Annotated in this window: 106 protein-coding genes, 1 pseudogene and 3 riboswitches (2 of these 110 cut by a window edge); of the genes and pseudogenes, 21 read left to right on the forward strand and 86 right to left on the reverse strand. The window is 67.3% G+C overall.

What is annotated here, in order from left to right; genetic code table 11:
- Positions 1-862: the 5' portion of a bifunctional riboflavin kinase/FAD synthetase gene (locus JOF55_RS04000; RefSeq protein ID WP_310269736.1), read on the reverse strand. The gene continues 122 nt to the left of window position 1, outside the view; 862 of the gene's 984 nt are visible here — the first part of the coding sequence; the start codon lies at positions 860-862; its stop codon lies off the left edge, out of view.
- A 65-nt stretch (positions 863-927) separates the two neighbouring features.
- Entirely contained in the window at positions 928-1,836 is a 909-nt protein-coding gene (gene truB / locus JOF55_RS04005) for a tRNA pseudouridine(55) synthase TruB (RefSeq protein WP_310269738.1), read from the reverse strand.
- Between the two features lie 91 nt (positions 1,837-1,927).
- Here truB and def point away from each other — a divergent pair, with 91 nt between their 5' ends.
- Positions 1,928-2,425, forward strand: coding sequence for a peptide deformylase (gene def, locus JOF55_RS04010; RefSeq protein WP_310269740.1), 498 nt, complete (start codon positions 1,928-1,930; stop codon positions 2,423-2,425).
- A 33-nt stretch (positions 2,426-2,458) separates the two neighbouring features.
- Here the strand turns inward: def and JOF55_RS04015 are convergent, their stop codons facing one another.
- From JOF55_RS04015 to rimP, 8 genes are all read right to left on the reverse strand, one after another.
- Positions 2,459-3,793, reverse strand: coding sequence for an MATE family efflux transporter (locus tag JOF55_RS04015; RefSeq protein ID WP_310269743.1), 1,335 nt, complete (start codon positions 3,791-3,793; stop codon positions 2,459-2,461).
- 147 nt (positions 3,794-3,940) lie between these two features.
- Positions 3,941-4,918, reverse strand: coding sequence for a DHH family phosphoesterase (locus JOF55_RS04020; RefSeq protein ID WP_374727382.1), 978 nt, complete (start codon positions 4,916-4,918; stop codon positions 3,941-3,943).
- Between the two features lie 158 nt (positions 4,919-5,076).
- Positions 5,077-5,586, reverse strand: coding sequence for a 30S ribosome-binding factor RbfA (rbfA, locus tag JOF55_RS04025; protein WP_310269747.1), 510 nt, complete (start codon positions 5,584-5,586; stop codon positions 5,077-5,079).
- Between the two features lie 44 nt (positions 5,587-5,630).
- Positions 5,631-5,924, reverse strand: coding sequence for a DUF503 domain-containing protein (locus JOF55_RS04030; RefSeq protein ID WP_310269749.1), 294 nt, complete (start codon positions 5,922-5,924; stop codon positions 5,631-5,633).
- An 89-nt stretch (positions 5,925-6,013) separates the two neighbouring features.
- Positions 6,014-9,169: a translation initiation factor IF-2 gene (infB, locus tag JOF55_RS04035; protein WP_310269752.1), complete on the reverse strand. Its 3,156-nt coding sequence runs from the start codon at positions 9,167-9,169 to the stop codon at positions 6,014-6,016.
- Positions 9,170-9,249: 80 nt separating this feature from the next.
- Complete coding sequence (locus tag JOF55_RS24365; RefSeq protein WP_374727219.1) at positions 9,250-9,753, reverse strand: YlxR family protein; 504 nt, start codon at positions 9,751-9,753, stop codon at positions 9,250-9,252.
- A 53-nt stretch (positions 9,754-9,806) separates the two neighbouring features.
- Positions 9,807-10,886: a transcription termination factor NusA gene (gene nusA / locus JOF55_RS04040; RefSeq protein ID WP_310269754.1), complete on the reverse strand. Its 1,080-nt coding sequence runs from the start codon at positions 10,884-10,886 to the stop codon at positions 9,807-9,809.
- Positions 10,883-11,440 (reverse strand): ribosome maturation factor RimP, encoded by a 558-nt coding sequence (gene rimP, locus JOF55_RS04045; protein WP_310269756.1) that lies wholly within the window; start codon positions 11,438-11,440, stop codon positions 10,883-10,885. The genes nusA and rimP overlap by 4 nt, the downstream gene beginning before the upstream one ends.
- Before the next feature lie 239 nt (positions 11,441-11,679).
- Between rimP and JOF55_RS04050 the strand changes: the two genes are divergently transcribed.
- The gene (locus JOF55_RS04050) at positions 11,680-12,213 is read left to right on the forward strand and encodes a hypothetical protein (protein ID WP_310269759.1); all 534 of its coding nucleotides are present in this window, start codon (positions 11,680-11,682) and stop codon (positions 12,211-12,213) included.
- Complete coding sequence (locus tag JOF55_RS04055; RefSeq protein ID WP_310269762.1) at positions 12,210-12,662, forward strand: ferritin-like domain-containing protein; 453 nt, start codon at positions 12,210-12,212, stop codon at positions 12,660-12,662. The genes JOF55_RS04050 and JOF55_RS04055 overlap by 4 nt, the downstream gene beginning before the upstream one ends.
- Positions 12,663-12,730: 68 nt before the next feature.
- Here the strand turns inward: JOF55_RS04055 and JOF55_RS04060 are convergent, their stop codons facing one another.
- On the reverse strand, positions 12,731-13,441 hold the full coding sequence (locus JOF55_RS04060) for a hypothetical protein (protein WP_310269765.1): 711 nt from the start codon (positions 13,439-13,441) through the stop codon (positions 12,731-12,733).
- A gap of 417 nt (positions 13,442-13,858) precedes the next feature.
- On the opposite strand from JOF55_RS04060, the gene JOF55_RS04065 reads away from it, so the two are divergent.
- Positions 13,859-14,263: a YjbQ family protein gene (locus JOF55_RS04065; RefSeq protein ID WP_310269768.1), complete on the forward strand. Its 405-nt coding sequence runs from the start codon at positions 13,859-13,861 to the stop codon at positions 14,261-14,263.
- Here JOF55_RS04065 and JOF55_RS04070 read toward each other — a convergent pair.
- From JOF55_RS04070 to JOF55_RS04090, 6 genes are all read right to left on the reverse strand, one after another.
- A complete protein-coding gene (locus JOF55_RS04070) occupies positions 14,260-15,075 on the reverse strand; it encodes a DUF2182 domain-containing protein (protein WP_310269770.1) in 816 nt (271 codons plus the stop codon). The two genes, JOF55_RS04065 and JOF55_RS04070, sit on opposite strands and share 4 nt — an antisense overlap.
- Positions 15,072-15,731 carry a DUF1326 domain-containing protein gene (locus tag JOF55_RS04075; RefSeq protein WP_310269772.1) on the reverse strand — a complete coding sequence of 220 codons (660 nt, stop codon included), beginning with the start codon at positions 15,729-15,731 and terminating at the stop codon, positions 15,072-15,074. Before JOF55_RS04075 ends, JOF55_RS04070 begins: the two co-directional genes overlap by 4 nt.
- Positions 15,732-15,924: 193 nt before the next feature.
- Positions 15,925-16,464 carry a GNAT family N-acetyltransferase gene (locus JOF55_RS04080; RefSeq protein ID WP_310269774.1) on the reverse strand — a complete coding sequence of 180 codons (540 nt, stop codon included), beginning with the start codon at positions 16,462-16,464 and terminating at the stop codon, positions 15,925-15,927.
- A 35-nt stretch (positions 16,465-16,499) separates the two neighbouring features.
- Complete coding sequence (locus JOF55_RS04085; RefSeq protein WP_310269776.1) at positions 16,500-16,721, reverse strand: DUF397 domain-containing protein; 222 nt, start codon at positions 16,719-16,721, stop codon at positions 16,500-16,502.
- A 65-nt stretch (positions 16,722-16,786) separates the two neighbouring features.
- Entirely contained in the window at positions 16,787-17,161 is a 375-nt protein-coding gene (locus tag JOF55_RS24370; RefSeq protein WP_374727220.1) for a Scr1 family TA system antitoxin-like transcriptional regulator, read from the reverse strand.
- A gap of 12 nt (positions 17,162-17,173) precedes the next feature.
- Positions 17,174-18,922, reverse strand: coding sequence for a proline--tRNA ligase (locus JOF55_RS04090; protein WP_310269779.1), 1,749 nt, complete (start codon positions 18,920-18,922; stop codon positions 17,174-17,176).
- 241 nt (positions 18,923-19,163) lie between these two features.
- On the opposite strand from JOF55_RS04090, the gene JOF55_RS04095 reads away from it, so the two are divergent.
- The 3 genes from JOF55_RS04095 (at position 19,164) to JOF55_RS04105 (ending at position 22,972) form a co-directional block, all read left to right on the forward strand.
- Positions 19,164-20,477 carry a cytochrome P450 gene (locus tag JOF55_RS04095; protein ID WP_310269782.1) on the forward strand — a complete coding sequence of 438 codons (1,314 nt, stop codon included), beginning with the start codon at positions 19,164-19,166 and terminating at the stop codon, positions 20,475-20,477.
- An 11-nt stretch (positions 20,478-20,488) separates the two neighbouring features.
- A complete protein-coding gene (gene yaaA, locus JOF55_RS04100) occupies positions 20,489-21,232 on the forward strand; it encodes a peroxide stress protein YaaA (RefSeq protein WP_310269785.1) in 744 nt (247 codons plus the stop codon).
- Between the two features lie 258 nt (positions 21,233-21,490).
- Positions 21,491-22,972: a DEAD/DEAH box helicase gene (locus JOF55_RS04105; protein WP_310269787.1), complete on the forward strand. Its 1,482-nt coding sequence runs from the start codon at positions 21,491-21,493 to the stop codon at positions 22,970-22,972.
- A gap of 72 nt (positions 22,973-23,044) precedes the next feature.
- Here JOF55_RS04105 and cobA read toward each other — a convergent pair whose 3' ends face one another.
- The 5 genes from cobA to JOF55_RS24685 all read right to left on the reverse strand — a co-directional run bounded on the left by cobA (position 23,045) and on the right by JOF55_RS24685 (position 28,604).
- On the reverse strand, positions 23,045-24,301 hold the full coding sequence (gene cobA / locus JOF55_RS04110) for a uroporphyrinogen-III C-methyltransferase (protein ID WP_310269790.1): 1,257 nt from the start codon (positions 24,299-24,301) through the stop codon (positions 23,045-23,047).
- Complete coding sequence (locus tag JOF55_RS04115; RefSeq protein ID WP_310269793.1) at positions 24,285-25,190, reverse strand: sirohydrochlorin chelatase; 906 nt, start codon at positions 25,188-25,190, stop codon at positions 24,285-24,287. The genes cobA and JOF55_RS04115 overlap by 17 nt, the downstream gene beginning before the upstream one ends.
- Positions 25,187-25,810, reverse strand: a complete 624-nt coding sequence (locus JOF55_RS04120) for a precorrin-8X methylmutase (protein ID WP_310269796.1) — start codon at positions 25,808-25,810, stop codon at positions 25,187-25,189. The genes JOF55_RS04115 and JOF55_RS04120 overlap by 4 nt, the downstream gene beginning before the upstream one ends.
- A complete protein-coding gene (locus JOF55_RS04125) occupies positions 25,807-26,919 on the reverse strand; it encodes a HoxN/HupN/NixA family nickel/cobalt transporter (RefSeq protein WP_310269799.1) in 1,113 nt (370 codons plus the stop codon). Before JOF55_RS04125 ends, JOF55_RS04120 begins: the two co-directional genes overlap by 4 nt.
- A gap of 75 nt (positions 26,920-26,994) precedes the next feature.
- A riboswitch (cobalamin riboswitch) is annotated at positions 26,995-27,127 on the reverse strand.
- A gap of 124 nt (positions 27,128-27,251) precedes the next feature.
- Positions 27,252-28,604, reverse strand: coding sequence for an ABC transporter ATP-binding protein (locus tag JOF55_RS24685; protein ID WP_310269802.1), 1,353 nt, complete (start codon positions 28,602-28,604; stop codon positions 27,252-27,254).
- A gap of 103 nt (positions 28,605-28,707) precedes the next feature.
- Here JOF55_RS24685 and JOF55_RS04135 point away from each other — a divergent pair, with 103 nt between their 5' ends.
- A complete protein-coding gene (locus JOF55_RS04135) occupies positions 28,708-29,304 on the forward strand; it encodes a TetR/AcrR family transcriptional regulator (protein WP_310269805.1) in 597 nt (198 codons plus the stop codon).
- Positions 29,305-29,396: 92 nt separating this feature from the next.
- Here the strand turns inward: JOF55_RS04135 and JOF55_RS04140 are convergent, their stop codons facing one another.
- Complete coding sequence (locus tag JOF55_RS04140) at positions 29,397-30,497, reverse strand: pyridoxal-phosphate-dependent aminotransferase family protein (protein ID WP_310269808.1); 1,101 nt, start codon at positions 30,495-30,497, stop codon at positions 29,397-29,399.
- A gap of 239 nt (positions 30,498-30,736) precedes the next feature.
- Between JOF55_RS04140 and JOF55_RS04145 the strand changes: the two genes are divergently transcribed.
- On the forward strand, positions 30,737-31,021 hold the full coding sequence (locus JOF55_RS04145) for a DUF1876 domain-containing protein (protein WP_310269811.1): 285 nt from the start codon (positions 30,737-30,739) through the stop codon (positions 31,019-31,021).
- An 8-nt stretch (positions 31,022-31,029) separates the two neighbouring features.
- Here JOF55_RS04145 and JOF55_RS04150 read toward each other — a convergent pair whose 3' ends face one another.
- From JOF55_RS04150 to JOF55_RS04195, 10 genes and pseudogenes are all read right to left on the reverse strand, one after another.
- Positions 31,030-31,230 (reverse strand): 4Fe-4S binding protein, encoded by a 201-nt coding sequence (locus JOF55_RS04150; protein WP_310269814.1) that lies wholly within the window; start codon positions 31,228-31,230, stop codon positions 31,030-31,032.
- Positions 31,220-32,977, reverse strand: a complete 1,758-nt coding sequence (gene cobJ / locus JOF55_RS04155; protein WP_310269816.1) for a precorrin-3B C(17)-methyltransferase — start codon at positions 32,975-32,977, stop codon at positions 31,220-31,222. The genes JOF55_RS04150 and cobJ overlap by 11 nt, the downstream gene beginning before the upstream one ends.
- Positions 32,974-34,179 (reverse strand): precorrin-6y C5,15-methyltransferase (decarboxylating) subunit CbiE, encoded by a 1,206-nt coding sequence (gene cbiE, locus JOF55_RS04160; protein ID WP_310269819.1) that lies wholly within the window; start codon positions 34,177-34,179, stop codon positions 32,974-32,976. The genes cobJ and cbiE overlap by 4 nt, the downstream gene beginning before the upstream one ends.
- The gene (locus JOF55_RS04165; RefSeq protein ID WP_310269821.1) at positions 34,176-35,321 is read right to left on the reverse strand and encodes a cobalt-precorrin-5B (C(1))-methyltransferase; all 1,146 of its coding nucleotides are present in this window, start codon (positions 35,319-35,321) and stop codon (positions 34,176-34,178) included. Before JOF55_RS04165 ends, cbiE begins: the two co-directional genes overlap by 4 nt.
- 777 nt (positions 35,322-36,098) lie before the next feature.
- A pseudogene (cobM, locus tag JOF55_RS24380) lies at positions 36,099-37,037 on the reverse strand (precorrin-4 C(11)-methyltransferase); the annotation flags it as partial.
- Entirely contained in the window at positions 37,037-37,798 is a 762-nt protein-coding gene (gene cobI, locus JOF55_RS04175) for a precorrin-2 C(20)-methyltransferase (protein WP_310269825.1), read from the reverse strand. The gene cobI and the pseudogene cobM, both read right to left, overlap by 1 nt.
- Positions 37,798-39,249 carry a cobyrinic acid a,c-diamide synthase CobB gene (locus tag JOF55_RS04180; protein WP_374727221.1) on the reverse strand — a complete coding sequence of 484 codons (1,452 nt, stop codon included), beginning with the start codon at positions 39,247-39,249 and terminating at the stop codon, positions 37,798-37,800. The genes cobI and JOF55_RS04180 overlap by 1 nt, the downstream gene beginning before the upstream one ends.
- Complete coding sequence (gene cobO, locus JOF55_RS04185) at positions 39,243-39,857, reverse strand: cob(I)yrinic acid a,c-diamide adenosyltransferase (protein ID WP_310269831.1); 615 nt, start codon at positions 39,855-39,857, stop codon at positions 39,243-39,245. Before cobO ends, JOF55_RS04180 begins: the two co-directional genes overlap by 7 nt.
- A 270-nt stretch (positions 39,858-40,127) precedes the next feature.
- Positions 40,128-42,314 carry a VWA domain-containing protein gene (locus tag JOF55_RS04190; RefSeq protein ID WP_310269834.1) on the reverse strand — a complete coding sequence of 729 codons (2,187 nt, stop codon included), beginning with the start codon at positions 42,312-42,314 and terminating at the stop codon, positions 40,128-40,130.
- A 35-nt stretch (positions 42,315-42,349) separates the two neighbouring features.
- Positions 42,350-42,534, reverse strand: a riboswitch (cobalamin riboswitch).
- A gap of 135 nt (positions 42,535-42,669) precedes the next feature.
- Positions 42,670-43,137: a GNAT family N-acetyltransferase gene (locus tag JOF55_RS04195; protein ID WP_310269837.1), complete on the reverse strand. Its 468-nt coding sequence runs from the start codon at positions 43,135-43,137 to the stop codon at positions 42,670-42,672.
- Between the two features lie 227 nt (positions 43,138-43,364).
- Here JOF55_RS04195 and JOF55_RS04200 point away from each other — a divergent pair, with 227 nt between their 5' ends.
- Complete coding sequence (locus JOF55_RS04200; RefSeq protein ID WP_374727383.1) at positions 43,365-44,351, forward strand: adenosine deaminase; 987 nt, start codon at positions 43,365-43,367, stop codon at positions 44,349-44,351.
- A gap of 28 nt (positions 44,352-44,379) precedes the next feature.
- On the opposite strand, the gene JOF55_RS04205 is transcribed toward JOF55_RS04200, so the two are convergent.
- Positions 44,380-45,279: a S1 family peptidase gene (locus JOF55_RS04205; RefSeq protein WP_310269843.1), complete on the reverse strand. Its 900-nt coding sequence runs from the start codon at positions 45,277-45,279 to the stop codon at positions 44,380-44,382.
- A gap of 367 nt (positions 45,280-45,646) precedes the next feature.
- Here JOF55_RS04205 and JOF55_RS04210 point away from each other — a divergent pair, with 367 nt between their 5' ends.
- Entirely contained in the window at positions 45,647-46,288 is a 642-nt protein-coding gene (locus tag JOF55_RS04210) for a LysE family translocator (protein WP_310269845.1), read from the forward strand.
- 40 nt (positions 46,289-46,328) lie between these two features.
- On the opposite strand, the gene JOF55_RS04215 is transcribed toward JOF55_RS04210, so the two are convergent.
- From JOF55_RS04215 to JOF55_RS04225, 3 genes are all read right to left on the reverse strand, one after another.
- A complete protein-coding gene (locus JOF55_RS04215) occupies positions 46,329-47,147 on the reverse strand; it encodes a S1 family peptidase (protein WP_310269850.1) in 819 nt (272 codons plus the stop codon).
- 240 nt (positions 47,148-47,387) lie between these two features.
- A complete protein-coding gene (gene cobN, locus JOF55_RS04220) occupies positions 47,388-51,131 on the reverse strand; it encodes a cobaltochelatase subunit CobN (RefSeq protein ID WP_310269852.1) in 3,744 nt (1,247 codons plus the stop codon).
- A 103-nt stretch (positions 51,132-51,234) separates the two neighbouring features.
- A riboswitch (cobalamin riboswitch) is annotated at positions 51,235-51,353 on the reverse strand.
- Positions 51,354-51,469: 116 nt separating this feature from the next.
- A complete protein-coding gene (locus JOF55_RS04225) occupies positions 51,470-52,384 on the reverse strand; it encodes a D-isomer specific 2-hydroxyacid dehydrogenase family protein (RefSeq protein WP_310269854.1) in 915 nt (304 codons plus the stop codon).
- A gap of 229 nt (positions 52,385-52,613) precedes the next feature.
- Between JOF55_RS04225 and JOF55_RS04230 the strand changes: the two genes are divergently transcribed.
- From JOF55_RS04230 to gdhA, 3 genes are all read left to right on the forward strand, one after another.
- Positions 52,614-53,159, forward strand: coding sequence for a YbhB/YbcL family Raf kinase inhibitor-like protein (locus JOF55_RS04230; protein WP_310269857.1), 546 nt, complete (start codon positions 52,614-52,616; stop codon positions 53,157-53,159).
- 94 nt (positions 53,160-53,253) lie between these two features.
- Positions 53,254-54,651 (forward strand): mycothione reductase, encoded by a 1,398-nt coding sequence (locus tag JOF55_RS04235; RefSeq protein ID WP_310269859.1) that lies wholly within the window; start codon positions 53,254-53,256, stop codon positions 54,649-54,651.
- Between the two features lie 128 nt (positions 54,652-54,779).
- Complete coding sequence (gene gdhA, locus JOF55_RS04240) at positions 54,780-56,120, forward strand: NADP-specific glutamate dehydrogenase (RefSeq protein ID WP_310269863.1); 1,341 nt, start codon at positions 54,780-54,782, stop codon at positions 56,118-56,120.
- A 65-nt stretch (positions 56,121-56,185) separates the two neighbouring features.
- Here the strand turns inward: gdhA and JOF55_RS04245 are convergent, their stop codons facing one another.
- A complete protein-coding gene (locus JOF55_RS04245) occupies positions 56,186-57,550 on the reverse strand; it encodes a CynX/NimT family MFS transporter (protein ID WP_310269866.1) in 1,365 nt (454 codons plus the stop codon).
- 49 nt (positions 57,551-57,599) lie between these two features.
- Here JOF55_RS04245 and JOF55_RS04250 point away from each other — a divergent pair, with 49 nt between their 5' ends.
- Positions 57,600-58,289: a FadR/GntR family transcriptional regulator gene (locus tag JOF55_RS04250; RefSeq protein ID WP_310269868.1), complete on the forward strand. Its 690-nt coding sequence runs from the start codon at positions 57,600-57,602 to the stop codon at positions 58,287-58,289.
- Positions 58,290-58,292: 3 nt separating this feature from the next.
- Here the strand turns inward: JOF55_RS04250 and JOF55_RS04255 are convergent, their stop codons facing one another.
- The 8 genes from JOF55_RS04255 to dxr all read right to left on the reverse strand — a co-directional run bounded on the left by JOF55_RS04255 (position 58,293) and on the right by dxr (position 68,513).
- On the reverse strand, positions 58,293-59,849 hold the full coding sequence (locus JOF55_RS04255) for a cobyric acid synthase (protein ID WP_310269871.1): 1,557 nt from the start codon (positions 59,847-59,849) through the stop codon (positions 58,293-58,295).
- Between the two features lie 217 nt (positions 59,850-60,066).
- The gene (gene map, locus JOF55_RS04260; protein WP_310269874.1) at positions 60,067-60,924 is read right to left on the reverse strand and encodes a type I methionyl aminopeptidase; all 858 of its coding nucleotides are present in this window, start codon (positions 60,922-60,924) and stop codon (positions 60,067-60,069) included.
- An 81-nt stretch (positions 60,925-61,005) separates the two neighbouring features.
- Entirely contained in the window at positions 61,006-61,401 is a 396-nt protein-coding gene (locus JOF55_RS04265; RefSeq protein WP_310269877.1) for a type II toxin-antitoxin system VapC family toxin, read from the reverse strand.
- A gap of 203 nt (positions 61,402-61,604) precedes the next feature.
- Positions 61,605-63,413: a penicillin-binding transpeptidase domain-containing protein gene (locus JOF55_RS04270; RefSeq protein WP_310269880.1), complete on the reverse strand. Its 1,809-nt coding sequence runs from the start codon at positions 63,411-63,413 to the stop codon at positions 61,605-61,607.
- 116 nt (positions 63,414-63,529) lie between these two features.
- Positions 63,530-64,366, reverse strand: a complete 837-nt coding sequence (locus JOF55_RS04275; RefSeq protein ID WP_310269883.1) for a GNAT family N-acetyltransferase — start codon at positions 64,364-64,366, stop codon at positions 63,530-63,532.
- A 123-nt stretch (positions 64,367-64,489) separates the two neighbouring features.
- Positions 64,490-65,644 carry a flavodoxin-dependent (E)-4-hydroxy-3-methylbut-2-enyl-diphosphate synthase gene (gene ispG / locus JOF55_RS04280; RefSeq protein WP_310269887.1) on the reverse strand — a complete coding sequence of 385 codons (1,155 nt, stop codon included), beginning with the start codon at positions 65,642-65,644 and terminating at the stop codon, positions 64,490-64,492.
- A 257-nt stretch (positions 65,645-65,901) separates the two neighbouring features.
- Positions 65,902-67,185: a M50 family metallopeptidase gene (locus tag JOF55_RS04285; RefSeq protein WP_374727384.1), complete on the reverse strand. Its 1,284-nt coding sequence runs from the start codon at positions 67,183-67,185 to the stop codon at positions 65,902-65,904.
- Positions 67,185-68,513: a 1-deoxy-D-xylulose-5-phosphate reductoisomerase gene (gene dxr, locus JOF55_RS04290; protein WP_374727222.1), complete on the reverse strand. Its 1,329-nt coding sequence runs from the start codon at positions 68,511-68,513 to the stop codon at positions 67,185-67,187. The genes JOF55_RS04285 and dxr overlap by 1 nt, the downstream gene beginning before the upstream one ends.
- A 136-nt stretch (positions 68,514-68,649) precedes the next feature.
- Between dxr and JOF55_RS04295 the strand changes: the two genes are divergently transcribed.
- Positions 68,650-68,964 (forward strand): DUF2631 domain-containing protein, encoded by a 315-nt coding sequence (locus JOF55_RS04295; protein ID WP_310269893.1) that lies wholly within the window; start codon positions 68,650-68,652, stop codon positions 68,962-68,964.
- Positions 68,965-69,033: 69 nt separating this feature from the next.
- Here JOF55_RS04295 and JOF55_RS04300 read toward each other — a convergent pair whose 3' ends face one another.
- Together JOF55_RS04300 and rlmN are read right to left on the reverse strand one after the other, a co-directional pair.
- Positions 69,034-69,735, reverse strand: a complete 702-nt coding sequence (locus JOF55_RS04300) for an ion transporter (RefSeq protein ID WP_310269895.1) — start codon at positions 69,733-69,735, stop codon at positions 69,034-69,036.
- 124 nt (positions 69,736-69,859) lie between these two features.
- On the reverse strand, positions 69,860-70,972 hold the full coding sequence (rlmN, locus tag JOF55_RS04305; RefSeq protein ID WP_310269898.1) for a dual-specificity RNA methyltransferase RlmN: 1,113 nt from the start codon (positions 70,970-70,972) through the stop codon (positions 69,860-69,862).
- 283 nt (positions 70,973-71,255) lie between these two features.
- On the opposite strand from rlmN, the gene JOF55_RS04310 reads away from it, so the two are divergent.
- Positions 71,256-72,194, forward strand: coding sequence for a ZIP family metal transporter (locus JOF55_RS04310; RefSeq protein ID WP_310269900.1), 939 nt, complete (start codon positions 71,256-71,258; stop codon positions 72,192-72,194).
- A gap of 61 nt (positions 72,195-72,255) precedes the next feature.
- A complete protein-coding gene (locus tag JOF55_RS04315; protein WP_310269903.1) occupies positions 72,256-72,942 on the forward strand; it encodes a metal-dependent transcriptional regulator in 687 nt (228 codons plus the stop codon).
- A 10-nt stretch (positions 72,943-72,952) separates the two neighbouring features.
- Here the strand turns inward: JOF55_RS04315 and JOF55_RS04320 are convergent, their stop codons facing one another.
- The 7 genes from JOF55_RS04320 to rpsB all read right to left on the reverse strand — a co-directional run bounded on the left by JOF55_RS04320 (position 72,953) and on the right by rpsB (position 78,652).
- Complete coding sequence (locus JOF55_RS04320; protein WP_310269905.1) at positions 72,953-73,351, reverse strand: hypothetical protein; 399 nt, start codon at positions 73,349-73,351, stop codon at positions 72,953-72,955.
- Between the two features lie 218 nt (positions 73,352-73,569).
- Positions 73,570-74,283, reverse strand: a complete 714-nt coding sequence (locus tag JOF55_RS04325) for a class I SAM-dependent methyltransferase (protein ID WP_374727385.1) — start codon at positions 74,281-74,283, stop codon at positions 73,570-73,572.
- A gap of 95 nt (positions 74,284-74,378) precedes the next feature.
- Positions 74,379-75,224, reverse strand: a complete 846-nt coding sequence (locus tag JOF55_RS04330; RefSeq protein WP_310269911.1) for a phosphatidate cytidylyltransferase — start codon at positions 75,222-75,224, stop codon at positions 74,379-74,381.
- A gap of 40 nt (positions 75,225-75,264) precedes the next feature.
- Entirely contained in the window at positions 75,265-75,822 is a 558-nt protein-coding gene (gene frr / locus JOF55_RS04335) for a ribosome recycling factor (RefSeq protein ID WP_310269914.1), read from the reverse strand.
- A gap of 108 nt (positions 75,823-75,930) precedes the next feature.
- Positions 75,931-76,680, reverse strand: a complete 750-nt coding sequence (gene pyrH, locus JOF55_RS04340; RefSeq protein ID WP_374727386.1) for a UMP kinase — start codon at positions 76,678-76,680, stop codon at positions 75,931-75,933.
- 216 nt (positions 76,681-76,896) lie between these two features.
- The gene (tsf, locus tag JOF55_RS04345) at positions 76,897-77,712 is read right to left on the reverse strand and encodes a translation elongation factor Ts (RefSeq protein WP_310269920.1); all 816 of its coding nucleotides are present in this window, start codon (positions 77,710-77,712) and stop codon (positions 76,897-76,899) included.
- A gap of 94 nt (positions 77,713-77,806) precedes the next feature.
- A complete protein-coding gene (gene rpsB / locus JOF55_RS04350; RefSeq protein ID WP_310269923.1) occupies positions 77,807-78,652 on the reverse strand; it encodes a 30S ribosomal protein S2 in 846 nt (281 codons plus the stop codon).
- 652 nt (positions 78,653-79,304) lie between these two features.
- Here rpsB and JOF55_RS04355 point away from each other — a divergent pair.
- Positions 79,305-79,874: a M23 family metallopeptidase gene (locus JOF55_RS04355; protein WP_310269925.1), complete on the forward strand. Its 570-nt coding sequence runs from the start codon at positions 79,305-79,307 to the stop codon at positions 79,872-79,874.
- 4 nt (positions 79,875-79,878) lie between these two features.
- Here the strand turns inward: JOF55_RS04355 and whiG are convergent, their stop codons facing one another.
- The 25 genes from whiG to JOF55_RS04480 form a co-directional block, all read right to left on the reverse strand.
- On the reverse strand, positions 79,879-80,685 hold the full coding sequence (whiG, locus tag JOF55_RS04360) for an RNA polymerase sigma factor WhiG (protein ID WP_374727387.1): 807 nt from the start codon (positions 80,683-80,685) through the stop codon (positions 79,879-79,881).
- Between the two features lie 163 nt (positions 80,686-80,848).
- Positions 80,849-81,829 (reverse strand): tyrosine recombinase XerC, encoded by a 981-nt coding sequence (locus JOF55_RS04365; protein WP_310269929.1) that lies wholly within the window; start codon positions 81,827-81,829, stop codon positions 80,849-80,851.
- 62 nt (positions 81,830-81,891) lie between these two features.
- The gene (dprA, locus tag JOF55_RS04370; protein ID WP_310269932.1) at positions 81,892-83,067 is read right to left on the reverse strand and encodes a DNA-processing protein DprA; all 1,176 of its coding nucleotides are present in this window, start codon (positions 83,065-83,067) and stop codon (positions 81,892-81,894) included.
- Entirely contained in the window at positions 83,064-84,581 is a 1,518-nt protein-coding gene (locus JOF55_RS04375; protein WP_310269937.1) for a YifB family Mg chelatase-like AAA ATPase, read from the reverse strand. Before JOF55_RS04375 ends, dprA begins: the two co-directional genes overlap by 4 nt.
- Positions 84,582-84,983 carry a YraN family protein gene (locus JOF55_RS04380; protein WP_310269941.1) on the reverse strand — a complete coding sequence of 134 codons (402 nt, stop codon included), beginning with the start codon at positions 84,981-84,983 and terminating at the stop codon, positions 84,582-84,584.
- 255 nt (positions 84,984-85,238) lie between these two features.
- Positions 85,239-85,562, reverse strand: coding sequence for a DUF2469 domain-containing protein (locus JOF55_RS04385; RefSeq protein WP_310269944.1), 324 nt, complete (start codon positions 85,560-85,562; stop codon positions 85,239-85,241).
- Positions 85,563-85,595: 33 nt separating this feature from the next.
- Positions 85,596-86,396 (reverse strand): ribonuclease HII, encoded by an 801-nt coding sequence (locus JOF55_RS04390; RefSeq protein ID WP_310269947.1) that lies wholly within the window; start codon positions 86,394-86,396, stop codon positions 85,596-85,598.
- Positions 86,397-86,398: 2 nt separating this feature from the next.
- Positions 86,399-87,361: a signal peptidase I gene (gene lepB / locus JOF55_RS04395; RefSeq protein WP_374727388.1), complete on the reverse strand. Its 963-nt coding sequence runs from the start codon at positions 87,359-87,361 to the stop codon at positions 86,399-86,401.
- 361 nt (positions 87,362-87,722) lie between these two features.
- Positions 87,723-88,082 (reverse strand): 50S ribosomal protein L19, encoded by a 360-nt coding sequence (gene rplS / locus JOF55_RS04400; protein WP_310269952.1) that lies wholly within the window; start codon positions 88,080-88,082, stop codon positions 87,723-87,725.
- Between the two features lie 359 nt (positions 88,083-88,441).
- Positions 88,442-89,233 carry a tRNA (guanosine(37)-N1)-methyltransferase TrmD gene (trmD, locus tag JOF55_RS04405; protein WP_310269955.1) on the reverse strand — a complete coding sequence of 264 codons (792 nt, stop codon included), beginning with the start codon at positions 89,231-89,233 and terminating at the stop codon, positions 88,442-88,444.
- Positions 89,234-89,311: 78 nt separating this feature from the next.
- Positions 89,312-89,860 (reverse strand): ribosome maturation factor RimM, encoded by a 549-nt coding sequence (gene rimM, locus JOF55_RS04410; RefSeq protein ID WP_310269958.1) that lies wholly within the window; start codon positions 89,858-89,860, stop codon positions 89,312-89,314.
- An 8-nt stretch (positions 89,861-89,868) separates the two neighbouring features.
- Positions 89,869-90,108 carry an RNA-binding protein gene (locus tag JOF55_RS04415; protein WP_310269960.1) on the reverse strand — a complete coding sequence of 80 codons (240 nt, stop codon included), beginning with the start codon at positions 90,106-90,108 and terminating at the stop codon, positions 89,869-89,871.
- Positions 90,105-90,593, reverse strand: coding sequence for a 30S ribosomal protein S16 (gene rpsP, locus JOF55_RS04420; protein WP_310269963.1), 489 nt, complete (start codon positions 90,591-90,593; stop codon positions 90,105-90,107). The genes JOF55_RS04415 and rpsP overlap by 4 nt, the downstream gene beginning before the upstream one ends.
- Before the next feature lie 176 nt (positions 90,594-90,769).
- Entirely contained in the window at positions 90,770-91,576 is an 807-nt protein-coding gene (locus tag JOF55_RS04425; RefSeq protein WP_310269966.1) for a CPBP family intramembrane glutamic endopeptidase, read from the reverse strand.
- A 131-nt stretch (positions 91,577-91,707) separates the two neighbouring features.
- Positions 91,708-92,661 (reverse strand): CPBP family intramembrane glutamic endopeptidase, encoded by a 954-nt coding sequence (locus JOF55_RS04430; protein WP_310269969.1) that lies wholly within the window; start codon positions 92,659-92,661, stop codon positions 91,708-91,710.
- Positions 92,662-92,719: 58 nt separating this feature from the next.
- On the reverse strand, positions 92,720-93,793 hold the full coding sequence (locus JOF55_RS04435) for a metal-dependent hydrolase family protein (RefSeq protein ID WP_310269972.1): 1,074 nt from the start codon (positions 93,791-93,793) through the stop codon (positions 92,720-92,722).
- A gap of 11 nt (positions 93,794-93,804) precedes the next feature.
- Positions 93,805-95,364, reverse strand: a complete 1,560-nt coding sequence (gene ffh / locus JOF55_RS04440) for a signal recognition particle protein (RefSeq protein ID WP_310269975.1) — start codon at positions 95,362-95,364, stop codon at positions 93,805-93,807.
- A gap of 158 nt (positions 95,365-95,522) precedes the next feature.
- On the reverse strand, positions 95,523-97,259 hold the full coding sequence (locus JOF55_RS04445) for a DEAD/DEAH box helicase (RefSeq protein ID WP_310269979.1): 1,737 nt from the start codon (positions 97,257-97,259) through the stop codon (positions 95,523-95,525).
- A gap of 294 nt (positions 97,260-97,553) precedes the next feature.
- The gene (locus tag JOF55_RS04450; RefSeq protein ID WP_310269982.1) at positions 97,554-98,342 is read right to left on the reverse strand and encodes an AAA family ATPase; all 789 of its coding nucleotides are present in this window, start codon (positions 98,340-98,342) and stop codon (positions 97,554-97,556) included.
- A gap of 280 nt (positions 98,343-98,622) precedes the next feature.
- Positions 98,623-98,961 (reverse strand): P-II family nitrogen regulator, encoded by a 339-nt coding sequence (locus JOF55_RS04455; RefSeq protein WP_310269985.1) that lies wholly within the window; start codon positions 98,959-98,961, stop codon positions 98,623-98,625.
- A complete protein-coding gene (locus tag JOF55_RS04460) occupies positions 98,958-100,298 on the reverse strand; it encodes an ammonium transporter (RefSeq protein WP_310269988.1) in 1,341 nt (446 codons plus the stop codon). The genes JOF55_RS04455 and JOF55_RS04460 overlap by 4 nt, the downstream gene beginning before the upstream one ends.
- A gap of 175 nt (positions 100,299-100,473) precedes the next feature.
- On the reverse strand, positions 100,474-102,108 hold the full coding sequence (gene ftsY / locus JOF55_RS04465; protein WP_310269991.1) for a signal recognition particle-docking protein FtsY: 1,635 nt from the start codon (positions 102,106-102,108) through the stop codon (positions 100,474-100,476).
- A gap of 185 nt (positions 102,109-102,293) precedes the next feature.
- Complete coding sequence (locus tag JOF55_RS04470; protein WP_310269994.1) at positions 102,294-102,857, reverse strand: hypothetical protein; 564 nt, start codon at positions 102,855-102,857, stop codon at positions 102,294-102,296.
- Between the two features lie 180 nt (positions 102,858-103,037).
- On the reverse strand, positions 103,038-106,706 hold the full coding sequence (smc, locus tag JOF55_RS04475; protein ID WP_310269998.1) for a chromosome segregation protein SMC: 3,669 nt from the start codon (positions 106,704-106,706) through the stop codon (positions 103,038-103,040).
- Between the two features lie 126 nt (positions 106,707-106,832).
- Positions 106,833-107,126 (reverse strand): acylphosphatase, encoded by a 294-nt coding sequence (locus JOF55_RS04480; protein WP_310270003.1) that lies wholly within the window; start codon positions 107,124-107,126, stop codon positions 106,833-106,835.
- Positions 107,127-107,391: 265 nt separating this feature from the next.
- Here JOF55_RS04480 and JOF55_RS04485 point away from each other — a divergent pair, with 265 nt between their 5' ends.
- Together JOF55_RS04485 and JOF55_RS04490 are read left to right on the forward strand one after the other, a co-directional pair.
- On the forward strand, positions 107,392-107,982 hold the full coding sequence (locus JOF55_RS04485) for a hypothetical protein (RefSeq protein WP_310270006.1): 591 nt from the start codon (positions 107,392-107,394) through the stop codon (positions 107,980-107,982).
- Entirely contained in the window at positions 107,979-108,170 is a 192-nt protein-coding gene (locus tag JOF55_RS04490) for a hypothetical protein (RefSeq protein ID WP_310270008.1), read from the forward strand. Before JOF55_RS04485 ends, JOF55_RS04490 begins: the two co-directional genes overlap by 4 nt.
- 18 nt (positions 108,171-108,188) lie before the next feature.
- On the opposite strand, the gene JOF55_RS04495 is transcribed toward JOF55_RS04490, so the two are convergent.
- The 6 genes from JOF55_RS04495 to mutM form a co-directional block, all read right to left on the reverse strand.
- Positions 108,189-108,836 (reverse strand): nucleoside/nucleotide kinase family protein, encoded by a 648-nt coding sequence (locus tag JOF55_RS04495; RefSeq protein ID WP_310270011.1) that lies wholly within the window; start codon positions 108,834-108,836, stop codon positions 108,189-108,191.
- Between the two features lie 61 nt (positions 108,837-108,897).
- Entirely contained in the window at positions 108,898-110,370 is a 1,473-nt protein-coding gene (locus JOF55_RS04500; RefSeq protein WP_310270014.1) for a sensor histidine kinase, read from the reverse strand.
- Entirely contained in the window at positions 110,367-111,125 is a 759-nt protein-coding gene (locus tag JOF55_RS04505) for a response regulator transcription factor (RefSeq protein WP_310270017.1), read from the reverse strand. The genes JOF55_RS04500 and JOF55_RS04505 overlap by 4 nt, the downstream gene beginning before the upstream one ends.
- An 84-nt stretch (positions 111,126-111,209) precedes the next feature.
- Positions 111,210-113,447, reverse strand: a complete 2,238-nt coding sequence (locus tag JOF55_RS04510; RefSeq protein ID WP_310270019.1) for an ArnT family glycosyltransferase — start codon at positions 113,445-113,447, stop codon at positions 111,210-111,212.
- Positions 113,444-114,721, reverse strand: coding sequence for a bifunctional glycosyltransferase family 2/GtrA family protein (locus tag JOF55_RS04515; protein ID WP_310270021.1), 1,278 nt, complete (start codon positions 114,719-114,721; stop codon positions 113,444-113,446). The genes JOF55_RS04510 and JOF55_RS04515 overlap by 4 nt, the downstream gene beginning before the upstream one ends.
- Positions 114,722-114,948: 227 nt before the next feature.
- Positions 114,949-115,343, reverse strand: partial view of a bifunctional DNA-formamidopyrimidine glycosylase/DNA-(apurinic or apyrimidinic site) lyase gene (mutM, locus tag JOF55_RS04520; RefSeq protein WP_310270023.1) — the 3' portion only. It continues 520 nt past the right edge of the window; only the last 395 of its 915 coding nucleotides appear in the window; its start codon lies beyond the right edge, outside the window; it ends in the stop codon at positions 114,949-114,951.

Genomic DNA, 115,343 nt, shown 5'->3' on the forward strand with positions numbered 1-115,343 from the left:
CGTACTCGCCGTAGAAGTCGGCGTCGACATCGAGCACGAATGCCTCCACCGTGCGCTCCCGCCCGGAAAAGGTCGGATTGCTACCCACCGAAACCGCCGCGGGCAGCGTTCGTGGCGACTCGGTCGAGCCACGGCGGCGATGCGTGAACCAGCATGCATAAACACCGTCGGCGGGAATCGCCGCGTATTGCGGAGTGGACAGGTTCGCGGTCGGAAAGCCCAGCTCGCTGCCCCCACGGCCGGCGCCGCGCACCACGATGCCCTCCAGACGGTGCCTGCGCCCCAAAGCGACCGCCGCCGCCTCGACGTCCCCGGCGTCGATACAGGATCGGATGTAGGTCGAGGAGAAGGTGACGGCCTGTTCGGCCACGTCGGAGCCGTCCGTGGGGCCCGCCAGCAGACCGGCCGGTTCCGCCTCGAAACCGAACCGCTCCCCGAGCCTGTCCAGCAGCTCGATGTTTCCGGCGGCCTTGTGTCCGAAGGTGAAGTTCTCCCCCACCACGACCACGGCGGCATGCAGCTTTTCCACCAGGATCTCGTGGACGAACTCATCGGGTGGCATCCGCGACAGCTCCATGGTGAACGGCAGGACGCAGAACACGTCCACGCCGAGCTGCTCCACCAGCTCGGCGCGTCGCCGCAGTGTCGTCAACTGGGCCGGATGGCTGCCCGGACGCACCACTTCGGCCGGGTGTGGATCGAAAGTGACCAGCACACACGGCAGATCCCGTTGGCGCGCCCGCCGAACGGCATGCTCGATCAGTTTCTGGTGTCCACGGTGAACTCCATCGAACACACCGATGGTGACCACACACCGGCCCCAGCCACCGGGAAGCTGCTCCAAGCCACGCCAACGCTGCACGGCTCATCACCCTATCCGCTACTCGCGAGCATGTCCGCAAAGACCACCGGCAGGCACTCGCGTCCTCACCCGGCCGGGCTGATCACCAGCACCGGTTTGGCCACCCGCCCCTGGTCACGAACCAGCGCAACGGCATGACCGTCGGGTCCGAACATGCCGTAGGTACCGCCCACACCCGCACTCGGCACCGCCTGGCCGTGTGCGAGACCACGTGCGGTGTCCCCGTTCACGTCGATCCGGGGGAAAGCCGTGGCCACGGCATGATCCATGTCCATCGACAGGCCGGGCTCCGCCTCCAACTGCTCCAACGTGCGCACCGTCGCCAGCCCGAACGGGCCGACCCGGGTCCGGCGCAGCTCACCGAGATGCCCACCGACACCGAGCTGTTCACCGAGGTCCCTGGCCAGCGCACGCACATAGGTGCCCGAGGAGCATTCCACGAGTACATCCAACTCCGTGGTGGTCTCCGTTCGGCGAAGCGCCAGCAGATCGAACCGCGAGACGGTCACCGGCCGGGCCTCCAACTCCACGCTCTCGCCCGCCCGTGCCAGTTCGTAGGCACGACGCCCGTTGATCTTCACCGCACTGACGGCGCTGGGAACCTGCCGGAGGTCACCGGTCAATGCGGAGACCCCCGCGTGGACCGCCTCCTCGGCCACACCGGAGGCGTCCGCCGAGGACAGCACTTCGCCCTCGGCATCGTCGGTCGTCGTCGCCGAACCCAGACGGATGGTCGCCAGGTAGGCCTTCGTGTCCATCGCGAGATGACCGAGCAGCTTCGTGGCACGTTCCAGCCCCAGCACGAGGACTCCGGTGGCCATCGGATCGAGTGTGCCCGCATGGCCGACCCTGCGTGTCCCCATGATCCGGCGCACGCGCGCAACGACATCGTGCGAGGTCATACCGGCGGGCTTGTCCATCACCAGCAGGCCGGGCGAGACAGTGGAACGCGAGCTTCGAGACCGTTGTGACACGGCTGTCCATCCTCCAACACGGCGAGCACCTCCCGGCGATGGGGCGCACCACGGCGGTTAGAGTTTCGGCCAACCGATGGGAGGATGTGCAGTGGCTTTCAGACCGATCCGGCGTTTCGGCGACCCCGTTCTGCGCACGGTCGCCGATCCGGTGACCGTGTTCGACGACAAGATCGCGGCAGTGGTCACCGACCTGCTGGACACGGTTGACGCCCCCGGGCACGCCGGGGTGGCCGCGCCGCAGATCGGAGTGAGCGTCCGGGCGTTCAGCTACAACGTCGATGGCGAGATCGGCTACGTGCTCAACCCGGAAATCATCGAACTTTCCGGGGAGCAAGACGGCGAAGAGGGCTGCCTGTCGGTGCCGGGATTGAGCTTTCCCACCCCGCGTGCCGATCATGCGGTCGTCCGTGGGGTGGACCTGCGCAACGAACCGGTCACCGTGTCGGGTTCCGGCCTGATGGCGCGCTGCTTACAGCACGAGACCGACCACCTCGACGGAATCGTCTACGTCCAGCGTCTCGAGGCAGACAAACGCCGCGACGCGCTGAAACGGATCCGTGCCACCGACTGGTTCTGGGAAGGGTGAGGCAGCGGGCATCGGCAACACCGATGCCCGCGATCAGGTGACTGCGGCCTCGGTGCCGGTGCGGGTAACACCGACGACGACCCAACGGCCGGAGCGCGCTCGCAGCAGCAGCGTCAGCATCCTGCCGAGCATGAACAGACTCAGGCCCGACCAGATCCCCACCAGTCCCCAACCGAAGGCCAGCGAGAGCCAGATCATCGGCAGGTAGCCGATCGCGGCACTGAGCATCGTCGCGGTCCTGAGGTAAGCCGCATCCCCGGCGCCGAGGAAAACACCGTCCAGTGCGAACACGATGCCGGCGATCGGCTGCAACGCGACGAAGAACCACCATGCGTGCGGGATCGTTGCGAGCACACCGGGGTCCAGGGTGAACGCGAGCGGCAATACCCCGGACAGCGCGGCGAACAGCACCCCGAGCAGGGCCCCGAAACCCAGGCCGTACCAGGTGACCTGCCGCGCGATGCCCTTGGCCTGTCGCGCCGACTCGCGGCCGAGAGCCGCGCCGACCAGGGACTGTGCGGCAATCGCCAGGGAATCGAGCACGAGCGACAGGAACATCCACAGTTCCCAGACGATCTGGTGCGCCGCCGCCGTCTCCGCACCCGTCCGTGCCGCGACCGCGGTCGCCGACAGAAAGCACGCCTGAAACGCCAGCGTACGCAGCATCAGGTCGCTTCCCATGCCCAGTTGTGCACGCATTTTTGCGAGATCGGGTTTCAGCGACACTCGTTCCACGGCCAACGCGCGCAGGAACAGCCCCGCCGCGACCGTCTGGCCGACCACGTTGGCCAGAGCCGAGCCTTCCAGCCCCCATCCGAGGGGATACACCAGCAGCGGACACAGCACGGCCGACACGCCGTTTCCCGCCAGCACGTAGCGCAGCGGACGGACCGTGTCCTGCACACCGCGCATCCAACCGTGGCCCGCGAGAGCCACCAACACCATCGGCGCGCCGAGCAGGGCGATACGCAGCCAGTTCGACGCTGCCTCGGCGATGGGTCCCGGGCCTGCCAGCAGTTGCGCCACCGGGGCCGCCAACAGTTGGGCCAGCGCCAGTACGACGACACCGACGGCCACGGCCAGCCAGGTGGCCTGCACCCCCTCGGAGACGGCATCGGCTCTGCGGCCCGCGCCGTGCAACCGGGCGGTCCGCGCCGTGGTCCCGTAGGACAGGAAGGTCAACTGGCGCGAGACGATCGTGAACAGGGTGCCGCCGAGTGCCAGCCCGGCCAACGGCACCGCACCGAGGTGGCCGACCACGGCGGTGTCGACGAGCACGTACAACGGCTCCGCGGCCAGGACTCCGAGCGCAGGCACCGCCAGCGCCAGCAGGCGCCGTGCCGGCACCCGTTCGGCCGTATCGGTCACGACATCTCCCTGTAAGTTCGTGCGTACTTCGGCGCACAGCCGCGGTCTCGCGCCCACCCACAAAAATGCAGTTTCGCGCGAAACTGCAAAAATCACCGGCACCGCAGCTCGGGTGAGCTGCGTCCCCTCGGTCGAGCAGCGGCGCCCTCAGTCGAGCAGCGGCGCCTCGGTCAGGGCATTGCGCAGGGCGGCGAGGAGATCCTCGGCCGAACCCTCGGTGGTGAAACCGGAAGCGAGGTGATGCCCACCGCCACCACACGCGGACGCCGCCCAGCCGACGTCGATCCGGCCGTCGGAACGCAGCGACACCGACCAGCGGTCCGGCGCCGTCTCCTTCAGCACAGCAGCCACGTCGGCCTCGGCGGTCGTACGCACCACGTCGATGACACTGTCCAGTTCCTCGCCGCGGAGTCCCTCCGAGTGCGCGAGGCGCACCGTGGCATGCACCAGACCGAGGCCACGAGCCGACTCCGGCTCCAGCCGTGCCTCACTCAGTACTTCCGAGAGCATGCCCAGCCAACCGAAGGGATGGGTGTCCATCAGCTGCCGGGTGGTCGTTTCCGGATCGACACCGGCCTCCAGCAACCGCATCGCCATCCGGTGAGTCGCGGTACCGGCTCGGCGGAACGAACGAGTATCGGTGACCAGCCCGGCATACAGGCAATGAGCGATCGGCAAATCCATTTCCACGCCGAGGAGGTCGAGCAACCGCAACACGATCACCACGGTTGCTTCGGCGCTTTCGTCGATGACGTGGTGCGTGCCGAAACGGGTATTCGCCACGTGATGGTCGATGACGACCACATCTCCGCCCGCGGCGACCGTCGCCTCGACCCGATCGGCGAGGGCACCCACCCGCTGCAGACTGCCCGTGTCCAACACCACCAGCGTCGGCGGTGTGGCGGGCACCTCGTCCGCGGGGACCACGATCCCCTCGGCATCGAGCTCACGCAGCGAAAACGGCGGCTCGGCAGGTGTGCCGAAGGAGACCCGGACCGTGGCACCACGGTGCCGTAGCGCCATCCCGAGTGCCAGAGCACTTCCCAAGGCATCGGCATCCGGGTTCACATGCGCTAACAGCGTCACATCATCGGCCCGAGCCAGCAGGTCGGCGGCATCGTGCAGTGCGGGTCCGAGGCTGTCGGTCCCGTCGGTCTCCTCGCGCCCTTCCGCACCGTCGACCGGCGCGGTTCCGATCCGGCCGCTCACTCGTTCACCTCCAGCACACCCGGCTGCCCGGCTCCCGGCAGCACCTCATCGTGCCCCGAGGGATCCGGCGGGGTTCAACCGCCGGACGGGCCACGCCGGGCATCATTGTCAGTACGTGTGTCCACGTCGGTACCGTCCGCGGATTCGTCCTCGTTGCCGGTGTTCGCCTCGGACGTGCGATACGGATCGGCGTCACCGGCGGGTGCTGCGGTGGAAGCCAGCCGAGCCACCTCCGCATCGGCTTCCTTGGCCTGCGCCAGTGCCTCGTCGAGCCGCCGCACATCACCGGGAACGGTATCCGCGACGAAGGTCAGCGTCGGCGTGAACCGCACTCCCGTCTGCTGTCCGACCCTCGTCCGCAACACGCCGGCGGCGCTGGCCAACGCGGCGGCCGTGGAGGCGTAGTCGGCATCGTCACCGAATACGGTGTAGTACACCGTGGCGTCCCGCAGATCGGACGTGAGGCGGGCGTCGGTGATGGTCACCATCGCCAGCCTGGGATCCTTGACCTCATACTCCAGCCCGGAGGCCACGATCTGAGCGATCCGCTTGGCGAGCCTGCGGGCGCGCGCCGTATCACCCACGGCGCACCTCCTCCATTGATCAGTTGCCCGCTGGCGGGCACGAGTCAGTCTTCCGGGCCCAACATCCGTTGCCGGGCCGAGAGCAACTCCAGTTCCGGGTGCGCGGCGACCGTGCGCTCACACGAGTCGAGCACCTCGCGCACGTGCGAGACATCACCGGAAACCACGGACACTCCGATGAGTGCCCTGCGGTAGAGCTCCGGATCGCCGGCTTCCGCAGCAGCGACCTCGAACCGTCGCCGCAGTTCGGCCACCAGCGGCCGCACGACTCCGCGCTTCTGTTTCAGGGAATGGACATCACCGAGCAGCACATCCAGTTCCAGCGCACCGACATACATGACGTCACCTCACCTCACCGCGGGAGGCGAATCCGCCTCGTGGCAGGCCCGGCCCGTTGATCGGGCCGGGCCTGCACGAGAGACGCGACTCAGATGCGCGGCTTCTCCCGCATCTCGTAGGTCTCGATGATGTCGTCGACCTTGAGGTCGGAATACGACCCCAGAGTCAGACCGCACTCGAAACCGTCGCGGACCTCGGTCGCGTCGTCCTTGAACCGCTTCAGCGAGTTGACCGTCAGGTTCTCGGCGACCACGACATTGTCCCGCAGCAACCGCGCCTTGCTGTTGCGGCGCACGATACCGGTACTGACCATGCAACCGGCGATCGTGCCGACCTTCGAGGACTTGAAGACGTCGCGGATCTCCGCCCGGCCGAGCGAGACTTCCTCGTACTCGGGCTTGAGCATGCCCTTGAGGGCCTGCTCGATGTCCTCGATCGCCCGGTAGATCACCGAGTAGTACCGGATCTCCACCGCTTCGCGGTTGGCGACTTCGGCCGCCTTGCCCTCGGCCCGGACGTTGAAGCCCAGCACGATGGTGTTCTCGGCGGTGGCGAGATTGATGTCGCTCTCGTTGATGCCACCGACACCGCGATGGATGACGCGGAGCTCGACCTCCTCACCGACCTCGATCTTGTTCAGCGATTCCTCGAGCGCCTCGACGGTACCCGAGTTGTCACCCTTGATGATCAGGTTGAGCTGGTTGGTCTCCTTGAGCACCTTGTCCAGGTCCTCGAGGCTGACGCGCTTGCGCTTGGCCGCGTTCTGCGCCTCCCGGATCCGAGCGGCACGCCGGTCGGCGATCTGCCGCGCAGTCCGGTCCTCGTTGACCACGAGGAACGTGTCCCCGGCACCCGGTACCGACGTGAACCCGATGACCTGAACCGGGCGGGACGGACTGGCTTCGGTGACATCCTGGTCGTGCTCATTGATCATCCGACGCACACGGCCATGTGCACCACCTGCGACCACCGAATCACCGACCCGCAACGTGCCGCGCTGCACCAGCACGGTGGCCACCGGACCGCGACCGCGATCGAGGTGTGCCTCGATGGCCACGCCCTGGGCCTCCATCTTCGGGTTCGCCCGGAGATCGAGAGTGGCGTCGGCCGTCAACAGGATCGCTTCCAGCACGCCATCGATGTTGACACCCTGCTTCGCGGAGATCTCCACGAACATGGTCTCGCCACCGAACTCCTCGGCGACCAGGCTGTATTCGGTGAGCTGCTGGCGGATCTTGTCCGGGTTCGCACCCTCGACATCGATCTTGTTGATCGCGACCACGATCGGCACTTCCGCAGCCTGGGCGTGGTTGATCGCCTCCACCGTCTGCGGCATCACGCCATCGTCGGCGGCCACGACCAACACCGCGATGTCGGTCGACTTCGCACCACGGGCACGCATGGCGGTGAACGCCTCGTGGCCGGGAGTGTCGATGAAGGTCACCGGCCGCTGCTTGCCCTCCAGCTCGGTCTCGACCTGGTAGGCACCGATGTGCTGGGTGATGCCGCCTGCCTCGCCCTCCTGGACGTTGGCCTTGCGGATCGTGTCCAGCAGCCGCGTCTTACCGTGATCGACGTGACCCATCACGGTCACCACCGGCGGACGCGAGAACAACTGCTCCTCGGAGCTGTCCCGGTCGCCGAAGCTGAGGTCGAAGGACTCCAGCAGCTCCCGGTCCTCGTCCTCGGGGCTGACCATCTCGACCTTGTAGTTCATCTCCTGGCCGAGCAGTTCCAGGACCTCGTCGGAGACGGACTGGGTCGCGGTGACCATCTCACCGAGATGGAACATCGCCTGTACCAGCGAGGCCGGGTTGGCGTTGATCTTCTCGGCGAAGTCGGTCAGCGAGGCACCACGGCGCAGGCGAAGAGGCTCACCATTACCGCGCGGCAGGCGGACACCGCCCACCGACGGTGCCTGCATGTTGTCCATGTACTCCTGACGCTTCTGCCGCTTCGACTTGCGGCCTCGACGCGCCGGACCACCGGGACGACCGAAGGCACCTGCCGTACCGCCACGGCCACCACCGGGACGACCACCGCCACCGGGACGGCCACGGAAACCACCTCCCGGAGGAGCACCGCCCGGGGCACCGCCACCGCCACCGGGGCCACCGCCGCCGGGGCCGCCACGGCCACCACCGGGTCCACCGGTGCCGCCGCCGGGCTTACCACCGCCGGGCTTACCGCCACCGGGCTTACCGCCACCGGGCTTACCGCCACCGGGCTTACCGCCACCGGGCCCCGCGGGCTTCGACGGCATCATGCCGGGGTTCGGGCGCGGGGGCATCATGCCGGGGTTCGGACGGTTGCCGCCGCCACCACCCGACGTGGAGTCCGCTGCCGGAGCGGTTCCGGCACCCTGCTGGCCGCCTTGGCCACCCTGACCGCCTTGGCCGGTCTGGGTGCTCTGGCGATCCGGACGCTGGCCCTGACCGCGACCGGGGCCCGAACCCTGCTTGCCACCGGGACCGCCCTGCTTACCGCCGGGACCACCCTGCTTGCCACCGGGGCCGCCCTGCTTACCGCCGGAGGGACGCTGCGGTGGCGCACCGCTGCCGACACCGAACGGGTTATTGCCCGCACGCGGTGAACGCGGGCCGGGCTTGGGCGCTTGCGGCTTCGGCGGCACCACGGCGCCATCACTGTCCGTACCGGACTGCGACCCCTGCGCGGGGCCCGGTTTCGGACCCGGCTTGGGACCGGGTTTCGGACCCGGCTTCGGCACCGCCGAACGTCCGCTCGACGCCGATTCGGTCGGTGACGCCTCTGCCGCCGGGGTTTGCTCTGCCGCCGGAGTTTGCTCTGCCGCCGGAGTCGCAGGGGTCTCCTGCGCCGCAGGGGTCTCCTGCTCGGACGGCCGTGTCTCCGGCTCGGGTGTCTTCGGTTCCGGCTTCGCCGCGGGCCTGGGGCCCGGCTTCGGAACCGGCCGAGGACCCGGCTTCGGGCGCTCGGAATCGGGCTGCTTCGGGCCGGGCTTCGGTACGGCATCCCCGGCCGACTCGGGCGCCTCCGCGGCGGGCGATGCCGGCGGCGCGCCACCATCACCCTGGCCGTTGGCCGAACCCTTCTGCGACGCGCCCGCCTTCGTGAACGCGTCCCGAAGCCTGCGCGCCACCGGTGCTTCCACGGTCGACGACGCGGACTTCACGTACTCGCCCTGATCGGCGAGTTTGTTGAGTACATCCTTGCTTGTCACGCCGAGCTCTTTGGCGAGCTCGTGTACGCGGGCCTTGCCTGCCACTGCTCTCCTCATCTGGTGAGGCCGGGCGGCAGACCCGCTCGACCTCGTCCTACTGCCGGTGCGCGTTCATGGCTTCAGCTTCACGGCTGATTCATGACGGGTCGACCTGCTTCCTTCAACTGCCGGGTGCGGGGGGATCCCGCACCGGTCACATCGTGAGCCACATGCTCCACATGGGCCTGCACTGCCGAGAGCTCGAGCCGCCCGGGAACACGAAGTGCCCGGGGAAACGCCCGACGCCGCTCGGCCAGACGCAGACACGCGGGATCGGGATGCAACCAAGCACCCCGGCCCGATCGCCTGCGTCGAGGATCGGGGACGGCCGCATGACCATCCTCGGCCACCACGCGTAGCAGCTCGGAGGCCCACGTCCGGGTCCGGCATCCGACACACGTGCGGATGGGCTCGTGATGTGCACCACGGGCACCAGTGGATCGTGTGTGGATTCTCGCCCCCTCGCGTCGAGCCACCCGTGATTCTAACCCGTCGTTGCCAACGGGCCGAATCAGGTCGTCTTGTTGGTGGCGGGATACAACCGTGTCCGGACCTTCCGCTCCGCACCTTCCGATCAGCGTGGTGATCATCGGCTTCGAGCGGGGTGCACGAACCAACCGGACAACGCCCGAACCCCGAACCGTTATTCCGCCGATCCCATGGCAGGTAGTTCGTCGATGGCGGGATCCACTCCTGCCACAGTGGGCGGCTGAGCACCGGGGTGCCCGGCTGTCGTGGTCGGCGAGCTGGGGTCGGCATCGCTGCGGATGTCGATCCGCCAGCCGGTCAGCCTGGCCGCGAGGCGGGCATTCTGACCTTCCTTGCCGATCGCGAGGGAGAGCTGAAAATCCGGCACGATCACCCGGGCCGTCTTCGCTCGCTCGTCGACCACCTCCACCGAGACCACCTTGGCCGGTGACAGGGCGTTACCCACGAATGTACCGGGATCCTCGGAGAAGTCGATGATGTCGATCTTCTCGTCGCCCAGTTCACGCATCACATTGCGCACTCGCGCACCCATCGGGCCGATACACGCGCCCTTGGCATTGACCCCACTGATCGCACACCGCACTGCGATCTTGGACCGGTGACCGGCCTCGCGCGCCACAGCGGGGATCTCCACCGTCCCGTCGGCGATCTCCGGTACCTCCAGCGCGAACAGTCGACGCACCAGGTTGGGATGGGTCCGCGAGAAGGTGATCTGGGGCCCGTGCGCGCTACGCGAAACACCCACGACGTAGCACTTGATCCGGCTACCGTGCTCGTACTTCTCCCCCGGCACCTGCTCGGCCGCCGGGATCACACCCTCGCTCTCGCCGACCTGCACGACGACCATGCCACGCGAGTTGGCCTTGGCATCGCGCTGGATCACACCACCGAGGATTTCACCTTCCTTCGTGGAGAACTCCCCGAAGTTCTTCTCGTGCTCGGCGTCACGCAGGCGCTGCACGATCACCTGTCGTGCGGTCGTCGCCGCGATGCGACCGAATCCCTCCGGCGTGTCGTCCCATTCCTCGGCGACCTCGCCCTCGGTGTCCAGCGTGTGTGCGATCACACGCACGACGCCGGTCTTGCGATCGACTTCCACCCGGGCGTGCGGCTGGTGCCCCTCGGTGTGTCGGTACGCGGTGAGCAGCGCTGACTCGATCGCCTGTAGGACGGTTTCGAATGGAATGTCCTTGTCTCGTTCGATCGCCCGCAGCGCGGCGATGTCGACGTTCACCTCGAGTCCTCCGTGTCTTCCCCGTCGTTGCCGTGTCCGCCAACGACGCCCGCAGCCCGATCGAGCTTGGTCAGTTCTTTCGCCGGTGGCTGCTGGAACTCCACCTCGACCACCGCGCGCTCGATGTCACGGTAGGCCAGTTGCCGGATTTCACCCCTGGTGAGAACCACCACCGCGGCATCATCGGCCGCCCCGACGCGGGCCGCCAGTTCACTCCCGTCGGTCAGACGGACCTTGACCAGGCGGTTGCGCGCGCGGCGCCAGTGGCGCACCTTGGTCAGCGGACGGTCCACCCCTGGTGAAGTCACCTCCAGGGTGTAGGAACCGGCGAGCACGTGTTCGTGCGTGTCCAGCACCTCGGAGACGGCATGACTCACGTCGGTGATGTCGTCGAGGCCGACCCCATCATCGGCGTCTATGACCACCTTAACCAGGCGGCGACGCCCGGCCTGCTGCACATCGAACTCTTCGAGATCAAAGCCCAGGGCCGCCACGGGCTCGGCGACGACGGGCTCCAGGCGCGCGACAACCTCGTCACGCGGCGGGCTGGACACGATGGCACTCCCCAAGGTTCGTCCGGTCGTCAGTTCAGGTGCAGCGGATCGGCAGGGCAGACCTACCCCACGGCCGGCGCTGCACCATGCCGATCGTGGGCTCTCCAGCGTATCGCGTCCACCTGCACGTCAGCGCGCCACGGACCAAGCTTGCAGCTGCAGCAGCCGCAGCGGCGACCGTAGGGGCACACTGCACCCGGTGATTCTCCCGAATCGGGCACGCGCGGTGGGCCGGGACGATGGCACATGAACAACTGGCAGGATGGCATCCCGTGGAATCTCCCCCGCAGGCCGGTGCCCCTTTCGGACGCCGGGCCATACTGCGTGTGGCCGCACTTCTGCCCGTGACGGCCACACTCACCATCGGCTGCACCGCCTCCTCGCAGACCGAGGAACCGGACCCGCTCGAGGCGGTCGTCACACGTGCGCGCTCCGACGCGGAACTGGCACGTGCCGTCGAGCAGGCTCATCCCGACCTCGCCGACGAAGCGACAGCAGTCGCCTCGATCCGCACCGAGCACGCGCGTGCTCTTCAACAGGAAATCGATCGGGTGAACCCACCGGACCCGGAAGCGACCACCTCGGCACCACTACCGCCCCCTGCGTCGCCCGCACCGCAGACCGCGGAAGAGGCCACGGCGACACTGAAGCGGACACTCCGCGAGGCACAGCGTCAGGCAGCCGACATGGTGCCCCGGTTGCCTCCGTACCGCGCCGGGCTGACCGGTTCGATATCGGCGAGCTGTGCAAGCCTGCAGGAGATACTGGCATGAGCAAACCGCAGCTTTCCGAGCAAGCCGTGAGCGCACTGCAACGGGCATTGCGCGCGGAGCACGCCGCCATCTGGATCCACGGTCTGGCCGGGGCCTTCGCGAGCGAGCAGCGAGTCGATTCCGCGGTTGCGGAAGCCGTGCGCAAACACCGGCAATTCAGGGAGACCACGGAGCAGCTTCTCCAGGAGGCGGGAATCAAGCCCGCACCGGCGGAACCGGCCTATTCGGTCCCACAGCAGCCCACCGACCAGACCTCGGCGATTCGTCTACTGATCACCGCTGAACACGACTGTACGATCGGGTGGCGCTCGGTTCTGGAGACCACCGAGGTCTCTCGGCTCCGGCGCCACGCCCTCGACGCACTCACCACGGCATCCGCCCGCGCCACGCGCTGGCGCATCACCATCGGAGATCAGCCTGCCGTCCTGGCCTTCCCCGGCCGGCCGTAGGAAGTCTTCGGATGCCTTGCTCGGGTGGTTGTTCCCGACCAGGTTGCTCCATCACGCACCCGGAGTGGTCACTCCGGCGCTTTGTCCTGGGGCCAACCGAGGCGCAGGGCGTCGGTGGTGACCTTCTTCAATCTCGCGTCGTCGCGGTTCGGGTTCGCGAAGTAGGCGGATTCACCGATGACGACCAACCGGCCCTGCTGCTGCGAGGCGTATCCGAGGTCACCATTGAGATCCGGGAAATTATCGGGCACCGGCCGTCCGGCCGAGACGAGGTCTTCGATATTGCCCGTGCCACTCCTGGTGGTCAGCTTCTCCAACTCCTTCGCACTGGGCGCGTTCGGCATCCGCGCGGTGACCACCGAGGTCAGCACTCGCTCTCCACCGGGCAGCGTGGTGGTGTAGAGCGCACGAGTGAGGTGTTCACACGGATGCTCGGAGAAGTAATCGGCGATCTCGTCGGTCGAGAACTGCCTGCAGCCCGGCATCTCTTCCCGCGAGTGCTGGTCGAACCGATACAGTCCCTTCTGCGAGGAATTCCCGCCTGCCTGCGGAGCATCGGTACCGGATGTGTCCGGTTTGATCAGGAGCCAGAGCAGACCGGAGACCACCGACACGGCACACAGGACCAGACCACGCAGGAGCCATCCCGTCGGCGTGACTCCGCTCCGCGAACCGCTCCGATCCGCTCGCTGCTGCGGCTCGGCAGGCGGCGGCGAACCGGCCGGACCACCTCCCGCCTGCGCGTGAGCAGTCGGCGGATTGCTGGGGTGCTGGGGCACCGGAGGCGGATTTCCGGCGACATTCGTCCGGCTCCCCTGCTGAGGTGGCGAGAATGTCGGACGGGTTCGCTCCTGGGAGTTCGACGGCACGGAGGCGCCGGATACCGGCTCCCGATCGTGGCCTCCCGCTGTGTTGCGGACAGCATTTAGTGGCGCGGTGTCACCGCGCTCGAAGTCTCCCTGCGGTCCTGTCATCTGTTCGGGTGGCCTTGGCGATCAGACACGGGCACCTACGGTAGCGGGTACTGCGCATCGACAGAACACCACATCCGGACATACGGCCCTACCTCGCCCGAAGCGCTTTCACGACCAGCTCGACGTCCTCCTCGGTGCTGTGGACGTGAAAAGCCAGCCGGGCCTTTCCTTACGCCTCGCGCATATCGGTCAACCTATCGGTACGCCCATTAGCGTGGGGGCATGAAGAGTGAAGAAATCGAGATCCGGACGGGCTCGAGCGAGGTCGTCCGCGACCTCAGCGCCGAATGCGAGCGCTTCCTCACCGGCTCCGAGGACGGCCTGCTGCACGTATGGGTCCCTCATGCCACGGCCGGACTGGCCATCATCGAGACCGGGGCAGGCAGCGACGAGGACCTGCTCAATGCTCTGCGGGACCTGCTTCCCGCGGACAACCGGTGGCGGCACCGGCACGGCTCACCCGGCCACGGGCGCGACCACGTCCTGCCTGCCGTGGTACCGCCGTACGCCTCGATCCCGGTGCTCGGTGGCCGGATGGCCCTGGGTACCTGGCAGTCGGTGTGCCTGGTGGACACCAACACCGACAACACCGGCCGCCGTGTCCGGCTGAGTTTCCTGCCGGGCTAAGTCATCGTGGTCACCAGACCGGGAGCGGTCAGCAGGACCACACCGAGGCCGATCAGCAGCACTCCGAGTACGGACCCGAGCACCACGCCACGAGGGACGACCTTCTCCACCGCGATCACCGCGGCGGTGACGGCCATCCACACCAAGCTCATCGCTCCTGCAGCCAACAGGACCACCATCAGCGCCCAGCAGCAGCCGAGGCAGTACCCACCGTGGCTGATACCGACCCGCAGTGCTCCTCTCCGGCTCCCCCTGATCAGGTCCGCGTACCGGATCACCAGTGCCAGCGGCGACCGGCAGCGAACCAGGCACCATCGCTTGAACGGCGTGAACTGGTAAGCACCCGCCATGAGCAGCACACCGGATCCGGCCCGCACGGCGGTCGCACTTCCGTCCGCGGCGAGAACTTCGAAGCCACGCACGAGGAGGTAACCGAACACCCCCACCACGCCCCACACGAGCAGGTAACCGACCGTCAACGCGGACATGGTGCCGGGACCGGTGCGTTCCCCGAGGAGTCGGCTGATACCCACCGCGAACGGGGCGAGACCGGGCAGCATCATCGCCGCCATCATCACGACCCAGGTGACCAGGAACATGCCGAGTGCGATCGGGATCGTCTGCATCCGCGGTTCCATGGGACGCATTCCGGTGAGAATTCCCAATCGCATGTCGGGCATGGCCACGGCCAGACTGTTGGTGAACAGCCAGGCCGCCGCAGCCAGTGCGAGCAGAGTCCCGGCCAGAAACAGTTCCGCTCTCGACCAAGTGCGCGGCGAAGGGACGCCGTGGCCCTCTGCCGAATGGGTCATGACTCGTCCGGTCCGGTCCAGTCGAACGGGATGAGCTTGCTGGAATAGCCGGAGCGATCCCAGTGGAAGCCGAAGGAGTCGGCCCGGTTGGTGGTGGCCTTGCCCCACGTCGAGGCTCCCTGCCCGGGCCCCACTTCGGCGCCCGGCAGGTTGTGCACCTGCACCCGTGAGCCCTCCGCCACGGTCGGGCCGGTCAGTGCCTCGACAGCGGCCTCCGCCTTCCCCGGAACCCGCACGCTCCACTTGGCGAGGTCCTCGTCGATCGACACTTCGACAGGAGCATATTCCATACCTCGCATTTCCGGATGGAACATCTCGCCGAACTGTGCGGGCCAGCCGCCCGCCGAGCCGCCGAAGACGGCCTGCAACGCCGCGCGCTGATCGTCGTCGGCACGCTCGTCGAGGAAGACGGCGGCGTAGGCGTCGGTGTGCTCACCGCTCCACACATTCCCGACGAAGGAACCGAGCATCACGACGTTGAGGCCGTCCAGCCGGGTCTCCCCATAGGTGCCCTCACGGACATGCCACAGGAGGACCCCCTCGCAGTCACCGTAGGTCGGTGGTTGGGCGAACGAGCAGGGGCACGGGATCGCGCACTTGCATGCGTCGAACCAGGTGCCTTCGAGGTGCCATTTCGGGATCGTGGAAGTAGTCATGACGCTCCCTCCCCCGATGTGCGTCAATGTGGACTACATCTCGAGTATGGTCCTCGCCGGGATGTCTGGGAACCTCACCAGAGTAACTTTTTCGTCCGTTCGCGGTTGAGCTTCCTTGCGACGGCATTCCTGCTCACGGCCACATTCAGCCTCGCACGAGCCGATACGACGAGGGAGCGCTCGAACGTGCGGATCACAACGGCCCGAGGTGCATGAGGATCTCGTCGCGGTCGTCCTCCGGGGCCAACCGAAGCGCTCCCGGCCGGCGACCGATCTCGCGCCAGCCGAGGCGTCCGTAAAAGGTCTCCAATCCCACACCCGCCCGTGCGGCCAGGTGCAGTTGTTCCACCTTCACCTCGTCGCGTGCGATCTCGCGGGCATGGTGCATCAGGAACGATCCGACACCCTCGCCCCGGCAGTTCGGGTGGCTCTGCACATGATGCAGCGAACCCCGGTGCGCGATCAGCGGATCGAGGCTGCGCCGGAGCACCAGCCAGCCGAGCAGCCCTCGATCGTCCACAGCGGTCAGAAGGCGGCAGCGGTCGGCATGAAGTTCGCCGACGAGGCGTTCCAGGACCGGAGCCACATCACCGCCATCGACAGGCGGGAACGGGAACCCCGCAGCACCTCCGGCATTCGTCACGGCCACCCAGCAGTCGGCCAGGGCACGGCGAACATTCTCGGTGACCTCGGTATCGGACAGGTACTGCCGGATCTTCATCGACTCGTTCACGCGCCGCAGTATGCCGGGGAGCACCGACACGGATCTCAGGCGAGGTCGTCGAACTCTCCGGCCTCGACGCCCTGCATCCAAGCCGCCATCTCGGCGCGGGTGAACAGCACGGCACCGGCACCGCGGTCGTTGCTGTTGCGAACCGCCACCCGACCGTCATCCAGAACCGCGACCTCGACGCACTGGCCTCCACCATTGGCACCGCCACTGAAGCTGCTCTTAGGCCATGTGACATCGAAAAGCTCCGACTGAACCATCGCGGGCCTCCTCAACAGCAATTCACTCGTACTCCTTCAGAGTAGTGGCAATCAATTCCACTGAATCAGCCTGTGACAACGCCATCGAGGTCAACGACGCGAAGCGCATGGTGCAGCGACGTACATCGTCCTGGCTTTCCAGGTAGAGCGCCCCCCATGATTCCCTCGATGTACCCCACATCCGAAGCGAGTTCCGGCAAGGTCAGGATCGTGAAGGCGCCCTCCATCCCCGGGTGAGGCCCAGAGTCCAGGGGAAGAATCCGGATTGTGACATCCAACTCTCGCGTTGCTTCGATCAGGCGTTCGAGCTGGCCGCGCATGACTCGCTTCGCTCCACCAGGGGCCGTGGAGTGAGCTGTGTCGGTTTTCGGCAACTGCGCGCCCCGGTGCCCGGGTGAGGGTTGAAGTCTTCGGGAAGACGTCAACCCGACACCTCGCACGATCCCGGCAGTTCAGCCTCGCACGAGACCGACGAGGTGGCCCGCGGCGGAGTCGACGGCGACCTCGGTGCGGTCCCCGGTGGCACGGTCCTTGACCTCCACGACACCGTTGGCCAGCCCCTTGCCGACCACCAGGATCGTCGGCACGCCCACGAGCTCCGCATCGGCGAACTTCACGCCGGGCGAAACGACCCGATCATCGAGGATCACCCGCACCCCGGCCTCGTCCAGTTCGGCGGCGATCCGCTCGGCCCCGTCCCGGACGCTGTCGTCCTTGCCCGCGATGACCACGTACACATCGGCAGGAGCGATCTCACGCGGCCAGCACAGCCCCAGCTCGTCGTGACTCTGCTCGGCGATCGCCGCGATCATCCGCGACACCCCGACGCCGTAGGAGCCCATGGTGACCCGCTGGGGCTTGCCGTCCTGACCGAGCGCGTCCAGCGAGATCGCATCGGTGTACTTGCGCCCGAGCTGGAAGATGTGACCGATCTCGACACCCCGCGCGGCCGTCAGCGTGCCCTCGCCGTCCGGCGACGGGTCTCCCTCACGCACGTCGGCTGCTTCGACGGTGCCGTCCGGGGCGAAATCCCGCCCGCAGACGAGGTCGACGACGTGGTGATCGGCCTTGTCGGCACCGGTGACCCAGGCGGTGCCGGTGACGATCCGCGGATCGACGAGGTAGCGCACCCCGTTGTCCTGCACCGACTTCGGGCCGACGTAGCCCTTCACCAGGAACGGGTTGGCCGCGAAGTCGGCCTCCTCCAGCAGAGCGACCTCGGCCGGCTCCAGCGCCGCCTCCAGCCGCTTCATGTCGACCTCGCGATCGCCCGGAACACCCACGCCGAGCAGCTCCCATTCCTGCGTTCCCGGTTGGCGGGTCTTGACCAGCACGTTCTTGAGCGTGTCGGCAGCGGTGAAGGTGCGCCCGAGCCCGGCGTCGTTGAGGAAGTCGACCAGCGTCTCGATGGTGGGCGTGTCCGGGGTGTGGTGCACCTCGGCCGCGGGCATCCCCTCGATCGACTTCGGCTCCGGCGCCGGAGTGACGACGGCCTCGACGTTGGCCGCGAAATCCGAGTCGGTGCTGCGCACGAAGGTGTCCTCACCGGTGTCGCTCTCGGCGAGGAACTCCTCGGAAGCCGAGCCGCCCATCGCACCGGAGGTCGCCGCGACGATGACGTAGCGCAGTCCCACCCGATCGAAGAGGCGGATATAGGCGTCGCGGTGCAGCCGGTAGGACTCGCCGAGTCCCCCGTCGTCGAGATCGAAGGAGTACGAGTCCTTCATGACGAACTCGCGTCCGCGCAGGATCCCGGCGCGGGGGCGCTCCTCGTCGCGGTATTTGGTCTGGATCTGGTAGAGGATCACCGGGAAGTCCCGGTAGGAGCTGTACTCGCTCTTGACCGTCTGGGCGAACAGCTCCTCGTGCGTCGGCCCGAGCAGGTAGTCACCGCCCTTGCGATCCTTGAGTCGGAACATGTTCGGGCCGTACTCGGTCCAGCGGTTGGTCTGCTCGTAGGGCTCCTTGGGCAGCAAGGCGGGCAGGTGAATCTCCTGCGCACCGATGGCGTCCATCTCCTCGCGCACGATGCGCTCGATGTTGCGCAGCACCCGAAGCCCCAGCGGCAGCCAGGAGTAGATCCCCGGAGCGACGCGGCGCACGTATCCGGCACGCACGAGGAGCTTGTGACTCGGCACCTCGGCGTCGGCCGGATCCTCACGCAGGGTACGCAGGAACAACGTCGACATCCTCGTGATCACGGCTGCTCGCTCCTTGTCTGCCGCCTCGCCTGGTCGCGTCGATGCTGGTTGCGTCAATCAACGTTGGTGCTTCGACGCAACAAAAGCGTAGCGATCCCGCCCGGGCATACTGCCAGCGGATTCTCCTTTCGCTCGCTGCGCTCACACGACCGGTCCTTGCGGCCGATGACTTCGTACGGTGTGCTCACGGTGGCAGCACGCAACCGCCCGGCTGATGCGATGAGGACGCGAGGGAGCGATCATGGCCGCAGGAGTCGCCCGGGAACAACCGGATCTTCCGGAGCTTCCCGCGCTCACCGAGTGGGGGCTGCGCCTGCGCACGGCCGCGACCGCTACCACGGCCTGGACGCTCGCGCGGTTCGGCGACCCGGTCGCGCGGCTGCTGCGGGCACCATGGCGCGACAACCCCTACCCGATCTACGAGCGGATCCGGGCACAGGGCCCTCTCGTCCGCAGCAAGCTCGGCCTGTGGACGGTCCCCGGCCGGGAAACCTGCGATGCGATCCTGCGTGACCACAGGTTCGGCGTGCGCACCAGCGACGGCCGACAAGGGGATCCGCAGGCGGCCGCGGCCGGCCTGCAGCTGTCCCTGCTGGAACTCGACCCTCCGGACCACACCCGGCTACGTCGCCTCGCCGCTCCCGCCTTCCGCCCGCGCAAGCTGGCGCAGTACCGGGAACACATCGAAAAGATCACCCACGAGCTGCTCGATGCGGCCGTCGAACGAGGCTCCTTCGACCTCATCCACGATCTCGCGACACCACTGCCGGTACGGGTGATCAGCGAGCTACTCGGCCTTCCCGCGGTCGGTGCCGAACAACTCGCCCACCACGGTGCGGTTCTGGGCGGTTCCCTGGACGGCATCCGATCGGCACGGCAACTGCACCGGATGCGCCGCTCGGCGGCCGACCTCGAAACGATGTTCGCCGAGCTGATCGAGCAGCGCAGGGCGGATCCGGGCACCGACATCGTCAGCGACCTGGTCGCCGGGCTGGACGGCGAACGCCTGAGCAGTGGTGAACTCGTACAGCTGTGCACCTTGCTGCTGGTCGCCGGTTTCGAGACGACGGTCAACCTGATCGGCAACGGCACGCTGGCACTGCTGGAACACCCCGAGCAGTGGGACCGGCTGCGCGAGAATCCCGACCTCGCCGAGGCGGTGGTGGAGGAAACCCTGCGGTGGGATCCACCGGTGCAGGCCACCGTGCGGATTGCCCATGAACCGGTGGAGGTCGCAGGGAGGACTCTGTCCAGGGACAGTCTCGTCCTGGTGCTGCTGGCCGCGGCGGGCCGTGATCCGGCCACGCACTCGGCGCCGGAGCATTTCGACATCACCCGCGGCGACACCGAACACCTGGCGTTTTCCAGCGGTATCCACTATTGCCTCGGTGCACCGCTGGCACGGCTGGAGGCCGAGGTCGCGTTCCGAGCCCTGGCCACCCGGCTGCCGGGGCTCCACCGCGCGGGCACGGTCTCGCGGCGACCGACCACGATCATCCACGGCCTGTCCGCCCTGCCGGTGGGTACCGACAAGGGCCGATCGAGGACGGCCTAACCTGGGCGACCGTGCTGGTTCTGCTTCCCCCTTCGGAAACCAAGGCCACCGGTGGCGATGGTGCGCCGCTGGATCTGGACAATCTCGCGACACCGGAACTGAATCCGATCCGCCATCGGCTGATCGAGGCGCTGTCGACGCTGGCCGATGATCTCCCGGCGAGTCTGAACGCGTTGGGCCTGTCCGAGCGGCAGGCCGAGGAAGTGCACCGCAACGCCGAACTGTGGGAGGCACCGACCACGCCGGCGCTGCAGCGCTACACGGGTGTGCTCTATGACGCGCTGGACGTCGGCTCGTTGTCCGCTGCCGAGCGTGCCCGCGCGGACACTCGCCTGGCGGTGGCCTCGGCACTGTTCGGGGTGGTGCGCGGCACGGATGCCATCCCCGCCTACCGGCTGTCGGCCAGCAGCAGCCTGCCGGGGCTCGGAACACTTCGCGGCATGTGGCGACCGGTGCTGGAACCCGTGCTCGGCGCGGTGGAGGCCCCGGTGGTGGATCTGCGCTCGGGGGCGTACGCGGCGCTGGCGAAGATTCCCGGTGCGATAGCGGTGCGTGTGCTCTCCGAAAGCGCCGACGGCACGCGCAAGGTGGTCAGCCACCACAACAAAGCCCACAAGGGCAAACTCGCCCGCGCGCTGGCCCGGGTTGTCGAGGAACCCCGGACGATCGAGGACGTGCTCACCGTCGCCAAGGACGCCGGTCTCCGCGTGGAGCGCGAAGGCGACCGCGGGCTCTGCGTGGTCGTCGACGCGTGATCGGGCGTTCGAACCATTCCCCGAATCCCGCACACCGGTACGGATCGGGATTCGGGTAGGCTGCCAGCCGCATCGGCCCGCAATTCGACCGGGTGGCTGCTCCGCCCGGTTCTTTTTCCGACTCCGGGCTGTCTCCCTTCGCGCCGGTGCCTTACGTATCCGACCAGCGGCGCCCCGACGCGCCGGGCTCGTCCTTGCGATCAGCGCGCGGTCCCCGCGAAGCCTCCCCGAGACGTGCCACTCCCCCGGAGGTTCTTCGTGCAAGCAGGTTCCCCGAACACTCGCCAATCCTCTTCGCCCGCTTCCAAGGGTGGCAGCGCCCGGCGCCGCACACCGCGTTCCCGGAACCGTGCGCCCCAGTCCCCGAGCGCCCCGAAACCGAGCCTGTTCGACCAGGTCGGGGTCACCGCCGTCGATCCCGCCCCGTTCGATCAGCTCGGCTTGCCGAAAGCCCTGGTAGGCGAGCTCACCAAGGCCGGCCTGACCGAGGCGTTCCCGATCCAGGCCGCCACGATCCCCGACGCACTGGCCGGTTCCGACGTGCTGGGACGTGCTCGGACCGGATCGGGCAAGACACTGGCCTTCGGACTGCCGATGCTGGCCGACCTGCACGGGACGAGTGCCCGGCCGCTGCATCCGCGTGCCCTGGTACTGGTCCCGACCCGGGAACTCGCCACCCAAGTCACGGACTCGCTCAAACCGATGGCCAAGGCCCTGGGCCTGTATGTCCGTGAGATCGTCGGCGGGATGTCGTTCGCGCGGCAGGCGGACATGCTGCGGCGCGGAGTCGACCTCGTCGTGGCCACCCCCGGCCGCCTCAACGACCACGTGCGCCAGGGCACCTGCGTGCTCTCCGCAGTGGAGCGCACCGCCCTGGACGAGGCCGACCAGATGGCCGACATGGGTTTTCTGCCGCAGATCCGCGAACTGCTGAACCACGTTCCCGCCGGTGGCCAGCGGTTGCTGTTCTCGGCCACCCTGGACGGTGACGTGGACAGGCTCGTGCGTGAGTACATGTCGGACCCGGTCGTGCACTCCCTCACGCCCTCGGCGGCCAGTGTGGACAGTATGGACCACCACCAGCTGGATATCGCGGCCGAGGACAAACACGACGTGCTCGCCCGCATCGCCGCTCGGGACGGCCGCACGATCCTGTTCGTGCGCACCAAGCACAACGCCGACCGGCTGACCAGGAAACTGCGCTCGGTCGGGGTGCACGCCGGTGCGCTGCACGGCGGCAAGGCGCAGAACGCGCGAACCCGCATCCTCGAGGAGTTCCGCCGAGGCAGCACCACGGCACTGGTGGCAACCAACGTGGCCGCGCGGGGCATCCACGTCGACGATGTCAGTCTCGTCGTGCACGTCGAACCACCCGCGGACCCGAAGGACTACCTGCACCGTGCGGGCCGGACCGCACGAGCGGGGGCGACCGGGACCGTCGTCACACTCGTCACCGACGACCAACGCCGTGCATTCCGTGCCATGGCGGGCAAGGCCGGAGTCAAGCCCACCGCCACGAAGGTGAGCCCGCAGGGTGCGAATCTCGCCCGCCTGACCGGTGCGCGTGAGCCCAGCGGAGTCGCCGTGGTCGAGCCGAAGGCGGAGACCAACCGCAATCCCGGCTCCGGTGGTACACGCCGCGGCAATCCGCGCGGACGCACGGGTGCGCCGCGCAACGGCGGTGGGCCACGCGGTGAGGCCAAGCGCGGTGAGGCCAAGCGCGGCGCACGCCGGGCGTGAGCGCACGGCGCGTGAGCATCGCGCGTGCGTCCCGTGCCGCTGTGCCGAGCACACAGGACGCACGCGCATGGATCACGGTGCGAGACCTGCCACGGGGCCGACGACGATCACGGCGGGCGGTTTGACGTCCTCGGTGCGGATCGCTTCGCCGACCGAGGCGAGAGTGCTGCGCACCGCCCGCTGTCCGGCGGTCGTGCCCTCCTGCACCACGGCGACCGGTGTGTCGGCCGGGCGACCGTGCTTCATCAGCACCTCGGCGATGGCCTCCATCCGCTGCACGGCCATGAGCAGCACCAACGTCCCGCGCAACCGAGCCAGTGCGGGCCAGTCCACCAGGGACCGTTCATCGTCGGGAGCGACGTGTCCGGATACGACGACGACCTCGTGGGCCACTCCTCGATGCGTCACCGGCACCTCGGCCACGGCAGGCGCGGCGAAAGCACTGGTCACACCGGGAACCACGGTCACAGGCACCCCGGCTTCGGAACAGGCGAGCAACTCCTCGAAGCCCCGCCCGAAGACATAGGGATCACCGCCCTTGAGCCGCACCACGAAACGACCCGCCCGCACGTGTTCGATCAGGGTGCTGTTGATGACCTCCTGATTGGCGGCCCGGCCGTAGGGGATCTTGGAGGCGTCGATGACCTGCGCGTGCGGCCCGAGCTCGTCGAGCAGTTCGCGTGGCGCGAGATGGTCGGTCACCACGACATCGGCCTTGGCCAGCAACCGTCGCCCCCGCACCGTGATCAGATCGAGAGCGCCGGGTCCGCCCCCGACGAGCGCCACACCCGGAGCGGGCGGTTCGGCATGCTCGTCGACGATTCCGGAGTGCAGGGCCTCGAGGATCGCGTCCCGCACGGCGACCGACCGTCGTGGCCGCCCGCCCGCCAGAACTCCCAGCAGCAGGCCTTCGTGCTCGGCCACGGCAGGAGTGACCGCGCTGCCCTGAGCGGCATCGTCGGAACGCACGCAGAAGACGCGCTCGCGTTCGGCCTCGGCACCGACCGCGGCATTGACCTGCTCGTCCGAGGTCGCTGCCACCGCGTACCACGCCCCGGCGAGGTCACCGTCGGCATAGCCGCGCCCGGTCCAGGTGACATCACCCGCGTCGGCCATCGCCTCGACGCCGGGGGTCGCCTCGGGAGCGACGACCTCGACCACGGCACCGGCGCCGACCAGACGGGGCAGGCGTCGCTGCGCGACGGTGCCCGCACCGACCACGACGACGCGGCGACCGGCGAGGTCGAGTCCGGCGAGGTAGTGCTGGTCCGGGGTGTGCTGTGCTTGCTCGTACTGGTCCTGATGGTGCTGGTCAGTTCGTGTGGCCATGTGCGTGCCCATGTCCGTGACCGTGTCCGGTCGGGTCGTCGGGGTGATGGTGGGGCGTCTGCGGTGCCCCCAGCTTGTCCTCGAAACCGGGCAGCAGTACCCGATATGCGCAGGTGTCGCAGTTCATCCTGATGTCACCGTGCATCGCCTCGTGGTAACGCTCCACCACCAGGTCCACGAGCGCATCGCAGTCGCCGAGATAACCGGCCACGTGCACATCGAACTCCGGTGCGGTCTCGGCGTACTCCAGGGACTGGGTGACCACCCGCTGCGGCAGTACCCCGTCGAACAGGAAGTACGGAGCGACCACGACCTTCTTGGCGCCGAGACGACGCGCCCGCTCGATCCCGGTGGGAACGTCCGGCGGTGCCAGCGAGATGAACGCGGTCTCCACCGTGGCGAACCCACCGGTCTCCTGCAACAGCCTTGAGACCTTGGACACCTCGGAGTTCGCGTCCGGATCGGTGGAGCCACGCCCCACGAGGACCACCGCCGTGTCGGCCCACTCGTCCTTCGGTACCCGGGCACCGATGCGTTCGGCGAGCAGTTCCAGCAGGATCGGATGCGGCCCGAGAGGGCGCCCGAAGGTGTAGGACGTGCCGGGGTTCCGCCGGACCTCGCGCTCCAGCGCTGCGGGAATGTCGCCCTTGCCATGACCTGCGGCGACCAGCACCAGTGGCACGGCGACCATTCGCCGGTGCCGCTCGCCCAGCTCCGACCACACGTCGGTGACCGCGGGCGCGGACAGTTCGATGAATCCGCCCGAAACCTCGACTCCGGATGCCGACATCCGCCCGCGCAATCGTTCGATGAAGGAGCGGAACTCCGACACCCCGCCGTCATCCACCGTCCCGTGGCCCACAACCAGCAGTGGCTGCTGTTCGGTCACCGGATACCTCCCCGTTCCTGGTCTTGTTCGAAATACAGCAGGGCGTTGACCGCCGCCGAGGCGATGGCGGCACCGCCCCGCTCGGTCAGCGTGCTCACTGCCGGAAGCCCGCTGCGGCGCAGCGCGGCCTTGGAATCCACCGCCCCCACGAAGCCGACCGGCACACCGATCACCAGCTCCGGACGCACCGCGCCCTCGGCGCAGAGCCGGAGGAGTTCCTCCAGCGCTGTCGGTGCGTTGCCGATCGCCCATACGGCGCCCTCGGGATACCGGCCCGCGGCGATGCGGATACCGGCCGCCGACCGGGTCACTCCCTCGCGCGCGGCCAGCTCGGCCGTTCCGGGCTGTTCCAGCCCCACCTGCGCGCTCCTGGCGGTAACCCCGGCTGCGACCATGCGCACGTCGGTAACCAGATCGGCGCCGTCGAGCAGCGCCTGCCGCCCGGCCCACAATGCGGCCTCGTCGGCGACGACCTCACCGGTCCAGCTCGGGTCCGCGGTGGTGTGGACGACCCGTTCCACGACCGCACGGGTCACGGGCGGGTAGTGCGCGAAATCCGCCCTCGATCGCATGATGCGGTAGGACTCGACTTCGATCGGATGCCGTTCTCGTCGATTCACGTGGTTTCCGATCCGTACTCGTATTCCGTTGCCGACAGCCGCCACCAGAGCGCCGCACCACCCCAGATCGCCATGAACACCGCGAGCGTCAGGTAGCCGAGCAGTTCGAAGTGGTCACCGAGCGCCGCGACACCGTCCGCCACCGAACCCCCGAACCGCGAGAGCAGCCCGGACAACACCACCACCGCGATGATCCCGGCCAGCGCCACGGTCAGCGCCGTGGTGGCCACATTCACCCGGATCCTGCGCAGCGGCTTGGCCAGCGACCAGGTGTACGCGCGGGACATGAGCATTCCGTCCACACTGTCCACGGTGCACATTCCCGCCGCGAACAGCAGCGGCAGGCTCAGCACGGCCAGCGTCGGCAGATCGCCTTTCGGAGCGACCAAGGCGAGCACGGTGACCTCGGTGGCGGTCTGCATGCCCAGACCGAACAACAGGCCGATACCGAACAGATGCCACGACCGGCTCACGAACCGACGCATCCGTCCCCGCAGCACCCGCGCGAGCAACCCGCGCCTGCCGAGCACCTGCTCCACTTCGGCCTCGTCGACCTCGCCCCGGCGCGCCCGGCGCAGCAACCGGATCGTGTCGCGCAGCACCAGGGCATTGAGGACGGCCAGCACGCCGACCACGAGGACCACGGCCATATCGACGATCACCGCGGTGTGTGCCCCGACCTGCTCCGCCCAGCCCTGCGCGGCGGCTCCGGCGACGAAGGCGACCGCCAACGCGAGGAACATCACGACACTGGCGTGCCCGAGGGCGAACCACATACCCGTGGACACCGGCCGCCGTCCCCGCTGCATGAGCAGCCGGGTCGCATCGTCGATGACCGCCACGTGGTCGGCGTCGAAACCGTGCCGGATACCGAGCAGATAAGCAGCGGTTCCGACAGCGGCCAACCCTCCGGCCGCGGTGAACGAATCCTGCGACAGCAGATAGGTGCCCCAACCGAGTAGGTGCAGCAGACCGACGGCGGCCACCACGATCGTCACTTTCCGGCGCTCGGGCCTACCCCATCCCGCGGCAGGCCGTTCCGTGAGCTGCTGTTGCGGGACCTGCTGTCGCGGAGACTGCTGCTCCGGCCGTTCGTCCGGCGACGTCACGTCGTGGACCTCCTGGGTTCTCCCGCCCGAGGGATCGTCGATCCGCACGTCGCGGCGCGACGCGGGGCCGTCAGCGAGTGTCCTGACTCCCGGATCACAGCGGGCTCCCCAGGCCTTCCAGCTCGTCGCCGAGCCGTGGCTTCGCGTGGTTGGGGGCCGCTCCCCGGTCACAGTGGCGGGACCGTCTCGGATTCACACCGAGTTCCTCCGCTACCGGCACCCGGCATCCTCACCCGTCGGAGGGCAGAAGGTCAATTCCGGTGAACTTGCTCACGCGATCGGCCGAGTGGTGAACGGACCGTTCGCCCCGCCATACGGTACGAACGGTCCGTTCACCTCGATACGCCTCGGCCGAGGCTGCGCAGGAACCGCGACCAGGCGGCAGAGCCGAGGGTCAGCACGGGTCCGTTCGAGCACCTCAGCGTCCGGCCGCTCGCCGATTCGCGCGGATCACATCCCACAGGGATGCCCACTGCTCGGCTGTGAGGTCTTTCGGGAGCGTCCGGTGCGACACACGGTGGGTTTCCGACCAGCCGCGCAGTGGCCGTTCGACTGAATGGATGCGTGGTCAATTTCTCGAGAAATTGACCACCAACTCGCGTTCGCTCAGGCGTCTCGCTTGGCGAACGCGGTGTCAGCGACCAGAAGAAGCACCGCTGCCCACCCGGCGAGTACGGCAGCGGCCCAGCCCGGTGCGAGATATTCGAGGGAATGCGGGGAGGCCGCACCGGAGAGGCTGTGCAGCGCCGAGGCGGGCCACCAGGGCAGGAGAAACCGTTGCCATCCCGGCGGTAGCGCCCCGACGAGCGCCGGTACGGACATGATGGCCAGTACCGCCGCGATGGCGCCTCCCGCGTTCCTGAGGAGAAAGGCGAGAGAAGTACTGTGGCGATGTCGCCGACACGCGCGGAATCCATACCGCTCACCAGCAGCCCACCGTCCGAATCACTGCGGACGGTCGCTCCCTCACCGGTGAGCAGAGTGGTCAGTACCGTCGGATCCGGAGAGACCACCTTCACCTGGTCGTCGGCACTGCAGCGGATGAGTTCGGCGACATCCACGTCCGCGATGAGTCGGCCACGACCGATCACCACCACCCTGTCCGCGGTCTGCTGCATCTCGGCCATCAGGTGGCTGGAGACGAAGACGGTCCGTCCTTCGGCGGCCAGACCTCTCATGAGGTTTCTCATCCACCGGACTCCCTCGGGATCCAAGCCGTTCACCGGTTCGTCGAGCAGTAGTGTCGCGGGCTGGCCGAGCAGCGCCGCAGCGATCCCGAGCCGCTGGTACATCCCCAGGGAAAAGCCGCTCACCCGCTTATTCGCGACCTCGGCCAGCCCCACGAGCTCGAGCACCTCGTCGATGCGGCTTCGCGGGAGTCCACCGGCCCTGGCCAACCAGCGCAGATGCGCTCGCGCCGCCCTTGCCGGATGGACGGCTTTCGGATTCAGGAGCGACCCGACCTCGCGCATCGGAGCCGGTAGGTTCCGATGGTTCCGCCCGCCTATGGTCGCCGAGCCCGCGTTCGGGTGGTCCAACCCCAGAATCATGCGCATCGTCGTCGACTTCCCCGCCCCGTTCGGACCGAGGAAGCCGGTCACCACACCGGGGGCGACATCGAAGGACAGCGCATCCACCGCCACCGTGTCCCCGTAGTGCTTCGACAGCTCTTTGACCTGGATCATCGCGCCTCTCCGACGCCGTTTTACAATGCAACTGCATCGCATAAATCGGGCAGCAAGATTGCAATGCACCTGCATTGAAAAAATCGAGGGCGCTGGAGGGCGCATGCCGAAGCGGGTGGATCACGAGAAGAGAAGACAGAAGATCGCGGAGGCCGTGTGGCGGATCGCAGCCGACCGTGGTCTGGAGGCGGCGAGTCTCCGCGAGGTCGGCACGGAAGCCGGCGTCTCGATGGGCAGGATTCAGCACTACTTCGCGAGCAAAGACCGGATGATTCTCTTCGCGTGCGAATACATGGTCGAACTCGCCGAGCAAGGCGCGCGGGAACTCAGCACGGCCTCCGCTGATCCGGAGGCACCACGGTCGATCATCCGCGGCGCACTTGCTCGGACACTGCCGTTGGATGAGCAGCAACGCATCGGAACCGGCGTCTGGTTCGCGTTCCTCACCAGAGCCACCGGGGATCACGATCTCGCGGCCTTCATTCGCCGGGCCTGGGCAGGCACCCTCGACCTCGTCGCCGGGCAAATCCGCCGTGGGCAGGAAAACGGCGACATCCCGGCCGGGGTGGACCCGAAGCAGGAGGCGGTCGCCCTGGTGGCTCTCACGGACGGGCTGGTGTCACATCTCATGGTCGGTCATTACACCGGCGAGGAGGCACTGAGCGCCGTGGACAACCATCTTGACCGCTTGTTCGGATAGCGATCTGCAGCAACACGGCGCTGCTCGACACGAACGGCCCGGCCGCTGCCGGGCAGCGGCCGGGCCGTTCGAGGTCTTCGGATTCGACTATCTCAGCGGGCGAGGACCCGTTTGAGGGCCCCCAGCAGCATCTCGACGCGGTCGAGACGCGCGTTGTTGCCCATCAGGCCGATGCGCCACACGCTGTTGGCGTACTGGCCTGCGCCGCCGCCGATCTCGATGCCGTAGTCGTTCAGCAATTGCTTGCGCACGTCCGCGGAGTTCACTCCTTCGGGGACGACCACGCTGGTGAGCTGGTGCAGCCGATGTCCCTCGGCGGCGAACAGCTTCAGCCCCATCTCCTGCAGGCCGGCCTGCAGAGCCTCCCCCGCTTCGCGGTGGCGGGCGGCCACGGCGGGCATGCCCTCGTCGACGATCCGTCCGAGTGCGTCATGCAGCGATGCCACCATCGCGGTGGGTGCGGTGTGGTGGTATGCGCGGCCACCGGAAGCTCCACCGGTGACGTAGTTGCCGATCAGTCCGAGGTCCAGATACCAGGTCGTCGGCTTCTCCACCCGAGACTGCCAGGCCCGCTCGGAGACGGTGAACGGGGCGAGTCCGGGAGGTACGCCGAGGCACTTCTGCGTGCCCGCATAGGCGATGTCGACGTTCCACGCATCGAGATCGATCTGCTCACCCGCGATGGAGGTGACACAGTCGGCGATCAGCAGGGTGCGCTCGTCACGCTCGCGCAGTGCGGCGCCGAGCTGCTTGATGTCGCTGCGCACACCGGTGGAGGTCTCGGCGTGCACGGCCGCGACCATCGCAGGCGCCGGATGCGCGGCCAGCACGCGCTCGATGTCCACGGGCTGACCCCAGTCGTGGTCGACCCGTACGACCTCGGCACCGTATCGGGAGGCGACATCGCACATCCGCTCGCCGAACAAACCGTTGACGGCGACCACGACGGCATCGCCGGGATGCACGAAGTTGACGAAAGCGGCTTCCATTCCGATCGATCCGGTGCCGGACAGCGGAAGTGTTCGTAGGTTTTCGGTGCCCCACACCGTCCGGAGGCGTCGTCCGGTCTCGTCCAACATTGCGAGGAACTCGGGATCCAGGTGGCCCAGCATCGGGGCAGCCAGCCCCGCCGTCGCCTCCGGATACGCGTTGGAGGGCCCCGGACCGAGTAGTGAGCGTTCAACCAGTGCCATACGGCCAGCCTAAGCACATCGCCGTTCCTCGCAGGCCATGCCCTGTTTGACCCCATTTTCGCTGGGCACATAGTATTCCGATAGGCGGAATCGAGTTTTCATACCGGCGATGCCAGTACTTGTGAGTAAGTCCACAGCTCCATTTCGAAAGGGCGTGCATCCGGGGCGCGATCAGCGCATGCTGGAACTGTCACGGCCACGTCGGGACGGTCCCGTCACGAACGGCCGGGGAGGCGACCATGAATCAGCCCCGTATGCACGACACACGGACCCTCACTCTGAACATGGAGGTCGTCGAGTCCGAAATGAAAACCACGGCGGATGCCACCATGGCCACCGGCTCGGGCCGGATCGTGCACGGCCACGGCACGGCACGACGCCATCCGGACGACCCGGACATCCCACAGATCGGCGACGAAATCGCGGCAGCCCGCGCTCTGTCGGAGCTGTCCCACAAGCTCCTGGACACCGCGGCCCAGGAGATCGGCGAGCGGCAGCACAGCCGGGTTCACCTGCCCGGCTGACCGGCCACCTACGCAAGCAGGTCGATGGCGTCGGCGGGGCAGATCTCGACGCACTCGCCACAGGCGGTGCACTGCTCGGCCACGACGCGCGGACGCCCCGCCGCAGGTCGCAGGGCATGCTCCGGGCAGGTCAGCAGGCACGCCCCGCAGGCCGTGCAGTCCGAGGAGATCGTCAGCGGTACGCCGGACGGCGGGAGCTCATCCGGCATCCGTCGTCATCCACCGGTATCCGCGCGGAGTCACCATCCGACCACCGGCCATGGTCGTCCGGGAGGATCCCACGACGACCGTGGTGAACATGTCCACCTCGCCCGGATCGAACTCGTCGATCCGGGCACACCACACACGCTGACCGTCCCGACTGGCCTGGCGCACCGCACCGACCGGTGTGCGTGCCGGCCGGTGCCGGGCGAGCGTGTCCAGTGCCCAGCCCAACTGCCAGTGCCGTTCGGCCGAACGTGGATTGTAGAAACACACCACCAGGTCACCCTCGGCGGCAGCACGCACGCGCCGCTCGATCATCTCCCACGGCGTGTGCAGGTCGGACAGGCTGATCAGGACATGGTCGTGCCCCAACGGTGCCCCCAGCAGCGACGAGGTCGCCAGCGCGGAGGTCACACCGGGCACGCCCACGAACTCGATGTCGTTTCCGGCCTGCTCCAGAGCGGGGCTGGCCATGGCATACACCCCGGCATCACCGGAACCGATCAGCGCCACGGCACGACCGGAGCGGGCCAGCGACACCGCATCCGCCGCCCGTGCCTCCTCCGAGCCGAGTCCGCTCGCGCGGATCTCGGTACCCGGCCGCAGCAGGTGACGTACCTGCTCGAGGTACTGGTCGAGACCGACGACGACCGAGGCACGCCGCAACTCGGCATCGGCGCGGGGGGTGCGCTCGTCCTGCGCGCCGGGACCGATACCGATGATCGCCAAGCGCCCCCGCGGACGGATCCGTGCGGCGGCGACCGTCACATTGTCGCCCTTGATCTTGTCGGCGACGAGTTCGGTGTCCGCTCCCTCGGCCAGTTCCGCCGCGGCGTGCAACGCGGCGGCTTCTGCCACGCTGGGGGTACCGACTTCGGCCCGCACGACCTCGCTGGGATGGGGCACCCACACATCGGCCAGATCCTGCGCGGGGTACGGCATCAGCGGCAGCTCAGCACCGTCCGGCGAGTTCCAGAACCCCATGTCCTGGACCGCGTCCAGGATGCCGCGCTCCTCGGCTTTGAGATCGACGGTGGCGAAGGCCCGGATGGCCCTCGGGTCGAGTCCGTGTTCACTGTCCAGCCGCGCGAGCGTCTCCGTGACCGTGGTGCGCGGGATACCGCTGGCCGAGCCGATGCCCACGACGAGCGTGCGCGGGATCACGTGCAGGATGTTGCCGGACTCGGCAGCACTCGGGCGGCGATCATCGATGCGCACCGTCCACTGCGGTGCCGCCACGTCGGCCGAGACATTCTCGGGCAGGGCGGGTAGCGGAAAACCGTGGGGATTGACCAACCGGACCGGTTCCCCGTCCAGAATCGCGACGCCACAGGATGCGAGATCGCCTTCCACGGTGGCGTCGAGCTGGTCGACGACCTCGTCCAGCGGTGTGCTGCCGGTGCTGTCGGTGGCCGTGGTCACCACCGGTAGGCATCCGAGAACATCGGCGACCTGCTCGGCCAGCGCGTTTGCCCCACCTGCATGCCCGCCTGCCAGCGCCACGGCAAAGCGGCGCGCCTCGTCGACGCAGACCACGCCCGGATCGGTGTGCTTGTCCCGCAACATGGGCCCGACCAGCCGCACGGTCGCGCCGGTGGCCAGAAAGAACACGACGGAGTCCAACTGCGGCCACAGGCGTCGCAGGGCGGGCTCGATCGGTCCCTCCGCGACCACCGCATCCGGCCCCAACCGTGCGGCCAGCTCGGCGGCCGCCCGCCTGCCCGCGTCGGTTACCGCGAACAAACCGATCATGACTTTCCTTCCTTGCGAACTCCGGAGATCAGCATCACCGGGTTGGCCGCTTCCAGACGGGACAGACCACCGGGCAACTCGGCCAGGCGGTTGGCCGAGAGCTGAACGCCCTCGACCTCGTAACCGGCGCTGCTGAGAGCAGCTCGAGTGGAGGTCACCCGGTCGAGCGCGGCCAGCGCCACCACCACACGGGAGGCACCGACGTGCGCGCACGCGGTGACCACTTCCGAACCACCACCTCCGACGAAAACCGAGTCGGGCTTGGGCAACTCCCGCAGCGCTTTCGGTGCCGCGCCCTCCTCCACGCGCACGTCCACGCCGTGGCCTGCTGCGTTGGTGACGAGCCGGACCACCTGGGCCTCGTCGGACTCCACCGCGATGGTCGCCGCGCCCAGACGTGCGCACTCGACCGCGATCGAACCGGATCCGGCACCGACGTCCCAAACGAGCGTGCCGGGCCGGGGCGCCAACTTGGACACTGCCACCGCCCGCACCTCCGCCTTGGTGATCATGCCGTTGCGGTGGGCGAACTCGTCCTCGTGCAGCGCCCATCCGGCCGGCGGGACCGGTTCACCCCCGGCACGCCAGCCGCGCGCGGGGACGCCATCGGGGTCACTCAGGCAGAGCACGATGTTGGGCTCCCGCCAAGTCCTCTCGGCGGCCTCGGCGGGCGCGAGAGTGGTCACCGTCTCGTTCGCCCCGCCGAGATCCTCACCGACGATCATGGTGCGCCGCCAGCCCGTCAGCCCCGAGCCGAGCTGTGCCGGTCCGGCACCGGGTGCGGTCAGCACCACCACCGCCGATCGGGCCCGGCAGACGTTGATGGCCGGAGTGAGGTCACGCCCGTGCGCACTGACCACCGACACGTCGTCCCACGGGCGACCGACGCGGGCCATCAACCGCTGGACGCTGGAGGTCGCGGCCAGCACCGAGCAGCGAATCCCCTTTTCCCGCAGTACTCGCAACATTCCGAAGAAGCCGGGATCGCCCGAAGCGAGGACGACTCCGTTCTCCTCGGCGGTGAGCGAGGACAGGGCACCGAGTGCGGAATCGAGGGATCCGAGTTCGAGCGTGCGGGCGTCTGCGGGCGCGTGTGCCCGCAGATGGCGGCGCGCTCCGACCACGAGTTTCGCCGACCGCAGTGCCTCCTCGGCCCCGTCGGGCAGCGGCCCGCCGTCGATGCCGATCACCGTGACCGTCACGTCACCCACCTCGCCTCGGTCGAGGCCACGACCTGCTCACCGGTGAAATCCACCATCGCGATCGAGGCACGCAACCGGCGACCGCACTCCTCGGTGAACCGCTCCAGCACGCCTGCCACCAGCACGCACAACCGATGCGCACATCCGGACAAGGAGCCGTTGTGCTCCCACACCTCGAAAGCCCGGCGGGCAGTCTTCGCCTGCTCGACCTCGGCCACCTGCTCGGCATCGCCGCCGAACTCGGCCGTGAGCCTGCCCAGCAGTTCCGTATCCACTTTGGACCGCGTGTAGTGGGTCATCACCACGCCGGAGGCCAGCTTGGTCAGCTTGCCGATCATGCCCACGAACACGACCTCGTCGAGGCCGTGCTCGACGGCCCGGCGCAGGGCCGCACCGGTGAAGTCACCGACCTCGATGAAGGCCACGTCCGGCTCATCCGGCAGCAGTCGCATCGCGGCCTTCTCGGTCCGTCCGCCGGTCGAGAGCACCGCCGTGGTCCCGCCCTGCGCAGCCAGCACCGACACCGCCTGCTCGACACTGGAGCGCCACGACGCGGTGGAAAACGGACGCACGATGCCGGTGGTTCCCAGAATCGAGATACCGCCGTGGATACCCAACCGCCGATTGGTGGTCTTGCGGGACATCCTCTCGCCCCCGGGAACGGTGATCGTGACCTCCGCACCCCGACCTCCGAGCACCTCACGCACGGCCCGGGTGATCATCTCGCGCGGGACGGGGTTGATCGCGGGACCACCGACCTCGAGACCGAGGCCGGGCTGGGTCACCGTGCCGACTCCCTCGCCGCCGTGCAAGACGAGCGCATCATCCTCGCGAGGAGCGATCGTCACGGTCATCCGGGCACCATGGGTCACATCCGGATCGTCACCGGCATCCTTGACGACCACGGCCGTGGCCCTGCCCGACTCCTCGACGACGGCGGCGTCCACCTCGAACCGCCGGTAGCGGTCATCCGGAAAAGGAATGTCCACCGTGGCGGGAAGGTAGCCGTCGACGAGCAAAGCCGCGGCGGCCTTGGCGGCAGCAGCCGAGCAGGCACCGGTGGTGAAGCCGGTGCGCAGTGCTTTGGGCCGGACTTTGGCCGTACGCGGAAGATCCGGCTCTTTCAGGGGCGGTTCCGACAACGGTCAGTCTTGCTCCGACTCGGTACGGGCCCGGCCCGCCTTCCCGGATGCCTGCTTTTCCGTGCCCTTCTTGCGATGACCGGAGTTCGATCCCGCTTTCGTCGAGGACTTCGCCGCGGAACCCGACTTGCCGGTCGACTTGGCCTTGGTACGCGACTTCGACTCGGATTTCACCTCGTCCTGTGCCGTATCCTGCATACCGGCCTGCGTTTCCACCGTCGAGCCGTTGCCGAGCGAATCCGTATCCGGCACCTCGGCCACGGATTCGTCCGTGGCCGGAGTCCGAGCGGTCTGCTCGTCCTCGGGTTGCTCGGAAACTAGCGTCCCGCTCGCCCCGGCAGTGGTGGCAGCACCGGACTCGACCGCTTCGCCGTTCTCCGCCGCGCCGTTCTCCGCCGCGCCGTTCTCCGCCGCGTCGGTGGTCACCGCGTCGGTGGTCACCGCGTCGGTGGTCACCGCCTGTGCGTCGCCGGGCATGCCGGAAGTCTCCTCCTCGGCATGCTCGAACAGATCGGACTGCGCGGAGTCGTGACCCGATTGCCGAGCGGTGGTCCGAGTCGCCGCGATCCGGGCGGTGCCCTGCGCGCTCTGCTGCCATTCGCGCACGGCCCACCAGGCCACGTCCGGATCCGGCTGCCCCGGGCTGCGTGCGTTGTCCACGCGTGGCTCCGGAACCGGATCGGCACCCCCCGAGGTGGTACCTGTGATCGCGGAACCCACGTTCCGGGATTCCGCGGTCCGGGAGGTCCTGCCCCAGGAAGCGGCGCCCTCGGTCACCGGACTCGTTCCACCCCTGCCCTCCGACCGGGGACGATCCGCACCCGACGAGCTCGAACGCCTCGTACGCTGGGAATCACCACGCTGAGATTCGCCGCGCTGAGATTCGCCGCGCTGGGAATCACCACGCTGGGCACGCAGCGCCCGGCGTGCGGCCGGATCGGCTCGCCGGAAGGTGTGGAAATGACCGGGGTTGTACAGGTGAGAGCGGGTCCCGCCCTCGGTCAACGCCCAGCCGACCAGGAACAGCGTATGCCGCCACAGTTTGTGCTGCTTGACCGTCGTCTCCAGCTCGCCGAGCGTGGTTCGCAGCAGCAGCTCGTCGGGCCAGGTCGTCTTGTAGGCGATCACGACGGGAACGTCCTCGCCGTATCCGCCCGCGCGGAGCTCCTCGACGAGCTGGCCGGTACGGGCGGCGGACAGGAACAACGCCATCGTCGTACCGTGCTTGGCGAATTCACGTACCCGCTCCCCGGAGGGCATCGGCGTTTTGCCGCCTTCCAGTCGGGTCAGGACCACCGACTGTGCCACCTCCGGCACCGTCAGTTCCCGCCCCACCGCAGCGGCGGCCGCGGAGAACGCGGCCACTCCCGGCACGATCTCCACTTCCAGTTCCATGCGCGCACACACATCGTGCTGCTCCTGCACGGCCCCCCACAGTGCGGGATCGCCGGAATGCACACGCGCGACATTGAGCCGGTCGCGCTCGGCGCGACGGTAGATCTCCACCGCGTCCTCGTGCGTCAACCGCGACGAGTCGACCAGTTCGGCATCGGCACGGGCATGCTCCTGGACGCATTCGGGCGTCACCAGGCTCGCGGCCCAGACCACGATGTCGGCCTCGGCGATGTGCCGGGCACCACGCACAGTGATCAGGTCGGCCGCTCCCGGGCCTGCACCAATGAACGAAACCCGCCCCAGACGTGTCTCCGGAGTCATCAGAGTTGCTCTCCTCTCCCGCCTCGCGGAGGAAGTACTACCACGGTGGACAGATAGGGCGCGGCATCGACCACTTCGCCGTCCACATCGGACACAGTAAGCTCGGACAGCGGCAGCACCCGAGCATCCGGAGTGCCCAGATGCTCGGCGTAGAGCGTGCGCTCCAGTGCGCCGCTATCGGCAATCGCCGTTGTCAGATCGCCGAGCCTTCGGCCGCCCTTGTAGGCAACGACCGTACCCGTCGATTGCAATGCCTCTCGCAACGCCGTGACATCCCGCGTCACCGGAAGCACCGTGAGCGGTTCCGCACCTTCGGTCAGTGCGATTCCGGATGCCGACGCGGTGGCCTGCATCGCGGTGATCCCCGGCACCGTCGCCACCTCGATGTCCGAAAGCCGCTCCCGGACCCCTTCGGCGAGGTAGGTGAACGTCGAATACAGCGAGGGGTCTCCCAGAGTGGCGAACACCACCGTGCCGCCCTCCTCCCGGAGGCGCTCGGCGACGACTTCCGCTGCGGAGTCCCAATGCCTGCGCCTGCGCTCCTGCGGGCCGCCGACCGGGTCGGACAGCGCGAACACCAGTCGTTGCACGCGCGGATCCTCGGAATCCAGATGTGCCCGCACGACGGCTTCGGCACGACCTTGCTCTTCCACGGACAACACGGGAACGAACACGGTGTTCGCCTCCCGAAGCTCGCGGAGCGCGGCCAGCGTCAGCATCTCCGGATCTCCCGGACCGACACCGAGACCGACCAGCCTCATCACACACACCTCCGTACGAATCGCGTCACGGCTTCGGGATGTCCTGCAGGATGTGTGTGCAGATACGACGCATGCAGGTTGCGATCCACGAATCCTTCCGCCACGGGCTCGCCGGCCCGCCACCGCCAGGCCGGATTCGCTCCGTGCCCCGGTGTGAGGACCGTGCGGTGGAACTCGTGGCCACTCACCCGGGATCCCTCGGGAAACAGGGCGGAATCCGTCGCGGCGACGGCCTCGCGGTATCCCAGGGTCAACCGCGGTGACATCTCGGCCCGTGCTCCGAGAACACCGCACAGCGGATGACCGTCCAGGCTCTCGGCCAGGTACAGCAGCCCACCGCACTCGGCGTGGATCGGTCCCCCGCTCGCGGCGAATGCCGCGATCTGCCTGCGCAGTGCGAGATTCGCCGACAGCTCGGTGACGTGCTGTTCGGGGAAGCCACCCGGTAACACCAACCCGGCCGTGCCGGGCGGCAGCCGCTCATCGCGAAGCGGATCGAGCACGGCGACGTCGGCACCGGCGGCTTCCAGCAGTTCGACATGCTCGGTGTAACCGAAGGTGAACGCACGCCCGCCCGCCACGGCCACCGTGGGTCGAGGCCCCTCGCAGACGGACCCACCGCCTGCCTCCCGCGCACTCCAGGCCCCGCCCGCAGGCTCCGGCGCGGACTCCGCCAGGGACACGACCGCGTCGAGGGAGACATTCGCCTCGACCACGTCGGCCATCGCCACAACGGCCTCTCGTGCGTCGTCACCGTGCTCGGCTGCCGTGACCAGTCCCAGATGCCGCGAGGGCACCCTCAGATCCTCCGTGCGGGGGAGCGCGCCGAGTACCGGTAGCCCCGCCACCTCGGCTGCTTCCCGCAGCACCTCCGCATGACGCGCAGAGCCGACCCGGTTGAGGATCACGCCACCCAGCCGTACGCGGGGGTGATAGCTGCGGAAGCCGTGCAGCACCGCGGCAAGACTGTGTCCCTGCCCCCGGACGTCGACAACCAGCACCACCGGCGCGTCCAGCACGGTGGCGACGTGTGCGGTGGAACCGAACGCCGGATCGTCCCCGGTGTCGCCGATACGGCCGCCGCCGGTGCCGCTGCTGCCGACGCCACTGCCGCCAATACGGCCATCGAACAAGCCCATCACGCCCTCGATCACCGAGAGCTCGGCGCCTGCACGACCGTGGAAGAACAGGGGTGCGATCCGTTCCTCGCCGACGAGCACAGGATCCAGGTTGCGGCCTTCCCGACCGGCGGCGACCCGGTGGTAGCCGGGGTCGATGTAGTCCGGGCCCACTTTGAACGGCGCCACTCGGGTCGAACGCCTGCGCAACGCGGCGAGCAGGCCGGTGGCCACGGTCGTCTTACCGTGGCCGGAGGCGGGCGCGGCAATGACGACCCGTGGGCTGTGCGAGGTGCCCGCACGGCCCGACGATCGTACGGAGGCGCTCACCACTCGATGCCCTTCTGGCCCTTTTGGCCGGAATCCATGGGGTGCGCGACCTTGGTGGTCTGCATGACCAGATCAGCGGCGTCCACCAGTGCTTGCGGCGCATACCGCCCGGTGATGATCACATGCTGGTGTCCGGGCCGGTCGCGCAGCGTGGCGACGACCTCGTCGACATCCACCCAGCCCCAGTGCAGCGGATAGGTGAACTCGTCCAGTACGTAGAGGCCGTGGTGCTCCTCGGACAGTCGCCGGGCGATCTCCTGCCAGCCCTCCAGAGCGGCGGTGGCATGGTCGGATTCCGTGGACTTCTTGCGGGTCCACGACCAGCCCTCTCCCATCTTGTGCCATTCGACGGAGCCGCCTTCGCCGGTCTCCTCGTGCATCCTGCCGAGCGCACGGAAGGCGGATTCCTCGCCGACGCGCCATTTGGCGGATTTGACGAATTGGAACACACCGATCGACCAGCCCTGATTCCATCCGCGCAGCGCAAGTCCGAATGCGGCCGTGGACTTACCCTTCATCTCACCGGTGTGCACAATCACCAACGGCCGATTACGACGCTGCCGCGTGGTCAGTCCATCGTCGGGCACGGTCTCCGGTTTTCCCTGCGGCATGCTGAAAACCCCTCACGAGATCGGGCGAGCTGCCTGTCCGGTGCACCTGCGGTGAGTACCGGGTACCGGACACGGCGCGCGCAATTCACGAGACACATTCACAGAAATCTGTACGCAGCCAAGAAGACGCCCCCGCACTCAACCAGCCTGGGGGTCGCCGGGAGTGCGGGGGCGTTTTGGGTCCACCCCTGGGGGTCAGGTGGACACCGAAAAGCCTAACAGCACACCGCGCCTTTGTCGTCTCTTCCCGGCGTTGTCATCAAAATGAAATCAAGCGGCCTGAGGACTGCCCTCCCGTGCGGCCCGGACCACTCCGGCGACGTTATCCGCCGACAGTTCATCCAGCCGCAGACACGCAGCCCCCAGGACCGTGGCGACGCGGTTGGCCAGCCCGAGTCGTACCGGCCCGTTCTCGCAGTCGACGACCACTGCGGCAACTCCGAGTTCGGCCACCAGTTTCGCCGCCCCCAGCGCGTCATCCAACGCCTGACCGGTGCCTTTCCCCTTGCCGGTGTCTTTCTCCTGCCCGGAACCGGTGTTCGCACCGACAGTGGCCTTGCCGTCGGTCAGCAGCACCAGCAGCGGACGACGCTGCGGATCGCGGATCCGCTCGGTGGCCACCACCGAGCGCGCGGTCAACAGTCCGCCCGCCAGCGGAGTCCGGCCGCCCGTGCGCAAACGGCGCATCCGCGCGGCGGCAGTCTCCACAGAGGAAGTCGGGGGCAGCACCACCTCCCCGGAATCCCCTCGGAACGTCACCACACCGACCTTGTCCCGGCGCTGGTAGGCATCGCGGAGCAAGGACAGCACGGCGCCGCTGACCGCCGACATCCGCTCCCGCGCGGCCATCGATCCCGAGGCATCCACCGCGAACAACACGAGGTTGCTTTCCCGGCCCTCACGCACGCCATACCGCAGGTCCTCGGAGCGAAGCAACAGCCCGGAGCCTTGCCGTCCCCGCGGGAGCTGATGCGGTGCCGCCGCCGACAAAGTCGCCTGCAGGTGGATTCCGCTCCCGTCCACAGCGGAGGACCGAATCACCTGCCCGGTGCGTGATCGCGAGCGGGAACGTCGACCCGGAGCACCCTCACCCAGGCCGGGGACCTCCAGCAGCCGCGCACGAAAGGCCGGGCTCGGGGTGGTCGGCTCGCGTTCCCGGGGTGCCTTGCCCGATTCGTCGGACTGCGTGTCATCGGGGCGAGCCCCGTTTCCGCCGGATCGGCCGTTCGAGGGTGACTGATCGGTGTCCTGCGGTGTGTCCTGCGGTGGGCCGCCCCCGGGGCCACCGTCCGGGTCATCGGGTCCGTCATCGTCGGGACCTCCGCCGTCGGGACCTCCGCCATCCGGTCCGTCCGGCGGCTCGTCCCCATCGTCGGTGCCGTCCTCCTCCGCGGCGCCACTCTCCTCGCCGCTGCCCGCGGATTCGGCCGCATCGGACAGTGCCTGCTGCAACTGCTCCTCCTCGACCCCCGGCTCGTCGAAGGGATCTCGCCGCCTGCGGTGCGGCAGCGCCAGTCGCGCCGCCGCCTCCACATCGGTCTGCCCCACCGCATCCGCACCACGCCACGCCGCGTGCGCCACCGCAGTACGCGCGAGCACCAGGTCCGCACGCATTCCGTCCACTTCGAACGCAGCGCACAGTGCCGCGATGCGGCGGACCTCCGAGTCCGGCAGGACGACGGAGCCGACGCGCCGCCGAGCCGCCGAGATCCGGGCGGCGAGGTCGGCATCCTCCTCGGCCCAGCGCCGAGCGAACCCGACCGGATCGGACTCGAAAGCCAACCGGCGCCGCACCACCTCGGTGCGGGTCTCGACCTCGCGCGAGGCCGACACGTGCACGGTGAGTCCGAAACGGTCCAGCAACTGCGGGCGCAACTCCCCCTCTTCGGGGTTCATCGTGCCCACCAGCAGGAACGAGGCCGCGTGGGACATCGACATTCCCTCGCGCTCGACGTGGGCACGCCCCATGGCCGCGGCATCCAGCAGCAGATCCACCAAGTGGTCGTGCAGCAGGTTCACCTCGTCGACATAGAGCACGCCACGGTGCGCCGAGGCGAGCAGTCCCGGCTGGTAAGCACGGACACCTTCGGTGAGCGCCCGCTCGACGTCGAGCGAACCGACCAACCGGTCCTCCGTGGCACCGACCGGAAGCTCGACGAGCTGCGCGGCCCGCTGGGCCATCTCCGCGCCATCGTGCGGTCCATCCGGGCACGCGGAGTCGGGCTCGTGCGGATCACAGCCGAAACGGCAGTCGGCCACGACATCCAGCGCAGGCAACAATGCCGCCAGTGCGCGCACGATGGTGGACTTGGCGGTGCCCTTCTCACCTCGCACGAGCACACCGCCGATACGCGGGTGTACGGCATTGAGCAACAGGGCGAGTTGCAGATCGTCATGTCCGACGACGGCGGAGAACGGATACCGCACGGTCGCGGGAACCGACACAGCAGCGGTCATGCCTGGCATTCCTTCCTCGGGTCACGGACGCCCCGGGTTGTGCGGCAAGAAGCGGCAGTGTCCTGACTCCCGGATCCACGCGTTCCTCCGGCCTTCCCAGGGATTGCCCCGGTGGCTCTCGCGGGAGGAACGCTCCCCGGTCACAGTGGCGCCGACCGTGCCGGATTCGCACCGGCTTCCTGGCCACTCCTTGCTGGGACCGCTGTGCATCGTCTCAGAATTCCCGAGCCCGGCCAACGCCACGGCACCGTGTTGTAACTCGCACCACGTCCGACAGCTGTTCGGGGACTCGTCCGACGCCACGGCCGGAGGTTCGTCGCGGCGGATTTCTGCAGTTTCGCGCGAAACTGCATTTTTACGGGCGCGCTCCGGGATTACGGCACATGTCGATGTGCGGGATACCGTCCTCCTCGTAGGCCTCACCCGACTCGACGAAACCGAAGGAGCGATAGAAGTCGACCGTGTCGACCTGGGCCGACAACACCGCCGGTGCCCTGCGGATTTCCGCGACGGCCGCACGCATGAGCTTGGCACCCAAGCCCATCCCTCGAGCGCCCTGCGCGGTGCAGACCCGACCGATGCGGACGGTGCCCTCGGTATCCTCCAGCAGCCGCAGATAACCCAGGACCCGGCCGTCGGGGGAGTCGATCCACAAGTGCCGGGTGCTCGATTCGAGATCCCGACCGTCGAGTTCGGCATAAGCGCACTGCTGCTCGACCACGAAGACATCGACCCGCAGTCGCAGCATGCGATACAGGTCGGCCGCATCGAGATCGGCCGTATAGGCGCGGTGTACCGAGGTAGCGAGGGGCTGCAGGTCCACCTTTCCTGCTTACCACAGTGCCCCGGACGCCCATCGCCGCCGGTGTTGGAGGAATCCACGAATCCACAGCGGCGCCGGGGACGGCTTCTTGGGGGTTTCGTGCTGGCGGCGCGACCGGTGTACTTGATGTACTGATGTTCATCGCACGGCCCGCGACGCGGGGCGGCGGAAGCATGGACGAGCGGCGACGACGAGAGGAAGGCACATTGAGTCCTGATCCGGCCGGTATGGCGCTGTCGTTGCCGAAGGCTGAACTGCACATACACATCGAGGGCGCGCTGGAGCCGGAGTTGGCGTTCGAGTGTGCTCGCCGCAACGGGATCCTCCTGCCGTATGCCGATGTCGATGACCTACGGCGGCGTTACGACTTCAGCAACCTGCAGTCGTTCCTCGACCTGTACTACACGGGCATGAACGTGCTGCGCACAACACGGGACTTCACCGAGCTGGCGGACAGCTACCTGGCGCGGGCACGGGAGCAGGGCGTGCGCCATGCCGAGATCTTCTTCGATCCGCAGGCCCACACCCTTCGCGGCGTGGAACTGTCGACCGTGCTCGACGGGCTGGAGGCCTCCCTGGCGACGAGCCGGGAGCGCTTCGGGATCTCCACCCGGTTGATCGCGTGCTTTCTCCGCGACCGCGGTCCCGAGGAAGCCATGGCCACCTTCGACGCGCTGCTGCCCCATGCCGATCGGATCACCGGTGTCGGGCTGGACTCCGCGGAGTCCGGGTATCCGCCGGATGCCTTCGCCGCGGTGTTCTCCCGGGCTCGAGAGGCCGGGTTGTCCCTGGTGGCACATGCCGGAGAGGAAGGCCCACCCGAATACGTCTGGCAGGCCCTGGACGTGCTCGGGGTCGATCGCGTGGACCACGGCATCCGAGCGGTCGAGGATGCCACGCTACTGAGGCGCATCGCTCGCGATCAGGTACCGCTGACGGTGTGCCCGCTGTCCAATGTGCGGCTGCGCTGCGTCTCCACGCTGGATCAGCACTGCCTGCCCCATCTCGTCGACACGGGGGTGTCGGCCACTCTCAACTCCGACGATCCCGCCTACTTCGGCGGCTACGTCGCCGACAACTACAGCGCCGTGCAACGGGAACTCGGTTTCGGTGACACCGCACTGCGCGAGTTCGCCGCGAACTCGATCCGGGCCTCGTTCCTCGGGCAGGACGAGCGGGAGCAACTGCTCGCCGAGCTCACGGCAACCACCTGAGGAGTGTTTGCACGATGACCGTACCGGCTCACAGCCGGGCGGTCACTTCGTCGGCGTAGGTGGACAGGCGGGTGTAGACGCCCGGGAACCCCGGCCGGGCACAGCCCGCACCGAACGAAATCACACCGACCAGACGACCGTCGACGACGAACGGGCCGCCGGAATCCCCGCCGCAGGCATCTCGGCCGCCCTCGGGTACTCCGGCACAGAACATCGCCGAACCGTCGAACCGGGAGTAGGACTCGGCACACTCGGCATTGGCGACCACCGGGACCGCCACGGAGTGCAGCACATGCGCAGGTCGGCCCGATTCACTCGTGCGTCCCCAGCCGAAGGCCCTGCCGGAAGTGCCCGCCCGGTAAGGTTCGGTGTCCTCGGCAGCGACCATCGGCAGGGGCTGCTGCGGCACCGGCGCACTCAGCGTGAGCACGGCCACATCCGCGCCCTGCGCGAAGCCGGAGTAGTCCGGGGAGCGCCACACCTTCTCGACTTCGGCGACGACTCCCCGTTCCGTACGCAGGTCGGTCCGTCCCAACACCGCCCGTAGGGTTTCCGGAGGGTGCGGTCGGCCCGTTCCGGGGCGGACCGTGCAGTGTGCCGCGGTCACGACCTTGGTGGCAGCCACCAGGGTTCCACCGCAGAAGTGCCTGCCGGTATCGGTGGTCAGGGCCACCATCCACGGCGCCCGTGCCGTGGAGGTTCGGGTGCCGCCGACGATCCGTGCCTGCACGTCTCCTGCTTGGCCCGCCCGTGCCTGTCCCGGCCGTGGCCACGCAAGAAGGCCTCCCGAGTTCACATCGGTCTCGGCGAAGGCACTGCCCGCAGGCGCCCACACCACAGCCACCACGGCAGCCAGAGCGAGGACTCGCAGCGGGCCCTGCCTGCGCCGTCGTCCCGACCATCGGCCCCGATCCATGCCGTGCCACACGCCGTATCTCCTCGTCTCGCAACGCCGATCTCGACGACGGCACACCGTAGTCGCAGGAACACGAAAACAGTGCGAGGCGCAACTCACAGCGCATCAGTAAAAATTTTCGTTACCATGTAATTCAGCAGGAAATATTGCGGCAAAATCAAACCTGATCCATTGCTCATCCTGATCCGGCGTCGCACCGATCCGACTTCGCAGCCGCCGGTGAACAACGATCTTGCCCGATCGAGTGACACATTGCGCTCGATCCGGGGAGAGCAATCGGGCGGGGCACCCTGCCGAGCGCTCTTGGCTGCCTGCTCCCGGCCGCCGCATCAGCGAGACCAACGGCACGACACCGACGACTCACGGCGAAAGGAACGTCATGCTCCTGGACTTCACCGCACTGCCTGCCTTCCTGCTTGCCAGCGTGGTGGTGATTCTCACTCCCGGTGTCGATGCGTTCCTGCTCCTGCGTACCTCGCTGCGTTTCGGCACTCGGCCCGGCATGTACGCGCTGGCGGGGATCCACACCGCGAGCTTTCTCCAGGTAGCCGTGGTGATCTCCGGCCTCGGGGCGCTGGTCAGTAGGAATCCGGCCGTGCTGTCGATTCTGAAATGGGTCGGAGCGGCCTATCTGCTCTACCTCGCCGCGATGATCCTGCGTGGTCTGTGGCTGGCCCGGCAGGAAACAGCCAAGGACGGTCTCGTCGTCCCCGATGAGCTCCCGCACGATGACGGAAACCCCTACCTGCGGGGCCTGCTGAGCAACATCACGAACCCGAAGATGCTGCTGTTCAGCCTGGCGTTCCTGCCGCAGTTCGTCGGCAGCTCCACGCAGCCCGCACTACAACTGGTGATGCTCGGTGTGGTCTTTTTGGTCCTGGCGGCGATCTGGGAGGTGACCATCGTGCTGGCTGCCTCCCGCATCGCCACCCGGCTGCGCCACCCGCGGTTCCAGAAATCGCTGGACATGGTCAGCGCCGCGGCGTTCGTCAGCATCTCCGTCGGCCTCGTCGCAACCTGACTCGACGGCCCACGAGGCACCCACCCGGGGCCTCCGGCCCCTACTCGAGTTGTTGCCGGATGTCCTGGTGGTAGGTCAGCACACGCGTGTACACGCCGGGGCTTCCCGGCCGAGCGCATCCTCGGCCCCAGGACACGATGCCGATCAGCCTGCCGCCCGCCACGAGCGGACCACCGGAATCACCCTGGCAACCGTCCACCCCTCCTTGTGGCAGCCCCGCACACATCATCACCCGGGACGAGTACCGGGAGGGATAGGCCTCCGAACACTCCGCGTCGCCGACCACCGGGACCGTGACCTTACGCAGAACTCTCGAGGTGCTCCCATCCTCGCTGGTGGCTCCCCAGCCCAGCACCGTGGCCCGAGTTCCCGCCCGGTACAGCTCACCGTCCTGCGGTGATGCCGGCGGCAAGGACTGCCGCGGTATCCGCTCGACCAGAGTCAGCACGGCGACATCGGCCCCTTCGAGGGGACTCCGGTAATCGGGATGGATCCAGATCCCGCCGACTCTCGCGACGGTTCCGGCTGCAGTCTGCTTGTCCTGTCTGCCCGCGACCACGCGCACCGCCGCGGGCATCTTTCCCGCAACGCAGTGCGCGGCGGTGACGATCTTGGTCGCCCGCACGATCGTGCCGCCGCAGAACTGGACTCCTTGCACGTTCGTGAGGTACACCACCCACGGGTACTCGGTGATATCGGCAGGTTGCCCACCGACGATCGGCTCCCGATCCAGGGCGTCCGGCGGAAGTACCCCCGAATCCGCGAGCGCTGCCGAGGAGGTCAGCGCCCATACCGACCACAGGGTCAGCGCAGCGAGCAACCCCCACAGAGACCGCATCCGACGCAGACCGCCTCGCATGTCGTCGCTCCCCTCCCGGAATCAGCGTGGTCGACCTCGGCGGCCGATCATCGACTTCGACCGGCTTGCCGAAAGACCGGGAACAGTGTCCGCGAGAGGCCGAACGCGGTGTGCTTGCGACACCTCACAAGCGGGTGCGAACACACGATCGTGTCGCCGGAGGAGGGATTCCTCACCCGGGAGACTCTCGGGGGAGAACCTCGGGGGGAGGAATCCGGGCAGGTCCGGACAACCGGACAATCAGTCCTCGAGTTCTCCTTCCAGCTCGAGGTACACCTCGCGGAGGTCGTCGAGGGTTCGCTGGTCGGGCTCGGACCACAGACCGCGGTCGGCGGCCTCCAGCAGGCGTTCGGTCATGCCACGCAGGGCCCACGGATTGGCCTGGCGCAGGAAGTCCTGCACCTCGTCGTCGAACACGTAGGATTCGGCGAGCTTGGTGTACATCCAGTCGTCGACGACTCCCGCGGTCGCGTCGAAGCCGAACAGGTAGTCCACCGTGGCCGCGAGTTCGAAGGCTCCCTTGTAGCCGTGGCGCTGCATCGCCGCGATCCACTTCGGGTTGACGACCCTGGCGCGGAAAACCCGCTTGGTTTCCTCGCCCAGCGTCCTGGTCTTGACCGCGTGCGGCACCGCGGAGTCCCCGACATAGGCCGCCGGATTGTTGCCGGACAGGGAGCGCACCATGGCAACCATGCCGCCGTGGTACTGGAAGTAGTCGTCGGAGTCGGCGATGTCGTGCTCGCGCGTGTCCACGTTCTTCGCCGCGACCTGGATACGGCGGAACGCCGATTCCATGTCCGTACGCGCCTGGCGGCCGTCGAGGCCGCGGCCATAGGCGAAACCACCCCAGGTGGCGTAAACCTCGGCGAGATCGGCGTCGGTGCGCCAGTTGCGCGCGTCGATCAGCGGCAGCAGGCCCGCGCCATAGGCACCGGGCTTGGACCCGAAAATGCGTGTCGACGCACGACGCGTGTCACCGTGCTCCGCCAGGTCCGCGCGGTAATGCTCGGCGACGTGGTTGTCGGCGTCGGACTCGTCGAGATGTGCCACCGCTTGCACCGCGTCGTCGATCAGCGAGACCACGTGCGGGAAGGCATCGCGGAAGAAACCCGAAATCCGTACCACGACATCGATGCGGGGGCGGCCGAGCTCCTCGACGGGGACAACCTCGAAGCCGGTCACCCGGCGGGAGGCGTCGTCCCAGGTCGGGCGGCAGCCGAGCAGCCACAGCACCTCGGCGATGTCATCGCCCTGGGTACGCATCGCCGAGGTGCCCCACACCGTCAGCCCCACCGAGCGGGGGTACTCCCCGGTGTCCTGGCGGTGCCGCGCAATCAGCGAATCCGCCAGCGCAGCACCCACGTCGAAGGCGTTGCGGGAGGGAATCGCCTTGGGGTCGACCGAGTAGAAGTTCCGTCCGGTCGGTAGCACCGACACCAGTCCCCTGGTCGGCGATCCGGACGGCCCCGACTGCACGAAACCGCCGTCGAGCGCCCGCACCACGTTGTCGATCTCGTCGGTGGTACGGGCCAGCCTCGGTGCGAGCTCGGCACAGGCGAAGCGCAGCACCTTCTCCACCGAGTCCTGCTGCCCGCCGAGGATGTCGGCGGCCACCGAAGAGGCCTTCTCGACCTGCCACCCCAGATCGGCGAGCCCGGTGACGAGCTTGCGCGCCAGCCCTTCCAGCAGGTCCACGGCATCCGATGCCGAGGCCGACGGCCCCTCGACCAGGCGGGTCAATGCCTCCGGGATCTCGGCGGCAGCGCCGGGTTCGGCCAGCAGCGCCTGCTCGTCGAGACCGAAGTGCTCGGCCAGAGCCGAACGCAGCCCGGGAAGGGCACCCACCTCACCACCGAAGACCTGCCGCGCGCGCAGGATCGCCAACACGTCGTTGACGAGTTCCGCTCCCTCGGGAGGTCGGCCGAGGACGTGCAGACCGTCGCGGATCTGCACGTCCTTGATCTCGCACAGGTATCCATCGACGTGCATCACGAAGTCGTCGAACGACTCGGCATCGGGTTGTTCCGGCTGGTGCAGATCGTGGTGCAGGTCGGCGGAGGTGATCAGCTCCCAGATCTGGTTGCGCAGGGTCGGTTTCTTCTCCGGATCCAGATCGGCGACGGTGGCGTACTCGTCGAGGAGCTGTTCCAGTTTGGCGATGTCGCCGTAGGTGTCGGCCCGGTCCATCGGGGGGATCATGTGGTCGACCACGACCGAATGGCCGCGCCGCTTGGCCTGCGTGCCCTCACCCGGGTCGTTGACGATGAACGGGTAGATCAGCGGCAGGTCCCCCAGGACCGCATCGGGGGCGCAGTCGGCCGCCAGACCGAGCCCCTTGCCGGGCAGCCACTCCAGTGTTCCGTGCTTGCCGAGATGCACCACCGCATCGGCGCCGAAGTCCTCGGCCAGCCAGCGGTAGGCGGCGAGGTACTGGTGTGAGGGCGGCAGGTCGGGATCGTGGTAGATCGCGATCGGATTCTCCCCGAATCCGCGTGGGGGCTGAATCAACAGCACCACGTTGCCGAAGCGCAGCGCGGCCACGTAGATCGCGCCCTCGTCGTCGACGTAGAGACTGCCCGGCGGGGGACCCCATTGTTCCGTCATCGCCTCGCGCAGCGCCTCGGGCAGTGCGTCGAACCATTCCCGGTAGCGAGTGGTCGGAACACGAATGGCGGCATCGGCCATCTGTTCCTCGCTGAGCCACTCGACGTCGTGGCCGCCCGCTGCGATCAGCCGATGAATGAGCTGATCACCATCCATGGTGGGCAGATCGAGCCCGCCCAGGTCGTATCCGGCGCTTTCCAGCGCACGCAGCAGGTCGACCGCCGAGGCGGGAGTGTCCAGACCGACCGCGTTGCCGATGCGGGAGTGCTTCGTCGGGTAGGACGACAGCACGATGCCCAAGCGCTTGTCGGCGCTGTCGACGTGGCGCAGCTTGGCCAGCGACACGGCGGTACCCGCCACTCGCCGCGCACGTTCCGGATCGGCGACATACACCGGAATACCGTCCTCGCCGCTTTCCTTGAACGAGAACGGCACACTGATCAGGCGGCCGTCGAACTCCGGTACCGCGACCTGCATCGCGGCATCCATCGGCGACAGGGCCGCATCGCTGTCGGCCCAGGCCGCCCTGCTCGTGGTCAGGCACATGCCCTGCAGCACGGGCACGTCCAGCGCGGCCAGCGCACCGGCGTCCCAGGAGTCCTCATCGCCACCGGCGCTGGCATCGGCGGCCACGGCACCACCGGCAGCCAGCACCGTGGCGACCAGCGCATCGCACTCGCCGAGCAGCCCGCGCAGTCCGTCGGCGTCGGATAATCCCCGCAGCGAGCCGCAGAACACCGGCAGCGCATTGGCACCCGCCTGCTCGACCTGATCGGCGAGGGTGTCCACGAAAGCACTGTTGCCCGCCAAAGCGTGCGCCCGGTAGAAAACGATACCGACGGTCGGCTTGGCGGGATCGTGCGCACGGGAGCCGTGCCTGCCGTATTCCGGTGTCCGCTCCGGCGGTTCGAAGCCTTCACCGGTCAGCAGCACGGTGTCGGACAGGAAGCGGGCGAGCTCCCCCAAATTGTTCGGGCCGCCCTCGACCAGATACGACAGCGCCTGGGTCGTCACCCCGGCGGGCACTGTGGACAGAGCCATCAACTCGGCATCCGGAGTGGCCTCGCCGCCGAGCGCAACCGTGGGCACATCCGAGGCCAGCAGCGCATCCAGTCCGGCTTCCCAGGCGCGGCGGCCTCCCAACAGCCGGACGACGGCGACATCGACATCCTCGATCAGTGCGGGCACGTCGGCCGCGTCGACCCGGTTCGGGTTGGCGACGCGATAGTCACCATCGGACGACCTCGCCGCGAGGAGATCGGTGTCGGCGGTGGAAACCAGGAGGACACGCGATCGGGATGCTCCCGGCTCATCCGCTGTGGACTCCTGCGGTGCGAACCCCGATTCGGAACGGGTGGGGGGCAGACCGGACTCACTCATGACGGTCGTCCTCTCTCCGGGATACGCGCCCCGGCGTCGAGGTGTACGGCGGCCACGGTCACCGACCGGCTTTCGGCACCGGCCGGGTTCTCCCGATCAGCAGAGTGTCCTGGCTCCCGGGTCACCGCAGTGCACCCGCCTTCCGGCCCGTGAGGCCGTGGCACGTGGGGACCGCTACCCGGTCACAGTGGCGCGACCACCCCGGACTCGCACCGGGTTCCTCCGCGTCACCGCCGTCTGGCCCGGCCATCCTAACCCGGCACCCGATGATGCGGTGAACGCGTCGTTGTGGCGGCAGGGATGCCACAACGACGCGTTCACCGGCTGCCTTTCCGCTGTCAGTAACCCGCCGAGAGGTCGACCACTCCTTCGAGGGGTTCACCCGCGAGGTAGCGCGCCACATTCGTGTGGACCCGGCGGGCCAGTGCAGGCAACAGCAGGTGCTGCGGGTTCGCCGAATGCGGAGAGATCAGCGCGCGCGGCTCGCCGAACAGCGGGTGTCCGTCCGGCAGCGGCTCCGGATCGGTGACATCCAGCGCCGCCCCGGCGATCCGTCCCTCGGCCAGCGCGGCAACCAGCGCCTCGGTGTCCACGAGGGAGCCGCGCGCGATGTTGACCAGCCAGGCGTGCGGCTGCATCCGCTCCAGTTCGGTCGCTGCGATCAGCTTGTCCGTCGATGTGGTGGCGGGCGCGGCGATGACGACATGGTCGCAAGCCCCCAGCAGCTCACCGATTCCCTCGGAGTCGTCGGCGCGGATCGTGCGCTGCGCCCCTGCCACCTGCCGCCCGGAGCGGTTCACGGCCAGCACCCGCACTCCGAACGGTTCGAGCAACCGGATCAGCGAGCGGCCGATGCCGCCGGCCCCGATGATGCCGACGGTCGCGCCGAGCAGGGTGCGGATACCCTCCGGACGCTGCCAACTCCCCGCACGCGCGATGGTGTGCAGCTGGCGGGTTCCGGCCAGCATCAGCGCAAGGGCGTGTTCGGCGACGGTCTCGGCATAGGCACCCGCCGCAGAGGTGAACAGCGTTTCGTCACCACCCAGCGCCCCGGCGGCCAGCCACGGCTCGATCCCCGCGGAGGGAATCTGTACCCACTCGATCCCGGAATGATGGAAATCGCCGAAGCGCTCCGGCCCCGCCCCGTACCACACCAGCGCCGAAGCCTCCCGCAGCGTGCTCAACTCACCGCCTGCGTCGAGCACGGCCTCTTCCAGCTCGGGAGCCCGAACCGGGCCGACATGGATCTTCACCAGGGCCTCCTCACCGCAGCGCGTGCGCGCGTCACTTGCCTTTCTCACGGACGGTAGCCCGTACGGGAATTCCCGGCCGACGTCGCGCCTGCGCCCCGTCCCGGCGCGCAGGCGCTCCGGGGCCGCACCGCCCACGCCACGCGCGCGGCGGTATTCGTGGCTAGGGTGGAGCGGACGGTGATCATTCACCAGGTCAGCACAACGCAGCCCGTCATCGAGGAGGAACCCGATGAGCCTCGAGCGTCCCGTCGATCCCGATCCCTATTCCCTGCTTCCCGAGGTACCCACCTTCACGGTCACCTCGAGCGATGTGACCGACGGCAAACCGATGTCCCAGGCCCACGCCTACGACGGCATGGGGGCCGGGGGCGAGAATGTCTCACCACAGTTGAGCTGGGCCGGCTTCCCGGAAACCGCGAAGAGCTTCGTGGTCACATGCTTCGATCCGGATGCACCGATCCCGGGCGGATTCTGGCACTGGGCCCTCGTCGACATCCCCGCCAACGTGACCGAACTCCCCCGCGACGCGGGCAACCGCAGCGGCAGCGGTGTCCCGGCAGGTGCCTTCCACGTGGCCAACGACATGGGCGAGCGGGCATTCGGTGGTGCCGCACCTCCGTCCGGAGACCGCCCGCACCGGTACTACTTCGTGGTGCAGGGAGTGGACTCCGAAAACCTCGGGGTGGACAGCAGCGCCAGTGCCGCGGTGGTCAACTTCATGCTGGCCTTCCACACCGTCGGCCGGGCGATCATCGCACCGACCTACGCACACTGAGCGTTCCGCGCCGCCCGCTGCACCCGGGACGGAAATCACCGGGCGCAGCGGGCGGGGATCACGGGCACCACCCGCCCTGAGGCAGGATGGACCCGTGCAACACTTCGACCTGGTCATCATCGGCACCGGTTCCGGTAATGGGATCCTCGACGAGCGTTTCGACGACTGGAACGTCGCCATCGTGGAGAAAGGCATCGGCCCCAACGGGGCCTACGGCGGCACTTGCCTGAACGTGGGCTGCATCCCCACGAAGATGTTCGTGCACACCGCCGACATCGCAAGTGCGCCCGACTCGGGACCGAAGCTGGGAGTGGGACTCGAACTTCAGGACGTGCGCTGGCGCGAGATCCGCGACCGCATCTTCGGCCGGATCGACCCGATCGCAGCAGGCGGACGCCGGTACCGGGTCGAGGACAACCCGAATGTCACGGTCTACGAGGGCACCGGCCGGTTCACCGGGGTCAAGGAGCTGGCCGTGACGACCACGTCCGGCAGCGAGACCATCACCGCGGACCGTTTCGTCGTCGCAGCGGGCGGTCGCCCCACGATCCCGGACGTTCCCGGACTCGATGCTGTCGACCACCACACCAGCGACACCATCATGCGCCTCGACGAACTGCCCCGGCGGATGGCCATCATGGGGACCGGCTTCATCGGCGCCGAGTTCGCCCACGTGTTCTCCTCACTGGGGGTGGAGGTCACTCTCATCGGGCGCTCCGGACAGGTGCTGCGCTCCGAGGACATCGACATCTCCCACCGGTTCACCGGAATCGCGGCGGACCGGTGGGATCTCCGCCTCAATCGCGGAGAGACGGGTGTCGAGCGTTCCGGCGGTATCACTCGGCTGCACCTGGACGGACCCGCGGGCGCCGAGGTCGTGGAGGCCGAGGTGTTGTTGATCGCAACCGGCCGAATCCCGAATTCCGACCTGTTGGGGGCCGCCAACGGCGGCCTCACCACCACCGAAGACGGCAAGATCAAAGTGGATGCCATGCAGCACACCTCCATCGAGGGGGTATGGGCGCTGGGTGACATCAGCAGCAAGCACGAACTCAAGCACGTCGCCAATCACGAGGAGCGCGTCGTACAGCACAACCTGCTGCACCCGGGCGCTCCGATGGAAGCCGACCACCGTTTCGTGCCGCACGCGGTGTTCTCCGGTCCGCAGATCGCTTCCGTGGGGTTGACCGAGCAGGATGCGCAGGCTCATGGAATTCGCTACGTCACCGCGACACAGGAGTATGCGGACATCGCCTACGGCTGGGCGATGGAGGACACCACCGGATTCGCCAAGCTGCTGGCCGATCCGGCCACCGGGCGGCTACTCGGTGCCCATATCATGGGCCCGCAGGCACCGACGCTGATCCAGCCGCTGATCCAGGCGATGCACTTCGGACTCGATGCCCGCTCGATGGCCCGCGGGCAGTACTGGATCCATCCGGCAATGCCCGAACTGGTCGAGAATGCGCTGCTCAACCTGCCGCTGGACTGACCACATCCCAATAGTCCATATTGCGGAAGTTTAATTTCATGAGAACTCTCACGTCCTCTTCGGGTAGCGTGCGAGCCGCAGAAGCATGAGGCTGCGAGGAGGTCCTCCCGTGAGAAAGGATTACTCGCTTGCTACACGAGCGACTGGAACCCATCTACGACGCCGTCGTCGATCGCAACCAAGGTGAAACCGAGTTCCACCAGGCGGTCCGCGAGGTTCTGGAAAGCATCGGTCCGGTACTGGCCAAACATCCGGAATACGCCGAGAACAAGATCATCGAGCGGATCTGCGAGCCGGAGCGCCAGATCACCTTCCGTGTTCCCTGGGAAGACGACCGCGGGGAAGTGCACATCAACCGCGGATTCCGGGTGGAGTTCAACAGCGCGCTCGGCCCGTACAAGGGCGGCCTGCGTTTCCACCCCTCGGTCTACCAGGGAATCATCAAGTTCCTCGGCTTCGAACAGATCTTCAAAAACGCCCTGACCGGCTTGCCGATCGGTGGCGGCAAGGGTGGCGCGGACTTCGACCCGAAGGGACGCTCCGACCGCGAGATCATGCGGTTCTGCCAGAGCTTCATGACCGAGCTGCACCGCCACCTCGGTGAGTACACCGACGTGCCCGCGGGTGACATCGGCGTGGGTGGCCGCGAGGTCGGCTACCTGTTCGGCCAGTACAAGCGCATCACCAACCGCTACGAGTCCGGTGTGCTCACCGGCAAGGATCTGGCTTTCGGGGGAGCGCGGGTGCGGACCGAGGCCACCGGCTACGGGTGCACCTTCTTCGTCAACGAGATGCTGTCCGCGCGCGGCACGTCCTTCGGCGGCAAGCGCGTCGTCGTGTCCGGCTCGGGCAATGTCGCGATCTACACCATGGAGAAAGTGCACCAGCTCGGCGGCACCGTGGTCGCCTGCTCGGACTCCAGCGGCTACATTTACGACGAGAACGGCATCGACACCGAGCTGGTCCAGCAGCTCAAGGAAGTCGAACGCGAGCGCATCAGCGCCTACGCCGAACGGCGTCCCAGTGCGAAGTTCCTGGACAAGGGCCGCATCTGGGATGTGCCGTGCGAGGTGGCCCTGCCTTCGGCCACCCAGAACGAGATCACCGGCAAGGACGCCGAAACCCTGGTGGCCAACGGATGTATCGCCGTCGGCGAGGGCGCGAACATGCCCACGACACCGGAAGGCGTTCGGGTCTTTCAGGATGCCGGTATCGCGTACGGCCCGGGCAAGGCCGCCAACGCAGGCGGTGTCGCGACCTCGGCGCTGGAGATGCAGCAGAACGCCTCCCGGGACAGCTGGAGTTTCGAGTTCACCGAGAAGCGCCTGCAGGAAATCATGGTCGATGTGCACAGCCGGTGCTACGAGACCGCTGAGGAATACGGTATGCCGGGCAACTATGTCGCCGGAGCCAATATCGCCGGATTCACCCGCGTCGCCGACGCCATGCTGGAGCTCGGCCTGATCTGAGTCGACTCCCTCCGGTGGGCAGGGAGTCACGACGCCACACTGCCCGCCGGAGGGACTCGGCCCGTCTACTCGCGCGCTGCCTGCTCTCCCACCGTCCGTGGCCGACCCGCGAAGATCCCCACGGTGCCCTGCAGCGCCAGGATGCCCAGGATCACGGTCAGCGAAGCGGTCCAGCCGCTCGTGAGCGTATGCAGCATCCCGAACAGGAACGGACCGCTCGAGGCGATCAGATATCCGATGCTCTGAGCCATCGCGGAAAGTTGTCCGGTATCGGCCGCGTTGCTCGTGCGCAGCGAGATGAACGTCAGCGCCAAGGGGAACGCACTCATACCGGTGCCGATCAGCAGTGCCCACATCACGGGCGCGGCCATCGGAGCGAGCAGCAGCCCGAGAAAACCGGCGATCGCGATCAGTGCCAGCCCGAGCGCCCACCAGGACTGGCTGCGGGTCTTGGTGACCAGCGGCGGAAGCACCATGCTGACCGGTACCCCGATCAGCAGGAGCAGGCCGAGCAGCGCGCCTGCCTGACCCGCCGCCATGCCCGCTGCCTTGAACACCTCCGGTAGCCAGCCCATCACGACATAGGCAACCAGCGACTGCATCGCGAAGTATCCCGTGACGGCCCATGCCAGGGGACTGTGCTTGAGCGACCGGCGCGGCGTGTCCGAGGAAACCGATGCCCGGCCGGCAGGTCCTCGACGGCGGGTCGCCGGGGCCCAGACCAGGAACGCGGCCAGTGCGAGCACCGACCAGGTAGCGAGGGCGAACTGCCAACTGCCCAGCTCGGACCTCAGCCACGGGGTGAAGGCCGATCCTGCCGATCCCCCCGCCGCCATGGCGGTCGTATAGACCCCGGTCGCCAGCCCCACGCGACCGGGGAAGGACTCCTTGACCACGACGGGGATCAGCACGTTGCACATGGCGATCGCCGCGCACACCAGCACCGTGCCCCCCAGCACGGTCCACGGCCCGGCCGCCACGCGCAGCAGCATCGCCACGGTCAGCACGGCCAGCGAGAGTCCCACGACCCGGTTGTTACCCCAGCGCCGTGCGAGCAGCGGTGCACTGATTCCGGCAACACCGAAGCACAACGTGGGTACCGAGGTGATCACGCTGGCCCAGGTGGTACTCGCGCCGAGCGACTCCTGCACTCCCCCCAGCAGGGAGGCAAGGCTGGTCACCGCAGGGCGCATGTTCGCGGCGGCGAGTGCGACACCCACGAGCAGCAATCCGCCACCGGCGGTCGTCGCGGTGCTCCGGCGAGTGGGGGCGGTCCGCCCGGTACCGTCGTCGACGCTGTCACCGGTGCTGTCATCGGTATTGCCGTCCGTGGACGCACTCGCCTCGGAATGCCTTCCGATCGGCACCATGTCGGCTTCCTGATCGGTCACACGGTCAGGGACAGGCTGGGTGCGCGACTCGGAGGACATCGCGTATTAGTATGGCAAACGTAGGATGTTTGGATGAAAGGACCTTACTGTGCCCTTGGTCACGACCACGCGGACCGGTTTGGTGGACCAGGTCATCGCCCAGATGCGAGAGCTGGTGTCCTCGGGAGAATGGCCGCTGGGTCGGCGTATCCCCCCGGAGGCCGAACTCGTCACCGCTCTCGGAGTCGGGCGCAACACCGTGCGTGAAGCGGTCCGTGCGCTGGCACATGCCGGGCTGCTCGAAGTCCGCCAGGGTGACGGCACCTTCGTCCGCGCCACCAGTGAGCTCTCCGGGGCCGTGCGCAGGCTCTGCGATTCGGAGCTCCGTCGGGTTCTGGAGGTTCGCCGCGCACTCGAGGTCGAAAGCGCACGGCTGGCAGCCACCGCCCGCACCGATGAGGACATTCGCGAACTGGAAACGATTCTCGGGATCCGGGACTCGGCCGTACACGAGCAGCGTGACCGCGAGCAGGCCGTCGCCCAGGACACCCGATTCCACATGCGGCTCGTGGACGCCTCGCACAACCCCGTGCTCATCGAGCTCTACCAGGGTCTCAGCGAAGCCGTCCTGTCCAGTGTCGCCTCGACCCTCGATCCGGAGGCATCCCCGGAGCAACACATCTCGCACACCGAGCTACTCGAAGCGGTCCGCGACGGTAACCCGGAGCGAGCGGCTGCGGAAGCAGGCGGTTTTCTGGAGGAGCTCCTCTCCCGGATCGGCGAGGACACCGGCACCTGAGACTCAGGAACGGCCGACGCCGTTCGACGCCGACATCTCGTCAGCACCGCCGGGAGGAAGAACGGGCAGGCCGCTCGGCACGCCACCGTCGAGCAGGCGCAGGAGCGCCTCGGTGTCGAGGTGCTTCTCGACGAGGTCGCCGAGCAGGTCGAGTTGAGTCTGCCGGAGCGCGGCGAACGCGGTGTCGTCCGCGGGCACGAAACCGTTCCGGTCCGCCTGCTTGGCCGCCCACCGCAGAAACTCCCGGCGGAACGAGTCGTTCTCGAACAGCCCGTGCCAGTGCGTGCCCGCCACCGAACCGTCGACGCCGCCTTCGGGCTCGCCATCGGTGAGCGACACCAGGGAAGGCAGGTCGTCACCACGGCCTACGACACGCCCGTGGTGAATCTCGTAGCCACCAACCGGCTCACCGAACGCGGTTCCGGTCGGCCTGGTCAGCGTTTTCGCGGCCGCGAACTCGATCTCCAGGTCCAGCAGGCCGAGCCCGTCGACCGTCGAGCCCGATTCCACCCCGTCGGCGATCCGGCGGCTCAACATCTGGAACCCGCCGCAGATCCCGACCACGGGCAGATCGGCGGCAGCGTGCTGTGCGATCGCCTCGGCCAGCCCCGAACTCCGCAGCCAGTGCAGGTCCGCGACGGTCGACTTCGATCCCGGGAGCACGACCAGGTCGGCGTCGGCCAACCGGGAGGGCTCGGTGACGAACCGCACCGAAACGCCCGGCTCGGCAGCCAGTGCCTCGACATCGGTGGCATTGGAGATCCGAGGCAACCTGGGCACGGCCACCCGCAACCACTGCTGCCCCACCGGCGGGGCCGGGCGGCCGATCACCCCGTCGGCCACGTAAGACAGTGAATCCTCCGCATCGAGCCAGAGCTCCTCGGCCCAGGGCAGCACACCGTGGACCGGGCGTCCGGTGATCGCCCGCAACTGCTCGAGTCCGGGTCGGAGCAGCTCCGGATCGCCTCGGAACTTGTTGACCACAAAGCCACCGATCAGAGCCTGATCCGCCGGATCCAGCAGGGCCAGCGTGCCGAAAAGCTGTGCGAACACGCCACCACGATCGATGTCACCGACCACCAGCGTCGGCAGTCCGGCCGCTCGGGCCAGGCCCATATTGGCGATGTCGTGCGCCCGCAGGTTGATCTCGGCGGGTGATCCGGCACCTTCGCAGATCACGTGATCGTACTCCGCACGGAGCTCGTCGAGTGTGGCCACGACGGTGTCGAGCAGCGCGGCCTTGCGATCCCGGTAGGACATCGCGGTGACCTCCCCTGCCACCTCCCCCAGCAGCACGACCTGGGAACTGCGGTCGCTGCCGGGTTTGAGCAGCACCGGGTTGAACCGCACCTCCGGCTCCACACCGCACGCCGCGGCCTGGACCGCCTGTGCGCGGCCGATCTCGCCACCACGGGGCGTAACCACGGAGTTGTTCGACATGTTCTGCGCCTTGAACGGCGCGACCTTGGCACCCCGCCGAGCCAGCCAGCGGCACAGCGCGGCAGCCAACACGCTCTTGCCCGCATCCGAGGTCGTCCCGGCAACCAGCAGTCCACTCACGCCCGCTTTCCTACCTCATGCCGTAGGTAGCACCGCACGGCACCTTCCCGAACCGGCCGATCCTGCAGTGCACCACAACATCCCCGGTCCTCGCGGTAACGGACGACGGTGGTATTCCGGCTGGGAGCCCCGAATCGGGCGGGGACTCCTCGGACATGTCGCCGCACAGCATCGAATCGGGTAGGCCGCTGCGGCAGCCCACCCATGCCGACCATGCTCACAGCTGGGTGAGGATCTCGTTTCCGTCCTGCGTGATGAGGATGGTGTGCTCGAACTGGGCGGTCCAGCTCTTGTCCCGGGTCGTCACCGTCCACTCGTCGTCCCAGATGTCGTACTCGTGGGTGCCGAGCGTGATCATCGGCTCGATGGTGAAGGTCATGCCGGGTTCCAGGACGGTCTGCACCGATGGCTCGTCGTAGTGCAGAATGACCAGCCCGCTGTGGAAGGAGCGACCGATGCCGTGGCCGGTGAAGTCACGAACCACTCCGTAGTCGAACCGCTTGGCGTAGGACTCGATGACCCGGCCGATCACGTTCAACTGCCGACCGGGCTTGGCCGCGCGGATCGCCCGCATCGTCGCCTCGTGGGTGCGCTCCACCAGTAGCCGTGCCTCTTCGGAGACCTCGCCCGCATAGAACGTCGCGTTGGTGTCCCCGTGCACGCCCCCCACGTAACCGGTGACGTCGACGTTGACGATGTCACCGTCCTCGATCACCGTCGAGTCCGGGATGCCGTGGCAGATGACCTCGTTCAGCGAGGTGCAGCAGGACTTCGGGAACCCGCGATAACCCAGCGTCGACGGGTAGACACCGTTTTCGACGAAGAAATCGTGCACGACCGTGTCGATGTGATCGGTGGTCACTCCCGGACGCACCGCCTTGCCCGCCTCGGCAAGCGCCTGCGCCGCGAGCTTGCCCGCGGTGCGCATCGCGTCGATCACCTCGGGCGGTTGCACGTCGGAGTCGGTGTTGCGCTGCGGTGCCGGCTTGTCGACGTACTCGGGACGCTCGATCGTCGGCGGGACCGGCCGACGGGGGGTCTGCTCACCTGGCTTCAACGGGTTTCGTACCGGCATACCCTCACTCTAGAACGTATCGGCCGGGCCGAGACGAGGGCCGGTCGGCACATTGCCCTGGTATGGCGTACCACACACCGTTCATTCGGCTCCGGGGGACGCCGTGGCCAAGCCGGCCTTCTGCGCCGCCTCCAGCATCACGGGATCATACGAAACGAACGCGTGCAGGCCCTCCCGCGACTGGGAGGCAGAAGCGAGATGGATCGCCTCGACCGAACCGAGCGGGAACCCCAGTTCACTCGCGTTGTCCAGGATCTCCTGGCGCACCGGAAGCTGCTCGATCTTCGACACGACGATCGACGCCAGATCCTCCGCCGCCGGACCCATGTCGCGGAACGAACGCAGCACATCCACCTTCGAGACCGCGCTGGTGACCCGGGGATGGTTCCAGTTGTGCTGCACCCACTCGCTCAGCACCCTGCTCTCCGGGTCGGGGGCGATCAGTTTGATCAAGGCCGAGGAATCGAAGTAAATCACTACCGCTCCTGTTCACACACACGCGGCCCCGCGGTCATCGCTACGGGCTCCGTCGCAGGCCATGGTTCGGGAAGGTCACCGGCGGGGAACGAATCCCACGCGGCGACCGACTGGTCGGACAGACTCGCCAGGGGCGGGCGAATCACGTCGAGGACATGCGCTCCGCCCCGTACGGCACGGCACAACGTAACACAGCGAACGCACTATGTGTTCTCGAGGAAGGTCCGTGCTACCGCCACGGCCTTTTCGGAGGTGCCCGCATCGGTCAGCAGCACCGCGAACGCCATGTCACCGCGGTAACCGACGAACCAGCCGTGCGCGTGCGTACCATCGCCGTACTGCGCCGTGCCCGTCTTGCCCGCCACCGAACCCGCTCCTGCCAGCTCCGTCGCGGTTCCCGTCTTGACGACTTCGCGCATCATCGCCCGAAGCTGCTTCATCGACTTCCGCGACGGTGGCTCGGGAGCGGGATCGGTGATCTTGGTTCTACTACCGGTGACCAGTTTCGGTGTGGGCATATCACCGTTGGCCACCGACGCCGTGACCATGGCCATCCCGAACGGACTGGCCAGCACCTTGCCCTGGCCGAAGCCGTTGCTGGCACGCTGTACCGGCTCCGTGCTTCGAGGCACCTTTCCGGTGATGGTCGTGATACCGGGGATCACGAAATTCGCCCCCACTCCGAGCTGGCGCGCCGCTGTGGTCAGGGCCCCGGCCGGCAGGTCGAGGGCGATCTGGGCGAAGGTCGTGTTGCAGGACTTGGCGAAAGCGGTCCGCAGCGGCACGGTGCCGAGGTCGAAGTGGTGGCTGTTGGGAATTTCCCGACCGTTGACGACCGTCGTCGCCGGACACTTCACAGGGGTGTTCATGTCGACGCGGCCCGACTCCAGCGCGGCCAGCGCGGTGACGATCTTGAATGTCGATCCCGGTGGATACTGACCGGTCAGAGCCGGAACGCCGTTGCGATCGGCCTCGGCGTTCTGGGCAACGGCGAGCAGTTCCCCGCTGGACGGCTTCATCGCCACGATCATGGCCGCCTTGGACAGTGGATCCACCGCCTTCTCGGCAGCCTTCTGCACCCGGTCGCTGAGCGTCGTGCGCACCGCCTTCGCAGGCTTCGGCGAGGTGTGGTGCAAGGTCTGCACCCGCTTGCCCGCAGCGTTGCGGGTGACCACACTCCAACCTGCCGCACCGCCGACCCGTTTCTGCAGATGCTCGGCGATGGTGGGCAGAACCTGCGATCCGTAGTCGCGCTCGGCGGTGACCAGATCCGTGTGTGTCGGGAAACGCACTCCGGGCAACTCGTAGATCTCCGGCTTGACGCGCTCATAGTCGGCCCAGCGCAGGGTCACGACGCTGTAGGCCTGATCAGCAGGAGTGTCGGCGATGCCCTGCATGATGTCCTGCTTGGTGATGCTCGGGGCGACCTCGTTCAGCCCCTCCGCCAACGATGTGGCGACGCCGGCCGCGTCCTGGCCCACCGCCTGCGGAACGACCGTGACCCGGACCAATTTCTCGGGGCCCATCATCCGGACTCCGTTGCGCCCCAGAATCGGCGCCGGATTCGGTTCCTTCGTGCGGAATTCGAGTGTCTGTTGCGCTGCGAGCTCGGGATGGATCACCGAAGGGGCCCAGCGCACCACCCAGTCTTCCTGGCCCCGGACGAGCTCCATCGTGGTTTCATAGCTCCACACACGGCCCTTCCCGAAATTCCAGGACAGGGTGGCTCGGACCGTGGTGGGTCGCTGCCCCTCACCTTCCACGACGTCACCGATCTTCGCGGTGACGAACTTCGGCGAGAGGTTCTTGCGGCTCTGTGCCAGCAACTGTCGCGCCGCTTCGGGCGAGTCGGTCCGCCGCGCCGCAGCAGCGCTGTCGCCGGCCGCGAAGGAGCTCACAAACGCCGTGGCCACGTCTTTTGCCGAGGGACCCGTATCGACCAGCCCGCACCCCGCGACGGGGAATATCAGCAGTAGGCCGGCCAGGACACTGAGAGCACGAACAATACGCACGCCGAAGAGTATGCCCAAGGTCCCTGACAACGGTCACGCCACGGACTCGTCACTACGGGCCAAGACCGATCCGGTGGTGGTTCATGGACCGCCCGAGCAGGCCTTCCAAGCCGATCTCAAAACAGGACGGTGCTGAAGGAACCCCGCTGCTCGAATCCCACCCTGCGGTAGGCCGCCCTGGCAGCGACGTTGAAGGCATTGACATACAGGCTCGCCGTTCGTCCCATACCGCGAACCAACCGATCCGCAACGGCCGCCGTACCGGCGGTCCCCAAACCGCTGCCCCGCCGGTCCGGATGCACCCACACGCCCTGAATCTGGCCGACGGAACGGGACATGGCACCGACCTCCGCCTTGAACACGACCTCGCCGTTCTCGAACCGGGCGAAGGCGCGTCCGCCCGCGATCAGTTCGGCAACCCGAGCCCGGTACCCTGCCGCACCGCCTTCGCTGCGCGGATCGATACCCACCTCCTCGGTGAACATCGCCACCGCCGCGGGCAGGTAGCGGTCCAGCTCATCCGGGCGCACAGGTCGCACCAGATCGTCGACACGCCCCGACGGCGGCTCGGACATCACCAGGAGCGGTTGCTCGGCACGCACTTCACGAGCAGGTCCCCAGGTCGGCGCGAGCTCGTCCCACAGTGTCAGGACCTGGGCCGACGGGCCGACCAGCGAGGAGCAAACCCGGCGGCGGCGCAGGGCACGGCTCGCAAAAGCACGCATCGCATCACGATCACCGCGCAGCGGAATCAGGTTCACCCCGGAAAAGCACAAGCCCTCGAGCCTGCTGCCGTATCCCCAAAGCTCGCCGCCCAACCGGAGTGGATGCACACCCGCGTCCTCGACCCGCGACGCGACCATGCAGGCCGCGACCGGATCCGAATCCAAGAGCGACCGGACGCTGGAGAGGTCGCGTTCCTCCAGCAACCGCGCACCGGCAAGCTTGAGCACTCGCCAAGCGTGCCAGACACAGCGGATGTATGGGACCACGAGCCATGCGCAATCGCTCTGCGGCGCACCAGCGGGCGCGCAGGCAGGTTCTCCAGGGGCTACCTGCTCCAACTCCCGACGACCTCAGCCGACAGTGACCACCGGGTCCCCCGAGTCCTGGTCCTCGGTCTCCATGCCCTCGGCGATACGACCGGCCTCTTCGATCAGTGTTTCGACGATCTGGTGCTCGGGCACGGTCTTGATCACTTCTCCCCTGACGAAGATCTGACCCTTGCCGTTGCCCGAAGCCACCCCGAGGTCGGCTTCCCGGGCCTCTCCCGGACCGTTGACCACACAGCCCATCACAGCGACCCGCAGCGGCACCTCCATGCCCTCCAGCCCGGCGGTGACCTCGTCGGCGAGCTTGTACACGTCCACCTGTGCCCGGCCACAGGACGGGCAGGAAACGATCTCCAGCTTGCGGGGCCGCAGGTTCATCGACTGCAGGATCTGCGTGCCGACCTTGATCTCCTCGACCGGCGGCGCGGACAGCGACACCCGGATCGTGTCGCCGATCCCCTGGCGCAGCAGGGCTCCGAAAGCGACCGAGGACTTGACCGTGCCCTGGAATGCCGGTCCCGCCTCGGTGACTCCCAGATGCAGCGGATAGTCACAGCGCTCGGCAAGGATCTCGTAGGCCCGCACCATGACGACCGGATCGTTGTGCTTGACCGAGATCTTGACATCGTGGAAATCGTGCTCGGCGAACAGGCCCGCCTCCCACAGCGCCGACTCGGCCAGTGCCTCCGGCACCGCCTTGCCGTACTTCTCCATCATGCGGGGGTCCAGTGATCCGGCGTTGACGCCGATCCGGATCGGCGTGCCGCTGTCCTTGGCGGCCTTCGAGATCTCCTTGACCTGATCGTCGAACTTGCGGATGTTGCCGGGGTTGACCCGCACGCCCGCGCACCCCGCCTCGATGGCGGCGAAAACGTACTTCGGCTGGAAGTGGATGTCGGCGATGACCGGAATCTGCGACTTCTGTGCGATCGCGGGCAGGGCCTCGGCATCGTCGGCGCTGGGACAGGCCACCCGCACGATGTCGCATCCCGCAGCCGTGAGCTCGGCGATCTGCTGCAGCGTGCCGTTGATGTCGGCGGTGTTGGTGGTCGTCATCGTCTGCACGGAGATGGGGTGGTCACTGCCCACCCCGACCGGGCCGACCTGCAACTGCCGGGTCTTGCGCCGTTCGGCGAGCACCGGGTCGGGTGCTGCGGGCATGCCCAGATCGACGGTCATCGATTCCTCTCCACCTCTGCGCTGTGGCTTGAGTTCTGCTGCGGCTCGAGTTTTCGGAACTCGAACTCTTCGGCTCACGAAACGGGATGTTGTGGGATGGTCGCGGCTCCGGTACGGCCGGAGCACGGCGACGGCCGACATCCACGATACCGGGGACCGAGCGATGTCTCAGCCGGGGAAAGCACCGGCCTGTCGCAACACCGGCCGTGCAACGCCCGGTCACCTCCGCTGCGTACGCAGTTCACCGGCCGGTTCCCTCAGGAGAGGGTCACCGGATTGACGATGTCGGCGACGAGGACCAACAGGGAGTAGGCGATGAACACGAGGCTGACCCCGTAGGCCAAGGGCATCAACTTCGCCGTGTCGAACGGCCCCGGATCGGGTCGGCGCACCAGCCTGGCGAACTTGCGTCGGATCGACTCCCACAACGCGCCCGCGATGTGCCCGCCGTCCAACGGCAGCAGCGGCAGCATGTTGATCAGGAACAGCGACAGGTTCACGCCCGCCAGCAACTGAACCATCATGATCAGCCGCGCCGAGACCGACGCCTCGTCATAGGACAACACCTGGCCGCCCAGGCGGCTGGCGCCCACGATACCGACCGGCGAGTCCTGCTCCCGTTCCTGACCCGCGATCGCCCCGATCAGGTCGGGCACCTCACTGGGCAGTTCCACGACCTTCTGTGCGGTCATGCCGATGAGTTCGCCGATCCGATCGACCACATCCCCGACGCTCTGCTGCACCAGCACGCTGGTCGGCGCGATTCCGAGGAAGCCGACCTTGACGTACCCGTCCGAGTTGCCGAGCTTCGGCTGAGTGCTCTGCATCAGGTTCGGTGTCAGCGTGATCCGCTCGCCGCCACGCTCGACGACCATCGACACCGTGCCCGAGGAATCGCGAATGTCACGGCGCAGACTCTCCCAGGACCGCACCGGTTGGCCCTCGAACGCCACGATCTCGTCCCCGGGGCGCAGGCCCGCCTGTGCGGCCGGGGACTTCGGGGCTCCGGGCGGGCACTCACGGGTGTCCGGAGCGTTCGCGGGTACCACGCACTCGCTGACCGCCCCCACCGTGGTGGTCGGTTCCGCGACGCCGTAGCCCATCAGCACGCTCGCGAAGATGCCGACCGCCAGGATCAGGTTCATGAACGGCCCCGCGGCCATCACGATGATGCGCTTCCACGGGCTGCGCTGATAGAACTGCCGGTGGGAATCCTCGGGCCGAACCTCCTCGGCCACCGCCTGCCGGGCATCCTCGACCATGGCTCGCCAGGGCGCCGACGACGCCGTGCGCCCGTAGTCCTCGTCCCGCTTCGGCGGGAACATGCCGATCATCCGGATGTAGCCACCGAACGGAACGGCCTTGACCCCGTATTCGGTCTCGCGGCCACGGCGGGAGAACAACGTACGGCCGAAACCGACCATGTACTGGGTGACCTTGACGCCGAACATCTTCGCCGTCGCCAAGTGGCCCAACTCGTGCCAGGCGATGGAGAACAGCAACCCGAAGAAGAAGATCGCGATGCCCAGGACGACCAGTATCAATGAACTCTCCCCGTACCCACGAGTTCGCGGGACTTCACGCGGGCCCACTCCTCCGCTTCGAAAACCTCGTCCACGCTGTCCGGCTCCGAACGCCACCCGTCGGCCTCGGCCAGCACTTCTTCCACAGTGTGCACGATCGAGGTAAAGCCGGTGCGGCCCTGTACGAAAGCCGCGACCGCCTCCTCGTTGGCCGCGTTGTAGATCGCGGGCAGACAACCACCTGCCATCCCCGCGTTCCGCGCGAGCCCGACCGCCGGGAACGCCTCGCCGTCGAGTGGTTCGAAGGTCCACGTGGCGGCGGCGTCGAACGTCAGCCGTGGTGCCACCTCGGCGAGCCGGTGCGGCCAGTCCAGTCCGAGCGCGATGGGCAACCGCATGTCCGGCGGACTGGCCTGGGCCAGTGTCGAACCGTCCACGAAGGTGACCATCGAATGCACGATCGACTGCGGATGCACCACGACGTCGATGCGCTCGTATGCCACGTCGAACAGCAGATGCGCCTCGATCAACTCCAGGCTCTTGTTCACCATCGTGGCGGAGTTGATGCTCACGACCGTACCCATCGACCACGTCGGATGCGCCAGTGCCTGTTCCAGGGTGACCTCGGCGAGTTCGGCACGCCGCCAACCACGGAACGGCCCTCCGGAGGCGGTCAGCACCAACCGGTCCACCTCGTCGGCGCATCCACCGAGCAGGCACTGCGCCAGCGCCGAGTGTTCGGAATCCACCGGCACGATCTGGCCCGGCCGAGCCTCGCGCAGCACGAGGGGACCTCCCGCGATCAGGGACTCCTTGTTCGCCAGGGCCAACTGCGAGCCGACCTTCAGCGCGGCCAGCGTGGGACGCAGTCCCAGCGACCCGTCCACGCCGTTGAGGACGACATCCGCCCGGGTGGCCTCGACGAGTTCCGTCGTGGCCTGTGACCCGGCGAGCAATCGGGGCAACCGGAAGTCGCCGGTGGTACGGCCGAGGCGCTGCGCCTCGGCATGCAGGGCGGACCGCACGTCCTCGATCACGGCGTCCCGAGCCACCGCGATCACCTCGACCTCGAATTCGAGTGCCTGAGCCGCCAGTGCCGCCGGATCACCACCACCCGCAGCCAGCCCCAGGACACGGAAGCGCTTGGCATTGCGCCGGATCACATCCAGGGCCTGCGTCCCGATCGACCCTGTCGACCCGAGCACGGTGACGGTACGCACGTCACCGGTACCCGGCGGACCGTGCTCGGCCGTGCCCACTGTGGCCTCGGGGACATCGCCCTCGGGGGCATCGCGACGGTCACTGACGGGGCTCACTGGAGGTTCGGTAGGGCGCATCGCCGCCATTGTCCCCGAAACGATCGGAGGGGAGCGCCGCGAGGCGCGCGAATGGTGCTCGCATCCTTCGTTGCCGGGGTTGGCACATCGCCCGCCCATGCCCGTGTGCGAAGATGAAGGTGACCGCGAGCGCAGGAGGACACACGTGGCAAGCACGGAACTGGAGAAGAAACCCGGTCAGGAAAGCCCCGGTCGGCAGGCCCCCAGTCAGGCCGTCGACCCGGAAGAGGAGCCCTCGGTCGAGTGGGGTTGGCACGGCGGCTTCCCGAAGGGCATCCAGATTGCCGGCTGGTTCTCCACCTTCGGGATGGTGATGATGCTCATCGGTAACCACCAGGGCATCCTCAGTGGCGGAAATGGCTTCAAAAGCGCCGACGTCTGGCTGATCACCATCGCCGCCATCATGGCCATCGGTCTTCTTTACGACCTGCGCCGCCGTAAGACCGCCTGGCGCCGCTGAGCGAAGAAGGGCACCGTTGAACGTGGCGGTCTCTCGTCGGACGAGCGCCGCCACGGCCGATATCGGGCCTCAGGGCTTCCGCTGCGACCGCCCGGGACGTAGCGACCGTGCTCGGCGTGACCGCCCGCGCCACCTGCGCACCAGGAGGATCACGGCGCCGGAGACGAGCACCCCCAGCAGGACGAGCCCCAGGAGCACCACCCATCCCCATCGTTCGATGATCGTCTCCAGGGTCCTGCGCGTGAGCGTACTCGGGTCGGCGAGCACGATTCCCAGAAACACCAGCGCCAGGAACAACGCCCCCATCCAGACGGCACGCCCCACACTGCCGAGGTGTTCCGCGCGCCGGCGCAGCACCTGAGCCACTCTGACCAGCTTGGCCACCCGGAAGAGCTGAATCGTGGTGACCAGGCGTAGCAGCCGCAGCACCTGCGCGGGGCCAACAGTGAAGATCACCGCCGGAATCGTCAGCACCACGATCGCGACCATCCACCAGTGCGTACGCAGCCAGCGCACACGGTCGCCACTGACCCAGAACAGCAGAGCCGCTTCGGTGGCAAGCACCGCCATCGACATCCAGTTCACCACCATGCCCGCGGTCTCGGCAGCGCCCTCCAGCGCGGTCAGGAACACCGCGGGCACCGCTGCCACCGAAGCGATCAGCACAGGAACGTTGAGGCGACGTTCGAGCACGCGCTCGCGGTCGGGCTGATCCCGGTCGGGCTGATCGCAGCCGGGCCGGGAACGATCGTGCCGGGGACGCCTCCTCACGGCTCACCATGGTGGCAAATGCTCGCGGCCTGCGATGCCGAAGAAGCAGACGGCAAGCTCACCGAGGTTCCTGCCCTCGCGGCCACCATCGCCACCGGCAGGCCGTGCGCACCGACAGCAGCGACTACGTTTCGGCGGCGAGTTGCCCGCACGCGGCGGCGATCTCCTGACCGCGAGTGTCCCGAACGGTGCAGGGCACGCCGGCTGCTTGAACTCTGCGGACGAACTCGCGCTCCACCGGCTTCGGGCTGGCGTCCCATTTGCTGCCCGGGGTGGGGTTCAGCGGGATCACGTTGACGTGGGCGAACCGGCCGAGGTGCTTGTGCAGGAGTTTGCCGAGCAGATCCGCACGCCACGGATGGTCGTTGATATCGCGGATCAGCGCGTATTCGATGGAGACCCGGCGCCCGGTGTGCTCGGCATAACCACGCGCGGCTTCCAGAACCTCCTCGACCCGCCACCGGTTGTTCACCGGCACCAGGGTGTCCCGAAGCTCGTCGTCCGGTGTGTGCAGGGAGACGGCGAGTGTGACGTGCAGGTCCTCGGCCGTCATCTTTCTGATCGCGGGTGCAAGTCCCACCGTCGAGATGGTCACCGACCGCTGGGACAGCCCCAGTCCCTCGGGTGCGGGGTCGCAGATCCGGTGCACGGCATCGATCACGCGCCGGTAGTTGGCCAGCGGCTCGCCCATTCCCATGAACACGACGTTGGACAACCTGCCGGGGCCACCCGGGACCTCACCGTCCCGCATCATCGCCGCCGCCGAACGGACCTGGTCGACGATCTCGGCAGTGGCCAGGTTGCGCTGGAGCCCACCCTGGCCGGTCGCACAGAACGGGCAGGCCATGCCACAGCCTGCCTGACTGGAGATACAGACGGTGGCTCGCTCCGGATAGCGCATCAGCACGCTTTCCAGCATCGTGCCGTCGTGTGCCTGCCACAGCGTCTTGCGTGTCGTCCCGCCGTCGGTGTCGAGATTGCGCACCGTCGTCAACAGTGTCGGCAACAACTCCTGAACGAGTCGTTCCCGGGTCGCCGCGGGAATGTCGGTCATCGCCTCCACATCGGTGGTGAGACGACCGAAGTAGTGATGAGCGAGCTGACGGGCACGGAAAGGCTTCTCCCCCAGCTCACTCACGGCGGCTCGGCGCTGCTCGGCCGACAGGTCGGCGAGGTGACGCGGTGGCATACCGCGACGAGGCGCGTCGAAGACGAGCGGGAGCGACGTGGATGACATAACCGGTCCAGTATTTCACGGATACGGCGGACACGGGGAATCAGGGAGGCCCACACGGGGGCGGCTGTGCGCAGCCTCACCGAAGTTGCGGAACACGAATGCGCGCTTCGTGTTTGCCCCGGTAGTTTGATCTGGCTAAAATCTTTTTTCGGCGCACCGTAAACCTGCTGATCACCACCCCGGTGATCACGACGCTCGGCAGTACGAATCGAGAAGGCAAGGCGGTGTACCCGTGGGTGAAGTGTGATGTATCGGGCACGGCAGTGCCGGTGAGGCGTACACCATGAGCGCAGCTGAAGAGGTCTTCGTCGGCCTGGTGGGAAGCGATCCCGTCGTACACGGTCTCATCGGCGGCCTGGTCATCGCCTTGCTCAACCTGATCGGCGCGTTGACCGTGCTGATCTGGCGCAACCCGTCGCAGCGGGCACTGAACGCCGCACTCGGATTCGCAGCAGGCGTCATGCTCAGCGCGAGCTTCACGAGTCTCCTGCTGCCCGGCATCGAAAGAGGCGGGATTCCGCCCGTGCTCATCGGTGTCGCACTCGGCGCGCTCGTGCTGTCCCGTGCCGATGCGTGGGTGCCCCGGGTGCACGGACTGATCACCGGCCGCATCCCGCAGAACGGACCGACTTCCGCACGGCAGTACACGACAACCCCCGACACGGCGAGCCCGGATACGGCCGACTCCGGCACGGCGGTCCCTGCCTGCACACGGTTCCCGTACCAGCACGACACCGAGCCCCACTCGGTGAATCCGATGACCCCGTCGAATCCGCGTGTGGCGGGCACCGTGTTTTTCATCATCGCCATCACGCTGCACAACATGCCCGAAGGGCTTGCCGTGGGTGTCGGATTCGGCTCCGGCAACATCGGCAACGCTGTCGCTCTCATGCTGGCCATCGGCGTCCAGAACATCCCCGAAGGGTTCGCCGTCGCGGTCTCCGCACGTAAGTCGGGACTGGGCAGCCTGTCCTACACGGCGGTCACCGGCGTTCGTGCCGGAATCGTCGAGATCCCGTTGGCCGTCTTCGGCGCGGCAGTCGTCGTTGTCGCTCAGCCGCTACTGCCGTATGCCATGGGCTTCGCCGCAGGCGGAATGCTCTACGTCATCTGCCACGAGATCATCCCGCAGACTCACTCCCGGGGTCGGGAGCGCCGTGCCACTCTGGGGCTCCTCGTCGGTGCGATGGTGATGCTCACCCTGGACGTATCCCTGGCCTGAAGCGGACTCCCGCCGTTCGGGTCGTGGACAGGCACCTGTCATCCGGCCTTATCGTGAAGTTATGACAAGTATGGCCGAGCGTCCCTCCGCCTCGGTGGAGGACTACGTGCGGGCGATCTACGGGCTCAGTGAGCGCGGCGTGGCAGTCACCAACGCAACCCTGACCAACCGCCTGGGACTGAGCCCTTCCTCGGTCTCCGGCATGATCACCAAACTGGCCCAGCTCGGCCTGGTCACCCACATCCGGTACCGCAGCGTGGAGCTCACCCCCTCGGGGCGCCGCCTGGCCTACGATGTCCTGCGCAGGCACCGGCTACTCGAACTGTTCCTGGTGGAGGAACTCGACTACACCTGGGATGAGGTTCACCAGGAAGCGGACGCGTTGGAACACGCGGTATCCGACAACCTCATCGAACACATCGCCGCGAAGCTCGGGAATCCCACCCGCGATCCGCACGGTGACCCGATTCCCACCCCCGAAGGCGAGATCGAAAAGCCCGCCACGAAGCTGCTGAATCAGCTCGACCCGGGCACCATCGGCACGATCGCCCGCGTGTGGGACACCGACTCCGAGCTCCTGCGGTATCTCACCGACCACGGTCTGACACTGGGCAACCGGGTCGAGATCATCGAGCGCAAACCCTTCGGTGGCCCCTTGGTCGTTCTGGTCGGCGATCCGCAGCACGCCGAGACCCACTTCCTGGGTGGCGAGGTCGCCGCTGCACTGTCCATCACCGTGCAGCAGTGATCGCACCGCCTCACCGGCGAGGCGCGCTCGGCTCATCACCGTAGATGTCCTCGGTTACCAGCCTGCCGTGCAACTCGTCGATCCGATGTGCTCCCAGCAACGCAAGCAGCAGGTCGAAACGACTGTCGGTGAGCGCGACCGTCACGGAACCGAATCCTCCCAGGCCGCCGAACACGAGTGCCGCGACCCACCACACCGACGCGCCCTGCACCAGGAGGATGATCGCCACGGCCAGAGCCAGTCCGGAGCCGAAAGCCACCGCTCTGGCCACCGTCACCTGCGTCAGCAGCGAGCGAAACATCGGATGCTGCTGACGCAGCTCGCGCATGAGGCGGGCACGCTCGCGCGGGGGCATCTGGGCGACCTGGCTCAGGCCCGCGGTGACGGATCTTCCCGCGCGCATGGCCATCAACGCTCCTGTCTTCGAGATCGGGTGCCGTCCGCCACGGCAGCCGGATGCATCGGTTTCCAACACACCGCCCCACCGGCTGCCTGCACCGGTCGCTGTCCCCAGCCGCCGGGTCCCCAATCATCGGTTTCGGGTCATGGGCACCGGCACACATTGCCTGACTACGGTCAGTCGATCATGCCTTGTGCGTCGGGGCAAGGCGCCATTCGGGCGTATTGCTATTGCCGCAACAGGCCGGTCGGTTTGGTGCGAAGCCGCAGCCGATAACCGACCGGGACGCTGCGACCGGGCGACTCCGCCACGGCCTTGCGTGCGACCTTGGCGGAGAACTCGATTCCCAGTACCGCTTCCAGACTCGTGCGATCGTGGAACCGCCACAGCGTCTCCACGCTCGTACTGTGAAAACCGTGCCGCTCGAAGAAGGATTCCACGATTCCGGGGTCATAGTGCGGCAGGTCCGCTCGCATCCACTCCCCGTAAGGCGGGTAGCTCGCGTCGAGATCGATGATCGCCAGTGTTCCACCGGGACGGAGCACACGCTCGGCCTCGGCCAAGCCCGGCTCGCAGCCCGGGCCGAAGAAGTAGGCCGTGCGCGCATGCACCAGATCCACACTGGCATCGGCCAGCGGCAGCCGTTGTGCCGGAGCGACCCGCACGTCGACACCGGACTCTCCCGGTGACCGTGAGCCCGTCAACCGTCGACGCGCACGCCTCGCGAGTGGTGGGTGTGGCTCCACACCGACGACCGTACGGGCGGTGGCAGCGAACAACGGGAGATGGAAACCATCGCCGCACCCCACATCGACGACATCGAGTCCCGTCCAATCGCAGTGCTCGCGTAATGCGCGCCACAGCGCCCCGGTGGAATCCTGCGCACGGTTCTCGATCTCGTAGATCTCCGGCCAATGCCAGATGTTCGGACTCGGCCGCACCTGTTTCACGCGGATTTCCTCCCGCCTACGCAGCGGTCATCGCAGGTCGCCTGCGAGGACCACACCCGAAACGGACGGTCACAGGTCCCGCGCCATCAGCTCGGAACCAGCCAGGACAGCACCATCCAGGCCACCACGGCCGAGGGCAGGAGGGAATCCATCCGATCCATCAGGCCACCGTGGCCGGGAAGCAGATTGCCCATGTCCTTGATGTCGAGATCGCGCTTGATCAGCGATTCCATCAGATCCCCGAGGGTCGAGCTGGCCACCAGGGCGGCACCGAACAGCATCCCCTCCCACCACTGGCCACCGAGCAGCAGGGGGATCGAGAGTGCACCGACGAGCACCCCGGTCAGCATCGAACCGCCGAAGCCCTCCCAGGACTTGTTCGGACTGACACGTGGTGCCATCGGATGTCTGCCCAGGAAGACGCCGGACGCATAACCACCGGTGTCGGAGGCCACCACGCCCAGCATGAAGCACAATGCCCGGAAACCACCGTCCTCCGGCACCGCCAGCATCGCGCCGAAACACGCGAACAGGGAGACGTAGGCACTGGTGAACACCGAAGCCGTCACGTCACGCAGGTATCCGTCGACACCGAGTCGCAGCCGCCAAGCCAGGCAGCACAGTGTCGTGATCGCGAACGCCACCACGGCTCCGGGCAACCCGAACGGCCAGGACAGCCAAATCATCGCCTGACCACCGAGGAACACCGGCGGCAACGAGACACGAATCCCCGCTCCGCGCCGTAAGGCCCCCGCCAGCTCGATGGTCGAGACAGCGGCAGCCACTGCGACGATGCCGATGAACAACTCCGGCAGCGTCAGCAGAGAGCCGACGATGGCCGCACCGAGAATCAGCCCCACGGCCAATGCCGCACGCAGATCACGGCCGGCCTTGGAGGGACGCGACGGCCCGTCCGACACGTCAGCAGACATTGCGGACTCACCTTCGCACTGACCAGCCGTGACCACCCCGCTAGACCTCGAGCAGTTCGGCTTCCTTGTGCTTGACCAGCTCGTCGATCTGGGACACATAGCGGTGGGTGATGTTCTCCAGCTCTTTTTCACCACGCGCGCCCTCGTCCTCGCCGTCCTCGCCGGCCTTGACGATGCGGTCGATCTCTTCCTTGGCCTTACGACGCAGGCTACGCACGGTGATGCGGGCTTCCTCACCCTTGGCCTTGGCGAGCTTGGCCATCTCCTTACGGCGTTCCTCGGTCATCTGCGGAATCTGAACACGGATCAGATTGCCGTCGTTGGACGGATTGACCCCCAGATCCGAGTCGCGAATGGCCTTCTCCATCGCACCCAGCTGGCTCGCATCGTACGGCTTGATGACAACCAGACGTGCCTCGGGCACGTTGATGCTGGCGAGCTGGTTCAGCGGTGTCGGCGAACCGTAGTAGTCGACGACGATGCCGGAGAACATCGCAGGGTTCGCGCGACCGGTACGGACGGTGGCCAGGTCGTCCTTGGCGACCTCCACCGCCTTCTGCATCTTCTCCTCGCCCTCGAGAAGAGTCTCGTCGATCACGGCTGCTCCTTAGGTGTGCCGGTCAAGTGGACTCCGGCCGGTGTCGGTGTTGCGGTCGCGGGCCGTCACGCATACGGCCGTGCCGGTACGATCAGGGTCCCAGCATGTTCACACCGACCGTGCGGCCGGGGTACTGACCAGGGTTCCAATCCTCGCACCGCCGGCGGCTCGTGCGATGTTGCCCTCCTCCAGAAGATTGAACACCAGGATGCGCATGTGATTATCCATGCACAGGCTGAACGCGGTGGAGTCGGCAACCTTCAGACCACGCTCCAGAACCTCACGGTGGGTGATGCTTTCGAAGCGCTCCGCCGACGGGGTCGTCTTCGGATCGGCGGTGTAGACACCGTCCACTCCCTTGGCCATGAGGACCACCTCGGCACCGATCTCCAGGGCACGTTGTGCGGCAGCGGTGTCCGTGGAGAAGTACGGCATCCCGGTTCCGGCCCCGAAAATCACGACCCGGCCCTTTTCCAGATGCCGCATCGCACGGCGGGGGATGTAGGGCTCGGCGACCTGGCCCATCGTGATCGCACTCATCACCCGCGTGTCGATCTCGTGCTCGCGTTCCAGGAAGTCCTGCAATGCCAGGCAGTTCATCACCGTGCCGAGCATGCTCATGTAGTCCCCGCGGGCACGTTCCATGCCTCGCTGCTGCAGTTCGGCGCCGCGGAAGAAGTTGCCCCCGCCGATGACCACGGCCACCTCGACCCCGTCGGCGACGACGTCGGCGATCTGACTGGCAACGGTGCCCACCACATCCGGGTCCACACCGACACTGCCACCGCCGAACATCTCACCGCCCAGCTTGAGCAGTACCCGCCTGTACCCGCTGTACTCGTCACCGCCGGCGAACACACCGTCATCGGTCACTGGATTCCTCCTGAGAAAACGCCCCGGCTCCACCCCACCCCTCGAAGGATGCGGAAGCGGAAACGGGGCGCCGACATCAATTCTCACCGGCTGCGGTGCCGACTGCAATTCGCAGCGCACCGGGCTGCGCACGCCATTTCTGGCAGTCTTCCCGTGGGCCCACACGCGAAGCATGCGGACCCACGGCGACCACGAGGAAGCTCAGGCTTGGCCGACCTCGAACCGGTCGAACCGAGTGACGGTGACACCGGCCTCGTCGAGCAGGTCCTTGACGGTCCTCTTGTTGTCCTGCACCGACGGCTGCTCGAGCAGCACGGCGTCCTTGTAAAAGCCGTTCAAACGACCCTCGATGATCTTCGGCATGGCCTGCTCCGGCTTGCCCTCGGAGCGAGCGGTCTCCTCGGCGATGCGGCGCTCGTCGGCCACGATCTCCTCGGGCACGTCATCGCGACTGAGGTACCGCGGCTTCAGGGCGGCGATCTGCATCGCGGCACCGCGAGCGGCGTCCTCATCGGAGCCGGTGTACTCCACCTGCACACCCACCGCGGGCGGCAGGTCGGCGGCACGGCGATGCAGGTACGTGGCGACCTGACCGTCGAAGACGCTCACACGCCGCAACTCCAGCTTCTCACCGATCTTGGCGGCGAGGTCCTGGATGGCCTGCCCGATGGTGCTGCCATCCAGCGCAGCGCCCTTGACCGTCTCCACATCCGAGGAGTTCGTGGCCTTGGCGGCCTCGACGATTCGATCGGCCAGCGCGACGAACTCCTCGTTCTTGGCCACGAAGTCGGTCTCGCTGTTCAGTTCGATCAGTACGCCGTTGTCGCCGGCGACCAATCCCTCGGCGGTGGAGCGCTCGGCCCGCTTGCCGACATCCTTGGCGCCCTTGATGCGCAGGTTCTCAACAGCCTTGTCGAAGTCGCCCTCGGTCTCTTCCAGCGCCTTCTTGCAATCCATCATGCCGGCGCCGGTGAGATCGCGGAGACGCTTCACGTCGGCCGCACTGTAGTTCGCCATCGTGCGTTGTCCGTCCTTCTTCGGAATATGTACGCAGTGGGAAGGTCAAAGACATGCCTTGCGCCCGCCCACGAGAGGGCGGGCGCAAGCACGGTCACGACTGCGCGGGCTGCTCGTCGGCCTGGGCGGTGCCTGCGGCCTCGGATTCCGCGGAACCGGCCAGCAGCTCCTTCTCCCACTCGGCCAGCGGCTCCTCGCCTGCCACGTCGGCCGCGGGCTTCTCCTCGCCCTCGGCACTCCCGTTGCTCCGGCCACTGCGTGCCATCAGGCCGTCGGCAACACCGTCGGCCAGCACGCGGGTGAGCATGGCCGCAGAGCGGATCGCGTCGTCGTTGCCCGGAATCGGGTAGTCGACCTCGTCCGGGTCGCAGTTGGTGTCCAGGATGGCCACGATCGGGATACCCAGCTTACGAGCCTCGCCGACGGCGATGTGCTCCTTCTTGGTGTCCACGATCCAGATGGCGCTGGGCACCTTGGACATGTCGCGGATCCCGCCCAGGGTCCGCTCCAGCTTGTCCTTCTCCCGGGTCAGCATCAAGATCTCCTTCTTGGTGCGACCCTCGAAACCACCGGTCTGCTCCATCGTCTCCAGTTCCTTGAGACGCTGCAGCCGCCGGTGCACGGTCTGGAAGTTGGTGAGCATGCCCCCCAGCCAACGCTGGTTGACGTAGGGCATACCGACCCGCAGGGCCTGCTCGGCGATCGCTTCCTGCGCCTGCTTCTTGGTGCCGACGAACAGGATCGTTCCGCCGTGCGCGACCGTCTGCTTGACGAAGTCGTAGGCCCCGTCGATGTAGGACAGGGTCTTCTGCAGGTCGATGATGTAGATGCCATTGCGCTCGGTGAAGATGTAGCGCTTCATCTTCGGGTTCCAGCGCCGGGTCTGGTGCCCGAAATGCACGCCACTGTCGAGCAGCTGCTTCATGGTGACGACGGCCATGGCCTGATTCGCACCTCGCGTGTCGGGCGCGCCGCCGATGCGACGCGCGATGTCGGTTGCCGCGGAGAGCCGGGTGACTCACCGCCCTGGTGCCGCGCCGAAGCCCTCACCCGCGCTCATACCGAGCCCGGGACCGCGAGAGCGCCGCATCCCTGCACTGCCGATCGGTGCTGCAAGGCCGGTATGGCCCGGCCGGCACCGACAGCCCGGCCACCGACGGCGAACCACAGGATGGCTGCACGGGTGGACCCGACGGACGGGCCCAAAACCCCCACAGGGCCGCCCCCGGAACCATCCCTTGGAAGCCACCAGGGCCGATTGTCCAGCAATGATGCAGGGCACGCGCGGGCACGCGTAGTCGATTCATGTCGATACGTACCGATCGATATGTATTGGGTTGCCACGCACCGGGTTGCCGTATACAGAGCTGTCGTACACAGGGCTGTCGTATACGGAGTCGTCGTATACAGGGTCGCCACGTGCCGACCGGTATACACTGATCAGGGCGCACTGACAGGAACCGCAGGACCAGTGTACTCGATGTGGGTGCCATTCCTCATCGCGGTCGCGAGTTGTCCACAACAAGGGGATTCGTCCACATACTCGTCACTACGGGCTGGTGACAGTGCCGGGGGCTCCTCAGCGTGGACCCATGCGTCCCGTGCTCCCCGCCCTGATGCTCGTCACGAGTCTGACCAGCGCCACCGCGGCCATCTCCGCGCCGCATTCGAGCCCAGCACCACCAATGCCACCGACCCGAGCCGTGGTCCCGGCCGAACCGGATCATTTCGGTTCGCCTCTCCCCGGGCCACGCGAGGTCGTACGAGCTTTCGACGCACCGGAAACCGACTACGGCTCCGGCCACCGGGGTGTCGACCTCGCAGGCACAGCGGGACAGCCGGTCCGGGCGGCTGCCACGGGGCTGGTCGTGTATGCCGGGCGGGTCGTGGACCGCCCTGTGATCTCCATCGAACACCCCGGCGGCATACGCACCACGTACGAGCCCGTCACCCCCGAAGTGGTGGCCGGAGAACGGGTGACCCGAGGACAACGGATCGGCACACTCGCCGGGGGCCATCCCGAATGTGCCGTGCAGGCCCCGGCATCATGTCTGCACTGGGGCGCGCGCCTGCGCTCCGAGTACCTGAATCCACTGCGACTACTCGGTCATGGCGCAGTGCGCTTGCTGCCGTGGCACGGCACCACTTCGGCACGCCGGTAGTCACTCACTGGCTGTGCTCGGTGAGTTTGCTCCGTAGCCGCAGCACCGCGCGGGTGTGCAACTGACACACCCGCGACTCGGTGACCCCGAGTACCTTGCCGATCTCGGCAAGCGTGAGGTTCTCGAAGTAGTAGAGCGTGACCACGATGCGGTCTCGATCACTGAGCCGTTCGACAGCCTCCACGAGCTGCCGCCGACTGTCGCGATCCACCAATGTCGCAACCGGATCCTCGGCCCGGTCGTCGGGCAACGTCTCGGCCAACGACGCCGTCCCCCGTCCGACGCCGATGAGATCATCGAGGGCGACAACACTGGTCATCTGCAATTGCGCGAGCAATTCACGCAACTCGTCGGTGGACAGTGCCAGTTCCTCCGCCAGTTCGGCGTCGGTCGCGGTGCGCTGGAGTTTGGCTTCCAGCCGCTCCAGGGCCCGTTCCACGTCGCGGGCCCGACTACGCACGGAACGCGGAACCCAGTCCTGGGCTCGCAGGTCATCGAGGATGGCCCCGCGGATTCGCTGCATGGCGTAGGTCTCGAATTTCAACCCTCGCTCGGGTTCGAACTTCTCGATCGCGTCAACCAAGCCGAACACACCCGACTGAATCAGGTCGGAGACCTCGACGTGCGAGGGCAAACCCGTACCGACGCGCCCGGCCACGTACTTCACCAATGGTGCATAGTGCAGCACCAACCGATCCCGTAGCTCCTGGTCACGCCGTTGCCCGAAGGCTTGCCACAACGCGACGATGCCTGCTTCGACTTCGTCGGCGCTGCGCTGATCGGTTTCCTGGTGTTCCGGTATGGGGCCCATGTCACGAGGACGTCCGTCCACGGCCCCGACCCCCCGTTGCCGAGTTCGGCCGTTGGTATGGCGGCCATTGGTTGCCTTGACTTCCCTGGTCGAGGTTTCCACCTCGTCGTGACACCCTGCCTCGGAGCTTGTGGTCATCGAGTGAGTACCGCCCCCAGCATCGTCAGGAACGGGGGTGGGTTCGGTCATGGATCGCCTTCAGCCGTTCGACGGTCACGTGCGTGTAAAGCTGCGTCGTTGAGAGCGTAGCGTGACCAAGCAACTCCTGAACGCTACGGAGGTCCGCCCCACCTTCGAGTAGGTGGGTCGCAGCGGAGTGACGCAGACCATGGGGACCCATGTCCGCAGCCCCGGCAACCGTCCCCACCGCGTCGTGAACCGCTCTCCGGGCGGCACGGGGATCGAGGCGCCCGCCACGGACTCCCAGGAACAACGCCGATGTGGACGCCGACGTGGCCAGTGCGGGCCGCCCTCTCGAGAGCCATCGGCCAAGAGCACGATCGGCGGGGATGCCGAAGGGGACGACTCTCTCCCGATCGCCCTTGCCGTGAACATGGACAACACGTCGGTCGTGATCGACATGGTCGAGATCGAGATGGCACAGTTCCGATACCCGCATACCCGTGGCGTAGAGCAGTTCGAGAACGGCATGGTCCCGCAGCGCCGCGGGATCGCCCTGTTGCGCTCCCGCGGCGGAAGCCTCCATGGCAGAGCCCGCCTGATCCGCCCGGAGCACCGAGGGCAGTGTGCGCTGCTTACGCGGCGCGGACAGCCGCGGCCCTGGATCCTCGGCCAACAGTTCCTCCCGCAGCGCCCATGCCGTGAAAGTCCGCACCGAAGCTGTCCGCCTCGCCAATGTGGTCTTACTGAGCCCACCGCTATACTGCGCAGCCAACCACTCGCGTAAGGCAACCAGGTCCAACGCTTTCATCTCCACGTTGTCGCCGTCGGCACTATGCCGAAGGTGATCCAGTAGCGACACCGCATCACCGACGTAAGCCCGAACAGTATGCCCGGACAGCGCCCGCTCCCACCACAAGTGGTGCTCGAATCGATCAACAACCCAGCGAAGTGATTCCGGCAAATTCCGGCGAGCCACACGCAGGTCCGACCGTGGCGACTCGCCTGAACGGGTTGGGGCCATGCCTCATGACGCTGACCGTTCCGGGCACCGCGGTCAAGTAACGCCACGCCTCGGGATCGCCGTCATCGTGGTTTATTCGAAGAGTTTTTCACCCACCCGTCTTCACCGAGTGTTGCAAGCCCGGCCATCTCCAGCGCGGGAAGAAGGGAACGCACCTTCCGCAACGAAAGCCCCGAATCACGGGCGAGTTGCTCCGCGCTGGAGCCGTCGGAGCCGGTCAATGCGTCATGAAGCTGCTTGGCGTAGCGATCGAGCCCATCACTTTTCCGTGCCGGGCCGGCAGCGTCAACGGCCGGGGCCTCCCCGATCGGACTGATCACCTCGATCACTTCCTCGGTTCTGGTCACCAACATCGCCTTGCCGGAACGGATCATCATGTGGCATCCCACCGAACTCGCCGAGGTGACCGGGCCGGGAACTGCCATTACCGGCCGTCCCAGAGTGTCCGCCGTGCTCGCCGTATTACTCGCCCCGCTGCGGACCCCGGCCTCCACCACCACAGCACCCTGCCCCGAGGCCGCGATCAGACGGTTGCGTACAAGAAAACGATGCCTACGCGGTGATGCGCCCGGAGCGTACTCACTGACCACCAGCCCCCGCTCGGCTACCGCCCGTAGCAATCGACTGTGGCCTGCCGGATAATCCCGATCCACACCACAGGCCAGATAAGCCACAGTCGATTCACCGGTAGCCAGCGCGCCTCGGTGCGCCGCACCGTCGATTCCGTATGCGGCGCCCGAAGCCACGGTGAAGCCCGCATCGGAGAGCCCGTAGCCGAACTCGGCCGCGAGCGTTTCCCCGTAACCGGAGGCCGCGCGAGCTCCCACGATCGCCACGGATCTTTCCAGTGCCTCCCCCAACGAGGCGGTACCACGAGCCCACAGCGCGATCGGCTCGGCCATATCCGCGAAGCCGACTTCGGTGGCATCGGAAAAGCAGGAGAAGCGTTCATGCGGCCATTCCGGCTGTTCGGGCACGATCAGTCGCGCCCCGCTCTCCCGTGCCTGCTCCAGCGCCTTTTCCCCGGATACATGCTCCCGGCGGGACTCCACTTCCTCGGTGACCTTCTCGGGGGTGTCTCCCGCCCGAACCAATTCGGCAGCTCGCTGCGCTCCGTGCCGACCGATGAATCGAACCAGTGCGGGCGCGGGCGGTTCGATCACGGAAGCCAGATAGGCCCGCGCGACCATGAGCTCGTCCCATGTGGTCCTGTCCGTGGTCCTGCCTGCGGTACTCATGGTGACCTCCGGTCCCGGAATTCCAGTGCCGCGGCAACATGGTCGGCCTCGGGCTGCAAACTGCCGTCGAGATCGCTCAGCGTCCATGCGACCCGCAGACAGCGGTCCGCACCACGTGCGGTCACAGCCCCCGTCTCCAGTCCTCGATCCAGCAACGTCGTCGCCTTCCTCGGCAGCGCGAAATCACGACGCAGAACCGGTCCGGGCACCTCGGCATTGGTCTGCCAGCCATAGTCGGACCAGCGCTCGATCGCCGTCGCTCGCGCCTCGGCGACACGCTTACGCACCATGTCGGTGGATTCCGGTTCGCCACCCGCATGCAGACTCATAGCCGTGACCGGCCGCATCCGCACGCGCAGATCCACCCGATCGAGCAGCGGCCCGGACAACCTGCCGAGGTAACGTCGACGTGTCTGCGGCGGGCACTGGCAGTCGATATCCCTCGCCGGTGCACACGGACACGGATTCGTGGCGAGTACGAGCTGGAACTGCGCCGGATAGCGCAAGGTACCGTCGCGGCGGGACAGCCGAATTTCACCGTCTTCCAGGGCCGTGCGCAGTGCTTCCAGACGCTTGGCTCCGAACTCACAAGCTTCGTCCAACATCAGGATGCCTCGATGCGCCTGGCTGACCGCCCCCGGCTTTGCCAGCCCGGCACCACCGCCCACCAGGCCGGAAATCGAGGTGGAATGGTGCGGAGCAACAAACGGTGGCACAGTGATCAGTGGTGACCCCGATGGGAGCTGCCCCGCCACCGAGTGAATGGCCGTGATCTCCAACGCAGCCTGCGTGCTCAGATCCGGCAACAGACCACACAAGCGCCGGGCAAGCATTGTTTTGCCGGTGCCCGGCGGACCGAGCATCAACAGATGATGCCCGCCTGCCGCACCCACTTCCAACGCCCACCGTGCCTCCGGCTGTCCGAGCACGTCGGCGAGATCCGGCGCAGGATCCGACTCGGAAACCGATTCGCCCACCGGCTCGTGGTCGAGCTCGCGCTGTTCTCGCGCCCAGGAGATCACCTCCTGAAGGTGCGTGGCGCCCAGCACCTCGATCCCATCGACCAACTGCGCTTCGGCCAGGCACTCCACGGGAACGACCGCGCGAGTCACGCCCTCTCTGCGGGCCGCCATCAATCCCGGAAGAAGTCCCCGAACCGGTCGGATACGCCCGTCGAGTGCCAACTCCCCGAAGAACACCGTTCCGTGCAAGCGGTTCGACGGAATCTGCTCGGCACCCGCCAAGACGGCTGCGGCCAGTGCCAGGTCATAGGAGGTACCGACCTTGGGCAACGCCGCGGGCGAGAGCGCCAGAGTCACACACCTCTGCGGCCAATCCTCCTGGCAATTCTGAATCGCCGAACGAACCCGGTTCTTCGATTCCTGCAATGCCGCATCGGGAAGACCCAATAATTGGACACTGGGTAACCCGCCCTGGCGCACATCGGCCTCGATCTCGACCAGCACGCCGTCCACGCCGAACAGTGCCACGGCCCAGGTATGTCTCAGTGCCATCTAACACACCTCCGCACGATGCTCGATGTGCACCGATCCACTGGGTGGCCACAGCACCGAAATCACGTCGAACCGAACCTGACACGAGCGAACCGCGTGCGCACGCAACCATGCTCGAGCCAGAGCCCTGAGCCGCTTCACTTTCTCCGGGGTCACCGCCTCCAGCGGAGAACCGTAATCCACGCCGGAGCGGGTCTTGACCTCACACACCACGACTTTGTGAGCGTCGGTCGCAACAATGTCGAGTTCCCCCTGCGAACAACGCCAATTGCGCGAGAGCACGACGAATCCGTGCTGTTCCAAATATTCGGCAGCGAGTCGCTCACCGGCTTTACCGAGGGCGTGCTTCCTGCTTTTGGTGTCGTCATCGGACAACGCACCGAAAACGGGCTTGTCAGCCATGTCTCTCCCACCGCGGACCGTTCGGACAACTCCAATCTGCCCCGCAGTCGGCCATGCCTGCCAGCCCCGATCTTCGGGCCTGTGGACAACTCTTTTTCCTGTGGACAACTCCCCAGGGCAAGGGCTCCGGCGTGAACTCAGCTCGCCCTACGGCCCCGATCGAGCGCGGTCACTACGCACGGCCGAGGACACGCGCGTCCTCATCCGGTGGGCACTCCAGGCGACCGGGCGCCGATGTCCTCCACGAGAACCGATTCACCCGCCGAACGGACCGCTCTCGGGCAACCGCAGGTCCGGCTTGTCCAACTCCTCGACGTTGACGTCCTTGAACGTGATGACACGCACGTTCTTGACGAACCGAGCCGGTCGGTACATGTCCCAGACCCACGCATCCGACATGGCCACCTCGAAGTAAACCTCGGTGTCGGAGTTGCGCACCTGTACATCCACCCCGTTGGCGAGGTAGAAACGTCGCTCCGTCTCCACCACATAGGTGAACTGGCCGACGATGTCGCGATACTCCTTGTAGAGCTGCAACTCCATCTCGGTTTCGTACTTTTCGAGATCCTCGGCGCTCATCGGCGTACGAGCCTTTCCCCGTCGGTGGTCAGCCTACGACTCAGCATTGTCCGTCCCCCTCGTCATCCGGGCCTCGTCCAGCCCACCCCCATTGTCCACCACACTCTCCCCGGAGGCATCGAACAATCCCGGCTTGCTGCTGACACTGCGTGGTGGCCGCATCCCATGCAGGGCAGCCGCAGCCGCAACATTGGAGTAGCACCACCGATGCTGCACACTCGGACCATGCCTACGCAGGTTCTGCGTGTGCACCGAGGTGGAATACCCCTTGTGCTCGTCGAACCGGTACATCGGCAACGTCACGTGCAGGTCACTCATGATCCGGTCCCGTGTGACCTTCGCGAGTACCGACGCCGCGGCGACGCAGGCCGCGACCCGATCTCCCTTCGCCACGGCCACACTCGGTGCCGCCAGACCGGACACCCGAAAACCGTCCGTGAGCACATAACCGGGATGCACGGTCAGAGCGGCAACGGCCCGGCGCATCCCCTCGAGGTTCGCCACGTGAATCCCCAGTGCGTCGATCTCCTCGGGAGGAACGACGATGGCCGACCAACTCACCGACCGCGCCACGATGATGTCGAACAGACGTTCGCGCTCTGCGGCAGAAAGCTGCTTCGAGTCCGTGAGCCCGCCGAAGCGACGTCCATCACCGGATCTGAGGGCACAGACAGCAATCACGAGCGGACCCGCACAGGCACCTCGACCGGCCTCGTCCACTCCGGCAACAGGTCCCAGTCCACGGCGTTCCAGCGCTGCCTGCAATGCCCAGTTGCCCGAACTGCGCCGAACCACGGATCTCGACGGTCGTAACTCGGTGAGCTTCGCTCCCACGATCAGTGATACTCCTGTGCACCACGATGGGAAGCAACAGTGAGTCGCTGTCGTCCTACCCAGAACCCGGGAAGTGCGATTGCGAGTCCGACACCGTCCGGCAGTTCGGTACGCCAGGTCGGCGCGCCCAGAGCGATGGTCTGCGGGTCGGGTTCCGGAATGGCCTGCCATCTGGTGGGCGGCAGCACGATGAACTGCGCCTTACCGATGACATTGTCCACCGGTACCGCGCCCCGCACGCCACCGCCGCCCTGAACCCGGGAATCGGCGGAGTCATTGCGGTTGTCGCCCATGACCCACAGGTGGTTCCGAGGCACGGTCACGGGACCGAACTCCTGCTGCGTCTTCCCGCGACCGGGTTCCCAGTAAACGTAGGGCTCGTGCAGCGGCTGTCCATTCACCGTGACCCGGTTCTGCGGGTCACAACAAGCCACGGTCTGCCCTTCGGTGGCGATGACCCGCTTGACGAAGTCCTTTTCGTTCGGGGTCGGGAAACCCAGCAGCGACCCCACACCCTGGAAGAACTGCGCGACCGGGTTCGTGGTCTCCGGTGCGTCGAACTCGTTCTGCATCCAGGTATCCGGCCCGCGGAACACCACCACGTCGCCGGGCTGCGGTTCGCCGAACAGGTAGCTGATCTTGTCCACGAGGATTCGGTCATTGGAACAACCGGGACACCCGTGCAGCGTTTGTTCCATCGATTGCGACGGAATGACATACACGCGGGCCACGAAAGCCTGAAGCAGGACCGTCAGCACCAGAGCAGTCACGATCAGAATCGGTAGCTCGCGCCAGAAGGAGCCCTTCTTGCTCTTCCTGCCACCACGGCGAGAACCCGACCGCGCGGAAGACCCCTCGGAAGCGTCCTGCGCACCGGAGTCGTACTCCGCGCCTTCCCCCTCCTGAGACTCTGCCACTCGACGCTCTTCCTCCGGTGGTTCTTCCTCTGGTCCTGGGGAGCGCATGACGTCGGCCACCCCGCCAGGCTACTGGACATTCGAGCACTCTCACCGGCTGCCCCGCACTGGCCCACACGGCCCACAACGGGGCACGACCGCGGGAAAACAACCCGATAGGGCATCGGTGACGTGCGATTTTCCCACCGTTCCCACACAGCGGACGGAGTACTGCAGTGATTCAGGCATCGCTCGTACCGCTCCGAGGGGCCCTACGCGGCCACATACTTCACCCGAAGGTGCAATGCGATGAGGTAGCACGGTGCCGGACAGACGAACGACCCGGGGCATGCCCGGGTCGTTCGCGGCAGTCCGCACACATGGTACCCATGCCGCCCGTACCTGCCGGTACGTACGAGAGCTGCTCAGCTCAGGAAGCCTTGGCCGGCTCCCGCTTCTCCTTGATCTTGGCAGCCTTGCCACGCAGATTACGCAGGTAGTACAGCTTCGCCCGCCGCACATCACCGCGAGTGGCGACCTCGATCTTGGCGATGTTCGGACTGTGCACGGGGAAGGTACGCTCCACGCCGACACCGAAGGACACCTTGCGCACGGTGAAGGTCTCCCGCACGCCATCGCCCTGTCGGCGAATGACCGCGCCCTGGAAAACCTGGTTGCGCTCACGCGAACCCTCGATGACGCGGACGTGGACCTTCAGCGTGTCGCCAGGCCGAAAGCTGGGGATGTCGGAACGCAGCGACTGGGCGTCCAGAGCGTCCAGGGTGTTCATCGGTGGTCCGTCCTCGTCCGTGTCGTTGATCCGTTCACTCGGAACAGCGACTTCTGTTCCGGTGAGCCGCGACCTCGCGGTGCGGCATCGACCTGCACAGTACGTCTTTTCAGCCCGTACCGAACCGGTCTTCTCGTAGCAACACCCGAACCGATCGCCATGGACTCGGCCGGGGGCCAGCAAGCCGTTTTACGTCACCCCGCAACCCGAGGAAGACGCCTGCCGAAGCAGGAAGACAAGTCATCGCCCACCGGATTTGCACTCATGGGCTTGCATTCATGAGCGTGCATCCACGCAGGCGCTTTCCTTCAGCCAGTAGCGTATCAGGCCTACGCCATCGACCATGCGGACGGTCCGAATCACGCCTGGCCCGGAGAATCGTCCTGCATCCCGTCGGGGTGCTGCTGTGCCCGCAAGTGATCGAGCCGCCCACGATCCCGTGCGGTCAGCGACTCCTCGGACATCGAATCAAGCAGGTCATGGCGCCGTTCGTAAGTACGCTCCAGAGATTGGTCCCGTCGCCAGCGTGCGATAGCCGCATGATCGCCCGAACGCAGCACCGGAGGCACCGACAGGTCCCGCCAGACCTCAGGACGCGTATAACAGGGACCCTCGAGAAGCCCGTCGGAGAACGAGTCCTGCTCGGCCGACGCCGGATTCCCGAGCACCCCGGGTAACAGCCGGGCCACCGACTCGATCATGGTCAGGGCGGCAACCTCGCCACCGACCAGCACGTAGTCACCGATCGAGACCTCCTCCACCGGCATCCGTCTGGACGCATCCTCGATCACTCGCTGATCGATTCCCTCGTAGCGGCCGCAGGCGAGGACCAACCACGGCTCATGGGACCAGCGCACCGCCGTGCGCTGAGTGAACGGCTGCCCAGCCGGTGTGGGCACCACCAACCGAGGCGGCTCGCCGGAGGTGGCACACACCTCGTCCAGCGCCTCTCCCCAGACCTGGGGCTTCATCACCATGCCGGGACCGCCACCGTATGGACTGTCATCCACGGCACGATGTACGTCATGCGTCCACTCCCGGAGATCGTGGACGCCGACGGAAATCTTCTCCCGCTCGATCGCCTTCCCCAGCAACGCCTCACGCAGCGGGGTCAAGTACTCGGGGAAGATCGTGATGACGTCGATTCTCATCGGTACCCTTCAGATGTCCGCCAGCCCTGGCGAGCCGAGCCACCGCGGAGGCGGAGACGAGTCATCCTCGAGGCGTGATCACACCTCGTCGATCAGCCCTTCCGGCGGGTCGAGGAGAACCCGACCTCCCACCACGTCGACCTCGGGCACGATGTCGGAAACGAACGGCACGAGGAACTCACGCTCGTCCGGTCCGGTTACCTGCAACAGCTCTCCGCCGGGAGTGTGCACGACCTCGTGCACCACACCGACTTCCTCGCCCGTGACCAGAACGGCTCGCAGACCTTCCAATTCGTGATCATGGAACTCGTCCGGGTCATCGCTGGGCTCGAGATCCTCGGCCACCACGGTCAACAGCGCGCCGCGAAGTTCTTCCGCCGCCTCCCGAGTGTCCACGCCTTCCGCACGTACCAACAGCCGCCCGGCGTGGTGCCGGGCGGCTGCAAGTACGAACTCTTCCGGCTGTCGGGAGCGATCCGCTCTCCGGCGCCGGACGCCGAGCACGGACCCGGGCTCGAAACGTCGCTCGGGGCTGTCCGTACGAACCTCGACGACGAATTCTCCCCGAACACCGTGCGGCTTGACGATCCGGCCGACGACGAGACGCAGGGGTTCCTGGTCACTCATGGCCGCACTCAGCGATCGGTGTCGATCACGTCCACCCGGAGGCCCCGGCCGCCGACTCCCGAGATCACGGTCCGCAGCGCCGTCGCGGTGCGTCCGCCGCGGCCGATGACCTTGCCCAGATCATCCGGGCTGACGTGCACCTCCAGCGTACGGCCACGCCGAGTGTTGATCGACTGCACGCGGACCTCGTCCGGATTGTCGACAATGCCGCGCACCAGATGTTCGAGCGCGTCCGTGAGAGCTGTCACGCCTGTCCTTCCTCGGACTTCGGCTCGGCTTCTTCGGCGCCTGCGGACTCGGAAGCGGTCGCCTCGCCCTCGGACTGAGCGGACTCGGTCTTCTTGCCGCCACCCTTCTTCTTCGGGGTGGTGGCCGCCACGGACGGTTCCTCACCGGCCGCGGCCAGGGCGGCCTCGAACAGTTCCTGCTTGGTGGGCTTGGGAGCGGCGACGTTCTTGTTCCCCTCCGCTCCGGGCAAGCCCTTGAACTTCTGCCAGTCGCCGGTCACCTCGAGGATGCCCTGCACGGGCTCGGTGGGCTGGGCACCGACGCCCAGCCAGTACTGCACCCGCTCGGAGTCGACCTCGATGTGGCTCGGGTTCTGCTTCGGGTGGTACTGCCCGATCTCCTCGATCACCCGGCCGTTGCGGCGGGTGCGTGAATCGGCGATGACAACGCGGTAGTGCGGCTCGCGGATCTTTCCGATGCGCGCCAGCTTGATCTTGACAGCCACGGGTGGTGGTGCTCCTCAGACTCTCGTTCGTGATCGGGTGAGCACGCCACACCGCATGGGGCGACGGTATGGAGGCTCTTACGTCGACAAGCCGTGAAACGGTGAGAGGGCCCGCTCACGGCGAACAGCTTCTCATTGTGCCAGATGCGCACGTAAGCACAGCAACGGCGCCCCGGTTATGCGGGCAGCAGCCCCAGCGACATCAGCAGCAACCCCAGAGCGGGGAGGAAGTTGTTCACCTGATGTGCCACGACGCTGGCGGTCAGCCGCCCGGTGAGGAACCGGGCCAACCCGATCGGGAGTGCGATCACGAGCAGCAGCACGGTTCGTGCGGGCTCGAAGTGGCCGATCGCGAAGACCGCGGTGGTCAGGATGAATATGGTCAGTTGGCTCCAGCGAAGCCGCTCCATCGCACCCCAGAGCAGGCCGCGGTACAGCAGCTCCTCACAGAGCGGAGCCACCAACCACACGTGCAGAAAGATCACCACTGCCAGCGCGGGAGGTAGCCGAACCCCTTCCAGCAGGCTTCCGACCGCGGATTCGGCCTGATTCTCCCCCATCCACCGGGTCCAGAGCGTCGACGCGATCACCGTGAGTACAAGGCCGGCCACACCGATTCCCAACCCCGTGGTCACGTCGGAACGCCGCCACTGCAAACCGAAATCCCGACGAGGGCCGTGGCCCCGTAAGAAGGTGGCGATAACCGCGACCATCCCGGCCAGCACAGTCGGCAGCATCAGTACCAGGACCAACGCGAGTCCCAGGCGGTTGCCCGCACCGCCGAGGTCACCGAAGGTGGCTGCCAATACGACCGAGACCAGTACGAACACGGCCTCGGCGAGGAAGAAGGCACCGAACCCCCACTTGTGGGTGTGTGCGGTGATGGCCGTGGCCTGTCCGGCTGGGGAACCGGTGAAGGCGGCTTCCGGCGATCGCGCCTCACGTGCTTCGCCGGAGGATTCGGGCGGTTGCGGTGTATTCACGGGCGCCTCCGTCGAACCGGGCATCAACTCTCCGGCCGTCTCCGGCATACGGCTGCCCGCCTCGACCGGCCGGAAACCGTCAGGCTACCCGCGGGCTCGCTCGGCAGGCATCCGCTGCTGTACCGACGCGGTCAGCCCGCGGTCACGAGCAGCAGCAACGCCGGAAGGAAGTTGTTCGTGGCATGGGCGATCATGCTGGCACTCACCCGCCCGGTCAGCATCCGCGCGAATCCCATCGCGAGGCCCCCGACGAACAGGATCGGCAGCCGCCAGGCTTCCTGGTGCATGAAAGCAAAGAACAGCGCGGTCAGCAGCAGAATGGCGTAGCGCGGTATCCGGTAATGCTCCAGAGCTCCCCACAGTGCCCCGCGCATGAGGAGTTCCTCGGTGAAGGGAGCGCCGAGAAACGCGAACAACGCGAAGAGGAACAGCCAGACCGTCTGCTCGCCCTGCACCAGCCCGGAGACCCCCGCGTTCGGCGGTGGCGGACCGGAGACACTGATCAGCACCATGCCCAGCAGCCACGACGCGAGCAGGGCGACTCCACCACAGGCCAGCCCCACTTTGACGTCCCGCAGTTTCGGCACGATCCCGAAATCCGACCGCAGCCCGTGGCCGCGCCGCCAGGAGTAGAAAGCGGGAACCAGACCGAGCAACAGGTTCGGAGCGAACGCCAGCAACAGCAACGGCCCCAGTTCCGGCGGGTTCGCGGGATCGAAGCCCGATACGTGCGCCGAGAGCACGCCGCCGAGGACGAAGGCGAGCAGGTAGTAACCGCCGTAGCCGATGAAGAACGCGGCGAACCCCCACGCCAGGCTTCCCCGGCGGGCTGCTTCGACCTGGGCCTCCCAGTAGCGGGGATGCAGGTCCGGATCCCGGGTGTCCTCTGCCCTGCGCATGGGAGTGCCGTAGTTCAGCCACGACGGCTGGGAACGCGACCGGTTTTCGGAATCGGTTCGTGGAGACTGCGGAGTTCGAGTGGCCTCCTCGTCCTCCGACCCGGGCGGAGTCTCCCCGGGCAACCACGCCACCGGATATTCCGGTGAATCGCCGTGAGGTTCCTCGTTCGGCGGTTGCTGACTCACACGCCCTCCCCTCAGCACCCCACTGTAGGTCACAACGGCCGCAGCGGCACCGTGCTCGTCAGGCCACGACCCTGCCGCGCAGGAGGATGCGCCGGGGATGGCGCAACACGGCCAGATCCTTCCGCGGGTCGGAGTCGTAGCACACCAGATCGGCCACACCACCGTGATGCAGACCGGACCAGCCGAGCCACTCGCGTGCCGACCAGGATGCCGCGCCCAATGCCTGCTCGGCCGACATGCCGACACGATTCAGGGCCATCAGCTCGTCGACGAGTTGCCCGTGTTCGATACCGCCACCCGCATCGGTCCCCGCATACACGGGCACGCCCGCCTCGATGGCCTTCGCCACGGTGCGGTCGGCTTCCCGGTACAGGTGTCTCATGTGTGCCGCGTAGTCGGGATACTTCGACGCCGCCGCCGCGAACGACGGGAAGTTCTCGACATTGACGAGCGTGGGCACCAGTACGGTGCCCCGCCGTGCCATTTCCTCGACGGTGTCATCGGTGAGGCCGGTGCCGTGCTCGATGCAGTCGATGCCCGCCGCGAGCAGATCCGGGAGTGCATCTTCGCCGAACACATGAGCGGTCACCCGTGCGCCGTGCGCGTGCGCGGCCGCGATCGCCTCCGTCAGCACGTCCGCACGCCACAGCGGAGACAGATCGCCGACCGAGCGATCGATCCAGTCGCCGACGAGCTTGATCCACCCGTCCCCATGGGCGGCCTGCTCGGCCACCGCGGCAGGCAACTGCTCCTGGTCATCGAGCTCGTCGGCCAAGTGCGGGATGTAGCGCTTGGGACGTGCCAGGTGACGGCCGGCTCGGATGATCCGTGGCAGGTCCTCCCGGTCCTGCAGCGACCGGGTGTCCAGTGGGGAACCACAATCGCGGATCAGCAGCGTACCCGCTTCGCGATCGGTCTCGGCCTGCCGCACCGCCTCGTCGAGCTCCACCGGTCCCTTCGGGCCGAGGCCGACATGGCAGTGCGCATCGACCAGGCCCGCCAGCAGGTAGCCCCCGTCGAACACCGTCGAGGCACCCGGTACCGGTTCGAGGCTGACCATCCCGTCACGGACCCAGACGTCCCGTTGCTCTCCGTCTGGGAGCACCACCCCGCGCAGATGAAGCGCCGTCATACCGGATGCACTCACTTCTTCTTGTTCTTGCCGAAGTTGAGCTTCGAGGGATCGAATCCGGGCGGAAGGTCGTTGAGCCCTCCCTGCAGCTGTGCGGGATCCGGAGCGTTACCCCCGCCGGCACCGGGCATCCCTCCCGGAGGGAGTCCGGGCATTCCGCCCGGCATGCCACCGCGCGCGCCCTTCGGCGGAGTCGGCCCCTTGTTCTTGCTCTTCTTGCCCTTCTTACCCTTCTTGTCCTTCTTGCGGCCGCCACCACCGCCACCGCCGAATTGCCCGGCCATCTGCTGCATCATCTTGCGGGCTTCGAAGAAGCGCTTGACCAGATCGTTGATGTCACTGATCCGGACACCGGAACCGTTGGCGATACGCTGGCGCCGTGAGGCATTGATGATCTTCGGGTCGGCCCGTTCGGCCGGGGTCATCCCCCGGATGATGGCCTGCACCCGATCCAGGTGCCCCTCGTCGAAGTTGGCGAGCTGGTCTTTCATCTGGTTGGCCCCGGGCAGCATGCCGACCAGGTTCTGCAGCGGTCCCATCCGCCGCACCGCCTGCATCTGCTCCAGGAAGTCCTCCAGCGTCAGCTCACCCGTGCCGAGTTTCTCCGCGGCCTGTTCCGCCTGATCCGCGTCGAAGGCCTGCTCGGCCTGCTCGATCAGGGTCAGCATGTCGCCCATGCCCAGGATCCGGCTGGCCATCCGGTCCGGGTGGAAGACGTCGAAGTCCTCCAGCTTCTCACCATTGGAGGCGAACATGATCGGTTGCCCGGTGACGTGCCGCACCGACAGCGCGGCACCACCGCGAGCGTCACCGTCGAGCTTGGTCAGGACCACACCATTGAAGCCGACGCCGTCCCGGAAGGCCTCCGCCGTGCTCACGGCGTCCTGACCGATCATGGCGTCGACGACGAACAAGGTTTCGTCGGGGGTGACGGCGTCCCGGATATCGGAGGCCTGCTGCATCATCTCCTCGTCGACACCCAGGCGGCCGGCCGTGTCGACCAGGACGATGTCGTGCTGGGAGTGCCGGGCCTCCTCGATACTGCGACGGGCCACATCCACCGGATCGCCGACACCGTTGCCGGGTTCGGGAGCGAATACCGATACCCCGGCACGTTCCCCCACCACCTGCAACTGGGTGACGGCATTGGGACGCTGCAGGTCACAAGCCACCAGCATCGGCGTGTGGCCCTGCCCGGCGAACCAGCGGGCCAACTTCCCGGCCAGCGTGGTCTTGCCGGAGCCCTGCAGGCCCGCGAGCAGGACGACCGTCGGTGGATTCTTGGCGTATTCCAGCCTGCGGGTCTCACCACCGAGGATGCCGACCAGTTCCTCGTTGACGATCTTGACGACCTGCTGGGCCGGGTTCAGGGCCTGCGAAACCTCGGCGCCTTTGGCGCGTTCCTTGACACCCGCGATGAAACTACGCACCACGGGAAGCGCCACGTCGGCTTCCAGCAGGGCAATACGGATCTCCCGCGCGGTGGCGTCGATGTCGGCGTCGGACAGCCGTCCTTTGCCACGCAGGTTCTTCAGGACCGATGTGAGCCGATCGGAAAGAGTGTCAAACACGGGTTCACGGGCTCCAGAGTCGTGGATATGCCAATACGAGGGTAACCGGGCGATGCCGAAACCCGGCGAGGACGCGTCTCCACACCATTTTCCCTCGATGCGGTGAAGGTGGGGCAACCGTCACGAAGGCTGCCCCACCGGGCAGGCTCGATCGTGGCTCAGCCGTGCTCGTGTGCGGGGCGCTTCCCCGCAGCCGAGCGCGAGGAGCCGGGCGCGCGCTGGCCCTTGCGTTGTGTCTTGGGCTTGTCCCTGCCGGGCCTGCGCGGGCGTCCCGACCGTTCCAGCACCTCGTCGTCGGCGCGGCTGATGCGCAGTCCGCGGCCTGCGACCTGTGTCTTGCCCAGCTTGCGCAACAGGTCCTCCGGCAGCTCGGCCGGAAGCTCGACAAGGGTGTGCTCGGCACGGATGTCGATGTGCCCGATGCGCTTACTCGGGACACCGCCCTCATTGGCCAGCGCCCCGACAAGGGCACTCGGCGTCACCCGATTACGACGGCCCACTTCAACGCGGAACACAGCGGTCTCGCCACCGGAAGCCTCGAATGCCGAAGCCTTACCGGAACGCTTCTGCTTCGCGGGCGGTTCGGGTTCGGGTTCCAGCAGCAGTGGCCGCTCACCCTGCACCATGCTCGCGAGCGCGGCCGCGATCTCGGCGGCGGGCACATTGTGGTTGCTTTCGTACTGCTGCACCAAATCCTGGAAGAGGGTGAGCTCACCACTCTCGAGCGTGTCGGTGATGCTCTGGGAGAACCGGGCGAGTCGCTGGTCGTTGACCGCTTCGACACTCGGGAGTTCCATCTGGCTGATCGACTGGCGAGTGGCCTTCTCGATCGAACGCAGCATGTGCCGCTCACGCGGGGACACGAACAGGATGGCCTCACCGCTTCGCCCCGCCCGGCCGGTGCGGCCGATGCGGTGCACGTAGGACTCGCTGTCGTGCGGGATGTCGTAGTTCAGCACGTGGGAGATGCGCTCGACGTCCAATCCGCGTGCGGCCACGTCGGTGGCCACCAGCAGGTCGATCCTGCCGTCCCGCAGTTGGCCGATGGTGCGTTCCCGCTGTGCCTGGGCGATATCACCGTTGATGGCCGCCGCACTGAAACCTCGGGCCTGCAGCTTCTCGGTGAGTTCCTCGGTGAGCTGCTTGGTCCGCACGAACACGATCATCGCGTCGAACGGCTCGACCTCCAGAATCCGAGTCAGCGCGTCCAACTTGTGCACGCCACGGACCGGCCAGTAGCGCTGGTTGATGTTGGTGGCCGTGGCGGTGGAGTTCTTGACCGAGACCTCCACCGGATCCTTGAGGTAGGACTGGCTGATCGACCGGATCGCCTTGGGCATGGTCGCGGAGAACAACGCGACCTGCCTGCTTTCCGGTACTGCCTGCAGGATCTTCTCGACGTCGTCGATGAAGCCCATCCGCAGCATCTCGTCGGCCTCGTCGAGCACCACGTTGGTCAGCCCCGACAGGTCGAGTGAGCCGCGCTCCAGGTGGTCGATCAGGCGTCCGGGAGTCCCCACCACGACGTGGGCGCCCCGCCGGAGTCCGCTGAGCTGGGGTCCATAGCTCTGCCCACCGTAGATGGGCAGTACGTGAAAGCCGGGCAGGTTGGCGGCATAGCGCTGGAACGCCTCGGCCACCTGGATGGCCAGCTCCCGGGTCGGCGCCAGGACGAGCGCCTGCGGCTTCTTCGTGTCGAGATCGATCCGGGAGAGGATGGGCAGCGCGAACGCGGCGGTCTTGCCGGTACCGGTCTGCGCCTGCCCCGTCACGTCGTTCCCGGCGAGCAAGGACGGAATCGTCTCGGCCTGAATCGGCGAAGGGGTCTCGTATCCGAGGTCGGTCAGGACCTTGCGAACGCGGTCGTCGAGGCCGAGGTCATCAAAAGTGGACATACTGAGTGCGTGGTCTCCTCGTGGTCACAGAGGCTAAGGAATGCGGATAGCGGCCCTGTACCAATGTCCACCAACGAATGAGCGGCAACAGTCAGGTCCGAATGCAGCACCGCCCTGCGGGCGTCTCGCTGCTCGCGCATGTCGGGCCGCGCATACCTGCAACGCACACACTGTTGCCAGTCACTCGCAGCTCGATCTCAGCCAGGCGCACCGGCATCGTTCCGGTACGCGCTCAACCACAATAACCGTCGATCACGGGCCGTGCCGCCCCCACCCGAGGTAACGCGATGTAGGTCACGATGGTGTTGTCAGCCTCAGCCCGTCCACCAGTTCGGCTCGCGTGAAAACGTGCACCACATACCAGCCGCGAGGTCGCCGCCCCGCACGCAACATGCGGCGGAGACGCTCGGCACGCCCGACGTGACGGACAAAGGAGCGCTCCCCGACCATGCGCCCCCGCTCACGTTGACCGCTGAGCGCTTCGAAGGCCCCCACATGAATCCACACCAGCACCCGCGGCCGCCGGGTGATCCAGCCGAGCACCACCAGCATCGCCCGGGTCGTCGGCCGCGTGGAGGGTTCATGGGCGATGACGGGACCTGACGCGCTCATACAGCACCAGACGATGCGAGTCCGGTGTGCGAGGTGTACCACCGCGCGGTACCTGCGGTACGGAAAGCGAGCGGGCAATACGGAACGCAACGGCCGGTACATCTGTTCGGGGTCGAGCACCGAAACGGGCGCCGCCGCCTGCATTCTGCCCAGCAAAGTGCTTTTGCCCGCGCCGGGCAGACCGGCCAGAACAACAAGATCGCGCCGCCCGATCCGCACCTGAGGCGGTAACGGGGGCGGGCTTGATGCCGGCATCGGTCGGTCCGGAGTCTCCACGTCGAGTCCAGGATACGCATCGAGATCGCCACCGTGGTGCACCGACCGATACCCGTCACCGTCGGGTCGCCGGGGTGGCCCGACCCCCCGTTCGGGCCACCCCGGCGACGGTCCCCCGTGATGCGACCCCGCACTCCCGGCCCCTTTCCCCGCCCGACCCCCAGTACGGGCGGGGCCCCTGCCGGTCCCGCTCATCGCGTCACGGCCACAAGTCTGCCGCCTCCGGGCGCCCGGCGAGGACCGTGAAGCCCCCTGAATGACTCTGCGTAGTGCTACGCAGTCCCGCACCGAATGTCCCCTCAGCAAAACCCGGTCGGATCGGAAGGCCCCGCAAGAACGAAAACCGACACCCAAGGACACCCCGGGAGAGCAGACCGGGGGAAAGCACGCAGGGCGCGAAAAGGGCGCGGGCAGGAGCTTGCCGCTCCTGCCCGCGCCCTGCGCTGTGGTCGACTTCCGGGTCACGCCTTCCGGCTCACAACGCTTCGACGTCGGTCTCCCCGGTACGCACCCGGACCACGGTGTCCACCGTGGTGACCCAGACCTTGCCGTCGCCCACCCTGCCGGTGCGGCCGGCCTCGACGATGCCGTCGACCACCCTGTCCACGCCGGATTCGTCGACGAGGACCTCCACCCGGATCTTGTCGAGGAAGTCGATCTCGTACTCGGTGCCCCGGTAGAACTCCTTGTGTCCCTTCTGGCGCCCGTATCCCTGGGCTTGGCTCACCGTCATACCCAGCACACCGAGCTTGCCAAGAGCCTCCTTGAGGCTTTCCAGGCGGGATGGTTGCACGATCGCGGTCACCAGCTTCATGCGTTGTTCCCCTCCAGCTCGCGTCCGAGGCCTGCCGTGTGCACGGGCGAACGACGCGACGATGCGTGGCCGTCTCCGAAGTGATATGCCGTCTCGGCGTGTTCGGTCTCGTCGATGCCTTCGAGCTCGTTCTCGACACCGCTCCGGAAACCGATGGTCTTCTGCACCAACCAGGCGATCATCAAGCTGAGCACGAACGAGTAGGCGAACACGGCCACTGCCCCGACCGCCTGCCGCCACAACTGGTCGAGACCACCACCGTAGAACAGGCCGTTGACTCCTGCCGGTGCGGCGCCGGAGGCGAACAGCCCCACCAGGAGCGTGCCGACGAGACCGCCGACGAGGTGCACGCCGACCACGTCGAGCGAGTCGTCGTAACCGAGCCGATATTTCAGGCCCACCGCCGGTGCGCAGACGATCCCGGCGATACCGCCGATCACGATCGCCCCCAGCGGAGTCACCGAGGAGCACGCCGGCGTAATGGCGACCAGCCCAGCGATGACGCCCGAGGCGGCACCGAGGGTGGTCGCATGGCCGTCTCGCAGACGTTCGGTCAGCATCCATCCGAGCATCGCAGCGCTGGTGGCCACCAGCGTGTTGACGAACGCGACGGCAGCGGTACTTCCGGCGGCCAGTGCCGACCCGGCGTTGAATCCGAACCAGCCGAACCACAACAGCCCGGCCCCGAGCACGACGAGCGGCAGGCTGTGCGGCTTGCCCATGTCCCGCGGCCAGCCCGTGCGCTTGCCGAGCACCAGCACGAGCGCCAGCGCAGCGGCACCCGCATTGATGTGCACCGCGGTGCCCCCGGCGAAGTCGATCGCCGCCAGCCGGTTGGCGATCCATCCACCGGGGGCCGTGACATGACCGGCAGCATCGGTCTCGTCGAAGGCGAACACCCAGTGTGCGACCGGGAAGTACACCAGAGTGGCCCACAACCCACCGAACAGAAGCCACGGCCCGAAGCGGGCCCGATCAGCGATCGCCCCGGAAATCAACGCCACCGTCAGGATGGCGAACATCGCCTGGAAGGCGGCGAAGGCCGGCGTCGGAACGGTGCCGGAGAGTTGGTCCGCACCGAGCAACCCTCCCAGGCCGAAGAACTCCAGCGGCGACCCGAGCAGACCGAGTCCTCCGAGGTCGGAACCGAATGCCGCCGAGTACCCGTAGAGCACCCACAGCACTCCGACCACGCCCATACTGCCCAGGCTCATCATCAGCATGTTCAGTACGCCGCGCGAGCGCACCATGCCGCCGTAGAAAAACGCCAGGCCCGGAGTCATGAGCATGACCAGGGCCGCGCTCATGAGCACCCATGCGGTGTCACCTGAATCCATGTTGCCTCCCGTACGGTCCGGGCACTCGAGGTCGAGTCCGTATCGTCGGCAACCGGTGTTGCAGCGAAGCACTTCAGGTGTTTCGCCCACGTGAATTCCGGCGTTGTGCTGTTAAAGATCTGTCACTGCTGCGGAGCGACCGCCGTGGAGGCGGTGCGGACGCATTCCGGCAGGTTCATTCCAGCAGGGCGTCGACGAACGCACCGGGGTCGAAGGGAGCGAGGTGATCAGCTCCCTCCCCCAGGCCGACGAGCTTCACCGGAACACCGAGCTCGCGCTGCACCTGGAAGACGATGCCGCCCTTGGCCGTGCCGTCGAGCTTGGTCAGCACGATGCCGGTGACATCGACGACATCGGAGAACACCCGCGCCTGCGTGAGCCCGTTCTGCCCCGTGGTGGCGTCGAGCACCAACAGCACTTCATCCACCTGGGCCCGCTTTTCGACCACACGTTTGACCTTGCCGAGTTCGTCCATCAGCCCGGTCTTGGTGTGCAGGCGGCCGGCGGTGTCGACCAGCACCGCGTCCACCCCGGTGTCGGCGCCGCGCTGCACCGACTCGAAGGCCACGCTGGCAGGGTCGGCACCCTCGTTACCGCGTACAGCCTCGGCACCAACGCGTTCGCCCCAGGTGGCGAGCTGCTCCACGGCTGCCGCGCGGAAGGTGTCGGCGGCACCGAGCAGGACCGTACGGCCCTCGGCCACCAGCACGCGGGCGAGCTTGCCGGTCGTCGTGGTTTTGCCGGTCCCGTTGACGCCGACGACGAGCACCACCGCGGGCTTTCCGCCGTCGGCCGGGTCACCGTGCGGCAGGGCCTGCACGGAACGCTCCATGTCCGGCCGCAGCGCATCGACCAGGACCTCCCGCAGGAGCGCGCGAGCCTGGTCGGACGTACGTACCGCACGAGAGGCGATCTCCGAACGCAGCCGCTCGATGATCTCGGTGGCAGTGGCTGCGCCCAAGTCGGCCATGAGCAGCGTGTCCTCGATCTCCTCCCAGGAGTCCTCGTCGAGGTCGCCCGCGCCCAGCAGTCCGAGCACGCCCTGACCGAAGGTGGACCGGGACCGCGACAGCCGGCCGCGCAGGCGTTCGAGCCGTCCGCTGGTGGGCTCGATCTCCTCCACGGGTTCCGTGGGTGGCGCAGGTTCCGGAGGTTTGGGTTCGACAGCAGGAGCCTCGGGTTCGACAGCAGGAGCCGCTGGCTCGGCAGTGGGCGCCTCCGGCTCGGCGGGCGCTGTCGTTTCCAGTTCCACGGGGGTTTCCGGTTCGGCCGGAAATACCTGCGGTTCGGCGGCGGGCGCCTCCGGCTCGGCAGTGGGTGCCTCCGGCTCGGCAGTGGGCGCCTCCCGCTCGGCGGGAGCCGCCGGTGCCGATGCCGCCGAGGTCCGCTCCTCCTGTGTCGGAATCGTCGGCTGCTCAGGCGGCTTGCCCGGTTCCGCCTCGGTTTCGGAGGGCGGCGCTGTGGGGGTTTCCGTCCCGGACCGCTCCGGAAGCGAAACATCGACAATGCCGCGTCGTTCGCTGTCCCGGGGGACAGCGGCATCATCACCGACACCGGGCTGTCCCTGCTCGGTTCGGTCGCCGGCCGGATGCTCCGGCGGAGCTGCCGTACCGGTGCCGCCACTGGACAGGCTGATCCCGCTGTCGGTGCGATAACCGCCCTCCCGGACGGCGCCGCCTTGATCGGCTCGCTCGTCACGCCGGCTCAGACTGATCCGTCTGCGGCGGTTCAGCAGGAACCCGGCGACCACGAGGATCGCCAGCACTACCAAGGCAACAACGATGATCAAGATCACGTTTGTGGTGGACACACATCCATCGTCGCACCTCGAATGGTGCCGATCCGAGCGGACCCGTACGTCCCGGACCGAACGGCCCCAGTGGAACAATTCACCAACACCACGACCGAGATGTTCGCGTTTACCCGATCGGATGACCTACAGCATGCCCTTGGTCCGAACGGCGGATGCGCGCATGGTGCTCTGCACCTCGGAGCTCAGATCGTCAGGCTCAGAATGACCGACAGGAATCCGAAGGACACCGACGCGACCATCAGCACGATGGTGAGCGCCATGTTCGGCGTGGACTGCGGGACAGGCCCGATCGCCCCCTCGCCGAAAGCAACGGCGGGCGAACGGTAGTAAACGTCGACCTGCCTGCCGGGATCGACCGGCACGAAGGCCTGGGCATGGCCGAATTTCCACAGGTAGTTCACGTGCACCTGGATCTGGTGCCGACCCGGCGGGAGGTCGAGAACGTTCTGTCCCCATCGAGCGACGGGGTATGGCTGCCCGTTGACCGTGATCCCGGGTTTGAACAGCGCCAGAAGGAATGCCAGCGGCATATACGAGGTGTCCAGCACGATCCGGCCCATCCCCGGTGGCGGCGGTGCCATCTGCTGACCCATCGCTCCTGCCGCGCCGGGGCCCTGCTGAACGGGTGGCCCCTGAGGCGGATAACCGCCCTGCGGAGGCCCCTGCGGAGGCCCCTGCGGGGCGGGGACCGGTGCCCCGGGCTGCGGATACTGCTGCGGTCCCGGTGGCCCGTGCGGATTGGTCATCGAATGCGCCTCCTGAGCTGAGTACGGATCGGGGTTCACGCTGAAGATCGATGATCATATTAGAGCAGCCCGGAATCCCTCCTGGCCGATATATCCGGAAAGCAGGACACCGGGATCGGGAGCGATGTCGGAACGGGCGCGCAATCGCACCATCGGCTTCGGGAACCATTCCGTCCGGCACTACGCGGAATCGGACTGCTCCGTTCCTGCTGCCATGCCCACCGGCCCCTCGACCGTCTCCGCGCCGGAGTCGTCCCCCTCGGACGAACCGAGACGCTGTGAGATCACCGTGGTGATGCCATCGCCACGCATGCTCACGCCGTACAGCGCGTCGGCGATCTCCATCGTGGGCTTCTGGTGCGTGATGATGAGCAACTGGGAAGTCTGCCGGAGCTGGTCGAGCAGACCGATCAGTCGCCGCAGATTGGTGTCATCCAGCGCGGCCTCGACCTCGTCGAGCACATAGAACGGGGACGGGCGCGCCCGGAAGATCGCCACCAGCATCGCCACCGCTGTCAGCGACTTCTCCCCGCCGGACAGCAGCGACAACCGCTTGACCTTCTTGCCCGGCGGACGGGCCTCGACCTCGACCCCGGTGGTGAGCATGTCGTCCGGATCGGTGAGCACGAGGCGTCCCTCGCCGCCGGGAAACAACACCGAGAAGACCTTCTGGAACTCGGCGGCCACATCCTCGTAGGCAGCGGAGAAAACCTCCAGGATCTTCTCGTCGACCTCCTTGACCACATCAAGCAGGTCCCGGCGGGTGGCCTTCAGATCCTCGAGCTGGTTGGACAGGTACTTATAGCGCTCCTCGAGAGCGGCGTACTCCTCCAGAGCGAGGGGATTCACCTTGCCCAGCGAGGCGAGATCCTTCTCCGCACGTTCGGCCCGCCGCTGCTGAGTATCGCGATCGTAGGGCACCGAGGGCGGCTCACCGACCTGGTCACCGCGCTCCTTGGCGGCCTCGTACTCGGCCATCTCCGCCGGGCTCGGCGGCACCGGCACGGTCGGCCCGTACTCCTCGAGCAGGTCGTCGAGCCCGACCCCGAAATCCTCGATGATCTTGGATTCGAGTTGCTCGATGCGGAGTCGCTGCTCGGCGCGCACGACCTCGTCACGATGCACCGCGTCGGTGAGTTTTTCCAGCTCGCCCGACAACTCCCGCACTCGGTTACGCACCGCGTTGAGGGACTGCTCATGCTCGGTCTGCTGAGCCTGCGCGGTGTCGCGTTCCTCGGTCGCCGCCCGGAGCGAATTCGCGATGCGTTCCAGCGCGGTCTCACAGCCGGCGATGACGGTGCTCGCCACCCGTGCACCGTGCTCCCTCGCCTTGCGCGCGGCTTCGGCACGTGCCCGGACCTCGCGCTCGTGGTGCGCGGCGCGGCGCAGTTGATCGGCTTTGCCCTGCACGGCGCGGGCCCGTTCCTCCGCAGTACGCACACCGAGGCGGGCGTCCATCTCCTCCTGCCGGACCGCCGTCAGCTCCTCGCCGAGCCGATCGCGCTCGGCCGTGTCGGGCTCTTCCTGCTCGTCCTGTTCCGACTGGACGACTTCCAGCCGTTCCTCCAGTTCGGCGAGCTTGGTCAGTGCCTCCGCGCGGGACCGCTCCACCTTGTCACGCTGCTGCTGCAAGCGCTCGACCTCACCCGCAGCCGAACGGGCTGCCCGCTCGAGGCTGGACAGGCGTTCCGAGCTCCGCGCCGCACGGACCTTGGCCTCGTTGATCTGCTCCTGTGCGGCACGCACCTCGTCCTCGCGAGCCTGCTCCTCGGCACGGGCGCCCTCCAGCGCCGCCGAATGCTGCTCCAGACGCCGCTGGGCGGCAGCAAGTTCCTGCTCGGCCTCGTCCACGGCCGCTTGAACCTCGATGGTGCTTTGTCCGCCACCGGTGGTATCGGAACCGCCCATGGCCCAGTGTCCGCCGAGCACGTCTCCGTCCGCGGTCACGGCCCGCACTTCCGGATGACGCCGCACCAGCTCGGCAGCGTCCGGCAACCCGTCGACGACCGCCATCCGGTCCAGGGCACCTGCCACGGCCGGGCGCAGTGCTTCCGGCGCGGTCACGAGGTCGACCGCCCAGCGAGCGTTTCCGCCCAGTTCCGGCCACTGTTTCCGATCGGTCACCACAGTGGGCTCCCCCACCAGCACACCGGAGCGGCCCGCATCATCGGTTTTGAGTACTTCCAGCGCGGAAACGGCATCGTCGACGCCGCTGACGGCGACGGCATCGGCCACCGTTCCGAGAGCAGCCGCCAGCGCCGCCTCGGCACCCGATTCCACCGTGAGCAGCGAAGCCACGGAACCGAGCAACCCCGGAATCCGCTCACCGGCCGCCATCAGCGCACCGGCACCGTCCTTACGGTGCAGACCCATTGACAGAGCTTGGACTCTGGCTTTCCAGGAGGCGATCTCCTGTTCGGTGGCACGCTCGGCCCGTACGAGTTCTTCCACCCGCGCCTGCGCCGCGTCCCGTGCCTGTCCCGCATTCGTATGACGCTCCTCGATGCCGGCGTCCTCGGAATCCTGGCCGCCGTTTTCCGCTTCGGCGTCGTCATAGGCCCGTTGAGCGACCTCGGCGCGCTCGCTCGCCTCGGTCAGTGATGCGGACAGCCGCTCGATCTCGTCCGCCGTCGCACCGACCTTGCTGCGGGTGGATTCGACCTGCCCCGACAGGCGAGCCACACCCTCCCTGCGGTCCGCGATGGCCCGGACCGCCGCCATGTGCGCACGCTCCGCCTCCTGCAACGCCGACTCCAGGTCGGAACGTCGCTGCACCACGTCGGCAAGGGTGTCCCGGGCATGCTGCGCCTCGTCCTGGAACGTGGCCTCGCGCTCGGCCACCTCCTCGGCCTCGCGCTCCAGATCATCGGGATCACGGCCGCTGCGTTGTTCCTCGTGCTGCGCCGTCAGGTGCTTGTGCCGCTCGGCGGCCAGACGCAGCGTGCCGTTCAAGCGTTCCTCGAGCGCCGAGAGCCGGTACCAGGTGTCCTGCGCGCGAGCCAGTCTCGGGGCATCGGCGGACACCTGTTCCTGCAGGGTCTTCTCTTCCGACTGGGCGTACTGCAGAGCACGCTCGACCTCGGTGCGCCGGGCACGCGCGGCCTCCTGATCGGCCTCGTCGCGGGCAAGTTCGGCACGGGCCGTCACCAGATCATCGGCGATCAGGCGCAGCCGGGCGTCCCGAAGCTCGGCCTGCACCGACTGGGCCTTCCGCGCGATCTCGGCCTGCTTGCCGAGCGGTTTGAGCTGCCTGCGGAGTTCGCTGGTCAGGTCGGTCAGGCGGGTGAGGTTCGCCTGCATCGCATCGAGCTTGCGCAGCGCCTTTTCCTTGCGCTTGCGGTGCTTGAGCACGCCTGCGGCCTCTTCGATGAGCTTGCGGTGCTCCTCCGGCTTGGCCTGCAGGATGCCTGCGAGCTGGCCCTGACCCACGATGACGTGCATCTCACGGCCGATACCGGAGTCCGACAGCAGCTCCTGTACATCCCGCAGCCTGCACGAACTTCCGTTGAGTTCGTACTCGCTGGCACCGTCCCGGAACATCCGCCGGGTGATGGAGACCTCGGTGTAGTCGATCGGCAGCGCGCCATCGGCGTTGTCGATGGTCAGCGTGACCTCGGCACGGCCCAGCGGTGCCCGCCCGGAGGTGCCCGCGAAGATGACGTCCTCCATCTTGCCGCCGCGCAGTGCCTTGGCACCCTGCTCCCCCATCACCCAGGTCAGCGCGTCGAGCACGTTGGACTTGCCCGAACCGTTCGGTCCGACCACGCAGGTGATACCCGGCTCGAAGCGCAGGGTGGTGGCCGAGACGAAGGACTTGAACCCTTTGAGGGTGAGGCTCTTCAAGTGCACGGCTTCTCAAGGACCTTCCCGCGAGGCGAGGACTGCGCACGGTGAGCACACCGTGCGGCAAAGCCTACCGGTGACCGTGCTCGCATCTTCGCGCAACCGCACGGAGCGCCGGAAGGTATCCGCTGCTCACCGCTCCACGAACCCGGACAGGTCGCCTTTCGGTTGCGACCACTGCTCTGCGACATACTCCACTTCGCCCGGTGCCGCATCCGAACGCAGAGTATCGAGAAGCTGTTCACAGGCAGCACGAGGACCTTCGGCGACGATCTCGACCCTGTTGGCGGGCAGGTTGGTGGCGCTGCCGATCAACCCCAGTTCAAGTGCCCGCGCACGGGTCCACCATCGGAACCCCACGCCCTGTACGCGGCCGTGTACCCAGGCGGTCAGTCGAATCGATTCCGTATCCGTCACATCCGACATGATGCCGGATAACCGACTTGATCCTCTGTCCTGGTCAGCTCACATGTCGTTCATCGAGGCAAGATCGACATCGGGCGGGGCGAATCAACCCGCCGCACTGCGAAGGACCGCCCCCGCACACTCGGGAGTCACCTGATCGCTACCGTATTGCGAACGCGACACCTCCCAACACCGAAGACGGCCGTCGCGAGCACCTCGTGCCTACCGCGGGTGCCCGCCCGAAATCCCGGATCCTGCAACACAGGCTCACACGAGTGGGACACCGATGGACGCGATGCAGTACGAAGATCCCGACGCCCGGCCGAAGCGCCTGGTCGTCCTCGCAGGCGCAGGCATGGTGGTCGCCACCGGATTCGCCACGATCGCCGCGATGGCCCTGCCCGCTGTCCGGCACAGCACCGCCACGCCGAACATCATGGTCGATCCGAACGTGGTCGCCCGCAGCACCACGAGCTCGGCCCCGGCTTCGACCGGACGTTTCGCACCCGTGTCCCCGACCTCGGCACGAACTCGTGGGATGACCTGGTTCTCCTCGATTACCCGAAGCTCCGGTGACGAGGACGCGCGGGAAACGAATCACGACGGACACAGGTCGCCGACTCCTGCTCCGGGCAACCCGCAACCGCCCGGGGCACCGAAGCCACCGAGATCTGAGCCTCCTGCACCAACTCCAACCACCACGGATACGACTACGACCGGCACCACCACAACAACTACGACCGGCACCACCACGACCGGCACCACCACAACAACTACGACCGGCACCACCACGACCGGCACCACCACGACCACCGATCCTCCGGCTCCGGAAACATCATCGGAGAAAAAAGATTCCAAGGATCTGCCTACCCGATGAGCGAGCCGGCCGCTCATGCCTGCCGGTCGTTGTGTTCCTGGCACCGCACGCCCGCGGAGCTCGACGGCCTTCCGTTGCTGGCCTGCCGCGGATGCGGCTCACAGTGGATCCGCACCGAACCGTGGACTCCGATCGACCACACCGGTCGCATTCCCGACGATGTCCGCGCCGAGCTCGATCAGCGGTGAGGCTTTGCGGGCGTGCCGCTATGCCGGGTCGCCACGGACGAGAACGTCGGCGCGTGCTCGGGTGGGGGCGACGAGCGCGGCGTTGCTCTCGTCGCTGCGCTGCACCCACTCCCGCGCCTGCCCGGGAGACTTGCCGTGGTGAACATGGCGGGCGATGAGCCGGTCGAGGCGGCTGTCCTCGTCCGGCGCGAGGAACCACGCCTCGTCCAGCAGATCCCGCACCTGCGACCACGGGTCGCTGTCGAGCAGCAGGTAGTTTCCTTCGGTGATCACCAGCGGTATCTCCGGTGGCACGGCGATCGCCCCCGCGAACGACTCCTCGAACTCGCGGTGGAACTCCGGTGCGTACACCACCTCGGCGTCCGGCTCCCGGAGACGCCGTAGCAAGGCGAGGTAGCCCGCCACGTCAAAGGTGTCCGGCGCTCCCTTGCGGTGCTGCCTGCCGAGCCGGTGCAGTTGCCTCTCCGCGAGATGAAATCCGTCCATCGGTACCAGCACGGCCGAAGCACCGAGTTCGTCCAGCACCTTCCCGGCGACCGTCCCCTTGCCGGCACCGGGAGCACCGGCGATTCCGAGGATCCGTCGCTGTCCGCAGGAAGCCAGCACGCGGGCACGCTCGACCAGACCGAGGAGCCCGCCACCATGGACCACCGGTTCTCCGCGCATCGGTTCGAGGATACCGAGCGGTGCACGCGACCGACCGGGGCTGTGTCGATTTTCGGTGGTCTCACGTCAACGGCAACAGCACCCGGAACACCGTGCCCTCTCCGGTGGCGCTGAACAATTCGATCCGGCCGCCGTGCGCCCCCACGACAGCCGCCGCGATAGCCAGCCCCAACCCCGTACCACCGGTGGCCCTCCCACGTCCGTCGGCCACCCGATAGAAACGGTCGAAAATCCTGCCTGCGTGCTCGGTGGCGATGCCGGGACCGTCATCACCGATCTCCACCACGGCCAACCGCGTACCGGGCACGAGGTCGGAGCCGGTGGCAGCCACCGGCTCCCTCTCCCGGACCGTGCCGTAACCGGCGCTCATCCGGATACTCGCCTCCGGCGGAGTGTGCACGAGGGCGTTGGTCAGGATGTTGTCCAGAACCTGCCGCAGGCGATTCCGGTCGGCCGGGATACGGACGGGGGGATCCGGCAACGAAACCGCAATCCGCCGCTCGGGTGCGCGGGTGCGCGCATCGTGAACCACGTCGTCGAGCAACGGAACCAGATCGAGATCACCGAGCTCCAGCGAACGAGCCCGGTCCAGCCGTGCCAGCAGCAACAGGTCCTCGACCAGAGTGCCCATCCGTTGGGATTCCTGCTCGATCCGCGACATCAGCCGTGCCACATCCTCCGGTTCATCAGCACCGCCCTGGCGGTAGAGCTCGGCGAAACCGCGGATCGAGGTCAACGGCGTGCGCAGCTCGTGCGAGGCGTCGGCCACGAAATGCCGCAACCGCTGCTCGGACTGCTCACGTTCGTGGCGGGCCTCGGACAGACGCTCCAACATCGTGTTCAACGCCGCCGCCAGCCGACCCGGCTCGGTCCGGGAATCATGCTCGGGGACCCGACGGTCGAAGTCGCCTCCGGCGATCGTCTCCGCCGTCTGTTCGATACGGCTCAGCGGCAGCAGCCCCATGCGCACCACCACCGCGGCCACGACCGCCAGGACGATCAGGACGGCCGTGCCGACGATCACCTCGATCATCACCAGCCGGTTGACGGTGGCCTGGACGCCGACCAGCGACAGCGCCACTCCGATCACATCGCCCTCGGGCAGGATCTCGCAGCGCAGCCGCCACGGAGCACCGCCTGCGGTATCGGGAACGGTGATGGCCCCGCCCTGCTCGCACAGCGCGCGCATCCTCGTCGGCGCGACCCGTGGCGCGGAGGAGTCACCGGGAACTTGACCGATCACTCCCTGCAGACGATATTCGGAATCGAAGAACAGCACGCGGAAGTCGGTCGGCAGCTCGCGCTCCCCCACACCACCGGACGGAGGTCGGGGCGGTTCGGGAGGCGGCTGCCCTTCCCGCCACGGGTGAGCCAGGCCGGCGAGTCGTTCGTCCACTTTGCCCACCAGCGAGTGGTGCAGCAGCAGGGCACTGCTTCCGCCCACAGTGACCAGTCCGAGAGTGGTCAGCAACAGCAGGGCGAGCACAAGACGTGTGCGCAGTGTCCAACTTCCGGGACGCAGTAACCGCCTCACCTCCTGTCTCCTCGGTTGTCTCCGCCCTCGTCCCCACCGACGTCCTCCGGGCGCAGCCGCAGCATGTATCCGATACCGCGGATGGTGTGGATCAACGGCGGACCCATGAAGTCGATCTTGCGTCGCAGGTAGCTGATGTAGGACTCGACAACCCGACTGTCCCCGCCGAAGTCGTAGTTCCACACCCGGTCCAGGATCTGTACCCTGCTGACCACTTTCTCGGCATTGATCAGCAAGTACCGCAGCAGTTTGAATTCCGTCGGGGACAAGCTCACCAACCTACCCGCCCGGCGTACCTCGTAAGTGTCCTCGTCCAGCTCCAGATCGTGATATCGCAGCCGCGCGTCCGGCTGCTTCCCCTGCTGCGGCCGGACCCGCCGCAGGATCGCCTGCAACCGCAGCACGACCTCGTCCAGGCTGAACGGTTTGCTGACATAGTCGTCCCCACCAGCCGTCAGCCCCTCGATCCGGTCCTCGACCGTGTCCCGGGCCGTCAGAAACAGCACCGGCACACGATTTCCCTCCGCACGAAGTCGACGTGCGACGGTGAAACCGTCCTCATCGGGCAGCATCACATCCAGCACCACGATCTCCGGCAGGAATTCCTCCGCAGCACGCAGCGCTTCAGCGCCATCGGCCACCGCATGTACCTCGAAACCACTCAGGCGCAGCGATGCCGAGAGCAATTCGAGAATGTTGGGCTCGTCGTCGACGACCAACACGCGCGCCGGTACCTGGTCCGCGGTGCCTGTCACTGTTGCCTGCTCTCCTGACGTTATGGACGGGTGCACGCGGTGGCGGGCCGTATCGCAACCCGGTACGGCCCGCCACCGGCAGGTTCATTCCCGGCAATCGTAGAGCTGAACCGAACTCCCACCGGAGTTCTCCGAACCGCCGTACGCGGCAGGTTCGACAAGATCGCAGGACTCTCGGACCCACTGCGCACGCTCGCCGCCACGTTCCGGACCGGAGGGGACTCCCGCAGCACCGGAACCGGGGCTTGCGGAACCATCCTGACCCCCGGATCGCGCACCGCCGGGGAAACCGCCCGGCATCCCTCCGCCGGGACCTCCGCCGAGAAGGACGAACCCGAGCTGGTCCGTGTGTTGCCACCGGTTCAGCTGTGCCACGGTCGGGGCATCGTCGGCTCCGGTGAATCCACCCATGCCGACCACGGTCAGGTCCGAATGAATGATGTAGCCGGAAGCACGCATGGCTCCGCCGGTGGTGGCCAGCGGGATGGTCCGATCGCCCGCCTGCTCCGAGACATGATCCACGATGCGCTGCTGCTGCCGGGACAGCCCAGCACCACCGTCCATCGGGCCACCTCCCGCAGGTTCGAGCGCTGCCGGATCGCGGAGTCCTTCGGTATCCCCATCGCCGCTTCGCCCGGACGCCGAGCCGGGGACGTCCGAGGCATTCGGTCCATCCGGTATCCCACCACCCGGCGTTCTCCCGCCGGGACCGCCGGTGGCAGGCCCCGCTGTCGGATTGACTCCGCCCATGCCGCCGCCGCTCGCACCGAATGCGGTTGTCGCCGACCAGGTGGCGGGCACGGCCAGGATCGCGATCAGACTCAGCACCAGCGCAGAGCGGCCCACCACACGGGGCCACCACCACCGTCCGAGGCACGACAGCAAAACAGCGAGCGCTCCGGCTCCCCCGACCAGGTAAGCGGTCCACCCGTGCCAGTCGGGATGGCGTCGTACCAGCACGACGGCCCAGACAACGGTCACCGCCACTCCCAGCGGCAACAGCAGCCAAGCCCAGCCACACGATTGCCGATACCAGTCCCGGAACCGGATCAGACCAGCCCCGACGAGAGCTGCCACGGCGGGCGCGAGCATGGTCGTGTAGTACGGGTGCAGTGTGCCTTCCGCGAAGCTGAACACCAGGCCGGCCAGCAGCAGCCAGCCTCCCCAGAGTACCCAGCAGGCCGCCTGCGTACGGTCCGTCGAAAAGCTGCCACGCCCTCGGCGGACGGCGGCGACCAGCATCGAGATCAGCACGAGCCCACTCAACGGCAACAACCAGCCGATCTGCCCTCCGAGCTGCTCGTTGAACAGGCGCAGCGGGCCGGGACGGCCACCGAAACCGCCGCCCCCTCCGGGGCCGCCCTGCATCCGTGCGGCCATCCCGGCGGGAAGCTCCTCCGGGAGGGCGGGAGCACCCCCACCGGGACCGCCGACGCCCTGGCCGAAGATTCTGCCGAGGCCGTTGTAGCCGATGATCAGATTCCAGGCCGTACCGTCGGTGCTACCACCGATGTAGGGTTTCGGCGACGGCCACAGCGCCGTGACCGCCACCCACCAGAACGAGCCGACGAGCAGTGTCACCGCTGCCGCGCCGAGATCGAGCAATCGCCGTGGCCATGCGGCCCTGCTGCCGACGAGGTAGACCAGCACGAACACCGGGACGACGATCCAGGCCTGCAGCATCTTCGTGAGGAACCCGCAGCCGAGCAGGAAGGCCGACAGCACCAGCCACCGGGTGGCCCCGCTGCGGGAGGTTCTGCTGTGGGGCGAGTCGGCGGATGCCTGCACCGCTCGTGTGAGCGCGTAGGCGGCAGCCACCATGAGCAGCACGAGCAAGGTGTCCGGGTTGTTGTCCCGATTGATGGCCACCGTGATGGGGGTCAGCGCCAGCACCAGCGCAGCCGTCAGAGCCGCGTGCTCACCCGCCCACCGGCGTACCGTGCGGTGCAGCAGCAACACCGCGGCCACACCTTCCAGCACTTGGGGAAGCAGCAGCGCGACCGGGGAGTATCCGAGGATCCACACCGCGACGACCTGCGTCCACAGCGCCATCGGAGGCTTGTCGACGGTGATCACCCCGGCCGCGTCGAACGAACCGAACAGGAAGTTCTCGAAGCTCTGCGACATCGACTTGACCGCCGCCGAGTAGTAGGCATTGCCCCACGAGTCGCCGATGCCCCAGGCATAGAGGGTGGCGGCGAGGGCGCAGACAGCCGCCAGTGCAAGCCGGTACCGGATTCCACCTCGGGGCCGATCCGATGCGGCGGTCTCATCGGCGTCCGTGGTACCGGTCATGTCGGGGCCGGACGCGGCCGTGATCATTTCTTTTCCTCTCCGGCCTTGTTCCGAAAGACCCAAAGTCGCAACAGCACGAATCTGAGCGCCGTACCGACGACCGAGGACACGATCAGCACCGCAACCTCCAGCCAACGCGACGGGTCGGTAGTCATCGCCTGCAAGGCGAGCAATGCGCCCGAGGTCACCGAGTAGTAGAGGGCGAACACCAGTAGTCCCTGCAGGTGGACCCGCCCGGAGGGACCCGCCTGCCCGGTGAAGGTGTATCTGCGGTTCGCCTCGGTGTTCCACAGGGTCGTGAGCACCAGCGCCCCCATGTTCGCCACCAGTGGTGGCCACCACGTTCGCAAGATCGCGTACAGCACCGACGTGAACACCGTGGACACAGCCCCGATCACCCCGAAGGACAGCAGCTGCCAGAGCAATCCGCCCTCCCTGCTGGTGAGTACCGCCCGGGGATGTGCGGCACGCGGTTCGGGGCGTTGCGGCAGTCCCTCCACCCGGGTGGTGCCGCGGACCTTGCCACGCGCCACTCGGACCAGACCGGCGATGTCGTCGGCCGCGGTTTTGACCACCTGTACCCGGCTGTCGACATCCTCCACCCAGTCCACCGGAACCTCGTGCACCCGGAGCTCATTGTGCTCGGCGAGCAACAGCAACTCGGTGTCGAAAAACCACGAGTCATCCCGGATGTGCGGCAGCAGTGGGCGAATCACGTCCGTGCGTACTGCCTTGAAGCCGCACTGTGCATCCGAGAACCGTGCCCCATGGCTCCATCGGATGGCCGCGTTGTAGCACCGGGAGACGAACTCGCGCCGGGCACCACGCACCGTCCTCGATCCGGGCGCAAGGCGCGAGCCGACGGCAAGGTCCGAGTGTCCGTTGACCAGGGGTGCCACCAGGGGCAGTAGCGCATTCAACCCGGTGGACAGGTCCACGTCCATGTATACGACCACATCGGCATCGCTGTGTTCCCACGCTGTTCGCAGTGCCAGACCCCGCCCCTTGTGTTCGAGGCTGAGCACCCGGACCCTCTCGGTCGCCCCAGCCAGCTCGTGCGCCTTCCGCAGCGTGTGGTCGGTGCTGGCGTTGTCCACGATCGTGATGGACCAGTCGAAGGGAAAGCAGTTCTGCAAATGCTCGTGCAGAACCTGCACGCAGCCCGGCAACGAGCGTTCCTCGTTGTATACCGGGATGACGAGATCGACTGTGGCCGTAGCGGGCGAAACGGGATCATGCTCGTCCGCTCCGCTCCATCGTGCCGCGTCAACCGCATGGCTCGCAGCAGCGGCTGTACCCATCCGGCGATCACCTCTCTTCCCATGAACCGATCCGGGTGGACCGGCCATGTCCAGTAGGCCCGGCCACAGTGCGAACCTGCTGGACATTTTCTGGGAAGAGCCTGGGCATCAGTGCACCCGGACAGTACGAACAGAGCCTCCGACCGGCGAATTCACCCGCTCCAGCGAGCGGATCAAGGGCACGTTGCCAGGAAACTCACACACGATTGCCAGGCTGCCGACTCCACTCACCAGTGCGCGTTGCGCGGGGTCGGCTGACAGCCGGGACAGGTGTAGGCGGACCGATTCATGAAGGTGTCCCGGCGGACCGTGGCGGCGCAGGTGGGACACTCCCTGCCGCTCTGCCCGTACACCGCCAGGGATCGATCGAAATATCCGGACTCACCGTTGACGTTGACGTACAACGCATCGAACGACGTCCCCCCGGCCCGCAGGGCATCGTGCATGACGTCGATGACCGCGTCGAGCAGCCTGCGCACCACGGGCCGCGTCAGGGTCGCTGTGGGACGTGCCCAGTGCAGCCCGGCCCTCCACAATGCCTCGTCCGCATAGATGTTGCCGATCCCCGAGATCAGCGACTGATCGAGCAGTGCCCGCTTGATACCGGTGCGCCGGGCCCGCA

This window comes from Haloactinomyces albus, assembly GCF_031458135.1.
GTDB classification, from domain to species: Bacteria; Actinomycetota; Actinomycetes; order Mycobacteriales; family Pseudonocardiaceae; genus Haloactinomyces; species Haloactinomyces albus.

Coding starts and splice junctions, on each gene's coding strand:
- JOF55_RS04515 (WP_310270021.1), bottom strand. CDS start 114,721: ATGGGTACAGCCGCTGCTGCGAGCCATGCGGTTGACGCGGCACGATGG.
- ispG (WP_310269887.1), bottom strand. CDS start 65,644: ATGACCGTCGATCTGGGCATGCCCGCAGCACCCGACCCGGTGCTCGCC.
- JOF55_RS04075 (WP_310269772.1), bottom strand. CDS start 15,731: ATGACTACTTCCACGATCCCGAAATGGCACCTCGAAGGCACCTGGTTC.
- JOF55_RS04375 (WP_310269937.1), bottom strand. CDS start 84,581: ATGGCACTGAGACATACCTGGGCCGTGGCACTGTTCGGCGTGGACGGC.
- dprA (WP_310269932.1), bottom strand. CDS start 83,067: ATGAGTACCGCAGGCAGGACCACGGACAGGACCACATGGGACGAGCTC.
- cobJ (WP_310269816.1), bottom strand. CDS start 32,977: ATGATCGGTTTGTTCGCGGTAACCGACGCGGGCAGGCGGGCGGCCGCC.
- JOF55_RS04380 (WP_310269941.1), bottom strand. CDS start 84,983: ATGGCTGACAAGCCCGTTTTCGGTGCGTTGTCCGATGACGACACCAAA.
- JOF55_RS04315 (WP_310269903.1), top strand. CDS start 72,256: ATGACAAGTATGGCCGAGCGTCCCTCCGCCTCGGTGGAGGACTACGTG.
- JOF55_RS04450 (WP_310269982.1), bottom strand. CDS start 98,342: ATGAGCGGGACCGGCAGGGGCCCCGCCCGTACTGGGGGTCGGGCGGGG.
- JOF55_RS04460 (WP_310269988.1), bottom strand. CDS start 100,298: ATGGATTCAGGTGACACCGCATGGGTGCTCATGAGCGCGGCCCTGGTC.
- lepB (WP_374727388.1), bottom strand. CDS start 87,361: ATGCGCTCCCCAGGACCAGAGGAAGAACCACCGGAGGAAGAGCGTCGA.
- trmD (WP_310269955.1), bottom strand. CDS start 89,233: ATGAGAATCGACGTCATCACGATCTTCCCCGAGTACTTGACCCCGCTG.
- JOF55_RS04485 (WP_310270006.1), top strand. CDS start 107,392: ATGGACGCGATGCAGTACGAAGATCCCGACGCCCGGCCGAAGCGCCTG.
- JOF55_RS04065 (WP_310269768.1), top strand. CDS start 13,859: ATGAAGAGTGAAGAAATCGAGATCCGGACGGGCTCGAGCGAGGTCGTC.
- JOF55_RS04435 (WP_310269972.1), bottom strand. CDS start 93,793: ATGACGGCGCTTCATCTGCGCGGGGTGGTGCTCCCAGACGGAGAGCAA.
- JOF55_RS04310 (WP_310269900.1), top strand. CDS start 71,256: ATGAGCGCAGCTGAAGAGGTCTTCGTCGGCCTGGTGGGAAGCGATCCC.
- JOF55_RS04245 (WP_310269866.1), bottom strand. CDS start 57,550: ATGTCCTCCGAGTCGCGCACCCAGCCTGTCCCTGACCGTGTGACCGAT.
- rimM (WP_310269958.1), bottom strand. CDS start 89,860: ATGAGTGACCAGGAACCCCTGCGTCTCGTCGTCGGCCGGATCGTCAAG.
- JOF55_RS04480 (WP_310270003.1), bottom strand. CDS start 107,126: ATGTCGGATGTGACGGATACGGAATCGATTCGACTGACCGCCTGGGTA.
- JOF55_RS24685 (WP_310269802.1), bottom strand. CDS start 28,604: ATGATCCAGGTCAAAGAGCTGTCGAAGCACTACGGGGACACGGTGGCG.
- rpsB (WP_310269923.1), bottom strand. CDS start 78,652: ATGGCCGTCGTCACCATGAAGCAGCTGCTCGACAGTGGCGTGCATTTC.
- JOF55_RS04085 (WP_310269776.1), bottom strand. CDS start 16,721: ATGGTTCAGTCGGAGCTTTTCGATGTCACATGGCCTAAGAGCAGCTTC.
- tsf (WP_310269920.1), bottom strand. CDS start 77,712: ATGGCGAACTACAGTGCGGCCGACGTGAAGCGTCTCCGCGATCTCACC.
- map (WP_310269874.1), bottom strand. CDS start 60,924: ATGCCGGTACGAAACCCGTTGAAGCCAGGTGAGCAGACCCCCCGTCGG.
- cobI (WP_310269825.1), bottom strand. CDS start 37,798: ATGAGGCTGGTCGGTCTCGGTGTCGGTCCGGGAGATCCGGAGATGCTG.
- JOF55_RS04140 (WP_310269808.1), bottom strand. CDS start 30,497: ATGGCACTGGTTGAACGCTCACTACTCGGTCCGGGGCCCTCCAACGCG.
- JOF55_RS04030 (WP_310269749.1), bottom strand. CDS start 5,924: ATGTATGTCGGTGCGCTGGAACTGGATGTGCTGCTCGGTGATGTCCAT.
- JOF55_RS04510 (WP_310270019.1), bottom strand. CDS start 113,447: ATGATCACGGCCGCGTCCGGCCCCGACATGACCGGTACCACGGACGCC.
- JOF55_RS04150 (WP_310269814.1), bottom strand. CDS start 31,230: ATGCCGGATGAGCTCCCGCCGTCCGGCGTACCGCTGACGATCTCCTCG.
- cobN (WP_310269852.1), bottom strand. CDS start 51,131: ATGAGTGAGTCCGGTCTGCCCCCCACCCGTTCCGAATCGGGGTTCGCA.
- JOF55_RS04190 (WP_310269834.1), bottom strand. CDS start 42,314: ATGACCGCTGCTGTGTCGGTTCCCGCGACCGTGCGGTATCCGTTCTCC.
- cobO (WP_310269831.1), bottom strand. CDS start 39,857: ATGCCGCAGGGAAAACCGGAGACCGTGCCCGACGATGGACTGACCACG.
- JOF55_RS04385 (WP_310269944.1), bottom strand. CDS start 85,562: ATGAGCGCCGAGGATCTCGAAAAGTACGAAACCGAGATGGAGTTGCAG.
- whiG (WP_374727387.1), bottom strand. CDS start 80,685: ATGGGCCCCATACCGGAACACCAGGAAACCGATCAGCGCAGCGCCGAC.
- JOF55_RS04490 (WP_310270008.1), top strand. CDS start 107,979: ATGAGCGAGCCGGCCGCTCATGCCTGCCGGTCGTTGTGTTCCTGGCAC.
- JOF55_RS04470 (WP_310269994.1), bottom strand. CDS start 102,857: ATGACCAATCCGCACGGGCCACCGGGACCGCAGCAGTATCCGCAGCCC.
- cobA (WP_310269790.1), bottom strand. CDS start 24,301: ATGGCCACACGAACTGACCAGCACCATCAGGACCAGTACGAGCAAGCA.
- JOF55_RS04145 (WP_310269811.1), top strand. CDS start 30,737: ATGAATCAGCCCCGTATGCACGACACACGGACCCTCACTCTGAACATG.
- JOF55_RS04230 (WP_310269857.1), top strand. CDS start 52,614: ATGAGCCTCGAGCGTCCCGTCGATCCCGATCCCTATTCCCTGCTTCCC.
- JOF55_RS04070 (WP_310269770.1), bottom strand. CDS start 15,075: ATGACCCATTCGGCAGAGGGCCACGGCGTCCCTTCGCCGCGCACTTGG.
- JOF55_RS04495 (WP_310270011.1), bottom strand. CDS start 108,836: ATGCGCGGAGAACCGGTGGTCCATGGTGGCGGGCTCCTCGGTCTGGTC.
- rlmN (WP_310269898.1), bottom strand. CDS start 70,972: ATGTCATCCACGTCGCTCCCGCTCGTCTTCGACGCGCCTCGTCGCGGT.
- JOF55_RS04445 (WP_310269979.1), bottom strand. CDS start 97,259: ATGTCCACTTTTGATGACCTCGGCCTCGACGACCGCGTTCGCAAGGTC.
- JOF55_RS04210 (WP_310269845.1), top strand. CDS start 45,647: ATGCTCCTGGACTTCACCGCACTGCCTGCCTTCCTGCTTGCCAGCGTG.
- JOF55_RS04320 (WP_310269905.1), bottom strand. CDS start 73,351: ATGGCCATGCGCGCGGGAAGATCCGTCACCGCGGGCCTGAGCCAGGTC.
- JOF55_RS04455 (WP_310269985.1), bottom strand. CDS start 98,961: ATGAAGCTGGTGACCGCGATCGTGCAACCATCCCGCCTGGAAAGCCTC.
- JOF55_RS04050 (WP_310269759.1), top strand. CDS start 11,680: ATGGCACATGAACAACTGGCAGGATGGCATCCCGTGGAATCTCCCCCG.
- JOF55_RS24365 (WP_374727219.1), bottom strand. CDS start 9,753: ATGATCACCACGCTGATCGGAAGGTGCGGAGCGGAAGGTCCGGACACG.
- JOF55_RS04215 (WP_310269850.1), bottom strand. CDS start 47,147: ATGCGAGGCGGTCTGCGTCGGATGCGGTCTCTGTGGGGGTTGCTCGCT.
- dxr (WP_374727222.1), bottom strand. CDS start 68,513: ATGGCGGCGATGCGCCCTACCGAACCTCCAGTGAGCCCCGTCAGTGAC.
- JOF55_RS04055 (WP_310269762.1), top strand. CDS start 12,210: ATGAGCAAACCGCAGCTTTCCGAGCAAGCCGTGAGCGCACTGCAACGG.
- JOF55_RS04365 (WP_310269929.1), bottom strand. CDS start 81,829: ATGGCCCCAACCCGTTCAGGCGAGTCGCCACGGTCGGACCTGCGTGTG.
- JOF55_RS04135 (WP_310269805.1), top strand. CDS start 28,708: ATGCCGAAGCGGGTGGATCACGAGAAGAGAAGACAGAAGATCGCGGAG.
- JOF55_RS04330 (WP_310269911.1), bottom strand. CDS start 75,224: ATGTCTGCTGACGTGTCGGACGGGCCGTCGCGTCCCTCCAAGGCCGGC.
- rplS (WP_310269952.1), bottom strand. CDS start 88,082: ATGAACACCCTGGACGCTCTGGACGCCCAGTCGCTGCGTTCCGACATC.
- JOF55_RS04095 (WP_310269782.1), top strand. CDS start 19,164: ATGGCCGCAGGAGTCGCCCGGGAACAACCGGATCTTCCGGAGCTTCCC.
- JOF55_RS04200 (WP_374727383.1), top strand. CDS start 43,365: ATGGCGCTGTCGTTGCCGAAGGCTGAACTGCACATACACATCGAGGGC.
- JOF55_RS04355 (WP_310269925.1), top strand. CDS start 79,305: ATGCGTCCCGTGCTCCCCGCCCTGATGCTCGTCACGAGTCTGACCAGC.